Origin of the sequence: Glycomyces endophyticus, from assembly GCF_039531525.1 — a bacterium.
In the GTDB taxonomy this organism is placed as follows: domain Bacteria; phylum Actinomycetota; class Actinomycetes; order Mycobacteriales; family Micromonosporaceae; genus Glycomyces; species Glycomyces endophyticus.
Map to the genome: position 1 here is coordinate 332819 of NZ_BAAAQF010000010.1, position 91953 is coordinate 424771.

The following is a 91953-nucleotide window of genomic DNA, read 5'->3' on the forward strand; positions in this document are numbered from 1 at the left end:
AGCACGTGCTGGCGGAATCGGCGGGCCATGGCGGCCTCCTTCGCGGGTGGACTCCGGCCGATCCTAGGCGAGCGCTTGCCAACCGGTTGCCGCGGCCCTGGCCTGGGCCTGGATCAGGCGCCTTTCCGCTTCTCCCGGAAGGCCTTCTGGCGGCAGGCCGGGGAGCAGTACTTGGCGGGGCGGCCGGTGGCGGCGTGGGCGATCGGGCCGCCGCAGACCGGGCAGGCGCCTTCCGTTACGGCGGTTTCGTCACCGGGCTCGAACATCGGCCGCGTTTCGTTACGGATCTCGGAGTTCCGTTGCACGCGGAGGCCGTCCCACACGACTTCCACGAGGCGCCGGGCGCGCTCGCGGGACCCGGTCCCCGCGGCCATGCCCACGCAGCACGAGAGCAGGGCCCGCACGTCCTCCAGGTCGAGGTCGGCGCGCACGGCGCCGCTCGCCTGGACGCGGCGCAGCAGGACCCCGAGCGGGGCGTCGACGACGCAGGCGCCCGCGGCCTTGGTCGGCTCCATCCAGTCGCTCCGGCCCGCGAGGGCCTCGCAGATGGCGCGGTTGGCGAGCGACTGGTCGGCGAGGAATCCCAGGTAGGAGAAGAAGGCGACCTCGGGATCGGGGTGGCGGACCATCTCGGCGCCGTACTCGCCGAGGGCGGTGAGGCGCTGGTCGAGGACGGTGGCGAGGAGGGCGTCCTTGGTCGGGAAGTGCCGGTAGACGGTGCCGGCGCCGACGCCCGCGGCGGCGGCGATCTCCCCCAGGGAGACCGCGGTGCCGCCCTCGCCGAAGAGCCGGTCGGCCGTCTCCAGGACCTTGCGCCGGTTGCGCTGGGCGTCCGCGCGCTCGGCGCGCTTCGCGGTGGTCGGCACCGTGCCCCCTCTCGTGCCCGCCACTAAACGGGTGTAGTGTTCCGTTTCATCAAGCGGGTCGCCGACTCCGATACTAGTCGGCGGCCCAGGGAACGGAAAGGACCTCATCATGCCTGCGATCGATCGGACCATTCTCGTGACCGGCGCGACCGGCCGGCAGGGCGGGGCCGTCGCGGCCCGGCTCCTCGCCGACGGCTGGGGCGTGCGGGCGCTGACCCGCGACGCGTCGAGCGCCAAGGCCGAGGCGCTCAAGGAGTCCGGGGCGGAGGTCGTCGAGGGCGACCTCGGCGACCGGGCCTCGCTCGACCGGGCGGCCGCGGGCGCGTGGGGCGTCTTCAGCGTCCACGCCGGGTCCTACGAGGGCGGGCCGTACGGCCACGACCTCGGACACGAGGAGCGGTCGGCCGCGAACCTCGGCGCGGCCGCGAAGGCCGCCGGGGCCGCGCACCTCGTGCACTCCTCCTCGGTCGGCGTCGGCGGCCCGCTGGAGCCGCACATGGACATGCTCCAGCGCAAGGCCGAGGCCGAGCGCGCGATCGCGGCGAGCGGGGTGCCGTACACGATCCTGCGGCCGACCTCGTTCATGGAGAACACCTTCGACTCCATCCGCGAGCTTCAGGACGGCGCGCTCGTCTCGCTCCTGCACGCGGACACGTACGAGCCGCACATCGCCGCCGACGACATCGCGGCCTTCGCCGCCATCGCGTTCACCGACCCCGCCGCGCACACCGGGAAGGCGTACGAGCTCGCCGGAGACGACATCACGCAGCTGGAGAAGGTCGCGATCATCTCCCGCGTCACCGGCCGCGACGTGCCGTACGTGGGCATCGACGCGGCCGCCGTGGCCGCGCAGAGTCCCTCGACCGCGAAGACGCTGGGGCTCATCAACCGGCACCGCATCGAGGTCGACATCGACGCGCTCCGCGCCGTCCACCCCGGCCTGCTCACCTTCGAGCAGTGGATGACCGGGATCGGCAAGCCCCTGGTGGAGGCGTACTTCGCGCGGACCGACGCCGCTAGGTGAGCCGCTGGGACAGGTGGACGGTCACTGGCTCGCCCGCCCCGGCCTTGCCGATGGCCTTGCACAGGGCGGCCCGCACGGGCAGCCAGTGCGGGCCCTGCCCGGAGGGCATCAGGGTCGCGGCGAACTCGTGGCCGTCCATCGTCCCGGTGACCTTGACGGCCTTGCGGGTGCCGAGGAGCTCGGCCGAGCCCGGCACGGTGAGGTAGGTCGGGAAGGAGCCGTCCTTCTCGATCGGCGCGGTGAACGTGTAGTCGAGATCCTGCGGCATGTCGCCCTCCTGGCATCGGTGGTGCTGATAGGGACGACGCGGACGCGGCGGATTCATCGCGTCCGGCCAGGCCGCCGGGCCCGCGGTGCTCCGGTACGCTCAGGGCCGGGCCCCCCACCCTCGAAAGGCCGCAGCATGCGTCCGCTCCACCGACTGCACCCGACGCTCGCGAGCCTCGCGCTCGCCGCCGTCCTCGCCCTCACCAACGCCCGGTACGACTACCACCGCGACGAGCTGTACTTCCGCATGCTCGACCCCGCGTGGGGCTACGTCGACCAGCCGCCGCTCACCCCGCTCCTGGGCCAGGCCTCCATCGCGCTGTTCGGCGACACGCTGTGGGCGCTGCGGATCCCCTCGGCGCTGTGCATGGTCGGCGTGCTGTGGCTCGCCGTCTTCACCGCCCGCGAACTCGGCGGCGGCAGGGCGGCGCAGGCGCTGTGCGCCTGGGGCCTGGCGTTCGCGGGCGTGGCGCTCGCGTTCGGGCACACCCTCTCCACGGCCACGGTGGACCTGCTGGTGTGGGTCGCGGTGCTGCTCTTCGCGATCCGGGCCCTCATGCGCGACCCGCGCTGGTGGCTCGCGGTCGGCGCGGTCACCGGGATCGGGCTGTACAACAAGCACCTGATCGTGCTACTGCTCCTGAGCCTCGCGGTGGGCCTGCTCGCGGTCGGTCCGCGCGCGGCGCTCGCATCGAAGTGGCTGTGGGCGGGCGTCGCGATCGCGCTGGTCGTCGGGTCGCCGAACCTGGTCTACCAGGCGGTGCATGGCTGGCCGCAGCTGGAGATGGCCTCGGCGATCAACGAGTCGGACGGCGCGGAGAACCGCGTCCTGCTGCTGCCGTTCCAGTTCCTGCTCGTGGGCCTGTTCCTGGTCCCGGTCTGGTTCGCGGGAGTCTGGGCGCTCGTTCGCAGGCCCGAGTGGCGCCCGGTCCGGGCGCTCGCGGTCGCCTACCCGGTGCTCCTGGTGATCGTGCTCGTCACCGGCGGCCAGTTCTACTACCCGATGGGCCTGGTCATCGTGTTCTACGCGATCGGGTGCGTCCCGGTCGCGGCGTGGGCGCGCGGCCTCGGGCGGCGCGGGCTGCTCGTCACGGCCGCCGCGCTCAACAGCGCGGTCTCGCTGGTGGTCGCGCTGCCGCTCATCCCCGTCGGCGAGGTCGGCGGGACCCCGATCCCGGACATGAACAACTCCGTGCCCGACCAGGTCGGCTGGCAGGCGTACACCGACCAGGTCGAGGCCGTGGTCGCGGCCGCGCCCGAGGCCGGGGCGATCGTCACCGCGAACTACGGCGAGGCCGGGTCGCTGGAGCGGTACGGCGAGCACCTGCCGCCGGTGTTCAGCGGCCACAACGCCCTCCACCAGTACGGGCCACCCCCGGCGGACGCCGGCACGGTGGTCGTCGTCGGCCTGCCGCCGGCCCAGGTGGGCGTGTACTTCGAGGCGTGCACCGTCGAGGCGGAGCTGGACAACGGCGTCGGCGTCGACAACGAGGAGCAGGGCGAGGCCGTCCTCGTCTGCACCGGGCTGCGGGGCACCTGGGACGAGGTCTGGCCGGACTTCCAGCGCTTCAGCTAGACGCCGAAGGCCGCGCCCGCAGTCGCGGGCGCGGCCTTCGCACGTGCATCAGTCGAGCGAGCGGATCGCCAGGGCCGCACCGAGTGCGGCCACGACCGCCTCGTAGCCCTTGTCCTCGGCGGAGTCCGCGAACCCGGCGCGGGCGAGCGCCTGGCCCTGGTTCTCCACGGTCAGCACGCCGTGGGCGACCGGGGTCGACTCGTCGAGCGCGACCCGGGTGAGACCCTCGGTGACCGACTTGCAGACGAAGTCGAAGTGGGCGGTGCCGCCGCGGATGACGGTGCCGAGGGCGACCACGGCGTCGTATCTGCGGGCCAGCGCCTGGGCGGCGATCGGGAGTTCGACGGCCCCCGCGACGTGCAGGACCTTCACCTCCGCGACCTTGGCGTCGGCGGCGGCGTCGAGGGCGCGCTTGAGCAGCTGCCCCACGACTTCGGCGTTCCAGTCCGTGGCGACGACGCCGAGCGTGAGCCCGGTGGCGTCGGGGACGTTGGCTTCGGGTGCTCCGTGTCCGGACATGTTATGCGGCTTCCATTGCGGCGACGGGCGACAGCGTGGGCAGGTCCGCGAGGAGGTGCCCCATGCGGTCGCGCTTGGTGGTCAGGTAGGCGATGTTGTCGGGCGTGGCGTAGGTCGGCAGGGCCACGCGGTCGACGACCTTCAGGCCGTGGCCCTCGATCCCGGCGCGCTTGTCCGGGTTGTTGGTCAGCAGCCGCATCGACTTGATGCCGAGGTCGTCGAGGATCTGCGCGCCGATGCCCCAGTCGCGGGCGTCGGCGGGCAGGCCCAGTTCGAGGTTCGCGTCGACGGTGTCGCGGCCCTGGTCCTGGAGCTGGTACGCCTGGAGCTTGTGGACCAGGCCGATGCCGCGGCCCTCGTGGCCGCGCATGTAGAGGACGACGCCGCGGCCCTCGGCCTCGACGGCGCGCAGGGCGGCCTGGAGCTGGGGACCGCAGTCGCAGCGCAGGGAGCCGAAGGCGTCGCCGGTGAGGCACTCGGAGTGGACGCGGACGAGGACGTCCTCGCCGTCGCCGATGTCGCCCTTGACGAGCGCGACGTGCTCGTTGCCGTCGAAGACGGCGCGGTAGCCGACGGCGGTGAATTCGCCGGACTCCAGCGGGAGGCGGGCCTCGGCGAGGCGCTTGACGTGCACCTCGTTGCGCTGGCGCCACTCGACGAGCTGGGCGACGGTGATGAGCGCGAGGCCGTGCTCGTCGGCGAACTCGCGGAGCTCGGGCAGGCGCATCATGGTGCCGTCGTCGTTCATCATCTCGCTGAGGACGCCGACCGGCTGCTTGCCGGCGAGGCGGGCGAGGTCCACGGCGGCCTCGGTGTGGCCGGTGCGGACGAGGACGCCGCCTTCCCTGGCGCGCAGGGGGACGACGTGGCCGGGGCGGCTGAGGTCGCCGGCGACGGTGCCCGTGTTGGCGAGCACGTTGATGGTGTGGGCGCGGTCGGCGGCGGAGATGCCGGTGGCGATGCCGCGGCGGGCGTCGACGGTGACGGTGTACGCGGTGCCGCGCGGGTCCTGGTTCTCGGCGGCCTGCGGGGGCAACTGGAGGAGGTCGGCGCGGTCGGCGAGCATGGGGACGCACAGGTAGCCGCCGGTGTGGCGGATGGTGAACGCGACGAGTTCGGGGGTGGCGTCCTCGGCGGCGAAGATGATGTCGCCCTCGTTCTCGCGGCCCTCGTCGTCGGCGACGATGACGGGCCGGCCGGCCTTGATGGCCGCGATGGCCTCGTCGACGGTGTTCATGCGGATGTCGTTCACAGCTGGCTCCCGTTCTCGGCGAAGGTGCGAGCCGCCGGGCGGCTCTGGCTCTGGAGGAGTTTCTCGACGTGCTTGGCGACGACGTCGGTCTCGATGTGGACCGGGTCGCCGACCTGCTTGCGGCCCAGGGTGGTCGCTTCCAGGGTGGTGGGGATGAGGCCGACGGTGAACTCGTCGCCGTCGATGGCCGCGACGGTGAGGGAGGTGCCGTCGACGGTGATGGACCCCTTCTCGACCACGTACTTCGCGAGGCCGGCGGGGAGGCGGAAGGTGACCTCCTCCCATTCGGCGGCCGGGGTGCGCTTGACGAGGTGCGCGACGCCGTCGACGTGGCCCTGCACGAGGTGCCCGCCGAGGCGGGTGGTGAGGGTGGCGGCGCGTTCGAGGTTGACGCGGTCGCCTTCGGCGAGGTCGCCGATCGCGGTGCGGCGGTAGGTCTCGGCCATGACGTCGGCGGTGAACACGTCGCCGTCGACCTGGACGACGGTGAGGCAGACGCCGTTGACGGAGATGGAGTCGCCGAGGGCGGCGTCCGAGGTGACGAGCGGGCCGCGGACGGCCAGGAACGCTTCACTGGCCTTGACGACCTCGCCGAGTTCTTCGACGATTCCGGTGAACACGATTGGAACTCCCTACCTGCTGCGTTGCTGTACGGCGCGCAGGCGGGGGCAAGAGGAATACTCGCAGGGGCCACCAGTGGCCTCCCGCGTTGCGTCTGCTCCCATCCGGACTTTGACCGTCGGTCCTGGATTCTCACCAGGTCAACCGTCCGCTGGTTGCGGACGGGTCGCGGACTCGCGGCTGTCGCCGCTCACCGCCGGCTCGGAATTTCACCGACCCCGCTGACGCGCGTTTGCTACAAGGAATTGTGCCACGGGGATATTCCGGCGAGGTGCGGACTGTGACGCACCCTACTTGCCGCCCGGTCGGTCAGTGCTCGTTCGTCCAGAACACGGGCCGGCGTCCGGCCCGGCCGGGGGCCCGGCCCTCGGGGTAGGCGACGTAGTTGCCGGAATGGGACTTGGCGACGCTCTTGAGGGCGGTGGCCTCGGCGACGGCCTCGTAGGCGTCGCTGAAGCGGCGCTGGGTCGAGAGGGCGACGCCGATGGAGAGCGTGGGCAGGCGCGAGCGGATCATGCGCCGGGAGGTGCGGTCGGCGTGCTCGATGTAGCCGCGCTCGGCGTCGGCGGGGTCGCACAGCTGGCGGACGCGGCGCGCGAAGTGGTCGTTGAGGAAGCCGGTGACGGCCTCGGCGTGCTCGGGGACGCAGAGGATCGTGAAGTCGTCGCCGCCGACGTGGCCGAGGAAGACCGGGGCGGCCCCGGCGTCGCCGGCGGCGGCGTAGACGCACTCGGCGAGGGCGCGGATGAACTCGTCGCCGCGCACGAACCCGTACACGTCGTTGACCGCCTTGAACTGGTCGATGTCGATGTAGCACAAGGCGAACGGGTCGCCGCGCTTAATCCAGGACTGGAGTTCGCGAAGGATGCGGTCGTTGCCGGGCATGCCGGTGAGCGGGGAGGACTCGCGGACCTCGCGGTGGCGGCGGATCGCGGAGTCGATGCGGGCGGAGACCTCGGCGGGGTCGAAGGGCTTGGCGATGTAGTCGTCGGCGCCGGCCTTGAGGCCGGCGATCTTGTCGGCCGAGGAGGGCTGGGCGCCGAGGAGGATGATCGGCAGGCTCGCGGTGGCCGGGTCGGCGCGGAGCTGGCGGGTGAGGGCGAGGCCGTCGATGAACGGCAGGTCGGCTTCGAGGAGGACGATGCCGGGGCGGCGCAGGGCGATGCCCGCGAGCGCCTGGTAGCCGTCGCGGGCGAGCGCGGTGTCGAAGCCGTCGGCTCGCAGCCGCGAGGCCAGGAACTCCGCTATCTCGGGGTCGGCGTCGGCGATGAGGACCAGGTCGGGGGTGGAAGGGGCCATGCGCGGCTCAATGGGGCGATCGCGCCGCGTCGGCGCGGGCGCGCAGGCGCCGGGCCGCATCGGCTGGGTCGTCCGCGCCGTAGACGGCGGTGCCGGCGACGAACGCGTCGGCTCCGGCCTCGGCGGCGGCCGCGATGGTGTCGTCGGCGATGCCGCCGTCGACCTCGATGCGCAGCTCCAGGTGGCCGCCGCTCGCGTGGGCGCGGGCGGTGCGGACCTTGTCGAGCATGGCGGGGATGAACTGCTGGCCGCCGAACCCGGCCTTGATCGTCATGATCAGGAGCGTGTCGAACTCGGGGAGGAGGTCCAGGTAGTCCTCGACGGCGGTGTCGCGGTCGATGGCGAGGCCGGCCTTGGCGCCTGCTGTGCGCAGGTCCTTCGCGAGCGCGACGGGGTCGTCGGCGGCCTCGGCGTGGAAGGTGACGTTGTACGCGCCCAGTTCGGCGTAGCCGACGGCCCACCGCGCGGGGTCCTCGATCATGAGGTGGCAGTCAAGCGGGATGCCGGTGGCGGCCTTGAGGGACTTGACGATCGGGGGTCCGAGCGTGAGGTTGGGGACGAAGTGGTTGTCCATGACGTCCACGTGGAGCCAGTCCACGGCGCCCTCGACCGCGGCGGCCGCCTCGGCGAGGCGGGCGAAGTCGGCCGCCAGGAGGCTCGGTGCGATGACGGTGTCGGCCTGCGCCGCTTGGAACTGTGCCACACGGACAGTGTAGGTCGCGAAACCGCGACGCAGGCCGGACACCTGGTGCCTTCTGTGGCTCAGGTCGGGATGCGGCTCAGCAGGCGACGTCGAAGTCGGCCGCCGGGCCGGAGGCGACGAAGCCGAACAGCTCCTTCGTCTGGCCCGCGCCGACGGCGGCGTTCCAGCCGACGTCCCGGGCCGTCACGGTCGATCCCGAGCTCGTGAGCTGCACGTTCCAGCTCGACTGGACGGACTGCGAGCCCGGCCAGGTCCAGTTGACGGTCCAGCCGTTGACGGCCGCGTCGGCGGTCATCGAGACCTTGCCCTGCCAGCCGCCGTTCCAGGACGAGACGGTGTCGATGTGGACGGTGCAGTCGCCGGCGGGGCCGCCGGTGGTCGGCTCCTCCGAGGTCGGGTCGTCGGTGGTGACCGGGTCGGTCGGCTCGACGTCGCCGGGCCAGCCGGAGCCGGCGTTGCTGGCGAGCTGGTAGGCGATGTCGGGGATGAACTGGCCGGCCGCGCCGGCGCAGCCGTCGGCCTCGCCGGGGAGCTTGACCCACAGGTACGCGTCGATGCCGTTCGCGCCGGTGGCCGTGGTCGGGTGGTTCCCGACGGCGCGGCCCGAGGGGTCGCACCACTGGGAGCCCGAGGGGCCGTTGCCGTTGCGGCTGGTGTCGATGACGGCGCCCTTGTCGGCGCCGATGATGTTCTGGATCTGGTTGGCGTAGGCCGTGGACTCGGCGGTGGTGCGGTAGTTCGAGGTGTTGATCGAGAAACCGTCCGCGTGCTGGACGCCGGCGGCCTGGAGCCGCGAGGCGGCGGTGCCGGGGGCGAGCCAGTTGGAGTGGCCGGTGTCGATGTAGACCTTGACGCCGGAGTCGGCGGCCTTGAGGGTCTGCGCGGCGTAGGCGAGCGAGGCGTTGATCTGGGCCAGCTCGCTGGAGCCGTAGCAGTCGTGCGCGATGACGTCGGGTTCGAGGACGATGTAGGCCGGGCCGTCGAGCTCGGCGGCGATCTGGTCGATCCAGCCCCGGTAGACCGAGTGGCTGGACGCGCCGCCGCCGGAGGCGCCGCCGCAGTCGCGGTTGGGGATGTTGTAGACGACCATGATCGGGGCCGCCCCGGCGGCCGCCGCGCCGTCGACCACGGCCGAGACCTGGGACGCGATGCCGCCGGTGGGGCTGGTCTGGGTGAACCAGGTGCCCGCGGGGGTCTCGGCGATCCGGTCGCGGATCATCGCCGCGCGGGAGTCGTTCGGGTTCTGGGCGACCCAGCGGGCCGCCTGCGTGTTCGGGTTCGTCCACAGTGCTTCCGCCTGGGCGGAGACGTCCTGCGCTCCCGCGTTGGGACTGAGGAGGAGGCCCGCGCTGAGCGCGGCCGCCACGGCGGTCGCCGTCGCCGCGACGATCGCCGCGAGGCGCTGTCGTCGGTTCATCTGGTGCTCCTTGGGGTCTAGGTGCCGGTAGCCCGGAGTACATTCACTTATGTCAATGTATGGTAGCGCTTCCAATCACGGGAATTCGGCGACCACACCCGGCAAAAGGCAGCACGAAGCCCCCACCGCGGACGAACTGGGGTGTTACCGGTTGCCGGTCTTGCGCAGCAGCGCCATGAACATCGCGTCGGTGCCGTGCCGGTGCGGCCACAGCTGCACGAAGTCGCCCCGCGCCGAGTCCGGCACGCGGTCGATGAGCCAGTCGGGCCGCACGAGCTCCGCTCCCCCGGCCTTGAGCACCGACTCGACCGCTTCGGAGGTCTCGTCGAGCACCGGCGAGCAGGTCACGTACGCGACGAGGCCGCCCTCGCGCGCCAACCGGAGCCCGGCCGCGAGCAGCTCCCGCTGGAGCGGCACCAGGGCGTCCAGGTCCGAGCGCTGCTTGCGCCAGCGCGCCTCCGGACGGCGGCGCAGCGCGCCCAGCCCCGAGCACGGGGCGTCCACCAGCACCCGGTCGGCCGAGTCCGGCTCGCCGAACAGCCGGCCGTCGCCGGTGTGGACGGTGACCGGGAGTCCCTTGGCGGCCTTGGCGACCAGTTCGGCGCGGTGCGGCTGGACCTCGACGGCGTCGAGGTGCGCGCCGCGCTGCGCGGCGATCGCGCCCAGCAGGCCGGTCTTGCCGCCGGGCCCGGCGCACAGGTCGACCCAGGCGGCGTCGGGGCCCTCCAGGGGCGCCTCGGCGAGGGCGACGGCGACGAGCTGCGACCCCTCGTCCTGGACGTGGGCGAGGCCGGTGGCGACCGACCTGATCCGGCCGGGGTCGCCGCCGGGCAGGTACACCGCGTACGGCGAGAACCGACCGTGGAGGCCGCCGCGGGTCTCGCGGGACAGGTCGCCCTTGGTGATGCGACCGGGCTTGGCGCACAGGTGGACCGGCGGCGCGACGTTGTCGGCGGCCAGCGCGGGGGCGAGCTCGTCGGCGCCGTCCGGAGCGGTGCCGAGGACGGCCTCGAACTCGCGGGAGATCCACTCAGGGTGCGCGTGGCGCAGGGAGAGGTCGTGGAGGCGGTCGCCGGTGGCGAGCTCCTCGCACCACTGGTCGAGGTCCTTGGCGGCGACCTTGCGCAGGACGGCGTTGGCGAGCCCGGAGACGCGGGGGCTGACGGCGGCCTTGACGAGGCTGACGGTGGTGGCGACGGCCGCGTGCGGCGGGATGCGCATGTACAGGAGCTGGTAGGCGCCCAGGCAGAGGGCGTCGAGGAGGTCCTGCTGGAGTTCGCGCACGTCCCGGCCGGAGGCGGCGGCGAGGATCTGCTCCAGGGTGCCGAGGCTGCGCAGGGTGCCGTAGGTGAGCTCGGTGATGAGCGCGGCGTCGCGGCCGGTGTGGCCGGTCTCGTTGATCATGCGCGGGAGCACGATGTTCGCGTACGCGTTGTCGGCGGTGACGGCGCTGATCGCGTCGAACGCGATGCGGCGGGGGTTCACCGTGGGGCGCGGGGCCTCGTCGTCGCGTCGCCGCCTGCTGCGGCGGGGCCTGTCGTCACTCATGCGAACCTCGGTGCGGTCTGGAGGCCGCGGCCCCACGATGCGGCGTCCATGGGCTTCTTGCCGGCGGGCTGGACCTGCCCCAGCCGGACCGGGTGGGTGGCGGTGCCGACGTGCACGGCCCGCTTGCCGAGGGCGACCTCGCCGGGGGCGAGGCGGGGCGCGTCGGGGTCGGGCGTGACGGGGCCCAGGCGCAGGCGCTGGCCGTCGAGTTCGGTCCAGGCGCCGGGGGCGGGGGTGACGGCGCGGACGCGGCGGTCGACGGCGAAGGCGGGGTCGCTCCAGCGGACGCGGGCGTCCTCGACGGTGACCTTGGGGGCGTAGGAGACGCCGTCGTCGGGCTGGGTCTGCCCGGCGAGGGCGCCGGCGCCGAGGCCGTCGACGACGTCGAGCATGAGGCGGGCCCCGGCGACCGCGAGGCGGTCGAGGAGGTCCCCGGCGGTGTCGGCGGGGCCGATCGGCTCGGTGAGGCGGCCGTAGACGGGGCCGGTGTCCAGGCCCTCCTCGAGCTGGAACACGCAGGCGCCGGTCATCTCGTCGCCGTTGAGGACGGCGTACTGGACGGGCGCGGCGCCGCGCCACGCGGGCAGCAGCGAGAAGTGCAGATTGATCCAGCCGAGCCGCGGGATCGCGAGGGCGGCGGGCGGGACGAGCGCGCCGTAGGCGACGACGGGGACGATGTCGGCGTCGAGGTCGCGGAGGCGGTCGAGGAACTCGGGCTCGCGGGGCCTGGCCGGGGTGAGGACCTCGACGCCGTGGTCGTCGGCCCAGGCGGCGACGGGCGAGCGGTGGACCTTGCGGCCGCGCCCGGTGGGCGCGTCGGGCCGGGTCAGGACGGCGGCGACCTCGTGGGCGGACGCGTGGAGGGCCTCGAGGGTCGGCAGCGCGACCTCCGGGGTCCCGGCGAAGACGATCCTCATCGCTTGAAGAACACACCCTTGGAGTCGTGGGGGGTGACTTTGACCTTGACCTCTTCGTTGTACCAGTCCTGGGACTGGATCTCGGTGAGCGCGGCCTTGCGGCGCTCCGAGTCGAGGCGGTCGATGAAGATGATGCCGTCGAGGTGGTCGGTCTCGTGCTGGAGGCAGCGGGCCATGAGGCCGGTGCCGACGATCTGGAGGGGGTCGCCGTACTCGTTGAAGCCCTTGGCGACGACGTTCTGGCGGCGGACGGTGTCGAAGTACAGGCCCGGCAGGGACAGGCAGCCCTCGGGGCCGTCCTGCTCCTCCTCGTCGGGGAACTCCAGGAGCGGGTTGACGATGTGCCCGACGACGTCGTCGACGTCGAAGGTGAAGACGCGCTTGCTGACGCCCAGCTGGGGCGCGGCGAGGCCGGCGCCGCCCTCGTCGCGCATGGTGTCGAGCAGGTCCTTCACGAGGTTCCGCAGTTCCTTGTCAAAGGTGTCGACGTCCTCGGCCGCGGTGCGCAGGACCGGGTCGCCGAAGATGCGGATGGGCTGGATCGACAATGTGCTGACCTTCCGGAGCGTGTACTGGCCGTTCACCAGTGTCCCATTCTCCCGGCGTGCGCCGTACCGGGTCGGCGGGCGGTGTGGCGCGTCTCCGCGCGGGCGGCTCCGGCGCGGGGCCGACGGTGAGGAGGAGCCCCGCGACGACGCCCGCCGCGATGCACGCGGCGACCACGAGCATCGGGAACGGGACGTCGGCGAGGAGGAGGCCCACGGCTCAGCCCGTCTTCGGCCGCATCGGGGCGCCGCGCAGGAGCGCCCAGGCGAGGACCGCGAAGAGGACGGCCCCGACGGCGTCGACCGGGACCAGGGAGACGCCCTCGATCGGGAGGGAGATCATGACGCCCTCCTTCTGCGGGAGCTCCCCGGCGGCGGTGAGGGCGCCCCAGACGACGACCTCGCGGAAGACGACGACGGCGAAGACGAACGCGGCGGCCACGGCACCGGCGGTGCGGCTCTGGAAGCGGGTCATGACGGCCCCGGCGGCGGCCCCGCAGGCGAGGTAGAGGGCGGGCCGGGCGAAGGACTCGGCGACGGACTCGCCGTAGACCGCGGCCCCGGTGGAGGCGAGGTCGACGTAGAGGAGGCCGAGCCGGATGAACGCGGCGGAGGCGAGGACGACGACCGCGCCGTACAGCGCGGAGGCGCCCAGGAACTGCCCGCGGGTGACGCCGGCGGCGACCGTCCGCGGGTAGCGCTGCTGTGTGTGGCTCCAGCCCAGGCCCGCGGCCATGAGCGGGACGGACATGAGCACGAAGACCGCGAACTCCAGGCCGCCGCCGGTGGCGGCGCGCAGGAGCGCCGAGGCCGCCGCGGCGGCGGCGAACGCGATGACGGTCCACAGACCCCAGGTCCTGGCGGCGCGGGCGGAGAAGCGGACGGCGAGCTGGAAGGGTCGGGTGGCGAGTGCGGTCATGACCTGCTCCTGACGGGGATGGTGCGGACGACGGCGACGACCCCGGCGACGAGCACCGCGATGACGGCGAGGCACACGCCGAGCCAGAGGGCGAGGCCGCCGCCGGTGCCGAAGAACTCGAACTCGAGGGCGAGGATGCCCGCGTAGTGGCCGGAGGCGGCGACGAGCACGATGATCGTGAACAGGTTGCCGCCGCCGAAGCGGATCGCGGAGGCGCCGATGAGCGCGCCGGTGAAGAAGTAGATCGGGGTGATCACGAGGTAGCGGGCGCCGGTCGCGAGGGTGCCGGCCCACGTGTCGGCCGGTTCGGCGAACGCGGTGAGCAGGGCGTGCTCGGCGAGGGCCCCGGCGGTGACGAGCGCGGCGGTCGCGACCGAGGCGAGGACGCCGAAGATCAGGTAGGCGGTGGTGACCTCGCGGCGGGTGACGCCGCGGGCGATCGTGCCGGGCAGGTTCTGGTAGAACCACATGCCCGCGACGCTGGCGACGAACCACTGGAAGACCGTGGCGGTGATCCGCCACAGGCCCGTCTCGACCGCGTCGCTGAAGAGCAGCGACAGGAGCGGGGTCAGGACGACCCAGGCGGGCACGATCCAGCGGAGCCAGCGGGCGGAGCCGAGGAACAGGGACAGGCCGAGGCGGTAGCGGCGGCGCGCGAGGACGGGCGCGCGGGCGGTGTCGAGTGCGGTCATCACGCCTGCTTCGATCGGAGCGGGACGTCGATGAGGATGCGGTAGGCGGCGGCCGCGAGGCCCGCGGCGACCACAACGATCGCGGCGACGATGAACCAGCGGGCCCAGTCGTCCATGAACAAGCCGAGGAACCCCGCCCAGCCCGGGCCGACGGGCTCGGTGCGGTACAGGCCGTTGTCGAGGCTGAACACGACCGGGATGATCGGCACCAGCAGGAGCCAGCCGGAGGCCTCCCAGCGGTAGGACGCGATGCCGATGACCGTGCCGGCCAGGAAGTACACCAGGTACAGCAGCGGGTAGTGGGCGGCGAAGGCGGCGGTGTCGCCGAGCGTGCCGATGGGCGCGATGACGTCGCCGGCGTCGAGTCCCTGGGACCAGCCGAGCGCGCCGTAGTAGGCGCGCTCGCCGAGGATCCCGGCGAACGCGATCGCGCCGAGCAGGAGCGACCACAGGAGCCCGAAGACGCCCATGGAGACGGCGAGCTCGCGGCGGGTCAGGCCCGCGGCGACCATGGTGGGCACCAGGGTGTACACGAAGCCGCCGCCGACGAACGCGGTGAACCACTTGCCGGCGTTCGCGGTGTAGAACCAGGCCGAGAGCGTGATGTCGGTGTACTGCGAGACGATCAGCGGCACGGCGAAGGAGAGGACGAGGGCGGCGGCGACCCAGTACTTGAAGTACTTCAGGCCTTCGAGCGCGAAGCCGAGGCCGAGGGCGTACCGGCGGGTGGAGAGGCCCAGGTTGGCGAGGGCGGGCATGGTCAGGCTCCGTTCCGGTTCGGGTCGGTCAGGTGGATGAAGAGGTCCTGGAGGCCGACGGGGCCGATCTCCACGCCGCCGGCGGCCGCGCGCTCGCGGGTCGCGGCGTCGAGGGGCTCGGCGACGGTGATGCTCTTGGTGCCGCCGAGGCGCTGCTCGGCGAGGGCGGCGAGGCCGAGGGCGTCGACGGCGTCGGCCGGGCCGGTGAGGGTGGCGCCCATGCCCTGGAAGGCCTCGATGTCGGCGTGGCGCAGGATGCGGCCGCGGTCGACGATGACGACCTCCTCGAGGTAGTTGGCGACCTCGTCGATGAGGTGGGTGGAGAGCACGATCGTGTGCGGGCGCTCCATGTACTCGGCGAGGAGCTCCTTGTAGAACGCGTCCCGGGTGGGGGCGTCCATGCCGAGGTGGACCTCGTCGAACATGGTGAGCTCGGCGCGGGCGGCGAGGCCGCAGACCGCGGCCAGGACCGAGCGCTTGCCGCGGGAGAGGGCGCTGACGCGCTTCTTGAGGGGCAGTTCGAAGCGCTCGGCGAGCTTGAACGCGTAGTCGGCGTCGAAGGAGGGCCGGATCGTGCCGGACTCGATGATGGCCTTGACGGTCTCGGTGTCGTCGAAGTCGCCGCCTTCGCGGATGAGGGCGACGCGGGAGACGACGGGGGCGTTCTCCCACACCGGCTCCCCGCCGATGAGGACCTCGCCGGTGGTGGGCCGGCGGAACGCGGCGACGAGGCTGAGGAGGCTGGTCTTGCCGGCGCCGTTGCGGCCGAGCAGGCCGTAGATCTTGCCGGCTTCGAGCTCGAGGTCGACGTCGGCGAGGGCGTCCTCGGCGCCGTACTTCAGGGTGACGCTGCGGAGGGTGATGGCGAAGCTCATTGGAGGGCGCCTTCCTGTGCTCGGAGGTAGTCGATGATGTCGGTCAGGGGGATGCCGGCCTGGCGGGCCTCGCGGACGAGGGGGGCCAGGACGCGTTCGAAGAAGCGCTCGCGGAAGTCCGACGCGAGCCGGTCGCGGGCGTCGTCGGCGACGAACATGCCGACCCCGCGCTGCTTGTAGAGGACGCCCTCGTCGACCAGCTCCCGGAACGCCTTCTGGGCGGTGGCCGGGTTGATCTGGTAGAACGCGGCGTACTGGTTGGTCGACATGACCTTGCCTCCCGGTTCGAGCGATCCGTTCATGATCTCGGCCTTGATCTGATCGGCGATCTGCCGATAGATCGGCGTGCCGTCATCGAACATCTCGCCTCCTAACGTGAGTGGGAACGGGTTCATTGGTTCAGAGGTTCATTACTTGACTAATGAACCATAGCACGAATGAACCCGGGGCCGGAAGCCCCGGGTTCAGTGGGATCGCTAGACGAGGCCGCCTTCGTAGGCGGCGATGACGGCCTGGGTCCGGTCGCGGACGCCGAGCTTCATGTAGACGCTGCTCAGGTGGGTCTTGACGGTCTCGCGGCCGAGGAACAGCTCGGCGGCGATCTCGGCGTTCGACAGGCCCCGGGCGGCCAGCGCGAGCACCTCGCGCTCGCGGTCGCTGAGGTCGCCGATGCCCTTGGGCGCGGTGCGGGCCGGGACCGCGGCGGCGAGGCGGCGGACGGCCTCGGGGAACAGGAGCGCGTCGGTGCGGGCGACCAGGCGGACGGCCGCGAGGAGGTCTTCGAGGCGGGTGCGCTTGAGCAGGAACCCGTCGGCGCCGGCGCGGAGCGCGGACCAGACGTACTCGTCGTTGTCGAAGGTGGTGACGACCAGGATCTTCGGCGGGTCGGCGAGCTCGGCGGCGATGCGGGCGGTGGCCTCGATGCCGTCGACCTTGGGCATCCGCACGTCCATGAGGATGACGTCGGCGCGCCCGGAGCGGGCGATGGCGAGCGCGTCGATCCCGTCGGCGCCTTCGGCGACGACGTCGAGGTCGGGTTCGGCGCCGATGACGGCGGCGAACCCGGAGCGGATGAGCGCCTCGTCGTCGACGAGGGCGATGCGCAGCGGCGCGGTCATGCGTTCCCTTTCGGCAGTGCGGCGCGGACGGTCCAGGTCCCGGGGTCGGCGGCGGTCGGCGCGGTCCACTCGGCGGCGGCGGTGCCGCCGAGGACGGCGGCCCGCTCGGCGGTGCCGATGAGGCCGTGCCCGCCCGGGCGCGGGCGGGGCCGGCGGGCGGCGGGGCTGGCGACGAGGACCGCGACCTCGTCGCCGATGTCGAGGCGCACGGCGGCGCGCGGCTCGTCGGCGTGGCGCAGGACGTTGGTGAGGGCCTCCTGGACGATCCGGTAGGCCTCGCGGGAGGTCAAGCGGCCCACGGCGTCCCGGTCGCCGGCGACGTGCAGGTCGACCTCGACGCCGCATTCGGCGGCGAGCGCCTCGAGGTCGGCGAGGTCCTTCTGGGGGCCGCGGGGCCGCTCGCGGTCCTCGCGGAGGGCGCCGATGACGGCGTCGAGCTCGGCGAGGGCGCCGCGGGCGGTCTCGCCGACCGCGGCCATGGCCCGGGAGGCGAACTCGGGGTCGGCGCCGATGAGGCGCGAGGCGGCCTCGGACTGGACCACGACCACCGAGAGGGCGTGCCCGACCGAGTCGTGGAGTTCGCGGGCGATGCGGTTGCGGGCGGCGAGGCGGGCGGCCTCGGCGCGGGAGGCGGCGAGCCGGTCGGCCGCGCCCTGCCCGAGCAGGCCGGGGGCGAGGGCCCGCATGCCCGCGGCGGCCGCGGCGACCGCGTAGGCGAGCGCGGCGAGCAGGACCGGCCCGGTGAGCAGCCCCCACTGGGCGATCCAGCCGGCGTACACCCCGGTGGGCTCGCCGCCGAACACGGTGCGGGCGCCGTTGACGACGAGGTACACCGTGAACGGCGCGAGCGCGAGCGTGACGCCGCTGAGGACGCCGCCGACGACCGCGTGCAGGGTGAACCAGCAGCCGGTGCGCCAGCGCGAGTTCCAGGTGTCGTCGGCGGGCGAGGTGAACTCGGCGCCGAGGAGGCGGCGGGCCGCGGTGCGCTCGACCTCGCGGTCGGGCAGGAGGAGGGAGACGGCGGCGACGAGCGGGACGACGGCGGCGAACACCACCGGGTGCAGGGCGCCCTCGAATCCGGACTCGGGGTGGAACCAGTTGTAGCCGATGGCGCCGACCAGCATGAACGGCATCATGAGGGCGCCGCCGAGGATGAGCCAGACCCACCCGCGGTAGGTGGCCCCGGACCGGAGCGGGGCGAGGAGGCGCATGGGGCCATTGTGCCAGCGGACGTTCACCGCTCCAGCGTGCCGGGCGCGCGGGGGCGGCGCCTCCCTCGCGCGGGCGGGCCCGGTCCCCCGCCCGGGGGACCGGGTCGGGCCGCTACTTCCCCTCGTAGGCGTCCTTGAGGCCCTGGAGGTCGATCTTCTTCATGCCGTACATTGCCTTGACGGCGCGCTCGGCGCCGGCCTTGTCGGGCCCGCCGACGTACCGCTCGGCCTCGGTGGACCACACCTGCCAGTTGACGCCCCACTTGTCGGCGACCCAGCCGCACTCGATCTCCTTGCCGCCGTTCCCGAGGAACGCGGCCCAGAGGCGGTCGATCTCCTCCTGGCCGTCGCAGTTGACGAGCAGGGACATGGCGTGGTCGTGCTTGGCGGAGGCATCGCCGTTGATCCCGGTGAACTGCTGGCCGGCGAGTTCGAAGTTGACGACCATCGCGGTCCCGGGCTCGCCGTGCGCGTCCTCGACGTACGGGATGCTCCCGGTGATCTTCCCGTCGTCGAACAGGGAGGTGTAGAACTCGGCGGCCTCCTGCGCGGCGCCGTCGGTGTACCAGATGTTGGTGACGATCTTCTGCATTGGTCGCGTCCTTCCGAACGGGTCAGAACCGATTGCATCAGTTCTGACGAGACCGCGCGGCGAAACTCATCGCTCCGCGGCGGCGCCGGGATACGTTGGTCCGATGGTGAGCAGCGCAGCCGAGACCGTGGACGCCTACCTGGCGGAACTCCCCGACGGCCGCCGCGAGGCGGTGACCGCGATCCGCGAGGTCATGCGGGCCGAACTGGACGGGTTCGAGGAGGTCATGGCCTACGGCATGCCCTGCTACGCGCGCGACGGCGAGACCGAGGTCGGCTTCGCGTCCCAGAAGCGGTACATCTCGGTCTACCTGCTGCGGCCCGACCTCAAGGACCTGTTCGCCGACCGCCTCGCCGGGCACGACATGGGCAAGGGCTGCCTGCGGTTCTCCAGCCCCGCGAAGGTGGACCTCGACCTCGTCCGGGACCTGGCCCGCGCGACGGCGGACACCCGCGGCTCGATCTGCTGACCGGGGCTCAGGCGGCGCGGTCCTCGGCGTGCGCGGTGGTCTCGTAGACCTGCCCGGTGGCGTTCGAGTACGGGTCGTCGTCGGCGGTGGCGGCGCGGTCGGTCTCGGCGGCCTGCTCGCCGGGGTCGAAGTCCTCGGCGGGCCGCTGCCTGCCGCCGGCGCTGTCCTCGAAGCGCCCCAGGAGCTCGGTGAAGGCCTTGGAGACGTCGCCGTCGGAGGCCTCGTAGTCCTCGGCGGCGCCGGACACCTGGTCGCGGGCCAGGTAGTACCGTCCCGCGGTCGTGGCGAGGAAGCCGCCGAACTCCTCGACCATCGCGAGGACGTCGGCGTCGGCGGGCGTGGCGTTCCCCTCGCGGTCGGTGAAGTGGCCGGCGGCGGCCCTGACCGGTTCGAGCCGTGCGGGCAGCTGCTCGTACGCGCCCGCGGCGAGGCCGAGCTTCGCGGCGAGTTCGAGGAGCTTGGCGGTGTCGGCCGTGAACCCCTGGCGGTCCTCCGGCTCTCGTTCCTCGTCGCTGCGCCGGCCTTGCCCGTCGTTCTTCGTGAGGTCGTACAGCTCCAGGTCGAAGGAGCCCACGGCGTCGAGTGCGGACCGGAGGTCGCGGGTGCCGGTCTGGTACTCGACCTCCTTGGCGTCGACGCCGTCGCGGAGGGTGTCCATGTGCTGCGAGAGGTCCCTGACGATCGTGCGGTGGTCCCCGGTGTACTTGACCGTGTCGCGCGCCGGGAGGATCTGCTCGCCGAGGAACGCGATCAGGTCGAGGGCCTTGCCCGCCGCCTCCCCGGGGCCCTTGGCGAACGCGAGGACCTTCGCGAGGCCCTCCAGGACCACCCAGGCGTTCCCGTCCTTGGCGGGCCCGGTGGCGCCCAGTCCGGTCGCGGCCTGGTTGATCAGGTGGAGGGTGTCGTTGCGCCCCATCTGGATGATCCCCGACCGGAAGTGGACGAGCTTCGCCAGCTCGACCGCGAGCACGCGGTGGTTGGCCAGGGTCGGCAGGGTGGACATGAGGAACCCGCCCTTGAACGCGTCGGCGGCGAGCCCGCTCCACTCGACCCACCAGTGCTGGGAGGTCCCGTCCCCGTCGGACAGGTCGGCGACGGTCCCCGAGAGGCTGCCGCCCTGGCCGGTCCGGCTCCCGTCCGGCGCCGGGCCCGCCTCGGCGATGGTCTCGTACAGGCCCTTGAGCGCGGCGTACGCCGTGTCGAGCTCGGGCAGCTCCTGGGCGTCGAACTTCAGGACCTTCCGCTCGATCGCGTCGCGCTCGGTCTTCGCCCAGCCGTGCACGGCGCCCATGATCTGCGGCAGCGGGCAGGTGATGTCGCCCGACATCGTCGCCGGAGCGCTCGCGGGCATGCGGCCTTTGCAGAACATCGGCGTCGTGGTGCCGTCGGGGCCCTGCACCCACTGGATGTAGTCGCACACGCTGCGGTGCAGGTCGACGGCGGGCTTCCGCAGGTACGGCCACTCCAGCTTCGCGTCCGGGTTCACCACGATGCCGGTGCTGACGGCCTCCTGCGACAGGAAGGACCGCGCCGCCTCCCGCTGCCACCGCTTGATGAGCGCCTCCCAGAAGCGGTCGAGCGCGGGCTTCACGTTCGTCGCCGAGTGGTCGGGGCCTTCGATGTAACCGGCCACGGCGCACCGCCTTTCGCAGCATGAGGGATTCGTATCGAGTGCAGCACCGAGCAGGTTGGGGCGCAAGTGCTCCGGGTGTCCCGGATCGTCCGGGACAGGGACCGCCGTCGATGCAGCCGCCGGTAGAATCGGCGGGGTGCGTCATCCCCTCGACGGTCTGGACCCCTCCTCGGCCGGCTCGGCGCCGCAGCTCGTCGCGCTGCTGCGCGAGCTGCGCGCGGCCTCCGGACTGAGCATCCGCGAAGTGAGTCGCCGCGCCCGCGACCGCGGCGACTGGCTTCCCACCAGCACGCTGGCGGCCGTGCTCAACCGGGACGCGGTCCCGCGCGCCGAGGTCGTGGCCGCGCTCGTGCGGGCCTGCGGCGGCGACGAGGCCACTGTGGAGACCTGGCTGGCGCAGTGCGCGCGCATCAGCGCCGCCGACGTCGCCGACACGGGCCTGGTCCCCCGCCAGCTCCCCTCCGCCCCGCACGCGTTCACCGGCCGCGAGCGGGAGCTGCACCTCATCGACGAGCACCTCCAGGCGGCCGCGCCGCGCGCGGTCGTCCTCGCCGGGCCCGCCGGGATCGGCAAGACCGCGCTGGCGCTGCACTGGGCGCACCGGGCGCTCGACGCGTTCCCCGACGGGCACCTGTACGTGGACCTGCGCGGCTTCTCGGGCACCGACCCGCTCGCGCCCGGGCCGGTGCTGCACCGGTTCCTGACCGCGCTCGGCACCGGTCCCGAGGAGATCCCCGCCGACGGCGACGAGCGGGCCGCGATGTTCCGCTCGCTCCTGGGCCACCGCAGGGTGCTCGTCGTCCTCGACAACGCGCGCAGCCCCGAGCAGCTGCGCGACCTCCTCCCCGGCACCGGAGGCTCGACCGCGCTCATCACCGCCCGCACCGACCTGTTCGGGCTCACCGCGACCCACGGCGTGCCGCACCTGCGCCTCGCGCCGCTCACCCGCGAGGAGTCCATGGACCTCCTCGACGCGATGATCGGGCGCGGCCGGGTCGCCACCGACCCCGAGGCCGCGCGCGGGCTCGCGGCCGCCTGCGGGGACCTGCCGCTCGCGCTGCGCCTGGCCGCGTGCCAGACCCTCGCCCACCCCGAGCAGTCCATCGGGGAGCTGCGCGACCGGATCGCGCAGGCGCCCTTGGCGAACCTGGACCTGCCCGGGGACGAGGCGGCGGGGCTGCGCGCGTGCCTGGACCTGACGCGCGGGCGCCTGGACGCGGCCGACCGCGACGTCCTCGACGCCGTCGGACTCCACCCGGCGACCGAGTTCGAGTCCGCCGGGATCGCCGCCCTCGCCGGAATAGGCGTGCCGGAGGCGGACGCGGCGCTGCGGCGCCTCGCGGGCGTGCACCTCGTGACGGCGGCCGGGGACGGCCGCTGGGACGTGCACGACCTGGTGCGGGCCTACGCGAGGGAGCACGCCGCGGCCCTGCCGGACGGCGCCGGCGCCCGCGAGCGGCTCTACGACTGGCTCACCGCGGCCGTGGCCGCGACCTGGCCGGTCCTGTTCGGACTCGAGACCGAGGCCCCGGCCGCGACCGCCCCGCCCGCCCCCCGGTTCGAGCGCCCCGACGACGCCCTGGAGTGGCTCGACGCCCGCCACGGGATCCTCGCCGAGACCGTGCAGCACGCCGCGGCCGCCGGGCACGCCCGCCACGCCAGCCGCCTGGCCGCCGCGCTCTGGCGCTACCAGTACCTGCGGGGCCTGCGCGCCGAGGCGCTCACCGGCCTCACCACGGCCCTCGCGGCCGACCGGTCCGAAGGCGACCGCGCCCACGAGGCCACCGTGCTCTACCAGATCGGCTCCACCCTCCGGGCCCTCGGCGACCTCGACGAGGCCGAGCAGACGCTCACCGAGGCCCGGGACCTGGCCGCCGACCTCGGGAACCGCGAGGCCGAGCTCATCGCCGTCGCGAGCCTGGGCTGGTGCCACAGCCAGCGGTGGCGCCTCGACGAGGCGCGCCGGTGCGCGACCGAGGTCGCCGCGGGCTTCCGCGAACTCGGCGACGCCGACCGCGAGGCGAACGCCCTCGACGACCTGGCCCACCTCGACCTGCTCGCCGGCGACAACGCGAGCGCCGAGACCGGCTTCGAGCGGTCCGTCAAAGCCTTCGCCGACCGCGGCTGGACCCAGAACCTCGGCGCGGCCCTGGCGGGCCTGGCCCGCGTCAAGCTCCGCGGCCACGACCACGGCACCGCCGCCGACCTGCTCGAACGGGCGCTCGACGCCTCCCGCGAGTGCGGCGACGAACTCGGCGAGGCGTTCATCCGGAGCAGGCTCGCGTACGCCCGCGCCTGCCAGGGACTCGACGAGGAGGCGGCCGCGACCGCCAGGCTCGCCCTCGACGCGACCGCGACCGTCCCCAGCGTCGAGCTGCGCATGGAGGTCCTCAACAACACCGGGTACACGTTCACCGTGCTCGGCGAGCCCGCGACCGCCGAGCACCTCCACCGCGAAGTGCTCGACCTCGCCGAGGCCGCACCCGACCCCTACGAGGAGGCCCGGGCCCGCCACGGCCTCGGCAACGCCCTCGCGGCCGCGGGCGACCGCGCCGCCGCCCGGACCGAGTGGGCCCGGGCACTGCGCCTGCACCGGTCCATCGGGACCTACGAGGCCGCCGAGCTGATCGACCTCCTCGGCCTCGGGAACCCGTGACGGCGGGCGCCGACCACGACGACGAGGATCGGCACCGCCAGGACCGCGACGGTCCACGCCAGCGACAGCGGCCCGAACCGGACCAGCAGCAGCCCGCCGAGGGCCCCGCCCGCGGCCGTCGCCGCGTTCCACAAGGTCACGACCGCCGCCTGCACGGTGTCCGCGGCCTTCGCCCCCGCCTGCCCGGCCGCGGTCTGCAGCAGCGTCGGCACCCCGCCGTGGCCCAGGCCCCACAGGGCGATCGCCACGTAGACCAGGGCCGGGACCTCCGCGAACACCGCCAGGGCCGCGGCGGCGAGACCGGTCAGGACCGTCGCGGCGATCGTCAGCAAACGCAGCCGCCGGTCGATGTGCGCACCGGTGATCCAGATGCTCGCGATCGACGCCAGACCGAACACCAGCAGCGCCCGGTCGATCGACCCGCCCATCCCGAACCGCTCCAGGAACGCCGCGATGTACGTGTACAGCACGTTGTACCCGACGACGTAGACCGCGATGACCGCCATGATCGCCGGGACCCCCGGGATCGCCAGCGCCCGCAGGACCGGCGTGCGCTGCCCCGCCCGCTGCCCCGGGAAGTCCGGCACGACCAGCGAGATCCACACGATCGACAGCACCGCCAGGGCCGACATGACCCCGAACGACTCCCGCCAGCCCAGGGCCCCGCCGATGAACGTCCCCACCGGGACCCCGAGCGCCAGCGCCAGCGGGATGCCCGCCATCACGATCGCGATCGCCCTGCCCTCCATGCCCTTCGGGGCGAGGCGGCGCGCATACCCGACCATGAGCGCCCACGACAGGCCCGCGGCCATGCCCGCGACGAACCGCGCGCCCATGGTCAGCGCGTAGTCGGAGGAGAGGGCGGTGACGGTGTTGGCGACCACGAACCCGGCCATCGCCGTCAGCAGCACCGGCTTGCGGCCCCATCCGGCGGTCAGCGCCGACAGCGGGATCACCGTCAGGGCCGTGCCGATCGCGTACACGGTCACCGCCTGGCCCATCGCGGCCTCGCCGACGCCGAGGCTCGCGCGCATCCCCGGCAGCAGCCCGGCCGGCAGGGACTCGGTGATGACGGTGATGAACACCGCCGTCGACAGCGCGAGGAGCCCGAAGAGGGGCAGCCGCTCGCGCGGCGGCGCCTCGGGCGCGGAGAGGGTCGTTTCGCTCATGAGAAACAGCGTCTAACCTTGACACTAATGTCAGAGTCCAGTCGGAGTGAGGCGGGCCATATGAGGATCGGCGAACTGGCGGAGCGCACCGGCGCCCCCACCCGGATGCTGCGCTACTACGAGCAGCACGGGCTCATCACCGCCGAGCGCACCCCCAACGGCTACCGCGACTTCCCCGAGGCCGTCGTCGACCGCGTCCGCCAGATCCGCGGCCTCCTCGACGCCGGCGTCCCCGTCAAGATCATCAAGCAGATCCTCCCCTGCCTCGGCGGCCCCGAGGAGATCTACTTCCCGGTCCCCGACCCCGAGATGCTCGCCCAGCTCGCCGAGCAGCGCGACCGCATGACCCGCAAGGCCGAGTGCGTCCTCAAGAACCGCGACGCCATCGCCGCCTACCTCGAACGCGTCAGCGGCCCCGCGTGAGGCGGCTCCGCGACGCCGCGCTCGCCCTCCTCGTCCGGGCCCAGACCCTCACCGTCGTCGGCTACATGGGCGTCATCTCGCTCATCGGCGTCGAAGCCCTCGTCGTCGTCCTCGGCTTCACCACCGTGCTGCCGATCGCGATCCCCTTCGTCCTCATCGCCGTCGCCGCCGCCTGGTTCCTCCGCGAGCGCCTCAAGGCGGCCTGGCACGCGCTGCGATCGGGACGCGAACGCGCCTAGGCGATCTCGCGCGGGTCGATCTGGATGCGGACCTGCTCCGCCTTCGCCCCCGAGCGCTCGGCCGCCGCCTTCGCGAGGACCGCGGCCAGGGCCGCGCCGTCGCGGCGGCGCACCCGCAGCAGCAGCCGCTCGTGGTGCTCGTCGACCGGGATCGGCCCGATGGCCTCGACACCGAGATCGGCGGGGAGGTCGGCGGCGAGCTTCTCGGCCTCGCCGTTGAGCCCGGTCAGCGCCGCGAACTTCATCACCGGCGGGAACCCGAGCTCGGCGCGGTCGGCCAGCTCCTGGACCGCGAACCACGCCGAGTCCCAGCGGATCAGCGCCTGGACCACCTGGAGCCCGCCGTCGGCGGTGACCACCGCGGTGCCGCCGGGGGCGCACAGCGCCACCGCGTTCATCCAGATCCGCAGGGCCTCTTCAGAGGCAGTCAGCTCGGCCTTGGTCAGCTGCGCCCACGTGTCGACCAGCAGCACCGCGCCGTAGCCCTGCGGCGCGAGGGGTTCGACCCCCGGGGTGGAGACGACGACCCGCGCGCCGGACGGGATCGTGTCGAGGCGCTCCGAGGCGTTCGACTCGACCACCTCGACGCCGGGGAACGCGCTCGCGATCTCCTCGGCGGTGCGCGCGGCCCCGATGACCACGGCCCGGATGCGGTTCGAGCCGCACTCCTCGCAGCGGTGCGGGTCGTCCACGCGCCCGCACCAGGTGCAGACCGGCGGCCGGCGCGGACCGGTCAGGCGCAGCGGGCCGGTGCACTCGGGGCACAGCGCGCGGGTGCGGCAGCGCTGGCAGGAGACGGCCGGGACGTACCCGCGGCGCGGCACCTGGAGCAGGACGGGGAGGTCGGCGCCGATGGCCTTGCGGGCGGCCTCCCAGGCGACGGACGGCAGGCGCGCGGTGGAGCTGGACGGGTCGATCTTGAGGTCGGCGTCGTCGCCGATGGGGACGACGCGGGGCGCGGCGGCGCGCAGGGCCTCGCGGCGGCCCGCGGCCGAGACGGCCCAGCGGGTCTCGACCAGGAGCTGCGCCTGCGCGGTGCGCGCGAAGCCGCCGACGATGCAGGCGGCCCCGGCGAGCTCGGCCCGGGTGAGCAGGACCTCGCGGGCGTGCGGGTAGGGGGCGTGGAGGCTGATGAGGTTCTTGTCGCCGTCGTCCCAGACGGCGACCAGGCCGAGGTCGGCGACGGGCGCGAACATCGCGACCTGCGTCCCGGCGACGATGCGGACCTCGCCGCGCAGCGCCTTGAGGAAGGACCGGTACCGCGGGGTCGGGCCCATGGCGTTGGAGACGGTCACGTGGCGGTCCGGCCCGAGCACCTCGTGGAGGGCCCTGTCGAGGCGCTCGAGGTCGTACTGGTCGGGGACCACCAGCAGTGCACCCCGGCCGGATTCGGCGGCCGCAGCGGCGGCCTCGGCCAGCCGCAGGGCCCAGTCCTCGCCGGGGAGGGCGCTCCAGACGATCCGGGGGGCCTTGCCGTCGTGGACGGCGCGCAGGAATGCCTCGCCCGCGATATATCTATCCCAGTGATCCAGGCTCGGCGCGGCCACCGGCAGCAGGGCGGCCGGCTCCTCCTTCTCGACGCGGATCTTCCGCTCCGGCAGCGCCAGGCGGAGGACGTCGGCGAGGTTGCCCGCGTACCGGTCGGCGATCCGCTGCGCCAGCTCGGCGACCTCGGCCGTCAGGACCGGGCCGGGCGGGAGCACGTCGAGGATCGGGAGGATCTTCCCGGCGAAGTCCGCGTGGTCGCGCACGGCGAGCACGGTGCCCTTGAGCCGGCGGTTGCTGAACCGCACCGAGACGCGGCACCCGGGCACCACCGCGTCGGCGAGCTCAACCGGGATCCGGTAGTCGAACAGCTGGTTGAGCTGCGGCAGCGGGTGGTCCACGCACACCGCCGCATATCTCGCCGCCGACTCCGTCATCCGATAAAAATACCGGGCGCCTCCGACGACGGAGGCGCCCGGCGCGAAGCTGCGGCGGCGCTAGGAGACGGCTTCCTTGAGCGCGGCGGCGCGGTCGGTCGCCTCCCAGGTGAACTCCGGCAGCTCGCGGCCGAAGTGGCCGTAGGCCGCGGTCTGGGAGTAGATCGGGCGGATCAGGTTGAGGTCGCGGATGATCGCGGCCGGGCGGAGGTCGAAGACCTCCAGGACGGCCTTCTCGATGAGCGCCGGGTCGACGGTCTCGGTGCCCTGGGCGTCGACGGCGACGCTGACGGGCTTGGACTTGCCGATCGCGTAGGCGACCTGGACCTCGCAGCGCTCGGCGAGGCCGGCGGCCACGACGTTCTTGGCGACCCAGCGGGCGGCGTACGCGGCGGAGCGGTCGACCTTCGACGGGTCCTTGCCGGAGAACGCGCCGCCGCCGTGGCGGGCGTAGCCGCCGTAGGTGTCGACGATGATCTTGCGGCCGGTGAGGCCGGCGTCGCCCATCGGGCCGCCGATCTCGAAGCGGCCGGTCGGGTTCACCAGGAGCTTGTACTCGTCGATGTCGAGGTCGAGCCCGGAGACGACCGGGGCGATCACGTGCTCGGCGACGTCGGGCGACAGCAGCGAGTCGAGCGAGATGTCGGGCGCGTGCTGGCTGGAGACGACCACCGTGTCGAGGCGGACCGGCGTGTTCCCCTGGTACTCGATGGTGACCTGGGTCTTGCCGTCCGGGCGGAGGTAGGGGACGGTGCCGTCCTTGCGGACCTCGGTGAGGCGCTGGGACAGGCGGTGGGCCAGGGCGATCGGCAGCGGCATCAGCTCGGGGGTCTCGCGGCACGCGAAGCCGAACATGAGGCCCTGGTCGCCCGCGCCCTGGAGGTCGAGCTCGTCGTTCACGGCGGAGTCCACACGGGACTCCCACGCCTTGTCGACGCCCTGGGCGATGTCGGGGCTCTGGCCGCCGATCGAGACGTTCACGCCGCACGAGGCGCCGTCGAAGCCCTTCTTGGAGGAGTCGTAGCCGATGCGCAGGATCGTGTCCCGGACGATCCGCGGGATGTCGGCGTACGCGTGGGTGGTCACCTCGCCGGCGACGTGCACCTGGCCGGTGGTGATGAGGGTCTCGACCGCGACGCGGCTCCCGGGGTCCTCGGACAGCAGTGCGTCCAGGATCCCGTCGGAGATCTGGTCCGCGATCTTGTCCGGGTGGCCTTCGGTGACCGACTCGGAGGTGAACAGGCGACGTGCCACGGCGCTCCTCATAACCAATTGCTCAAAACACAGCCACGCCGCCCAGCGGCGCACTCCAACTGACTTCGCAGCTCACAAGTCTATGCGTTCAAGATCTTCCCACCAAGTCGCCGCGCTGCGCAGCGGCGGTGTCAGGCGCGTCCACCCAGCGGGAGCCGAGCGGCCACCGCGTCCCATACGGCGTCCGCGACCAGTTCTTTCGACGTCTCGTCGAGCGCGGCGACGGGCCCGGCGGCGTCGAACACAGTGACGGAGTTCTCCAGGCTGCCGAACACGGCCCCGCCGGAGACGTCGTTGAGCACCACCAGGTCGGCGCCTTTCGCCTCGCGCTTGGCCCTGGCGTGCTCGGGGCCGTCGTGGGTCTCGGCCGCGAAGACGACGAGGACCTGCTCGGGGCGCTTGGCCCGGCCGACGGCGGCGGCGATGTCCGGCGTCGACGTCAGGGCGAGGTCGAGGTCGCCCTTGCGCTTGATCTTGCGGTCGGAGGCGGACTTGGGCGTGAAGTCGGCGGGGGCCGCGGCGAGGACCATCGCGTCGGCGTCGACGGCGGCCTTGACCGTGGCCTCGTGCAGCTCGCCGGTCGTGCCCACGCGCTCGACGCGGACGCCGGCGGGCAGCGGCGCGTCGACGTGCGCGGCGATGAGCGTGACCTCGGCCCCGCGCGCGGCGGCCGCGGCGGCGAGGGCGATGCCCTGGCGGCCCGACGAGTGGTTGCCGATGAAGCGGACCGGGTCGATCGGCTCGCGGGTGCCGCCGGCGGTGACGAGGACCTTGCGGCCCACCAGGTCGCGAGCCGGCGACGTGAGGAAGCCCTTGAGGAGCGCGAAGATCGACTCCGGCTCGGGCAGGCGGCCGGGCCCGGTGTCGGCGCCGGTGAGGCGCCCCGAGTCGGGCTCGACCACGTGGCTGCCGCGCTCACGCAGCAGCGCGACGTTGGCGCGCACGGCCGCGTGCTCCCACATCTCGGTGTGCATCGCCGGGGCGAACACCACCGGGCAGGCGGCGGTGAGCAGCGTCGAGGTGAGGAGGTCGTCGGCGCGGCCGTGCGCGGCCCGCGCGAGCAGGTCGGCGGTGGCCGGTGCGACGACGACGAGGTCGGCCTGCCGGCCGAGGCGCACGTGCTTGACCTCGGAGACGTCGGAGAACACGCCGGAAGCCACCGGGCGGCCCGACAGGGCCTCCCAGGTGGCTTCACCGACGAACTTGAGCGCCGCCTCGGTGGGGATCACGGTCACCTCGTGGCCGGACTCCTTGATGAGGCGGAGCAGGATGCACGCCTTGTAGGCGGCGATGCCGCCCGACACGCCCAGGACGACGTTCAACTGACCCCTCTTCGACGATCGGGCCGGCTAGGCCTCGTTGTCGTCGAACGCCTTCGTCTCGAGCAGGCCCTTGTCGAGCTCGCGCATGGCGATCGACAGCGGCTTCTCCTCGGGCGTGGTCTCGACGAGCGGACCGACGTACTCCAGCAGGCCTTCGCCGAGCTGCGAGTAGTAGGCGTTGATCTGACGAGCCCGCTTGGCCGAGTAGATGACCAGCTGGTACTTCGACTGGCTCTTCTCGAGCAGGTCGTCGATCGGCGGGTTGGTGATGCCGACGGGGTCGGCGACAGTCCCTGACACGTGTTGTCCTTCGTGTGACTCTGGGTGGTGTTGCTACCGTGCTCCGGTCTTCAAGACGGCCGGAGAACTGAGCAACTCTACCAGCTCAGACGCCGCCTGCTCGATCGACACGTTCGTGACTGTGTGATCGAACTCGGCTTCGGCGTCGAGCTCTCCGCGCGCGGCGTCGAGCCGGCGCGCGATCGTCTCGGCGTCCTCGGTCCCCCGCCCGGTGAGGCGGCGGACGAGTTCGTCCCATGACGGCGGGGCCAGGAACACCAGCTGCGCGTCGGGCATGGCCCGGCGGACCTGGCGGGCCCCTTGCAGTTCGATCTCCAGCAGCGCCGGGAGTCCGGCGCGCAGGCGCTCCTCGACCGGGCCGCGGGGGGTTCCGTAGAGGTTCCCCGCGTAGGAGGCCCATTCAAGGAACTCCCCCGCGGCGATCATCGACTCGAACTGCTCGGTCGACACGAAGTGGTAGTCGGCGCCGTCGACCTCACCAGGACGCGGCTTGCGGGTCGTGCAGCTCACGGAGAGCCAGACCCACGGGTAGTACTCCTGGATGAGTGCCTTGACGCTGCCCTTGCCAACGCCCGACGGGCCGGAGAGGACCGTCAGTCGCTGGGCGAGGGCGGCGTGGTGGTGATCGATGCTCACGCGACTACTACTACCCGAACTTAGGCCTGGTCGCCCTTGAATTCATCCAGAAGCGCGGCGCGCTGGTGCTCGCCCAGGCCGCGCAGCCGACGCGAGTCGGCGATCTTGAGCTTCTCCATGATCTGGGTGGCGCGCTTGTCGCCGATGCCCGGGAGGGCCTTGAGCACGGCCGAGACCTTCATCTTCCCGGAGATGTCGTCGGTGGCAGCGGACTTGAGGACCGCTTCCAGGGTGGTCTCGCCCGACTTCAGCTTCTCCTTGAGCTCGGCGCGGGCCTTGCGGGCCGCCGCCGCCTTCTCAAGGGCGGCTGCGCGCTGTTCCGGAGTCAGTTTAGGGAGCGGCACGGGGTCTCCTTGCAGTCGATGGTTTCGTCCCTGTGGACCTTGACGTGCGGGTATCGCCAAAGCATACCCAGCTCGGAGACGGTAACCCCACCTACCGACACGCCTGCGACCGGGGGTGGGGCCAAATCCGGGCCCTGAAAACGGCGGTGTTATTCCCCCATGGCGGCGCGGCATTCCTCCTGCAACGCCTCGACGGCGGTGCGAATGCTCGCCACGGCAGGACCAGGCTGTGCGATTTGCCGGGAATAGGACGGAATTGCGAACTTGGCGGCGGCGCCGAGCACGCGCGGAAGATCACTCGGACGCCCGCCCTGGGCGCCCATGCCCGGTACCAAGATGGGCCCGTTGAACTGGGAGAGGTCGTGAGCGGAGTCACGTTGGCTCACGGTGGTGTGGGTGATTCCGTAAGTCGACTCACGCATGCGCGCCTCGCCCTCGCTCGCGCAGGCGCCGATCGTCGCGCCCATGACGATGCCGAACGAGCCCATCGGCTCGGCCTCGCCGTTGCGCTCGTTCACCTCGTCGATGATGCTCTGCGCCACCGAGCGGCCGTCGCGGCGCTTGGCCATCTGCACGTACTTGCCCTCGGGGTTCGAGGTGCGGGCGAGGACGAACAGGCCCTTGCCGTGCGCCTCGGCCGTGTCGAACCCGGGCTGGAGCGAGCCGACGCCCAGGTAGGGGCTGACGGTGATCGCGTCGGCGGCCAGCGGCGAGGCCGGGTCGAGGTACGCCTGCGCGTACGCGGCCATGGTCGAGCCGATGTCGCCGCGCTTGACGTCGAGGAGGACGAGGGCCCCGGCCCGGCGGGACTCGGCGATGACCCGCTCCAGGAGCGCCACGCCCCCCGAGCCGAAGCGCTCGAAGAACGCGGACTGCGGCTTGACGAACGCGCACCGCTCGGCCACCGCCTCGGTGAGGGTGAGCGCGAACCGCTCGGCGCCGTCCAGGTCGTCGTCGAGGCCCCACTGGAGGAGCTGCGACCCGTGCGGGTCGATGCCGACGCACAGCGGGCCGCGCTCCTGGGACAGGCGGAAGGCGCGGGCGCCGAATTCCTTGTTAGGCATGGTTCCTCGTTCTTCAGGCGTGAGAGGTGGATCGGTGGCGGCTGGCGGACCTGCGGTAGCGGCGCGCGCTCGCGCGCACCACGCCGGGGCCGTTGTAGATGAGCCCGGAGTAGATCTGGACCAGGCTGGCCCCGGCGTCGAACATGGCCTGGGCGTCGTCGGGGGTCATGATCCCGCCGGAGCCGATGATCGGCAGGCGGCCGCCCGTCTCGCGCTCGACGAAGCGGACGATCTCGCGGGAGAACGCGGTCAGCGGCCGGCCGGACATGCCGCCGGGCTCGGCGGCCACGGCGTCCTCGGCCGGGACGATGCCGTCGCGCCCGAGGGTGGTGTTGGTGGCGATCACCCCGGCGACCCCGGTGTCGAGGCAGACCTCCAGGAGCTGGGCGAGGGCCGGCTCGGTGAGGTCGGGGGCGATCTTGACCAGGATCGGGCGGACCGGCCGCCCGGCGGCGAGCCGGCGGCCCTCGGCGTGCAGGGCGTCCAGGAGGGCGCGGAGCGCGCCGGCGTCCTGGAGCTGGCGCAGGCCGGGCGTGTTCGGGGAGGAGACGTTGACCGCGAAGTAGTCGGCGAAGGGGTAGAGGAACCGCAGCGACGTCAGGTAGTCGTCGATCGCCCCTTCGAGCGGGACGGCCTTCGACTTGCCGATGCTGATCCCCAGCGGGCAGTCGACCGCGGGGCTGGCCTGGAGGCGGGCGGCGAGGGCCTGGGCGCCCTCGTTGTTGAAGCCCATGCGGTTGACGATGGCCTGCGACTGCTTCGCCCGGAACATCCGCGGCTTGGGGTTGCCGGGCTGGGCCTGCGCGGTCACGGTGCCGATCTCGGCGAAGCCGAAGCCGAGGGCGGGCCAGGCGCCGACGGCGACGCCGTTCTTGTCGAGGCCGGCGGCGAGCCCGATGGGGTTCGGGAAGGGGATGCCGCAGACGGTGACGGGCGCGCTCAGCCGGTTCAGCTTGATGAGCGCGTTGCGCACCTGCCGCTGCTCGGACAGGCGCGTCAGCCAGCGCATCGTGGCGTCGTGGGCGCGTTCGGCGTCGCCGCGGCCGACCCGGAAGAGGACGGGGCGGGCGAGATTCTGGTACAGCATGGTCATTCCTGTATACGTCAATTCACCGGGTGAGCGGAACGGCCACGGGCCGGAGCCCGCCCACCCGGTTCTCTGCGTCAGGTGCGGCGCGCGGGCTCCGCCATGGTCTCAGGCCGCGGCCCGCTCCGCGCCGCGGAGGCGCCGGTGCAGCTCCTGGAGCGAGGCCACGCGGATCTCGCCGCGCGAGGCCGACTCGATGGCCTGCGTGGCCGCGGCGGCACCCTGGATGGTGGTCACGCAGCTCACGTCCGCGACGACGGCGGCGGAGCGGATCTCCCAGCCGTCGGTGCGCGGGCCCGGGGAGGCCGAGGGCGTGGTGATGACCAGGTCGACCTCGCCGGAGGCGATGAGGCTGACGGCGTCGACGGCCTCGCCGGAGCTGTGGCGGGCGACCGGTGTGAAGTCGATGCCGTGGCGCTTGAGGACCAGGCCGGTGCCTTCGGTGGCGTAGACGGTGAAGCCGAGGTCCACGAGGCGGCGCACCGGGAACACGATGGCGCGCTTGTCGCGGTCGGCGACCGACACGAAGACGTTCCCCGAGGTGGGGAGCTTGCCGTAGACGGCGAGCGTGGCCTTGGCGAAGGCGAGTCCGAAGGACGAGTCGATGCCCATGACCTCGCCGGTGGACTTCATCTCCGGGCCGAGGACGGCGTCGATGCCGGAGCCCTCGACGGTGCGGAAGCGCTTGAACGGCAGCAGGACCTCCTTGACGGAGATCGGGACCTCGGGTCCGGCGTCGGAGCCGTCGCCCTCGGGCAGGAGCATCCCCTCGGCGCGCAGTTCGCCGATCTTGGCGCCGAGGGCGATGCGGGCGGCGGCCTTGGCGAGCGGGACGGCGGTGGCCTTGGAGACGAACGGGACGGTGCGCGAGGCCCGCGGGTTCGCCTCCAGGACGTAGAGCTGCTCGTCCTTGAGGGCGTACTGGACGTTCATGAGGCCGCGCACGCCGATCCCGAAGGCGAGCTTCGCGGTGTAGGCGCGGATCTGCTCGATGACGGCGGCCCCCAGGGTGATGGGGGGCAGGGCGCAGGAGGAGTCGCCGGAGTGGACGCCGGCCTCCTCGATGTGCTCCATGATGCCGCCGAGGTAGAAGTCCTCGCCGTCGCAGAGGCAGTCGACGTCGATCTCGATCGCGTCGTCGAGGAACCGGTCGATGAGGACCGGGTGCTCGGGGCTGGCCTCGGTGGCGCGGGAGATGTACCCGGCGAGGGTGTCCTCGTCGTAGACGATCTCCATGCCGCGGCCGCCGAGGACGTACGAGGGCCGGACCAGGACGGGGTAGCCGATCCGGGCGGCGACCTCGCGGGCCTCCTCGTAGGAGGTGGCGGTGCCGCCGTCGGGGGCGACGAGGCCGAGGTCGTCGAGGAGGCGGCCGAAGACGCCGCGGTCCTCGGCGTTGTCGATGGCCTTCGGCGAGGTGCCGACGATGGGCAGGCCGGCGTCCTGGAGGCGCTCGGCGAGGCCGAGCGGGGTCTGGCCGCCGAGCTGGACGACGACGCCGATGACGCCGGGTCCGCCCGCGGCGCGGCCGGACTCGTCCTCCGCGGTGAAGACCTCGGTGACGTCCTCGAAGGTGAGCGGCTCGAAGTAGAGCCGGTCGGCGGTGTCGTAGTCGGTGGAGACGGTCTCGGGGTTGCAGTTGACCATGATGGTCTCGTAGCCGACCTCGCGCAGCGCCTGGACGGCGTGGACGCAGGAGTAGTCGAACTCGATGCCCTGCCCGATGCGGTTGGGCCCGGAGCCGAGGATCATGACCTTCGGGCGGTTCGAGGGCGCGACCTCGGTCTCCTCCTCGTAGGTCGAGTAGTGGTACGGCGTGTGGGCCTCGAACTCGGCGGCGCAGGTGTCGACGGTCTTGAAGACGGGCCGCAGGCCGAGCCGGTGGCGGAGGCGGCGGACGCCGTCCTCGCCGGCGAGCTCGGGGCGCAGGGCCGCGATCTGGGCGTCGGAGAACCCGGCGCGCTTGGCGCGGCGCAGGAGCGCCTCGTCGGCGACGGCGGCGGCCTCGATCTCGTCGCGGAGCTCGATGAGCTGGGCGACCTGGTCGAGGAACCACGGGTCGATCTTGCAGGCCTCGTGGACCTGGGCGACCGTGGCGCCGAGGCGCAGGGCGCGCTCGGCGGTGTAGAGCGTGCCGTCGTGGGCGGTGCGCAGCGCCTCGAGCGTGTTCTCGAGGGTGGCGCCGACGGGGTCGGGGCGGGTCCAGAACCCGGCGGCCTTGGTCTCGGTGGAGCGCAGGGCCTTCTGGAGGGCCTGCTGGAAGGTCCGGCCCAGGCTCATGGCCTCGCCCACGGACTTCATCGTGGTGGTGAGGGTCGGGTCGGCGCCGGGGAACTTCTCGAAGGTGAAGCGCGGGACCTTGACGACGACGTAGTCGAGGGTCGGCTCGAAGGCGGCCGGGGTGGCCTTGGTGATGTCGTTCGGGATCTCGTCGAGCGTGTAGCCGATGGCGAGCTTGGCGGCGATCTTGGCGATCGGGAAGCCGGTGGCCTTGGAGGCGAGCGCGGACGAGCGGGAGACGCGCGGGTTCATCTCGATGACGATCATGCGGCCGGTGGCCGGGTCGATCGCGAACTGGATGTTGCAGCCGCCGGTGTCGACGCCGACCTCGCGGAGGATGGCGATGCCGACGTCGCGCATGTGCTGGTACTCGCGGTCGGTGAGGGTCATCGAGGGGGCGACGGTGACGGAGTCGCCGGTGTGGACGCCCATGGGGTCGACGTTCTCGATGGAGCAGACCACGACCACGTTGTCGTCGCGGTCGCGCATGAGTTCGAGCTCGTACTCCTTCCAGCCGAGCACGGACTCCTCGATGAGGACCTCGGTGGTGGGCGACTCGGCGAGGCCGTTGCCGGCGATGCGGTCGACGTCCTCCCAGGTGTGGGCCATGCCGGAGCCGAGGCCGCCCATGGTGAAGGAGGGGCGGATGACGACGGGGAGGCCGAGGTCCTTGACGGTGTCGCGGACCTCGTCCATGGTGTGGCAGACCGCGGAGCGCGGGACCTCGCCGCCGACGCTGAGGACGACCTCCTTGAACTGCTGGCGGTCCTCGCCGCGCTGGATGGCGTCCATATCGGCGCCGATGAGCTCGACGCCGTACTTGGTGAGGATGCCGGCGTCGTGGAGGGCGACCGCGGCGTTGAGGGCGGTCTGGCCGCCGAGGGTCGCGAGGATCGCGTCGGGCTTCTCCTTGGCGATGATCTGCTCGATGACCTCGGTGGTGATCGGCTCGACGTAGGTCGCGTCGGCGAACTCGGGGTCGGTCATGATCGTGGCCGGGTTGGAGTTGACGAGGGTAACCCGCAGGCCCTCCTCGCGGAGCACGCGGCACGCCTGGGTGCCGGAGTAGTCGAATTCGCAGGCCTGGCCGATCTGGATGGGACCGGATCCGATGACCAGGATGTGCTTGAGGTCGTCGCGCTTAGGCATCTGCCTTGGCCCCCTTGGTGGTCTCGATCAGTTCGACGAGGCGGTCGAACAGGTAGTCGGCGTCGTGCGGCCCGCCGGCGGCCTCGGGGTGGTACTGGACGGAGTAGGCGGGGGCGTCGAGGCAGGTGAGCCCTTCGACGACGTCGTCGTTGAGGCAGACGTGGCTGACCTGGACGCGCCCGAACTCGGTGTCGAACGGCTCGCCGGCCTGGGCGGCGGCGCTCGGGGCCCGGAGGGCGAACCCGTGGTTGTGGGAGGTGATCTCGATCTTGTCGGTGTGCCGGTCGAGGACGGGCTGGTTGATCCCGCGGTGGCCGAACTTCAGCTTGTAGGTCTCCAGGCCGAGGGCGCGGCCGAGGATCTGGTTGCCGAAGCAGATGCCGAAGACGGGCACGCCGCGGCGCAGGAGCTCGCGGGTGAGCGCGACCTGGTGGTCGGCGGTGGCGGGGTCGCCGGGGCCGTTGGAGAGGAACACCGCGTCGGGGCCTTGGGAGAGGACCTGCTCGGCGGTGGCCTCGGCCGGGTAGACCGTGGTGGTGATGCCGCGCTCGGCGAGGCGGCGCGGGGTGTTCCGCTTGATGCCGAGGTCGAGGGCGGCGACCGTGTAGCGGGTCTCCTTGGCCTCGTAGGTGTAGGGCTCGGCGGTGGTCACGGCGCCGACGTGGTTGGCGCCGGCCATCTGCGGCGTGGCGCGGACCTTCGCGAGGAGGGCCTCGGCGTCGGTGGAGCGCGAGGAGATGCCGACGCGCATGGCGCCGGCCTCGCGCAGGTGGCGGGTGAGGGCGCGGGTGTCGACCTCGCAGATGCCGACGACGCCCTGGGAGGCGAGCTCGTCCTCGAGGCCGCGCTTGGCGCGCCAGTTGGAGGTGATGCGGGAGGCGTCGCGGACGACGTACCCGGCGACCCAGATGCGGCGGGACTCGTCGTCCTCGTCGTTCCAGCCGGTGTTGCCGATCTGCGGGGCGGTCTGGGCGACGACCTGCCCGTAGTAGGACGGGTCGGTGAGGGTCTCCTGGTAGCCGGTCATGCCGGTGTTGAAGACGGCCTCGCCGAAGGTCTCGCCGACGGAGCCGAAGGCCTCGCCGCGGAAGACGCGGCCGTCCTCGAGGACGAGGATCGCTGGTGCTCTGCTGCTCATTCGGTCGTCTCCTCTGCGATCTTGCCGTTCAGCACGGTGGCGCGTCCGCGAAGGAACGTCGCCTGGACGGTGACCGGGAGTTCCATCCCGGCGTAGGGGGTGTTGCGCGAGAGGGACGCGAGGTCCGCGGGGACGACGGTCCAGCTCGCGGAGGGGTCGACGAGGGTGAAGTTGGCCTCGGTGCCCGGCTGCGGGTCGCGGCCGTGCGCTTCGAGGCCGGCGATGCGGGCCGGGGTGCGCGAGGTGCGCTCGGCGACGGTGTCCCAGTCGACGTCCCCGGGCCCGCCGAGGGCGAGGACGGTGATCGACAGGGCGGTCTCCAGTCCGAGCATGCCCGGTCGGGCGGCGGCCCATTCGCAGTCCTTGTCCTGCGGGGCGTGCGGGGCGTGGTCGGTGGCGACGGCGTCGATGACGCCCTCGGCGAGGGCGCCGCGCAGGACCGCGACGTCGGACTCGCGGCGCAGCGGCGGGTTGACCTTGTAGACGGGGTCGTAGGTGCGCGCGGCCTCGTCGGTGAGGAGGAGGTGGTGCGGGCAGACCTCGGCGGTGACCTTCGCGCCGCGGGCCTTGGCCTCGCGGATGATGTCGACCGAGCGGGCGGTGGAGACGTGGCAGAAGTGGACGCGCGCGCCGGTGTACTCGGCGAGGAGCACGTCGCGGGCGATGATCGCCTCCTCGGCGACCGAGGGCCAGCCGGGCAGGCCGAGCTCGGCGGAGACGGCGCCCTCGTTCATCTGGGCGCCTTCGGTGAGGCGCGGCTCCTCGGCGTGCTGGGCGATGAGCCCGCCGAAGGTCTTCACGTACTCCAGGGCGCGGCGCATCATGATCGGGTCGGCGACGCAGTGGCCGTCGTCGGAGAACATGCGGACCCTGGCCGCGGAGTGGGCCATGGCGCCGATCTCGGCGAGCTGCCTGCCCTCGAGGCCGATGGAGACGGCGCCGATGGGCTGCACGTCGGCGTATCCGGCGGCCTTGCCGAGGGCGGCGACCTGCTCGACGACGCCGGCGGTGTCGGCGACGGGGTACGAGTTCGCCATGGCGCACACCGCGGTGTACCCGCCCTTGGCGGCGGCGCGGGTGCCGGAGAGGACGGTCTCGGCGTCCTCGCGGCCGGGCTCGCGCAGGTGGGTGTGGAGGTCGACGAGGCCGGGCAGGAGCACGAGGCCGTCGGCGTCGACGACCTGCGCGTCCTTGGCGCTGAGCGACCCGGTCTCGGCGACGCGGCCGTCGCGGACTAGGACGTCCTTGCGGCCCTTGCCGATCAGGTCGGCGCCTTTGATGAGCAGGTCGGTCACCGGGATGCTCCGTTCGTCAGCAGGAGGTAGAGGACGGCCATGCGGACCCAGACGCCGTTGGTCACCTGCTCGGTGATGGTGGCGCGGGGCGAGTCGGCGACGGTCGCGGCGATCTCCATGCCGCGGTTCATCGGGCCGGGGTGCATGACGATCGCGTGGTCGGGCAGGAGCCGCAGGCGGCGCTCGTCGAGGCCGTAGAGGCGGGCGTACTCGTTGGCGGTGGGGAAGAACGCGGCGTGCATGCGCTCGCGCTGGACGCGGAGCATCATGACGGCGTCGACGCCCTTGAGGCTGGCGTCGAGGTCGTAGCCGACCTCGACGGGCCATTCGTCGATGTCCTTGGGCAGCAGGGTGGGCGGGCCGACCAGGCGGACGTTCGCGCCGAGCTTGGAGAGGAGCCACACGTTGGAGCGGGCCACGCGCGAGTGGAGGATGTCCCCCACGATCGCGACGGTGCGGCCCTCGATCGCGCCGAGGCGCCGCTTCATCGTGTAGGCGTCGAGCAGGGCCTGCGTCGGGTGGGCGTGGGTGCCGTCGCCGGCGTTGAGGACGGCGCCGTCGATCCACTCGGTGAGCCGCTGCGGGGCGCCCGCGGCGGGGTGGCGGATGACGACCGCGTCGGCGCCCATGGCCTGGAGGGTGAGCGCGGTGTCGCGCAGGCTCTCGCCCTTGCTGATGCTGGAGGTCTTGGCGGCGAAGTTGACGACGTCGGCCGAGAGGCGCTTGGCGGCGGTCTCGAAGGAGGTGCGGGTGCGGGTCGAGTCCTCGAAGAAGAGGTTCACGACGGTGCGGCCGCGCAGCGCGGGGAGCTTGGGGACCTCGCGCCCGGTGACGGCCTCGGCCATCTGCTCGGTGACGTCGAGGATCAGCTCGGCCTCGTCGCGGGTCAGTTCCTTGGTGGTGAGCAGGTGCTTCATCGCTCCCGGCCTCCGGTGAGGATCACGGCGTCGAGGCCGTCGTACTCGGTCAGCCGCACGGAGACGATCTCGTCGCGCGCGGTGGGGATGTTCTTGCCGACGTAGTCGGCGCGGATCGGCAGCTCGCGGTGGCCGCGGTCGACGAGGATGGCGAGCTGGACGCTGGCGGGGCGGCCGAGGTCGTGGACCGCGTTGAGCGCGGCGCGGACGGTCCGGCCGGAGAAGAGCACGTCGTCGACGAGGATGACCCGCTGGTCGTCGACGCCGCCGGGCGGCAGCTCGGTCGGGCCCAGGGGCCGGAGCGCGTTGCGTCGCAGGTCGTCGCGGTAGAGGGTGATGTCGAGGGTCCCGGCGGGGACGTCGACGCCGGCGAAGCGGCGGATGCGCTCGGCGAGCCGGCCGGCGAGCGCGACGCCGCGGGTGGGGATGCCCAGGAGCATGGTGTCGGGGGCGCCCTTGGTCTTCTCCAGGATCTGGTGGGCGATGCGGTCGAGGATGCGGCCGATGTCCTCGCCCGAGAGGATGTGCTTGCCGGCAGTGCCGTGCGCGCCCGACGGGTCGTCCTCGTTCTGCCTGAGGGCAGGGGAAACCACGCGAACCTCCTTCTCCGCCTCACTGGACGGTCTGTTAAAGAACGGTTTCGTCGCGGGCCATGCTACGCCGTCGGTGACGGAGCGTAAACCCGAGTCCCAAAACCTTGGCGGCTTTAGCTGCATCTTTGACGGGTATGATGTGGTTTGCCCGTCAGTCTTTCGGGCCTCACGCGACGAAGAACACTGTTTGGGGGCACCCCAACGGCCGATGGTCACCGACGGTAGTCAACAATAGGATTCCTCTCGTACCGAAAATTGGAGTTGATCCCAGCATGGCGACATCTGACTACGCCAAAGCGCTCGGCAACCGACTGCGCGACATTCGGATGCAGCAGGGCCTGTCCCTGCAGGGCGTCGAGGACAAGTCCGGCGGCAAGTGGAAGGCCGTCGTCATCGGTTCCTACGAGCGGGGCGACCGGTCCATCACCGTCAGCCGCCTCGCCGAGTTGGCCGACTTCTACCGGATCCCCGTCTCTGAGCTGCTTCCCGAGGGCGTGCCGCTCCCGGTCGAGCAGGCCGAGAAGATCGTCCTCAACCTCGAGGCGCTCTACGACCACCCCGACCCCGAGCTGGAGCACGTCGCCAAGCTCGCGCGCTCCATCCAGCAGCGGCGCGGGGACTACAACGGCCGGATCCTCTCGATCCGCGCCGACGACCTGTACACGCTCGCGGTCGTCTACTCGACCACCCCGTCCGGCCTCATCGAGAAGCTGGAGGACTTCGGCGTCCTCGTGCACGACCTCCAGGCGTTCTTCGCCTCGGACGGCGAGTAGGACCCGGGCTTTCGGGCGGCGGCCGGGCCCGGGATCGGAGGGCTCGGCCGCGGCCGCGCAAGGCATGGGAGAGGGGCGGCACCCGAGCGGGTGCCGGCCCTTTCCGGTGCCTGGTGGACCTAGTCCTCGGCCTTCGCCGCCGCGTCGAGGACCGCGTTCACGAACGAGGTGTCGTCGGAGGAGCCGATCTGCTCCGCCACGCGCATGGCCTCCTTGATGGCCACGGGCGTGTCGACGTCCTCGACGTAGATGATCTCGTACAGCGCCACCCGGAGGACGTTCCGGTCGACCGCGGGCATCCGCTCGACCGACCAGCCGCTGGCGGCGCGGCCGATGGCCTCGTCCAGCTCGTACCGGTACTCGTCGACGCCGCGCGCCAGCTCCTCGGAGTACTTCGGGAGCCGCGGGGCCTCGGGGTCGGTGAAGGCGCGGTCGGCCCGCTCGGCGAGCACGCGCTTGACGCCCTCGCCGCGGGACTCGGCCTCGTACAGGATCTCGACGGCCCGCATCCGCCACTTGGTGCGGGCGGTGAGCCGGTCAGGTCCGCTCTGCTGGTTCCCCACCCCTAGGCTCGCGAGAGGTACTTGCCGTCGCGGGTGTCGACCTTGATCTTCTCTCCGTTGTCGATGAACAGCGGCACGAGGACCTGGGCGCCGGTCTCGACGGTGGCGGGCTTGGTGCCGCCGGAGGAGCGGTCGCCCTGGAGGCCCGGCTCGGTGTAGGTGATGACGAGCTCGACCGAGGCCGGGAGCTCGATGTAGAGGACTTTGCCCTCGTGGAGCGCGACGGTGGCCTCGGAGTTCTCGAGGAGGAACTTGGCGGCGTCGCCGACGATGCCCGGGCCGAGCGGGATCTGGTCGTAGGTGTCGGAGTCCATGAACACGAAGTCCTCGCCCTCCTTGTAGAGGTAGGTCATCGTGCGGCGGTCGACGTTCGCGGTCTCGACCTTGGTGCCGGCGTTGAACGTCTTGTCGACGATCTTGCCCGAGGGGATCTGCTTCAGGGTGGTGCGCACGAACGCGGGGCCCTTGCCGGGCTTGACGTGCTGGAATTCCTGCACCTGCCAGAGCTGGCCCTCCAGGTTGAGCACCAGGCCGTTCTTGAGGTCGTTCGTGGATGCCACGGGCGTTCGTCTCTTTCGGTAGAGGATCTGACTGGGCCGACCGTCAATGGTAGCGGGCGGCCGGGCTGGTCACGGCGCAGGCCGCGTCGGCTGTGACCAGCGGCGCGGCAGGACGGGCGCTAGGCCGTGAGCGACGCGAGGTGGCGGAGGGCCGCGGCGTAGCCGTCAGCGCCCAGGCCGGCGATGACGCCCTTGGCGTGCGCGGACACGAACGAGTGGTGCCTGAACGCCTCGCGCTGGTGCACGTTGGAGAGGTGGACCTCGATGAGCGGGGCCGTGAGCTGGGCGCACGCGTCGCCGACGGCGACCGAGTAGTGGGTCCAAGCGGCCGAGTTGAGGACGACGGGGTGCGCGTGATCGGCGGCCTCGTGCAACCACTCCAGCATCTCGCCCTCGTGGTTGGTCTGGCGGAAGTCCACCTCCAGGCCGAGCTCCTCGCCGGTCTTCACGCACAGCGCCTCGAGGTCGGCGAGGGTCTGGGAGCCGTAGATCGCGGGCTCCCGCTTGCCGAGGCGGTTCAGGTTGGGGCCGTTGAGCACGAGCACAGTCGTCATGCGGTCAGCCTCTCATAGGCCTCGCGCTGCTGCTCGGCGGTCACGTCGTCGACGACGAGGGGGGCCGCGAGGGCGTCGAGGAGGACGAAGCGCTGCGTGGCGCCGACGTTCTTCTTGTCGATCTTCATGACCTGGAGCAGGTCGTCCCAGCGCCCGGCCTCGTAGGTCGTGGGCAGGCCGAGCGATTCGAGGACATCCTTCGTGCGGTCGACGAGGTCGACCCGGCCGGTGATCGCGTTCAGGTGCGCGGCGTAGACCATGCCGACGGCGACGGCGTCGCCGTGGCGCCAGCGGTAGTGCTCGAGCTTCTCGACGGCGTGCGCGAAGGTGTGCCCGTAGTTGAGGACCGCGCGCAGGCCGCCCTCCTTCAGGTCGGAGGCGACGACCTCGGCCTTGACGGCGATGGCGCGCTCGACGAGCTCGGCGACGACCGGGCCGGTGGCGTCGAGGGCGGCCGCGGGGTCGGCCTCGACGAGGTCGAGGATGACCGGGTCGGCGATGAAGCCGGCCTTGACGACCTCCGCGAGGCCCGCGGCGAGGTCGCGCCCGGGGAGGGTCGCGAAGTTGTCGAGGTCGACCAGGACCGCGCGGGGCGGGTGGAAGGCGCCGACGAGGTTCTTCCCGGCGGCGGTGTTCACGCCGGTCTTGCCGCCGACGGCCGCGTCGACCGCGCCGAGCAGCGACGTCGGGACGTGGACGACGGCGACGCCGCGGAGCCAGCAGGCGGCGACGAACCCGGCGAGGTCGGTGACCGCGCCCCCGCCGACGCCGACGACCAGGTCGGTGCGGGTGAAGCCCTCGGCGCCGAGCGCGTCCCAGCACTGCTCGGCGACGGCGACGGTCTTGCCGTCCTCGGCGTCGGGCAGCTCCATGAGCGTGGCCTCGACCCCGTCGGGCAGCAGCGCGCCGACGCGTTCGGCGAGCGCGGCGGTGCTGGCGGTGTGGAGCACGGCGACGCGGGCGGCCTTCCCGAGGAACTCGGGCAGGCGCTCGACGGTGCCGCGTCCGATCAGGACCGGGTAGGGGGTCTCGGCGTCGTTGACGACGACGGTGCGCACGGCGAGCTTCGCCCGGATCTCCTCGGCCAACCCGGCCACGTCCCTTCCGGTGGTGTCGATCTCGAAGTCGGCGACCTCGCGGTAGAGCGGCAGGCGCTCTTCCAGGAGCCGGCGCAGCGTGGCGCGCGGGTTGACGGCGAGGAGCGGGCGGCCCTTGTCGATCTCGTTGCGGCGCACGGCCTCGGCCACGTCAACGCGGAGGTGGACGACGGTGGTGTCGGCCAGGAGCTTGCGGGTGGAGTCGGCCAGGACCGCGCCGCCGCCGAGGGCGAGGACGCCGTCGTGCTCGGCCACGGCGCGGCGGACCGCCTCGCGTTCGAGCGCCCGGAAGTGCTCCTCGCCGTCGTCGACGAAGATGTCCGCGATCGGCTTGCCCGCGACGGCGACGATGTCGGCGTCGGCGTCGCGGAAGGGCGCGCCGAGCGCCTCGGCCAGCGCGCGGCCGACCGTGGTCTTGCCGGAGCCGGGCGGCCCGACGATGACTACAAGGCTCATCAGCGTTCACTCCGGATCGTGGAGCGGCGCCGCTGCGCGGCGCCGGCGGGCGGGACGGCGGGCTGGGGCCTACTTCACCCGCAGGTTGTCGAGGTACTGCTCGAAGTTGCGGCGGGACTCGCCGACGGAGTCGCCGCCGAACTTCTCGAGGGCGGCCTCGGCGAGGACGTAGGCGACCATGTGCTCGGCGACGACGGCCCCGGCGGGGACCGCGCAGACGTCGGAGCGCTGGTTGATGGCCTCGGCGGGTTCGCCGGTCTCGGTGTCGACGGTGCGCAGGGGGCGCGTCAGCGACGAGATGGGCTTGAGCATGGCCGAGACGCGGAGCGGCTGGCCGGTGGTGATGCCGCCTTCGAGGCCGCCGGCGCGGTCGGTGAGGCGCTGGACGCCGTCGGGGCCGGGGACGATCTCGTCGTGGGCGGAGGAGCCGCGGACGGCGGCCTGCATGAGGCCGTCGCCGATCTCGACGGCCTTGACCGACTGGATCGACATGAGCGCGGTGGCGAGGCGGGCGTCGAGCTTGCGGTCCCACTGGACGTGGGAGCCGAGGCCGGGCGGGACGTTGTAGGCGAGGACCTCGACGACGCCGCCGAGGGTGTCGGCGTCCTTCTTGGCGGCGTCGACCTCGGCGACCATGCGGGCGGACGCGTCGGGGTCCATGCAGCGCAGCGGGTCGGCGTCGACGGCGGCCGCGTCGTCGGGGGTGGGCACGAGGCCGTCCTTGGCGCGGACGGGGCCGAGGGCCTTGACGTGGGAGACGATCTCGATGCCGAAGGCCTGCTTGAGGAAGGCCTTGGCGGCGGTGCCGCCGGCGACGCGGGCGGCGGTCTCGCGGGCGGAGGCGCGCTCGAGGATCGGGCGGGCGTCGTCGTGGTCGTACTTCTGCATGCCGGCGAGGTCGGCGTGGCCGGGGCGCGGGCGCGTCAGGGGGGCGTTGCGGGCGACGCCTTCGAGTTCGGCGGGGTCGACCGGGTCGGCCGCCATGACGGTCTCCCACTTGGGCCATTCGGAGTTGCCGACGCGGATGGCGACGGGCGAGCCGAGGGTGCGGCCGTGGCGGAGGCCGCCGATGAAGCTGACGGCGTCGGCCTCGAACTTCATGCGGGCGCCGCGGCCGTAGCCGAGGCGGCGGCGGGCCAGTTCGGCGGCGACCGCCTCAGTCGTCAGTTCGACGCCGGCGGGCAGGCCGTCGATCGTGACCACGAGTTCGGGGCCGTGGGACTCTCCAGCTGTCATCCATCGCAACACGCGTCAAGTCTGCCATCCGGGCCGGTGTGATCGCGCCCCTGGTGGGATGCGCCTCCCAGATTTCGGGCACGGCGGGGTCCGAGTGCGGGTATGACCGGACGGACGAGGGGTTTCTGTCCGGTCGGCGCGCCTTGAGGGCTGCGAAAACACAAGTTACCGATTAGTATCTTCGTGGACCCGGACGCCGATACCCATCCATGTCCTTCAATACACGGCGTTCGGGGCGACCACGAAGAGGTGATCGACATGCGGACCCCCGCGACGACGTCGAGGAGAGCGGCGGCCCTGGCGGTCGCCGCGGCCCTCGGCCTGACCGGCTGCACGGGCCCCGACGACGAGGAGGAGGCGGCGGCGTCCACCCCGGGCGTCACGGCCGACACCGTGACCATCGGGACCCACCAGCCCCTGTCGGGACCGGCCGCGGCCGGGTACTCGGCGGTGTCGGCGGCGACCTCGGCGTACTTCGAGTACGTCAACGCGAACGGCGGCGTCCACGGCCGGAGCATCGAGTACCTGGTCGAGGACGACGCCTACGAACCGCAGCTGACCAACGAGGCCGTGACCGGGCTCGTCGAGGACGAGGAGGTCCTGGCGATCGTCAACGGCCTGGGCACCCCGACGCACTCGGTGGTCCTGGACTACCTCGCCGAGGAGGGCGTCCCCGACCTGTTCATCGCCTCCGGCTCGCGGATGTGGAACCAGCCCTCGCTGTACCCCAACGCGTTCGGGTACGTCGCCGAGTACACGACCGAGGGCGCGGCGCTCGCGCAGTACGCGGCCGAGCAGGAGCCCGGCGCGAAGGTGTGCGTGTTCGGGCAGGCCGACGACTACGGGGAGGGCATCCTCGAGGGCGTCGAGGCGGTCATGGGCGGCAACGAGATCACCGAGATCCAGACGTACACGACCTCGATGACCGACGTCTCGGTGCAGCTGGCCGCGCTCCAGTCCGCCGGCTGCGAGGTGAACATCCTCGGCACGATCAACGGGTTCACGGCTCTGACCGTGGCGACCGCCGCGCAGATGGACTGGTTCCCGAAGTGGTACGTGTCCTCCTCGGGCGCGGACTACCCGACCCTGGTCGGGCACCTCGGCGAGGAGGCGGCCGCGCAGCTGCTGGACGGCATGGTGTGCGTCAACTACCTGCCGTTCGGGCCCGACAACGAGTGGACGGCCCTGTTCCGGCAGATCAACGACGAGTACAACGACGGCGCGCCGTTCACCGCGAACACGGTGGTCGGGATGAGCGTCGGCTACCTGTTCGCGGAGGCGCTCGCGGCCGCCGGCGAGGACCCGACGCGCGAGTCGCTCATCGCGGCGGTCGAGTCGGGGTCCCTGCAGGGCAACGGGATCGTGCCGCTCACCTACAGCGACGTCAACCACGCCGGGTACAGCACGGTCGGGATCATGACCGTGGACGGCGGCGTGCAGGACTACAACGGCACCACCTACCAGGTGGAGGTCGGGAACGTGACCGAGGTCGAGGCCGACCCGGTGCCGCTGGTCGGCGGCGGCATCCCCACGGGCTGAGCGGGGACGGGCCCGGCCGTTCGGCCGGGCCCTCGCAACCCCGGAGCTGCGCCGACGGGCGCCTACTCCTGGTAGAAGGCCGGGCGGCCGGGGAGGTCGACCGCGACGACGCCGCCGGTGCGGCGGGCCTCGACGGCGGCGTTGGCGACCACGGTGGCGGCGTAGCCGTCCCAGGCGCTCGGCCCGGCCGGGACGCCGCTGCGCAGGGAGTCGACCCACTCCTGGAGCTCGGTGTCGAAGGCGTCGGCGAAGCGGCTCGGGAAGTCCTGGACGACGGCGTACGAGGCGCGGCCCTCGCTGCGCACCAGGGGCGCGGCGGGGTCGGGGAGGCGCACGGTGCCGGTCTCGCCGACGATCTCGCACTGGATGTCGTAGCCGTACCGGCAGTTGACGAACACCTCGACGTCGACCCGCGCGCCGGAGGCCGTCTCCAGCAGCAGGATCTGGGGGTCCACCAGATGCGGGAACCGCTGCGAGGTCGAGCGCGGCACCACCACCTGGACGGTGGCGAACTCCTCGCCGAGGAGCCAGCGGAGCACGTCGATCTCGTGGACGGCCGTGTCGACCATGGGCTTGTCCGAGTGGTACGACTCGGGCTGGGTCGGGTTCCGGTGCGCGCAGTGGACCATGAGCGGGACGCCCACGCCGCCGGCGTCGAGCACGGCCTTCATCTGGCGGTACCCGGCGTCGTAGCGGCGCATGAAGCCGACCTGGACGAGCCGCTCCCCGCGGGCCTGCTCGGCGTCGAGGATGCGCAGCCCGTCGGCGGCCTCGGTGGTGAGCGGCTTCTCGCAGAACACCGGCTTGCCCGCGGCGATGCAGGCGAGGACCTGCTCGGCGTGGACCGGCGCCCACGAGGTCACCACCACGGCCTCGACGCCGGGGTCGGCGATGAGCCGCTCGGCGGTGTCGACGACCCGGGCCCCGGCGATCGCCGCCGCGGCGGCGGCCCGCTCGGGGTCGATGTCGGACACGGCGACGACCTCCGCGCCGGTGACGCGGCCTGCGAGGCGCTTGACGTGCTCCTCGCCGATCCATCCGGCGCCGATCAAACCGATCTTCATGGGCCCCTGCCTTTCTGCGTGCGGTGTCGGGAATGGACGCGGCGGACGCCGCTCCCCAGCCGTTCGAACTATGCCGGGTGCGGACGGCGACGGGAAGCGGCACGCCGGGCTCGCTCGGGCACGGGTCGCGCTCGGCGTCGCGCGGGCGGCCGCGACGCCGGCCGGGTCCGGGAGGTCGGCGCCGACGCCGCGCTCGACGGCCTCGCCGAAGCCCCGACGAGAGCGGTTTGAAGGAGAATATCCGTTTAGCGCGCGCTACTAGCGCGCGACAGTCACGCTAGAATGGCATGCGCCACATTGTCCGGTCAAGTGGTCGCGTATGAAAAACTGCATCACGCTCGATCGGAAGGACCACGACCCGATGACCCCCTCGAACCCGCGTCAAGGAACCGACCGCACCCCGGCACCGCGGTCGCGCAAGCCCACCATGGCGGACGTAGCCGCCGAACTGGGCGTCTCGCGGGCCCTCGTGTCCCTGGTGTTCAGGGACCAGCCCGGCGCGAGCCCGGAGACGCGCGAGCGCGTCTTCGAGGCCGCCGCCCGCCTCGGCTACAAGCCCGACATGGCCGCGCGCCTCCTCGCGCGCGGCCGCAGCAAGGTGCTCGGCGTGCTCTTCACCGCGCGCAACCCGCACCACGTGGACCTCGTCGAGGCCATCTACCCCACCGCCGAGGAGCTCGGCTACGACCTGGTGCTCAGCGCGGCCGTCCCCAGCCGCGACGAGCACAAGGCCGTGGAGGCGCTCGTCGGCCACCGCAGCGAGGCGCTCCTGCTGTGCGGCCCCACCATCAGCGAGGAGGACATCGCCGACCTGGGCGCGCGGCTCCCGGTGGTCGTCCTCGGACGCCACCTCAAGAGCGCCCCGGTCGACCTCGTGACCTCCTACGACCGGCCCGGCGCCCGCGAGGTGGTGGACCACCTGGTCGGGCTCGGGCACCGCGACATCGCGCACGTGGACGGCGGGTCGAAGCCCGGCGCGCCCGAGCGGCGCCGCGCGTACCGGGACGCGATGCGCTCCCACGGCCTGGCCGACCGCATCCGGATCCTCCCCGGCAACCACACCGAGGAGGGCGGCCAGGAGGCCGCGCGCGGCATGATCGCGAGCGACGAACCCCTGCCCACGGCGGTGTTCGCCTCGAACGACCAGTGCGCGATCGGCCTGCTCGACGTGTTCACGCGGGCCGGCGTGAAGATCCCCGAGCAGGTCTCGATCGTCGGCTACGACGACTCGCACATCGCGGGCCTCAGCCACATCGACCTCACCACGGTGCGACAGGACGTGCCGCGCCTCGCGCGGCTCGCCGTGGAGGCGGCCGACGAGCAGCTGCGCGGCGTGCGCCAACCGGGCGCGACGCTGAAGCTGGAGTCCAAGCTGGTCGTGCGCGGGACGAGCGGCCCGCCGACCCAGCGCTGAGCGCGATCGCCTTGACATTCACGTACATCAATGACAGGATGTGCGTGGAATCGCTCCCAACCCCTGCGAGGAGAGCACCCCCATGCCCCGACCCGCACGACCGATCCGATCCCGGCGCCGACACCTGGCACTCGCCGCCGCGACCGCCTTCGCCCTGGGCGCGGCCGCCGCCGCGCCCGCGGCGCAGGCCCAAGAGGAGCCGACCGACCTGATCACCAACGGCGACTTCGCGAACGGGACCACCGGCTGGTGGACCACCGCGAACCTCGCCGGCGCCGTCGACGCCGGCGAGTGGTGCATCGACGTCCCCGGCGGCACCGCCAACGCCTGGGACGCCATCGTCGGCCAGGACGGGCTGCCGCTGGCGACCGGCGAGTCCTACGAGCTCAAGTTCACGGCGCGGGCGTCCTCGGACGTGAGCGTCCGGGCCCTCGTCCAGCGCCCCGTCGACCCCTGGCCGACCGCGCTCGAGGAGTTCCCGACCCTCACCAGCGAGGCGCAGGCGTTCAGCTTCGCCTTCACCGCCGGCGCCGACTGGACCGACGCGCAGCTCGCGTTCCAGATCGGCCGCCACGCCGAGCCGTGGCAGTTCTGCCTATCGGAGGTCCAGTTGCTCACCGGAGCCGAACCGCCCGTGTACGACCCCGACACGGGACCGCGCGTCCGCGTCAACCAGGTGGCCTACCTTCAGGACGGGCCCAAGGGGGCCACGCTCGTGACCGAGGCGGCCGACGCGCTCCCGTGGCAGCTCCACGACGCCGGGGGCGCGCTCGTCGCCGAGGGCGCGACCGCCCCGCACGGCGCCGACGCCGCCTCGGGCGAGTCGGTGCACGTCATCGACTTCTCGGCCGTCACCGCCGCGGGCGAGGGCTACACGCTCACCGCCGACGGCGAGACGTCCTACCCGTTCGCGATCGGCGGCGACGCGTACCGCGACATGGCGGTCGACGCCATCTCGTTCTACTACCCGCAGCGCTCGGGCGTGGCGATCGACGACGCGATCGCGCCCGGGTACGGCCGTGAGGCCGGGCACGTGGACGTGGCGCCGAACCAGGGCGACGGGGCCGTGACCTGCTACGGCGGCGCGTGCGACTACGCGCTCGACGTGACCGGCGGCTGGTACGACGCCGGCGACCACGGCAAGTACGTCGTCAACGGCGGCATCTCGGCCGCGCAGCTCCTGTCGGTGTACGAGCGGGCGCTCCACGCCCCGACCGGCGACACCGGCCGCCTCGGCGACGGGTCGATGCGCATCCCCGAGCACGGCGACGGCGTCCCCGACGTCCTCGACGAGGCCCGCTGGGAGGTCGAGTTCCTCATGTCGATGCAGGTCCCGGCCGGCGAGGAGCTCGCGGGCATGGCGCACCACAAGATCCACGACGAGCACTGGACCGGCCTGCCGCTCATGCCGGCCGACGACCCGCAGGCGCGCTACCTCCAGCCGCCGTCGACCGCCGCGACCCTGAACCTGGCCGCCGCGGCCGCGCAGGCCTCCCGCCTGTTCGAGCCGTACGACGCCGAGTTCGCGGCGCAGGCCCTGGAGGCGGCCGAGACCGCCTGGGCCGCGGCGCTGGCGCACCCCGACGTGTACGCGCCGGAGACGAGCCCCGACGGCGGCGGCCCCTACGGGGACTCCAAGGTCGAGGACGAGTTCTACTGGGCGGCCGCCGAGCTGTTCCTGACCACCGGCGAGAAGGCCTACGAGGACTTCGTGCTCGACTCGAAACTCCACGACGCCGACGTCTTCAGCGCGGGCGGCTTCTGGTGGGGCGACGTGGCGCAGCTCGCCAAGCTGGACCTGGCGCTGGTGCCGAACGCGCTCCCGGGCCGCGACGAGGTCGTGGCGCAGGTCGTGGCCGGCGCGGACCACTACCTGGCCGAGCAGGCCGCGAACCCGTGGGCCCTCGGATACGGCGCGAACGGGACCTTCGAGTGGGGCTCCAACAGCGTCGTGCTCAACCGGCTCGTGGTCGTGGCGACCGCCTTCGACCTGACCGGGGACGCGCAGTACCGCGACGGGGTCCTCGCCGGGCTCGACTACGTTCTGGGCCGCAACGCCCTCGGGAACTCCTACGTGACCGGGTACGGCTCGCACTTCTCAGAGAACCAGCACAGCCGCTGGTACGCGAACCAGCTCGACCCGAACCTGCCGAACCCGCCCGCGGGGACGCTCTCGGGCGGCCCGAACTCGATGACCGGCACCTGGGACCCGGTGGCGCAGCGCTGGCTCGCCGACTGCGCGCCGCAGCGCTGCTACATCGACGACATCGGGTCGTGGGCCACGAACGAGCTGACGATCAACTGGAACGCCTCGCTGGCGCAGGTCGCGAACTTCGCGGCCGACCAGTCCGGCGGCGTCCAGGCGGCCCCGTCCTGCGAGGTGGAGTACCGGGTCAACGGCCAGTGGCCGACCGGGTTCAACGCGCAGATCCTGGTGACCAACACCGGGAGCCGGTCCCTGGAGGACATCACGCTCAAGTGGACGCTGCCGACGGGCCAGTCGATCGTCCACTCCTGGAGCGTGGAGCTGGACCAGGAGGGCCAGCAGGTGACCGCCACCGACGTGGCGGGCGGCAAGGCCCTCAAGCCGGGCCGGACCTTCACGTTCGGGTTCATCGGCGCCAAGGACGGGCGGCCCGCGGTCGCCCCGTCGTTCATCGGATGCACTGTGGGTTAAGGGCACCGCTGGTTTGCGTCCCCGTCCCCGAGGTACCCGGAGGGACGGGGTCGCATAAAAGAACAGCTTCGATCCAGCCGCACCGGGAAGGGTGAGCCCGGGGCGCGGCGAAGGGGCGGCCATCGCGAGATGGCCGCCCCTTGACGTGTGCCCGCCGGGTCGCTAGGACGCGGCTAGTCGTGGTGGTGGTGCGGCTTCTGGTGCTTCGACCAGTTGCAGACCTTGTCCACGTCGGAGGTGCCGAGCAGGCCGAGGCTGGCGGCGTTGCTCCAGTCCCAGTTGAGGGCGCAGATGTTCGAGGCGACGTTGACGCCGTTCGGGTTCTGGTCCCACCCGTTGCACAGGTCGGTCACGTCGCTCTTGGCGACGTTGAGCAGGCTGATGACGTCGCCGCTCCAGTTGCCGATGCAGAGGTTCGACAGGAAGTTGACGCCGCCGAAGTCCTGCGGGTCGTACTCGTACGACGACTCCGGAGCCGGCGCGGGCGCGGCGGCGACGGCCGGCGCGGCCGCCCCGGCGGCGAGGAGTCCGGCTGCGGCTGCCGCGATGGCGGTTTTGGCGATAAAGCGAATCACTGTCACCTCTCAGTGCATCGGTGTCTCTGGTGACCCATTCGTGCCAGGTCGGCCATGAACATAACCGCTCAAATGCCACCGCAAGGGAGATTGAGAAATCCCGTCCCCCTCCGGGTGACAACCCCGCCGGTGCCACCGGTCGACCCGTAGAGTCGCCTCCCCGACTGGGTCACCGCCCCGCGCCCGGCGTCAGGAACGGGGAGAGGGCCAGCGCCGCCGCCGCTCCTACGAGGATCGCTGGGCCGTACGGGAAGTCCTTGCGGCCCAGAGCGATCACGGCGGCCGCCTGTCCCCCGCCGACGACGACCGTGGCGACGAGCGCCACGGCGGCCGTCCGCCAGTCGCTCCAGGCCAGCACCAGCGCCAGCAGCCCCGCGAGCTTCACGTCGCCGAACCCCATCTGCCCTGCGGCGCAACCGAGTCCGAAGAGCCCGATCGCGGCGGCGGCGAGGAGCGCGGCACGGAGCGTCCGGTCGGGGTCGCCGGCGGCGACGACGAGCGCGCCGACGACCGGGTACAGCGGCAGGATCAGCACATCGGGCAGTCGGCGCTCATACGCGTCGATCCACCCGGCCGCGATCCCGGCGGCGGCCACCAGGGCGAGGGCCGTGCCGTGCAGGACCCCGGTGGCGCGCCAGACGATCAGCAGCGCCGCCCCGACCGACACCGGTAGGACGAGCCACACCGACGGCCGCCGCGCGGTCGCCACCGCGACGGCCCGCCGCAACCCCGGCACGACGGCGACCCCGGCCGCGACGGCCCCCACGAACAGCACCATCACCCGATGCTCGCACCACCACGCCCCGCCGCCCCCGATCGCCGCACCCGCCCGCGCACCCCGACGAGTGTCACACCCGCCGGGCATCGTTGAGTCCGGGGGCGGCTCCGATCTGACACGCCCGACCTCGCGATCCGTATGCGGCACAGCGATGTCACACCCACCGGGCATCGTTGCGACCGGGGGCGACTCGAAATCGACACGCCCGACCCCGCGATCCGCAAGCAGCACAGCGATGTCGCACCCCGCAGGCACCGTTGCGACCGGGAGCGACTGCGAACCGACACGCCCGACCCCGCGTTCCGCACATACCGCCGGGCACGCAACAGCGGCGCGGCCCGAAGGCCGCGCCGCTCCCGCTTCGTCTCGCCGCTACTTCTTGGCGGCGGCTCTGCCGTTGCCGGCCTTGGCGCGCCTGGCGGCGGCGCCGGTGCCGTTCCCCTTGCCCTTCAAGCCGAGGAGCGGCCGGAGGTACTCGCCGGTGTGGCTCGCGGCGATCGCGGCGATCTCCTCCGGCGTACCCGCGGCGACGAGGGAGCCGCCCTTGTCGCCGCCTTCCGGGCCGAGGTCGATGACCCAGTCGGAGGACTTGATGACCTCGAGGTTGTGCTCGATGGTGATGACCGTGTTGCCCTTCTCCACGAGGCCGTCGAGGACCCCGAGGAGCTTGCGCACGTCCTCGAAGTGCAGACCGGTGGTCGGCTCGTCGAGGATGTACACGGTCTTGCCGGTCGAGCGCTTCTGGAGCTCGGAGGCGAGCTTCACGCGCTGGGCCTCGCCGCCCGACAGGGTCGGGGCGGGCTGGCCGAGGCGCACGTAGCCGAGGCCGACGTCCACGAGCGTCTTGAGGTGCCGGTGGATCGTCTGGATCGGCTCGAAGAACTCCGCGGCCTCCTCGATCGGCATGTCGAGCACGTCGGAGATCGTCTTGCCCCGGTAGTGGACCTTGAGCGTGTCGCGGTTGTACCGCGCCCCGCCGCACTCCTCGCACGGCACGTAGACGTCGGGCAGGAAGTTCATCTCGATCTTCAGCGTGCCGTCGCCGCCGCAGGCCTCGCAGCGGCCGCCCTTGACGTTGAAGGAGAACCGGCCCGGGCCCCAGCCGCGGACCTTCGCCTCCGGGGTGCCCGCGAACAGCTTGCGGACCTTGTCGAACACGCCCGTGTAGGTCGCCGGGTTCGAGCGCGGCGTGCGCCCGATGGGCGACTGGTCGACGCCCACGACCTTGTCGACCTCGTCGAGGCCGGTGATGGTGCGGTGCCGGCCCGCGACCAGCTTGGCGCCGTTGATCTCCGAGGCCAGCGTGTTGTAGAGGATCTCGTTGACGAGCGTGGACTTGCCCGAGCCGGACACGCCGGTCACGGAGACCATGCAGCCCATCGGGAACGCCACGTCGACGCCCTTGAGGTTGTTCTCCCGGGCGCCCTTGACCACCAGCTCGCGGCTGGGGTCGGGCTTGCGGCGCTGCTCGGGGACCGGGATGTGGCGCCGGCCCGAGACGTAGTCGCCGGTGATGGAGCCCTCGGCCTCGGTGAGCCCGGCGACCGGTCCCGAGTAGATGACGTGGCCGCCGTGCTCGCCCGCGCCCGGGCCGATGTCGACGATGTGGTCGGCGACCCGGATGGTGTCCTCGTCGTGCTCGACGACGATGAGCGTGTTCCCCAGGTCGCGCAGGCGCTCCAGGGTCGCGATGAGCCGGTTGTTGTCGCGCTGGTGCAGGCCGATCGAGGGCTCGTCGAGGACGTACAGGACGCCCACGAGGCCCGCGCCGATCTGCGTGGCGAGCCGGATGCGCTGGGCCTCGCCGCCCGAGAGGCTCCCGGCGGCGCGCGCCAGCGTCAGGTAGTCGAGGCCGACGTCGAGCAGGAACCGGAGGCGGGCCGTGACCTCCTTGACTATCGGCGCGGCGATCATGGTGTCGCGGTCGGAGAGCTTGAGCGCGTTGAAGAACGCGGAGCAATCGCTGATCGAGAGCGTGCAGACCTGGTGGATCGAGAGGCCGTCGACGGTGACCGCGAGGACCTCGGGCTTGAGCCGGGTGCCCTCGCAGGTCGAGCACGGGATCTCCCGCATGAACTGCTCGTACTTCTCGCGGGTCCACTCGGAGTCGGTCTCGGTGTGGCGCCGCTCGACCCAGGGGACCACGCCCTCGAAGCGGGTCTCGTAGGAGCGGCGCTGCCCGCGCTTGTTGCGGTAGGCGACCTGGAGGACCTCGTCGTAGCCGTAGAGGACGGCCTTCTGGGCGCCGCTGGGCAGGTCGGCCCACGGGGTGTCGACGTCGAAGCCGACGGCCTCGCCGAGCGCCTCGATCTGGTACAGGAAGTAGTCGCCCATGCCGACCGAGGACCACGGCGCGAGCGCGCCGGCCCGGATGGTGGCCTCCTGGTCGCGGATGACCAGCTCCGGGTCGACCTCCTTGCGCATGCCGAGGCCGTGGCAGACCGGGCACGCGCCGAAGGGCGCGTTGAACGAGAACGTGCGCGGCTCCAGCTCGTCGAGCTGGAGCGGGTGGTCGTTGGGGCACGCGAGCTTCTCGGAGAAGCGGCGGGTGCGGGCCGGGTCGCCTTCGGCGACGTCGACGAAGTCGAGCTCCACGACGCCGTCGGCGAGGCCGAGCGCCGACTCGACGGAGTCGGTCACGCGCTGGATCGAGGAGGGCTTGACGACGAGGCGGTCGATGACCACGTCGATGTCGTGCTTCTCCTGCTTCTTGAGCTTGGGCACGTCGGTGAGCGCGTAGACCTCGCCGTCGACGCGGGCGCGGGCGTAGCCCTGCTGCTGGAGGTCGCCGAACAGGTCGACGAACTCGCCCTTGCGCTTGCGGACCACGGGCGCGAGGACCTGGAAGCGGGTGCCCTCGGGCAGCGCCATGATCTGGTCGGTGATCTGCTGCGGCGACTGGCGGCCGATCTCCTCGCCGCACTGCGGGCAGTGCGGGACGCCGACGCGGGCGTACAGGAGGCGCATGTAGTCGTAGATCTCGGTGATGGTGCCGACCGTCGAGCGCGGGTTGCGCGAGGTCGACTTCTGGTCGATCGAGACCGCGGGCGAGAGGCCCTCGATGAAGTCGACGTCGGGCTTGTCCATCTGGCCGAGGAACTGGCGGGCGTAGGCCGAGAGCGATTCGACGTAGCGGCGCTGGCCCTCCGCGAAGATCGTGTCGAACGCGAGCGAGGACTTCCCCGAGCCGGAGAGGCCGGTGAAGACGATCAGGGAGTCGCGGGGCAGGTCGAGGTCGACGTCCTTGAGGTTGTGCTCGCGCGCGCCCCTGACGACGATGGTGCCCGCGGCGTGCCGCCCGGATGCGGTGTGCGGTTTCGGATCGATCGGTGAGTGCTCGTTGGCCACGGTGGGAATCTAACCTTCGGGTCCGACAGTTCTGGGAGGCCCGCTGTTCGAACAGTCGCCGGAGTCGCGCCGGCGGCGGGCCGCCCGTCGAGGTTACCTCGCTCCGAGCTGCGGATACCGCCCTGACTGTGAGCTTTCACTCAAGCTTCGCCGACAGCGGAAACGGGCCGGGGCGCACGCCCCGGCCCGCCTCGCGCAGGCGGTTCAGTCGAACCGGTACAGGTCGTAGCCGTCCATGATCCCGATGAGCTTCTCGGCGTACTTCGGGTCGGTGGCGTACCCGGCCTTGTGCACCTCGCGGGCGAACCGCTTCGCGTCGTCGGCGTGGTCCATCGCGGTGGCGTACCGGGACCAGTTCGACAGCAGGTCGCCGTGGTCCCGGAAGGAGTCCTCGACCGAGGCGTAGGCCCGGAACGTGGCGTCGATGTCGAAGCACCCGCCGGTCGGGCTGCACTCGAACGTGGCGTAGTCGCGGCAGCCGAGGGCGTGGTCCCCGGGCGAGCCGAAGCACTTCATGCCGAACAGGTTGTGGTCCTCGCGGGCCAGCGCGCCCCGGCCCCAGCCGGTCTCCAGGATGGCCTGGGCGAGCGTGACGGAGGCGGGGACGCCGGTGTCGCGGTCGCTGGCCTGGGCCGCGGCGGCGTGGGCGTCGATGAACCCCTGGTCGCCGCCGCGCGGGACGGACGGCGGGTCCTGGCCGCACCAGCCGAGCCAGGGCAGGCCGGCGCTCCACTTGATGTAGGCGGCGCTGACGTAGCGCTTGTCGCCGACCTTGTACCAGACGCCGGACTTGCCGGCGGTGCCGTCGACCTGCTGGCCCCAGACCTGGCACTGGACGAGGACGCCGGCGCCGTTGGCGAGGCCGCCCTGGCGTCCGGCGCCCGAGGAGGCGGCGGCGCGGACGTTGAGTTCGCCGCCGCCGGTGGTGACGGTGGAGGCCGTGGGGGCCTTGGTCGCGGCCGAGCACCAGGGCACGTCCTGGGAGGGCGACCAGGCGATGTAGCCGTTGGAGATCCAGCGGTCGGTGCCGATGCGCAGCCAGGTCGGCGAGGTGCGCACGTGCCCGGCGACGAGTTCGCCGCGGGCCTTGCAGAAGACCTCCGGGTTGGCGCCCTTCTCCAGGGTGCCGACGGTCTTCTGGTCGGTGGCGGGCCCCGAGCGCACGTTGACGGTGCCCGAGGTGGTCGAGACGATCGCGCCGGTGATCTTGGCATAGGAAGGGAGCGCGCCGACGAGGATCGCTCCGGCGGCGAGCGCGAGAACCATAACGAATCGGATGGTTATATGGAATACGCCCATAACACGGCAGTGTATGAAAGCGCGGATGATCTGTCATGCAAAGCGACAATGTGAACAAGGCTCTGAGACTCGCCGGGCGGGGGTGGCCGCGATCACCTGGGTTGACGCCAGGTGGAGCGGCTCACTAAGCGACAATGGTCGTCGTGTCTACACGCTCTGATCTGCGAAACATCGCCATCGTCGCCCACGTCGACCACGGCAAGACCACGCTCGTCGACGCCATGCTCAAGCAGGCGGGCGCCTTCCGTGAGGGCGCCGCGGTCGACGACCGCGTCATGGACTCCGGTGACCTTGAACGCGAGAAGGGCATCACCATCCTCGCGAAGAACACCGCGGTCCACTACGCCAACCCGGTCGACGGCTCCGAGATGGTCATCAACATCATCGACACGCCCGGCCACGCCGACTTCGGCGGCGAGGTCGAGCGCGGCCTGTCCATGGTCGACGCGGTGGTCCTCCTGGTCGACGCCTCCGAGGGCCCGCTGCCCCAGACCCGCTTCGTACTGCGCAAGGCCCTGACCGCCCGCCTGCCGGTCATCCTGTGCATCAACAAGACCGACCGCCCCGACGCGCGCATCGACGAGGTCGTCAACGAGACGTACGACCTCTTCCTGGACCTGGACGCCGACGAGGACCAGATCGAGTTCCCGATCGTCTACGCCTGCGCCCGCGACGGGGTCGCGTCCCTGAACAAGCCGAAGGACGGCACGGTCCCCGAGGACTCGGACAGCCTGAAGCCGTTCTTCGACACCATCATCGAGCACGTGCCCGCGCCCGAGTACGACCCCGAGGCGCCGCTCCAGGCCCACGTCACCAACCTCGACGCCGACAACTTCCTCGGCCGCATCGCGCTGTGCCGCGTGGAGGAGGGCGAGCTGCGCAAGGGCCAGACCGTCACGTGGATCAAGCGCGACGGCACCCAGCAGAACGTCCGCATCACCGAGCTGCTCATGACCGAGGCGCTCACCCGCAAGCCGGCGGAGAAGGCCGGCCCCGGCGACATCTGCGCGATCGCGGGCATCCCCGACATCATGATCGGCGAGACCCTCGCCGACCCGGAGAACCCGGTCGCGCTGCCGCTCATCACCGTCGACGAGCCGGCGATCTCGATGACCATCGGCACCAACACCTCGCCGCTGGTCGGCAAAGGCGGCAAGGGCCACAAGGTCACCGCCCGCCAGGTGAAGGACCGCCTGGAGCGCGAGCTGGTCGGCAACGTCTCGCTCCGCGTCCTGCCGACCGCGCGTCCGGACGCCTGGGAGGTGCAGGGCCGCGGCGAGCTGGCCCTGGCGATCCTGGTCGAGCAGATGCGCCGCGAGGGCTTCGAGCTCACCGTCGGCAAGCCCGAGGTGGTCACCAAGCAGATCGACGGCAAGACCCACGAGCCGGTCGAGCGCATGACCATCGACTCCCCCGAGGAGCACCTGGGCGCGATCACCCAGCTCATGGCGACCCGCAAGGGCCGCATGGAGACCATGACGAACCACGGTTCGGGCTGGGTCCGCATGGAGTGGCTGGTGCCCTCCCGCGGCCTCATCGGGTTCCGCACCGACTTCCTGACGCAGACCCGCGGCACGGGCATCGCGCACTCGATCTACGAGAAGCACGAGCCCTGGTTCGGCGAGCTGCGCACCCGCAACAACGGCTCGCTCGTGGCCGACCGGGCCGGGGCGGTCACCGCGTTCGCGATGATCAACCTCCAGGAGCGCGGCGTCCTGTTCGTGGGCCCGACCACCGAGGTGTACGAGGGCATGATCGTCGGCGAGAACTCGCGTTCCGACGACATGGACGTCAACATCACCAAGGAGAAGAAGCTCACCAACATGCGCGCGGCCGCGGCCGACTCCACCGAGAACGTGGTGCCGCCGCGCCTGCTGTCGCTGGAGCAGTCGCTGGAGTTCTGCCGCGACGACGAGTGCGTCGAGGTGACCCCCGAAACGGTGCGCATCCGCAAGGTCGTCCTGGACCAGAAGGAGCGCGGCCGCGCGACCTCGCGGGCCAAGCACGGCAACGGCTAAGAGGAACGAACGAGCGGGCCCGACCGGAAGGTCGGGCCCGCTTCGCGTTGCGGCGCTACTTGTCGTCGTCGCCGCGCTGGCGCTCGGCCAGGAAGCTCTCGAACGCCGCGCCGAGCTCGTCGGCGGTCGGGATGCGCCCCTCCTGGAGCATCTCGTCGGCGTCGGCGGCCTCGGTGAAGGAGTCGTACTGCTCCTCCAGGGTCTTGACCACGTCGGCGACCTCGTCGGACTCGGCGACCTGCTCGGCGATGTCCGAGTCCACCTGGGCGCGTTCGAGTTCGAGGTCCTCGTCGGAGGGCAGGTCGAGGCCGGTGGCCTCGCGGATGCCCTCGAGGAGGCGCATCGTGGCCGCCGGGTAGGTCATCTGCATGACGTAGTGGGGCACGTGCACCGAGAGGCCGATCGCGTCGCGGCCGGACTCCCCGAGGCGGTACTCCAGCAGCCCCGCGGCGTTCCCGGGGACGGTGACCTCGTTGAACACGGGCCGGTTGTCGAAGACGAGTTCGGGCCGGGTCGCGTGCACGGTCATGCCGAGGGAGCGGGTGTGCGGGACGCCCATCGGGATGCCCTGGAAGCCCAGCGTCAGCGGGACGTGCCAGTGCTCGATGAGGTCCTCGACCGAGTCCACGAACCGCTCCCAGGCGAAGTCGGGCTCGGGGCCGGTCATGAGCAGGAACGGCCGGTCGGAGGCGTCGCGCATGAGGTAGACGACCAGCTGCGGGGCCTCGAAGTCCGACCAGCGGTCGATCGAGAATGTCAGGTTCGGCCGCCGCGAGCGGTAGTCGATGAGCTGGTCGACGTCGAAGGACGCGACCGGTGTGTGCTCGAGGGTCTTGAACAGGTGGTCCACGACCCCTCGCCCCGCCTGGCCCGCGTCCATGAACCCGTCGAGGAAGTGCAGCATGACCGCGCCACGCGCCTCCGGCGGCTCGGCGAGGACTTCACACAGTGCCCAAGGGTCATCGTTCAAAACAATCGGCTCCTTCTTCCTTGACGCCTTCGATGCTAACGCCGGAGGCCGACCGCCGATTCCCCCTCCGGGGAGGTTTCGGAGCGGCGTCACGCCTTCGTGCGCGCACCGGCCGGGGGCGGGCCGCCGGGCCTCACCCCCAGACGTCGAACTCCGGGGCCGGGTCGGTCGCGGGGCGAACCCCGAAGTAGCCCAACGCGAACTCGTTGATCTCCTTGAACGCCTCGCCGGTGGTGGAACCGCCGCCGCCCCCGCCGGGGACGTAGACGCTGACCGCCACCACGTACTGCGGGTCCTCGGCCGGCGCGAACCCCACGAACGAGGCCACGTTGCCCGGCGCGTACTCGCCGTCGACCACGAGCCCGCCCGTGCCGGTCTTGCCGGCGAGGTGGTAGTTCTCGAGCTCGGCGTTGCGGCCCGTGCCCGTCTCCGCCGCGATGGGCGCCTGGAGCAGGTACTGGAGGTCCTGGGCCGTCTCGGTGGAGATGACCCGCCGCGTCCGGGGCTCGTCGTCGTCCTCGACGACGTTCCCGTCGGCGCCGATCAGGTGGTCGACGAGCGTCGGCTGTACGTACACGCCGTCGTTCGCGATCGCGGCGTACAGGGCCGCCATCTGGATGATCGTCGCGGTGCCCTCGTGACCGATCGGGACGGACCCCTCGGAGGTGCCCGACCAGTTGTCCGGCGGCTGGAGGATGCCCGAGGCCTCGCCCGCGACGCCCACGCCCGTGGCCTCGCCGAGGCCGAACGCCCGCTGGTACTCGTACAGCTTGTCCTTGCCGATGCAGTCGGCGAGCTGGATGGTGCCCACGTTCGAGGACTGGGCGATGATCCCGGCCAGGCTGAGCTCGGCGCTGCCGTGCTCGTACGTGTCGGTGTAGTTCGTGCCGCCCTTGTTGATCGACTGCTCGACGTGCATGGTGCCGTCGGGCTCGATGCAGCCCTCCTCCAGGGCCGCCGCGAACACGATCGCCTTGTGGATCGAGCCGGGGTCCACTGTGGCCTGGGTGCCGTAGTCGCGGTACGCCTCGTCGCTCTCGACGTCGAACGGGTCGGCCGCGTCGTACGTCGGGGTCGAGGCCATCGCGAGCATCTCGCCGGTGTCGACGTCCATGACCATCGCCGAGCCGAACTGGGCGTCGTGGTCGGTCACCGTCCGCTCCAGGATGTTCTGTACCTGGAACTGCAGGTCGGCGTCGAGCGTCAGCTGGATGTCCTTGCCCGGCACCGCCTCCTCCTCGCGGTAGAACGCGCCGGGGATCGGCTGGCCGGACTGGCTGCGCTCGTACGAGACCTCGCCGTCGGTGCCGGTGAGCCAGTCGTTGTAGGCGGCCTCCAGGCCGACGAGGCCCTCGCCGGCGTCGCCGCCGGTGAAGCCGAGGACGTTGGCGGCGAGGTCGCGGCCGGGCACCACCCGGCGCTCGTCGTCGCCGATGACCAGGCCCGGGTTCTCCATCTCGCGGATCTGGTCGCCGATGGCGAGGTCGACGCCGCGCTGGAGGTAGGCGAAGCGGATCGGCTCGCCCTGCGGGGTCTCCTTCGTGGCGATGATCGGCTCGAGCTCGGACGGCGTGCGGGCCAGGAGCGGGCCGAGCTTCGCGGCGAGCTCCCCGGCGTCCCCGGTGACCATGACCGGGTCGACCGCGATGTAGTTCGCCTCCACGGAGTACGCGAGGCGGTTCCCGTTGCGGTCGAGGATCGCGCCGCGCTCGGCGGGCAGCGGCTCGGTGGTCAGGCGCTGGTTCATCGCCTCGGCCGCGTACGCCGCCGAGTCGGTGACCTGCAACTGGATGAGGCGCACGCCCGAGACGACCAGGAGGACCATCACGAACGCCGACGCCATGCGCAGGCGCCGGCGCGGGCTGCCCAGGCGCGGCAGGTGCGGGAGCGGCTTGACCGGGACGGCCTTGACGGGCCCGGTGACGCGGGAGGTCGGGCGCGAGGTCGCGCGCCGCTGGGGGCCGGCGGTCGCGGTGCGGCGGGCCGTGCCCGCGCGGACGGTACCGGTGCGCCGCACGGGCTCCGACTTGGCGGCGCCCGTGCGGCGGGTGGTCGAGGTGCGGGTGGAGGCGGGGGCGGACTCGCGGGGCTCGGGCGGGACGGCGCCGGTCTCGCGCTGGCGCCGCTCGCGGGAACGGGCCGCGGCCTCGCGGCGGCGCTTCGCCGCGAGGTCCTCGGTCCCGTCGTCCTGCTGGGCGGCCGCGGCGCGGTTGCGCTCGCGGCGCGCGGCCTCGCGGTCGCGCGCCCCGTTCTCCCTGGCCCGGTTGTCCTCTCCCGCTTCGGCGGCCTCGCGGACGGTCCGCCCGCGGGGCGTGTAGCGGCGCGCCCGGCTGATCGAGGAGGGGTCGCGGCGCCGCCTGGGGTCGGATTCGGTCATCGAACTCCTAATCCTTGTTCCAGGGCACCTCGACGGTCTCGCCGTCGGGCAGGTACAGGAACGTCACCATGTCCGGGTGGACCATGCCGAACCGGGAGGCCTCGGCCTCCAGGTTGTTGGGCGAGTTCAGGGTCGTCAGCTCGTCGGCCAGCGCCTGCTCGGTCTGGTCCAGGTCGTTCGCCTGCGTCCGCAGCTCCTGCAGGTGGTAGGCGTCCTCGTTGATGACCGTGTTGAGCAGCAGCAGGCCCACGATGCCCGCGACGACCAGGCCGACGATGCCGCCGACGAACGCCGGGCGCGGCACCTCGACCGGCTCGGGCGCCGGCTTGGCGGCCGGGCGCTCGGCGGTCGTGGTGCGCGGGATGACGACCGTCTCGCGCTGCGGCGCGGCCGGGGCCGCGGGGGCCTCGACCGGCGTCTCGACCGGGGCGGGCTGGACCGCCAGGTTCCCGTCGAAGGCAGAGGCGTCGGCGGCGGCGTCGCCCACGAGGGATCGTCGCCGCGAGGACGCGGCGCGGGCCCGGCGTCGGGCGGCCTTGATGATCTCCTCGGGGTCGGCCTGCGCGCGACGGTACTGGTCGCTCATGGTGCGCCTCCTGCTCGTGTGGACGGTGCGATGCGTTCGGCCGCGCGGAGCCGGGCGGGCGCCGATCGCGGGTTCCGGTCGAGTTCGGTCTGGGTCGGTTGCTGGGCCTTCTTCGTGAGGAGTCGGAACGTGGGTCCGGTGCCGGGGAGGTCGACGGGCAGTCCGGCGGGGCTGTTGGACTTGGCGCGCTTGGCCAGTTCCTGCTTGGTGATGCGGTCTTCGAGCGAGTGGTAGGACATGACGACCACGCGGCCGCCGGGGTTCATGGCGTCGAGGGCGGCGGGCAGGGCCCGCTCCCACGTCTCCAGTTCCCCGTTGACCTCGATCCGAAGCGCCTGGAAGGTGCGCTTCGCGGGGTTGCCGCCGGTGCGCTTCCCGGCCTGCGGGATGGCGTCCTTGACGAGCTCGGCGAGGCGGCCGGTGGAGGTGATGCGGGCCTTGCCGCGGGCGTCGACGATGGCGCTGACGACGCGGGTGGCGAACTTCTCCTCGCCGTACGTGCGCAGGATGCGCACGAGGTCGCCGGGCGCGTACGTGTTGACCACGGTCTCGGCGGTGAGCTCGTCGTCGGGGTTCATGCGCATGTCCAGGGGCGCGTCCTGGCTGTAGGCGAAGCCGCGTTCGCGCTGGTCGAGCTGCATCGAGGAGACGCCGAGGTCGAACAGCACGGCGTCGAGGGCGGCGAAGCCGTTGGCGCGCAAGACGTCCGGGATCTCGTCGTAGACGGCGCGGGCCGGGATGAACCGGTCGCCGAAGCCGGCGAGGCGCTTGGAGGCGAGTTCGAGGGCGTTCGGGTCGCGGTCGACCCCGATGAGTGTGAGCCCGGGGTGCGCGGTGAGGAGCGCCTCGGAGTGGCCGCCGGCGCCGAGGGTGGCGTCGACCGCCAGCGCGCCGGGCCGGGACGCGGCGGGCGCGAGGTGGTCGAGCACCTCGTCGAGCATGACGGGCACGTGGGGGGCGTCGTTCATTCCGCTCACCTCCTTCTCACAGTCCTTCGGGCAGGTCGCCCTCTTCGATGTCGGCGAAGGCCTCCTCGGAGGCCTCCAGGTACTCGTCCCAGGTCGGGGCGTTCCAGATCTCGACCCGGTTGGAGGCGCCGATGACGACCAGGTCGCGGTCGAGTCCGGCGTAGTCGCGCAGGCGCTGGGGGATGGTGACGCGGCCTTGCTTGTCGGGGACCTCGTCGTGGGCCGAGGCGAAGAACACCCGGGTGTAGGCGCGGGCGGTCTTGCTCGACATGGGGGCCTGCTGGAGGTTCTCGGCGATGCGAGCGAACTCGGCTTCGGGGAACACGTAGAGGCAGCGCTCCTGGCCCTTCGTGATCACGACTCCCTCCGCCAGTCCTTCCCGGAATTTGGCGGGAAGGATGACGCGGCCCTTGTCGTCCAGGCGCGGGGTATGGGTGCCGAGGAACATCGGCGCCACCCCCCGTGACTCTCAGACTGCGCGGCCTCCCCGACCGCTGTGACGGGTCACCTGCCCCGCCATTGCGCCCCACCTTACTCCACTCTCCCCCACCTATGGGGGTTGTTTCCGCGTGGCATCCGTGTTGGGTGCGGCGTCGCGGCTGGTCAGCGGTGGTGGAGGACAGTGGAGTGACGGTTGCGCAACAGGGGGCGCGAAAGGTGAGTTTCACTCATTGTTCACTCCTCCGAGTGGCATGGGGCGCAGGCGATCCGACGTTCGGCGACGGCGTCCGCACGCTGCGCGACCGAGAGCGGGCACGGGCGGTCCGCGATCGGTCACTGTGGAGTGAGCGGCCCGCCGGCGGCGGCGGGCGCGGCGGTCCCGGGGTCGCGGCGACCGCCGCGGCGGGGCAAGGGCATTCGCGTCCGTCACTGCACCGGGTCCGCCGGACGCGGGCGGCCTCACGGCGACCGGCCACTCGTCACGCCAGCGGGGAACCGTGTGACAAACTCTTGTGCATAGTCGTTGGAGAAGCACGGTCGTTCGAGGAGCACGCCTAGTGCGATCAAGACGAAAGCGAGAGCCCGTATGAGCGCGAGCCTGACCCCACGCGCGAAGTTCGCCACCACGCTGCTTCGGACCGCGGCCGCGCTCTCGCGCGCGACGGGCCGGGGCGACGGGTCGGTGATCGGCGGCCGAGTCGGGTTGATCGTCGAACCGCGGCTCCTCGAACTCCTCGCCGAAGGCCGCCACGTGGTGCTCATCTCCGGCACCAACGGCAAGACCACGACCACGCGGTTCACGACGGCCGCGCTCGAGGCGATCGGCCGGGTCGCCACCAACTCGTTCGGCGCGAACATGCCGACCGGGCACACGACGGCGCTCGCGAAGGCCCCCAAGGCCGAGTACGCGACCCTCGAGTGCGACGAGCACTACCTGGGGCAGCTGCTGGACGCGGCCCGCCCGAAGGTCGTGGCGCTGCTCAACCTCTCCCGGGACCAGCTGGACCGGGCCATGGAGGTGACGGCGCTGGCCGCGAAGTGGCGCCAGACGCTCCAGGCCTCGGCCGGTCAGACCACGATCGTCGCGAACGCCGACGACCCGCTCATCGTGTGGGCGGCGTCGGTGTGCGAGCGGGTCGTGTGGGTCGCGGCGGGCCAGAGCTGGACCGCGGACTCGGCGATCTGCCCGAACTGCGGCGCGCACCTGGACCGCTTCGGCGAGTTCTGGCGCTGCACGAACTGCGGCCTGAACCGGCCGAGCCCGCAGTGGTCGGTGGCGCACCAGGGCGAGGCCGTGGTGGGCCCGGACGGGCGCCGCTACGACCTGCACCTCCAGCTCCCGGGCCGGGTGAACCGCGCGAACGCGGCGACCGCGCTCGCGATCGCGAGCCTGTTCGGGGTCGACCCGGCGCAGGCCGCGCCGCGCCTCTCCGAGGTCGCCTCGGTCGCCGGCCGGTACGCGAAGGTCGAGCGGGACGGCCGCCACCTGCGGCTGCTGCTGGCGAAGAACCCCGCGGGCTGGCTGGAGTCGTTCGACATGATCGACCCGGTGCCGCCGGTGGTGCTGTCGCTGAACGCGCGCGAGGTCGACGGGTTCGACACCTCGTGGATCTACGACGTGGACTTCACCTCCCTGGCCGGCCGGAAGGTGGTCGTCACCGGCGACCGCCGCACCGACCTGGCCGTGCGCCTCGAGGTCGACGGGGTCGACTTCCTGGTGGTGGACGACATCCGGGCCGCGATCGCGGCGGTGCCGCCGGGCCCGGTGGAGGTCGTCGCGAACTACACGGCGTTCCAGGACGTCCGGGCCGAATTCAACCGGGTCAACTAGACCGCGCCTCCCAGGAAGTGAGCGACCGACCGTGGCACTGAGCACCCTGCGCATCGTCTGGCTCTACCCGGACCTCCTGTCGACCTACGGGGACCGGGGGAACCTCCTGGTGCTGGCCCACCGGGCCCGCGCCCGCGGGATCGACGTGGAGCCGATGCAGATCCGCAGCGACCAGCACATCCCGCACACCGCGGACATGTACCTCATCGGCGGCGGCGAGGACGGCCCGCAGGCCGTCGCGGCCGACCGGCTCCTCCAGGACGGCGCGCTCAGCCGCGCCGCCGAGGCCGGGAAGCCGATCCTCGCGATCTGCGCGGGCTACCAGCTCCTCGGCTCCTCGTTCTACGCGAACGGCCGGGCCTACGAGGGCCTGAACATCCTCGACCTGCGCTCGGACCGGGGCCCCTCGCGGGCGGTCGGCGAGATCGCCGGCGAGTCCCACCCACAGCTGGGCATCGGCCCGATCACCGGGTTCGAGAACCACGGCGGGCGCACGCACCTCGGCGAGGCCGTGCAGCCGCTCGCGCGCGTCACGGCCGGCGTCGGCAACGACGGCGCGACCGAGGGCGCCTGGGCGGGCCACGTCATCGGCACGTACATGCACGGCCCGGGCCTGGCGCGGAACCCGAAGCTCGCGGACCTGCTGCTGGCGTGGGCGGTCGGCGTCGACCCCTCGCAGCTGCCGCCGCTCGACGACACGTGGCCCGAGCGGCTGCGCTCGGAGCGGTTCCAGGCGCTCCAGACCGCGGCCCAGTAGCGGGACGCGCGATCCGCTCACATTAGGCTGGGCAAAACACCCAGACCCAGTTAGTTTTGCTTGACAACTAACTGACCCCTTTTCGTGCGCGGAGGACCCATGGACTGGCCCCGAGGTCTCGACGGCCTGAGCTACGGCGGCGACTACAACCCCGAGCAGTGGCCCGAGGAGGTCTGGGACGACGACGTCCTCCTCATGCGCGAGGCCGGCGTCAACCTCGTCACCGTCGGCGTCTTCTCCTGGGCGCGGCTCGAACCGCGCGAAGGAGAGTACGACTTCGCGTGGCTCGACACCGTCCTGGACAAGCTCCACGCCGGCGGCATCCGCGTCAACCTCGCCACCCCGACCGCCTCGCCCCCGCCGTGGTTCACCCTCGCGCACCCCGACGCGCTCAACACCCGGCCCGACGGGGTCCGGCAGGTCCACGGCTCGCGCGACACGTACGACGTCTGCGCGCCCGCCTACCGGGAGGCGTCCCGGCGCATCGCCGCCGCCCTCGCCGAGCGGTACGCCGACCACCCCGCGCTCGCGATGTGGCACGTGCACAACGAGTACGGCTCCATGAGCTTCTCCGAGCACGCCGAGCGGGCGTTCCGGGCCTGGCTGGAGGAGAAGTACGCGAGCCTCGACGCGCTCAACGCCGCGTGGTGGGGCTCGTTCTGGAGCCAGCACTACGGCGAGTGGGACCAGATCCTCGCCCCGCGCGCGACCCAGTACCTCGCCAACCCCGCCCACGAGCTCGACTTCAAGCGCTTCACCTCCGACGCCATGCTGGAGCACTACAAGGAGCAGCGCGACCTCCTGCGCGAGGCGAGCCCCGAGGTCCCGATCACCACGAACCTCGTGTTCGGCCAGTGGGTCCCGGTCGACCCGTGGCGGTGGGCCGGCGAGGTCGACCTCATCGCGTTCGACTCCTACCCCTCGGCCCCCGACCAGCGCGCCGAGCAGCAGAGCGCCATGCACGCCGACCTCTCCCGGTCCTGGGCCGGCGGCGGCGACTGGCTCCTCATGGAGCAGGCCGCGGCCACGATCCACTCCAAGGACGGCGCGATCGCCAAGGCCGCCGGCCGCATGGCCCGGCACTCGATGATCCACATCAGCCGCGGCTCCAAGGGCGCCATGTTCTTCCAGTGGCGGGCCGGGCGCGGCGGCGCCGAGCAGTGGCACTCCGCCCTGCTCCCCCACGCGGGCAAGCACACCCGCATGTTCCGCGAGGTCGCCGAGTTCGGGAACACCCTCCCCGGCATCGCGCACACCGTCGCCGGGCCCGTCGAGGCGAGCGTGGCGATCCTGTGGAGCCCCGAGTCGTGGTGGGCCACCGCCGGGGCGCACCTGCCCGCGCCCGTGGACTACCTGGAGAACGTCGCCCAGATCCACCGCGTCCTGCGCGACCGCGGCGTCGTCGCCGACTTCGCGTCCCCCGAGGGCGACCTGTCGAAGTATTCGACGGTGATCGCGCCGACCACGTACGTGCTGAGCCGGGCCGCCGCCGAGAACCTGCGCTGGTTCACCGCCGGCGGCGGGCGCCTCGTCGCCTCCTACCTCACCGGCGCCGTCGACGAGCACTGCCAGGTCTGGCTCGACGGCTACCTCGGCGGCCTCACCGACCTGTTCGGCGTCCGCGTCACCGAGCACCTCCCCCAGCCCGCCGGCGAGCGGCGCGCGCTGTGGAACTTCGGCGCCGCCGAGCGCTTCTGCGAGCTCGTGGAGCTGCGCGGCGCCCAGTGCGTCACCCAGTACGCCACCGGCGACCTCGTCGAGGGGCAGCCCGCCGTCACCGTCAACCCGTTCGGCGAGGGCGAGGCCTGGTACGTCTCCTGCAAGCTCGGGGACGACGCCTGGGACCGCCTCTTCGAGGAGCTCGAGCTCACCGGCCCCGGCGGGCCCGGCCTCGACGTCGTCGACCGCGGCGAATGGCGCTTCATCGTCAACCACACCGAGCAGGAGGCGCAGGTCGGGCACGTCATCGTCCCGGCCGGGTCCTGGGCGGTCGACAAGAAGCCCCAATAGGCCCGTTTCGGCCCGCCTCCGCCGAGGCGGGCCATACGCTCGCTCCTATGGGCGAGCGGGCGAGCGCGGCGGACATGAGCCGCAAGGAGCTGTACACCCTCTTCGGCGCGCTCATGCTCACCATGCTCCTGGCCTCCCTGGACCAGACCATCGTCGGCACCGCCCTGCCCACCATCGTCGGCGACCTCGACGGCATGGGCGACTACACGTGGGTCGTGACTGCGTACCTCATCGCGACCACCGCCTCCACGCCGCTGTACGGCAAGCTCTCGGACCTGTACGGGCGGCGGCCGGTCATCCTCGTCGCGATCGCCGTCTTCCTCGTCGCCTCCGCGCTCGCCGGGCTGTCGCAGAACATGCTCCAGCTCATCCTGTTCCGCGGCCTCCAGGGCCTCGGCGGCGGCGGGCTCATCTCGCTTGCGTTCACCGTCGTCTCCGACGTCGTCTCGCCCCGCGAGCGCGGCAAGTACCAGGGGTTCTTCGGCGCGGTCTTCGGCATCTCCTCGGTCGCCGGACCCGTCCTCGGCGGCTGGCTCTCCGAAGTGGACTGGCGGTGGATCTTCTACATCAACCTGCCCCTCGGCCTCGCCGCGATGATCGCCGTCGACCAGGTGCTGCGCCGCCACCACTTCCCGACCCGGCCCCGGCGGATCGACTACCTCGGCGCGGCCTGCCTCGTCCCGGCCGTGGTGTGCCTGCTGCTGGCGGTGACGTGGGGCGGCGACGAATACGCGTGGGGGTCCGCGGTCATCATCGGCCTCTTCACCGCCGCGGCGGTCCTGACGGCCGCGTTCATCCTCGTCGAGACCCGCGCGGAGGAGCCGATCCTGCCGCTGCGGATGTTCCGGCAGGGGACGTTCGCGCTCGCCAGCGTCATCGCCCTCATCTTCGGCGTGGGCATGTTCTCGGGGATCGTGTACATCCCGCTGTTCTTCCAGATGGTCCGCGGCTACTCCCCCACCGACTCCGGGCTCCTCATGATCCCGATGATGGCCGGCATGGTGCTCACCTCGGTGTCCTCGGGGTTCGTGATCTCGCGGGTGGGCCGCTACAAGTGGTTCCTGGTGGCCGGGTCGATCGTGATCACGGCCGGTCTGGCGCTGTTCACGCAGCTCCACGTCGACACGCCGCTGTGGACCAGCAGCCTGTTCCTGCTGGTCCTGGGCATCGGCATGGGCATGTTCATGCAGCCCCTGGTCCTCGCGATGCAGAACATCGTGCGGATCGAGGACCTCGGCGCGGGCACGAGCACCAACAACTTCGCCCGCTCGCTCGGCGGCGCGGTCGGCACGGCCGTGCTCGGCGCGGTCATGACCTCGAAGCTGAACGACGAGCTCGCCGCGAACCTGCCGGGCGCGGTCGCCCAGCTCTCGCCTCAGGAGGCCGCGGGGTTCGGCGAGACCGACCTGTCGGCGGTCATGCAGTCCCCCACGGTGGTCGCGCACCTGCCCGAGCCGGTGCGGCTCGTCGTGCAGCAGGCGTTCACCGACGGCCTCGACCTGGTGTTCCTCGTCGCCGCGTGCATCGCGGCGGTGACGATCGTGCTGACGCTGTTCATGCCGAACCTGGTGCTGCGCGGCGCGAAGCCGCCGATGGACGACCCGGACGCGACGGCGTGCGAGGTCCGCGCCGAGACCGCCCCCTGACGCCCCGCCCGAATGTCTCTACCGGACCGTACGAAGGAGTCATCCATGGAAGTCCTGATCGTGGGCTCGGGCAACATGGCCCGCGGCATCGGCCTGCGGCTGGTGCGCGGCGGCCACCGCGTCCGGATCGCCGACCGCGAACCCGACAAGGCCGCGGACCTGGCCGCCGAGCTCGGCGACAGCGCCGCCGGCGAACCGCTGAACAACACGGCCGGCGCCGAGGTCGTCGTGCTCGCCACGCCGTACGAGGGCAGCAAGGAGGTCGCGTCGATGTGGGCCGGCGAGCTCGCCGGGAAGACCGTGGTCGACATCTGCAACCCGGTCGACTTCGCCACCTTCGACGGCCTGGTCACGCCCGCGGGCAGGTCGGCCGCCGAGGAGATCGCCGCGGCCGCGCCGGGCGCCCGCGTCGTCAAGGCGTTCAACACCACGTTCGCCTCCCGGCTCGCGAACTCCACGCCGCTCGACGTCTTCATCGCGGGCGACGACCCCGACGCCAAGCGGACCGTCAGCGGCCTGTGCCTCGACGCCGACCTCCGCCCGATCGACGTGGGCGGCCTCAAGCACGCCGCGGCGCTGGAGGCGTTCCAGCTGCTGCACATGAAGGTCCAGGACCAGATCCAGGGCGGCTGGTCGACCGAACTGGCGTTCAAGGCCGCGTGACCGCAACGGAGGCGGCCCCGGGCGATCGCCCGGGGCCGCCTCCGTTGCGGTCACGCGGCCTTGAACGCCAGTTCNATGCGCACCATCGGGTTGATCGGCGGGATGTCCTGGGAGTCCTCCGCGGAGTACTACCGGCTCGTCAACGAGGACGTCAGGAACCGGCTGGGCGGGCAGCACAACGCCCGGAGCCTGATGCACACCGTGGACTTCGGCGAGATCGAGGCGATGCAGCGGGCGGGCGACTGGGACGGCGCGGGGAAGGTCCTCGCCGACGCGGCCGTGAGCCTGGAGCGCGGTGGCGCCGATCTGATCGGCCTGTGCACCAACACGATGCACCTGCTGGCGGACCGGATCGAGGCGGCGGTGGAGATCCCGTTCGTGCATCTCGTGGACGCCACCGCCGACGCGATCCGCGCCGCGGGCCTCACCCGAGTCGGCCTGCTCGCCACCCGGTTCACGATGGAGATGGGCTTCTACGCCGACCGCATGGCGACGCACGGCGTCGAGGTCGTCGTGCCGGACGCCGCGGACCGCGCGGTGGTGCACGAGGTGATCTACGAGGAGCTGACGCTCGGCGTCGTGCGCGACGAGTCCCGCGACGCGTACCGCCGCATCATGGCCGGCCTGGCGGCCGAGGGCTGCGACGGCGTGATCTACGGCTGCACCGAGATCACCCTCCTGGTCGACGAGACCGACACGGCGGTCCCGGTCTTCGACTCCACCCGCCTCCACGCGAAGCGCCTGGTCGACCTCGCCCTGGGATGAGGCGCGGTGTCAGCCGCGGTCGTCGTCCCCGTAGAACCTCCGCCGGAGGTCGGGGTCGACGTCGAACACCGCATCGTCGTAGTCGAGCCGGTCCGCACGGCCGGACGCCGTTCGACCGGTCGCCGCGGCGACGAGGATGCGGAAGCCGATGGCGCGGTAGGCGGTCTCGGTGAGGAGGGCCTGCTTGGGCTCGGCGATGTCGCCGAAGTGGGCGGCGGGCTTGAGCTTGGCGAGGCGGGGGTCTTCGAGGATGCCGTCCACCACGCCGCCGGTGACGAGGGCGTCGAAGCGGGCGTGGCCGAGGACGGCGAACACGGCGTCGCGGGCGCGCTTCTCGGCGGCGTGGGCCTGGCCCTCGCGGCGGCGGGCGAAGCGCTGCTGGGACTGGCCGCCGGCCTTGGTTTTGCCCTGGACGTAGGCGGTGTCGGTCTTCGAGGCGGTGATGCGGCCGTCCTCGAGGACGCCGACGGAGTAGGCGCCCTTGCGGGCGAGGAGCACCGCGATGACGCGGGGTTCGAGGGCGTAGTCGCGGAGGTGCTCGGCGGCCTTCAGCGGGTCGTCGTCGAGGAGCCAGCCGGCGGGGAGGCCGCCGGCCAGCGCCCAGCGGACCTGGGCCGTCTGGCGGCTCGCAGGTGCGCCGGGGCCGGCCGGCGGTCCCTCGTTCGACTCGATCGTCCAGGCGTCGTCCTCGGCGTGGTGGGCGGCGATGCCGCCGTTGCGCGCCGCGAAGTTCGCCACCCACTTGGGGAGGCGTTCGGGTTCGACCTCGACGATCCTGCCGCCGCCCGCGGCGGGGCGGATCTTGACCATGTGCGGGGTGTCAGACGTTGAAGCCCAGGGCGCGCAGCTGGTCGCGGCCGTCGTCGGTGATCTTGTCGGGGCCCCACGGCGGGATCCACACCCAGTTGATCTTGAGGTCGGCGGCGAGGCCGCCCTCGGCGCCGGAGCAGAGGGCCGAGCGGGACTGGTCCTCGATGACGTCGGTGAGCGGGCAGGCCGCGGAGGTCAGCGTCATGTCGAGCGTGACCACGTTGGTCTCGTCGACGTGGACGCCGTAGATGAGGCCGAGGTCGACGACGTTGATCCCGAGCTCGGGGTCGACGACGTCTTTCATCGCCTCGAGGATGTCGTCCTCTTTGGCCTTCACGGTGTCGGTCATGCGTCGGTCCTTCCGGAGGTCTGGGCTTCGGCGCGGACCAGGGCGTCCTTGAACGCCATCCAGCCCAGGAGCGCGCACTTGACGCGCATGGGGTACTTCGAGACGCCGGCGAACGCGACGGCGTCCTCCAGGGTCTCCTCGTCGCCCTCGGCCTGGCCCTTGGAGTTCATGAGCTCGGTGAACTCGGCGAGGCGGGCCAGCGAGTCCTCGACGGTGGCGCCGTTGACGAGCTCGTACATCACCGAGGCGGAGGCCTTGGAGATCGAGCAGCCGACGTTCTCGTAGGAGACGTCGGCGACCTTGTCGCCGTCGACGTGGACGCGGAGGGTGATCTCGTCGCCGCAGGTCGGGTTGACCTGGTGCGACTCGCCCTCGTAGGGCTCGCGCAGGCCGGCGCCGCGGGGGCGCTTGTAGTGGTCCAGGATGACTTCCTGGTACAGCTCGTCGAGATTCATCAGGAGAACACCTTTCGCACCTTGCCCAACGCCTCCACGAGCCGGTCTATTTCCTCGTGCGTGTTGTACACGTACGCGGAGGCGCGGGTGGTGGCGTTGACGCCGAAGCGGTCGCAGGTGGGCTTGGCGCAGTGGTGGCCGACGCGGACGGCGATGGCCTCGGCGTCGAGGACCTGGCCGACGTCGTGCGGGTGCACGCCGTCGAAGGTGAAGGAGACCGTGGCCGAGCGCCCGATCGGGACGCGCGGTCCGATGACGGTGAGCCCGTCGACGGTCTCGAGCCGTTCGAGCATGTACCCGGCGAGCTCCTTCTCGTGGGCGCGCACGTTCTCCATGCCGAGCGAGTCGAGGTAGTCGACGGCGGCGGCGAGGCCGACCGCTTCGGCGATCGGCGGCGTGCCGGCCTCGAACTTGGCCGGCGCGTCGGCGAAGGTCGTCCGCTCCATGGTGACGGTCTTGATCATGGAACCGCCCGTGAGGAACGGCGGCATGGCGTCGAGCAGGTCCGCTTTCGCCCACAGGACGCCGATCCCGGTGGGGCCGAGCATCTTGTGGCCGGTGAAGGCGATGAAGTCGACGCCGATCTCCGCCACGTCCACGGGAATGTGCGGCACGGACTGGGAGGCGTCGAGGCCCACCAGGGCGCCGACCTCGCGGGCACGGGCGGTGATCTGCGAGGTCGGGTTGACCGTGCCGAGCAGGTTCGCGACGTGCGTGAACGAGACGAGCTTGGTCCGCTCGGTGATGACCTCGGGGACCGACTCCAGGTCGAGGCGGCCGTGGTCGGTGATGCCGATCCACTTCAGGGTCGCCCCGGTGCGCTGGGCCAGCTGCTGCCACGGGATCAGGTTGGCGTGGTGCTCCATCTCGGTCACGACGATCTCGTCGCCGGGCGCGAGGCGGAACCTCGGGTCGGCGTGCGGGTCGAGCGCGGCGTTCTGGAACGCGTACGCGAGCAGGTTGATCGCCTCGGTGGAGTTCTTGGTGAACACCACCTCGTCGGCGCTCGGGGCGCCGATGAAGGCGGCGACCCGGGCGCGGGCGCCCTCGTACGCCTCGGTGGCCTCGGCCCCGAGGGTGTGCACCGAGCGCGAGATGTTCGCGTTCGAGTGCTCGGTGAAGCGGCGCATGGCCTCGACGACCTGGACGGGCTTCTGCGAGGTCGCAGCGGAGTCCAGGTAGGCGATCGGCCGGTCCCCGATCATGCGCTTGAGGATCGGGAAGTCGGCGCGGACGGCCTCGACGTCGAGCTTGGTGACAGCCTCCACGGGCTCCTCCTGGTCTAGGCGGCCTTCGTGCCGACGTAGGACTCGTAGCCTTCGGCCTCGAGCTTCTCGGCGAGCTCCGGGCCGCCCTCCTCGGCGATCCGGCCGTCGACGAAGACGTGCACGAAGTCGGGCTTCACGTACCGCAGGATGCGGGTGTAGTGCGTGATGAGCAGGACGCCGGAGTCGGTGGTCTCCTTGGCGTGGTTGATGCCCTCGGAGACGACGCGCAGGGCGTCCACGTCGAGGCCGGAGTCGGTCTCGTCGAGGATCGCGAACTTGGGCTTGAGCAGCTCCATCTGCACGATCTCGTGGCGCTTCTTCTCACCGCCGGAGAAGCCCTCGTTGACGTTGCGGTTGATGAACGCCTCGTCCATCTTCAGCTCGGCCATGGCGCCCTTGAGGTCCTTCATCCAGGTGCGGAGCTTCGGGGCCTCGCCGTCGACCGCGGTCTTGGCGGTGCGCAGGAAGTTGGAGACGCTGACGCCGGGGACCTCGACCGGGTACTGCATGGCGAGGAAGAGGCCGGCGCGGGCGCGCTCGTCGACGGTCATGTCGAGGACGTCGTCGCCGTCGAGGAGGACCGTGCCGCCGGTGATCTCGTACTTCGGGTGCCCGGCCAGCGAGTAGGCCAGGGTCGACTTGCCGGACCCGTTCGGGCCCATGATGGCGTGGGTCTCCCCGGAGTTGATGGTCAGGTCGACGCCGTGCAGGATCGGCTTGGCGCCCTCTTCGGTGTTGACCGAGACGTGCAGGTCGCGGATCTCGAGCTTGCTCATAACAGTTTCCTCTAGGCGTTTTCGGTGGTCTTGGGCTTCAGGCTGAGGTAGACGTCGCCGTCGCGGAGCTCGACCGGGTAGGTCGGGACCGCGGTCGTGGCGGGCGGCCCCGACGGCTTGCCGGTGCGCAGGTCGAACATCGACCCGTGGAGCCAGCACTCGATCGAGCAGTCGTCGACGTCGCCCTCTGAGAGCGCCACGGCGGCGTGGGAGCACTCGTCGTAGAGGGCGAACACCTCGTCGGACTTGCGCACGAGCACGATCGACGTGCCGTGGATGTCGGCCGCGACGGGCTCGGACTCCGGCAGGTCGTCGAGCGCGCACACGCGCAGGAAGTCGGCGTCGGTCATGCCGCGGCCGCTCCGGCGTCCAAGCGGGCGACGACGAGCTCGGTGAGCTCCTCGCGCAGGGCCTCGTCGGGGACCTTGGAGACGATCTCGTTGAAGAAGCCCTTGACGACCAGGCGGCGGGCCTCGGCCTCGGGGATGCCGCGCGACTGGAGGTAGAACAGGTGCTCCTCGTCGAAGCGGCCCGTGGTCGAGGCGTGGCCGGCGCCGGCGATCTCGCCGGTCTCGATCTCCAGGTTGGGGACCGAGACGGCGCGGGCGCCGTCGGAGAGCACCAGGTTGCGGTTGATCTCGTACGTGTCGGTGCCGGTGGCGGCGTCCTGGATGAGGATGTCGCCGACCCAGACCGTGCGCGCGGTCTCGCCCTGGAGGGCGCCGCGGTAGTTCACGTTCGAGCGGCAGTCGGGGACGGAGTGGTCCACGAGCTGGCGCTGCTCCAGGTGCTGGCCGGTGTCGGCGAAGTAGAGCCCGTAGGCGTCCACGGAGCCGCCGCGGCCGGCGTAGTCGACCGACAGGTACTGGCGGACCAGGTCGCCGCCGAGCGTGACGGCGATGTGGTCGAGCTTCGCGTCGGTGCCGAGGCGGGCCTTCTGGTGCTCGACGTGGGTGGACTCGCGGTCCCACTCGGCGAGGACGACCAGGCGCAGGTGCGCGCCGTCGCCGACCGAGACCTCCACGTTGTCGACCAGGCGGGCCTGGCCGGTGTGGCGCACGATCAGGGTGACGTCGGCGTGGTGGCCGACCTCGATGAACGTGTGGGCCCAGGTGGCGCCGTCGAGGCCGCCGCCGGTGACGTCGATCCAGACGGGCTCGGACACGGCGGTCTCGGGCGCGACGGCGACGACCAGGGCCTTCTCGGTCTTGGCCCAGGCGACCGCGCTGGGGCGGTCGAACGGGGTCAGGATCGAGCCGAGCCGCTCGTCGTCCTTGCCGACGGCCTCGGCGGTGACGCCCTCGGGCAGGCTGCGGACGGCGTACTCGGCGGCCTTCGCCGCCGGGGCGGTGTCGGTCGCGTCGAGCCCCGCGAGGCGCTTGACGGGCGTGTAGCGCCAGTCCTCCTCGCGGCCGTTCAGCGCCGGGAACTCCTCCGGGTCGAACGAGCGCAGCAGCTGCGACTTCGTCTTCGGGGGCACCTCGCCGAGGCCGTGCGTGTGCGGCTTCGGGGCCACTTCAATGCTCATAGAAAACTCTGGTTCCTAGTCTCCGGGCCGGGTCGCTTAACCGACCGCGCCTTCCATCTGCAGCTCGATCAGACGGTTCAGTTCGAGGGCGTACTCCATCGGGAGCTCCTTGGCGATGGGCTCGATGAAGCCGCGCACGATCATGGCGGCCGCCTCGTCCTCGGTGAGCCCGCGGCTCATGAGGTAGAACATCTGGTCCTCGCCGATCTTGGAGACCGTCGCCTCGTGGCCCATGTCGACGTCGTCCTCGCGGATGTCGACGTACGGGTACGTGTCGGAGCGCGAGATGGTGTCGACCAGGAGCGCGTCGCACTTGACGGTGGACTTCGAGTGGTGCGAGCCCTCGTCGACCTGGACCAGGCCGCGGTACGAGGTGCGCCCGCCGCCGCGCGAGATCGACTTCGACACGATGGTCGAGGAGGTGTGCGGCGCGGCGTGCGTCATCTTCGCGCCGGTGTCCTGGTGCTGGCCCTCGCCGGCCATGGCGACCGACAGGACCTCGCCCTTGGCGTGCTCGCCGACCATGACCACGGCCGGGTACTTCATGGTGACCTTCGAGCCGAGGTTGCCGTCGACCCACTCCATGGTGGCGCCCTGCTCGGCGATCGCGCGCTTGGTGACCAGGTTGTACACGTTCGACGACCAGTTCTGGATCGTCGTGTAGCGGACGCGGGCGTCCTTCTTCACGATGATCTCCACGACCGCGGAGTGCAGCGAGTCCGAGGAGTACACCGGGGCGGTGCAGCCCTCGATGTAGTGCACGAACGAGCCCTCGTCGGCGATGATGAGCGTGCGCTCGAACTGGCCCATGTTCTCGGTGTTGATCCGGAAGTAGGCCTGGAGCGGGATGTCGACGTGGACGCCCTTGGGGACGTAGATGAACGAGCCGCCCGACCAGGTCGCGGTGTTGAGCGCGGCGAACTTGTTGTCGCCGACCGGGATCACGGAGCCGAAGTACTCCTTGAAGATCTCCGGGTGCTCGCGCAGGCCGGTGTCGGTGTCCATGAAGACGACGCCCTGCTGCTCCAGGTCCTCGCGGATGGAGTGGTAGAGCACCGTGGACTCGTACTGGGCGGCGACGCCGGAGACGAGCTGCTGGCGCTCGGCCTCGGGGATGCCCAGCTTGTCGTAGGTCTTCTTGATGTCCTCGGGCAGGTCCTCCCAGGACTCGGCCTGCTTCTCGGACGCCTCGACGTAGTACTTGATGTTGTCGAAGTCGATGCCCGAGAGGTCGGCGCCCCAGTTCGGCATGGGCTTGCGGCCGAACAGTTTGAGGCCCTTCAGGCGCAGGTCGAGCATCCATTCGGGTTCGCTCTTGCGCGCGGAGATGTCGCGGACGACCTCCTCGGTCAGCCCGCGCCGCGCGTTCGCGCCGGCGACGTCCGAGTCGGCCCAGCCGTACTCGTAGCGTTCGAGGGAGGCGAGGGCCTCCTCCTGGCTCAGCGGCTCGCTCTTCTGCGTGTCGGTCATCTGAAGTCTCACCTTTGACCTGTCGGGTTGTCGGTCGGGGCACTGGGGTCGGGCAGCGGAACCGGTCCGCCTCCCCTGGCGCCGTGCGCGGCCCTGCGGCCGCGGCTCTTGCCGGGCACGTGGGTGGTGCACACCCCGTCCCCGTTGGCGATCGTCGCCAGGCGCTGGACGTGGACGCCCAGCAGGCGGCTGATCACCCGCGTCTCCGCCTCGCACAGCTGCGGGAACTCCGCGGCCACGCCCGCCACCGGGCAGTGGTGCTGGCAGATCTGCCCGCCCGAGGCGATGACGGACGCCGTGGCGGCGTAGCCCTCGCTCGACATGGCGGTGGCCAGCGCCTGGGCGCGCGCCATCGGATCGTCCGAGTCGACCGCGTCGAGGGCGGCCCGGCACCGGGCCTCCAGGCGCGCGACCTGCTCGGCGGCGAAGCCGCTGACGGCGCCCTCGCCTTCGAAGCGGCGGATCCAGCGCAGCGCCTCCATCGCGAGGTCGTCGTAGGTGTGGCCGAAGGAGGTGCGGGCGGCGGGCGTGAGCTGGTAGCTCTTGGCGGGCCGTCCGCGGCCGGCGGTCTTGACCACGCGGGTCTCGACCTGACCTTCGGCCTCCATCACGTCGAGATGGCGGCGGGTGGCGGTGGCGGTGATGCCGAGGTCCTGCGCGAGGTCGGCGGCCGTGGCGTGGCCGCGTTCGAGCAGGTGGCGGGTCACTCGGCGGCGGGTGTCCCCGTCCGTCGAGTGGCTGGTCGCCCTCGTCACCATTTCCACAAGATAAATGTTACTTAATTCGCCGCGAGCCGTCGAGATGGCCGAAGGTGAGACGGGGCACGCAGGTTTGCCTAACCTCACATCGGCGTCCGACGATGCGGCCCACACCGGGAGACCCAGGTGGCGGGGGCTCGCGGGCTGCGGGCTAGGTTCGCCGGGTGAACCTGTTGCAGCGGTGGTTCAGCAAGCCGGGCGCGGTGCGCCGGTGGGCGCTGGCCAGTGTGATCGCGAACGTCGGCATCATCGTGACCGGCGGCGCGGTGCGCCTGACGGAGTCGGGCCTGGGCTGCCCGGAGTGGCCCAAGTGCACCGCGGACTCGCTGGTGGCGACCCCGGAGATGGGGATCTACGGGGCGATCGAGTTCGGGAACCGGGTGCTGACGTTCGCGCTCGTGGCGGTCGCGGTGGGCGCGCTGCTGGCGGCGTGGCTGCGGGTGCCGCGGCGGGCGTCGCTGGTGAAGCTGGCGTTCGGCGTGTGCCTGTACGTGCCGGTCCAGGCGCTGCTGGGGGGGATCACGGTCTGGACGGGTCTGAACCCGTGGGTCGTGGGCCTGCACTTCCTGGCGTCGATCCCGCTCGTGGCGCTCTCGGTGGCGCTGTACGTGCGCTCGGGCGAGCCGGACGGCGCGGTGGTCCCGCTGGTCCCCCGTGCGGTGGTGCTGCTGGGGCGGGGCCTGGTGGGCGTGGCGGGCGCGGTGATCGTGCTCGGCGTGATCGTGACGGGCTCGGGTCCGCACGCGGGCGACGCGGACACGCCGCGCAACGGCCTGGACCCGGCCCTGATGTCGCAGCTCCACGCGGACCTGGTGTGGCTGCTGCTGGGCATGACGGTGGCGCTGATCGCGGCGCTGCACGCGGTGAAGGCGCCGGAGAAGGCGGTGCGCACGGCGTATGTGCTGCTGGCGGTGGAGCTGCTCCAGGGCGTCATCGGGTACACGCAGTACTACCTCGACCTGCCGGAGCTGCTGGTCGGGATGCACATGCTCGGCGCGGGCGTGCTGTGGGTGGCCGCGGTGGGGGTCCCGTTCAGCCTGCGCCGGCGCGAGCCGAGCACCGTCGCGGTGCCGCTGCACTACGAGATCCACGGCGAGCGCGAGGGCGACTTCATCGTCGAGAAGGACGCTGTCGAAGACGGCGCGGAGCGGGAGCCGGTCGTCCGGTCGGAGGCGTAGGCCCCGAAGCGTGGAGCGGCCCCGGGCGGAAGCCCGGGGCCGCTCGTGTACTAGTGCCTCCCTTGCGGTTTCAGGGTGATGAAGGTGACCGAGCAGGGGGCGAACTCGTAAGTGAACTCGTTGCCGAGGCCGCCGGTCCGCTCGGTGACGGGGTAGACGACCTGGTCCTGGCCGAGGATGTTGTCGCAGCCGGGGTCGCAGGCGAGGGTGGTGACCTCGCCTCGGTCCTTGAGGCGGCGGCCGGTGAGGGCGACGTCGGTGGTGACGGCCTCGGGCTGGGCGTTGACGACCTTGAGGGTGATCTCGCCGGTGTCCTCGTCGCGGGTGACGACCTGGTAGAGCGGTTCGACGCCGCCGTCGTCCTCGATGCTGAAGACCTGCTCGCCGTCGACGAAGCCGGTGACGGTGCGGCCGGAGACCTGGAGCTTGAGGTCGTAGGTGCGGCCGGTCTCGATGACGGTGTCGTGGTTGACGAGGGTGGACTTGCCGCCCGCGGAGGACTTCTCGACGGCGCTGGTGGTGTTGTTCCAGCCGCCGAGGTTCCACCAGTAGTAGTCGTCGGTGCCCTCGACGCCGAACATGACGAGGAAGCCCTCGCTGCCGGCGGTCTTGGTGGCCTTGACCTCGTAGGTGTAGTTCGACCAGTCGGCGGCGCCGGCGGTGGAGCGGGCGTCCTCGACGATCGCGGTCTGGCGGTAGGCGCCGTCGGCGGCCTCCCAGGTGCCCCTGGGGGTGCCGCCGGGGCCGGTGACGGTCCAGCCGTCGCTGCCGGTGGCGAAGTCGTCCTCGAAGAGGACGGTGCCGTCGGCGGCGGTGACCTTGGCGTCGTCGTACACGGCGGCGGTGTTCCAGGTGGCGAGGCCGATGCCGCCGGCGATGTCCTCGGGTTCGAGCGGGGCGGCGTCCAGGGTGGAGGCCAAGACCTGGTCGCCGGTGTGGTTGGCGAAGAGGTGCTGGACCTCGTAGCTGGCGGACTTGACGGTCTGGTGGTTGTCGAACCAGATCATGTCGGGGGCCCAGTCGACGTAGTCGATGTTGGACAGCAGGGGCGCGTAGGAGGCCATGTCGACCACGTCGCCGTTGCGTTCGAGGCCGGTCAGGTAGGAGGCCTCGGAGAGGGCGCTCCACCAGGTGTTGGAGCGGGAGGCGTACTCGCCGACGAACACGTGCGGGCCGGAGCGGTCGTAGGAGTCGTAGCGGTCGTTGTTGGCGAGGAACCACTCCGGGGAGTTGTAGTAGTGCTCGTCGACGGCGTCGACCTCCTGCTCGCGCATGAACTCCCAGGAGCGGTCGAAGACGGCGCCGGCGTCGTCGACACCGGAGTTGCCGATGATCTCGATGTCCGGGTGGGCCTCGCGGATCGCGTCCTTGAAGGCGGGGAAGTTCACGTAGAACTGGTCCTTGTACTCCTCGTTGCCGAGGCCGATCTTCTCCAGGCCGAAGGGCCGCGGGTGGCCCATGGCGGCGCGCAGGGCGCCCCACTCGGTCCTGGTGGAGCCGTTGGCGAACTCGATGAGGTCGAGGGTGTCCTGGACCCAGCGGTCGAGCTCCTCGGGGTCGGTGATCTCCGGGGAGTCGCCGCAGCCGGTGGTGCCGACGGGGACGACCGGCAGCGGTTCGGCGCCGATGTCCTCGGCGAACTGGAAGTACTCGAAGTAGCCGAGGCCGTAGGACTGGTTGTAGCCCCAGAAGTTCTGGTTGGTCAGGCGCTCCTCGACGGGGCCGACGGTGTCCTTCCAGTTGTAGGCGCGCTCGCGGGAGTCGGGGTCGAAGGACCCGGTGTTGACGATGCAGCCGCCGGGGAAGCGCAGGAATGACGGGTCGAGGTCGTCGATGAGCTTCGCGAGGTCCTCGCGCAGGCCGTTCTCGCGGCGTTTGAAGGTCTCCTCGGGGAAGAGGGAGACCATGTCGAGGTCGACGGCGCCGGTGGTGGTGAGGGCCAGGCGGCCGGTGGTGGTGGCCGCGGAGGCCTCGAGTTCGGCCTCATACTTCGTCCACTCGTCCGGCGAGTCGATGGGAACGGTAACAGCGTCGGCGATCGCCGCGCCCGAGGCGTCGGTGAGCACCACCTGGATCTCGGCCTCGCCGCGGGCCCAGAAGCTCAGGTCGTAGTCGTCGCGCGCCGTGAAGGCCATGCCGGTGTTGTAGCCGCTGTTGACCAGGGTCGCCCCGGGCGCGGCGGTGACGTAGACGGCGTTGCGGTCGTTGAGCGGGTCGGCGGTCGCGGCGGTGACACCGCTTGCTGCCCAGGCGGTCAGCGCGTGGTAGCCGCCGAGGTCGGCGGGGCCGTACTCGAAGGAGCGGTTCTGGACCAGCTCCGCGTAGAGGCCGCCGTCGGCGGCGTGGTTGATGTCCTCGTAGAAGAGGCCGTACAGCTCGTCGGAGATGTCGGTGGCGGCGGTGAGGTCCACGGCGATGCTCGCCTCGGCCTCGGCGGCCGACGCCCCGGACGCGGTGAGGGAGGCGAGCACGACGGCCGCCGCTGCTGCGACGGTCACCGCTCTCGTGCTGGTCGGAGGCTTCATCGTCTTCCGTCCTGATTGAGGTCGAAACATGTCAATGTATTGTGCATGTTAACGATCACCCGGTCAAGACGGGACGCGCCGCTTCGGCCCGGAGCGGCACCGGCGCAATAGAATCCGGGCGTGACACAAGCGCTCTCGCGACACGACCGCGTCCTCGGCAGCCTCATCGGCGGCGCGGTCGGCGACGCCCTCGGATACCAGGTCGAGTTCGACGCCTGGCAGCACATCGAAGCCGAGTTCGGCCCCGCCGGGGTCACCGAGATGCGCTACAACCGCGTCTCGGACGACACCCAGATGACCCTCTTCACCGCCGAGGGCCTCCTCCTCGCCCGCCCCGGCGGCGAGGTCGAGTCGGTCCGCGAGGCCTACCTGCGGTGGCTGGAGACCCAGCGGGAGCCCATGCCGCCCCTGGCCTCCGAGGGGCTCGCGGCCCAGCCGTGGCTGTACGCCCGCCGCGCCCCCGGGAACGCCTGCATCACCGGCCTCGCCCACGGCGCCCGTCCGGGCGTCAACCCCAACTCCAAGGGCTGCGGCACCGTCATGCGCTCGGCCCCCTTCGGCCTGCGCCACTCCCCCGCCGCGGCCTACGACCTGGCCGAGCAGTGCTCCGCCCTCACCCACGGCCACCCGACGGCGGGCACCGCCGCGGGCGCGTTCGCGATGATGACCGCGCACCTCCTCGACGGCGCCACGCCCCAGCGCGCCGTCTCCGAGACGCTGCTGCACCTGCGCCGCGACCTCTCCCGCTCCGAGACCGCCGACGCGCTCGAGCGGGCCTACGCGCACGCCGGGAAGGTCCCGCCCGGCCCCAACACCTGCGCCCCGCTCGGCGAGGGCTGGATCGCCGAGGAGGCCCTCGCGATCGCCGTCTACTGCCTCCTGGGCACCGACGACGTGCGGGCCGGGCTCGTCGCCGCCGTGAGCCACGGCGGCGACTCCGACTCGACCGGGTCGATCCTCGGGAACCTGTACGGGGCCGCGTACGGACACGCGGCCCTCCCGAGGGAATGGTCTTCCCAGGTGGAGGGCCGCGAGGTGATCTCGGCGCTGGCGAAGCTGCTCGCCGAGCCTGTTTAGGGCCCGCCCTAGGCGGCGGCCTTGACCGCGGCGGCGACCGCGGGGGCCACGCGCGGGTCGAGCGGCGAGGGGACGATGCGGTCGGCGGCGAGGCCGTCGACCGCGATGTCCGCGATCGCCTGCGCCGCGGCGAGCTTCATCGCCTCGGTGATCTGCGCGGCCCCGGCGTCGAGGGCGCCGCGGAAGATCCCCGGGAACGCGAGCACGTTGTTGATCTGGTTCGGGTAGTCGCTGCGCCCGGTCGCGACGATCGCGGCGTGGCGCAGGGCGATCTCGGGTGCGACCTCCGGCGTCGGGTTCGCCAGGGCGAACACGATCGCGCCGTCGGCCATGCCCTCCAGCGCGGACTCGGGGATCGTGCCGCCGGAGACGCCGACGAGGACGTCGGCGCCGCGCAGCGCCTCGGTGACGTCGCCGCTGCGGCCGGAGCGGTTGGTGAAGGTCGCGAGGCGGGCCTTCACGGAGTTGAGGCGGCCGCGTCCCTCGTGGATGATCCCGGACGAGTCGCAGACGATCACGTCGCCGACGCCGGCCTCGGTGAGGATCTTGGTGATCGCGACGCCGGCGGCGCCCGCGCCCACGACGGTGACCGTGAGGTCCTCGGCGCGGCGCTCCTGGAGCCGCAGCGCGTTGGTGAGCGCGGCGAGGACGACGACGGCGGTGCCGTGCTGGTCGTCGTGGAACACCGGGATGTCCAGGAGGGCCTTGAGGCGGTCCTCGATGTCGAAGCAGCGGGGGGCGGCGATGTCCTCCAGGTTGATGCCGCCGAAGGACGGCGCGATGGCGGCCACGGCGGCCACGATCTCGTCGGGGTCCTTGGTGTCCAGGCAGATCGGGACGGCATCGACGTCGGCGAACTGGCGGAACAGCGCGGCCTTGCCCTCCATGACCGGGAGGGACGCGGCCGGGCCGATGTCGCCGAGGCCGAGCACCGCGGTGCCGTCGGTGACCACGGCGACGACGTTGGAGCGCCAGGTGTGCGTGCGGGCCAGGGACTCGTCGGCGGCGATGGCCTCGCACACCCGGGCCACGCCGGGCGTGTAGGCGACCGAGAGGTCCTCGCGGCTCTCGAGGGGGACGGTGGTCGAGGTGCGGAGCTTGCCGCCGCGGTGGGCAAGGAAGATCGGGTCTTGCAGGTCCACAGTTTGAGATGGCACAGAAAGCCTCATTGCTTCGATGTGAATCGCCGACTCTGCGGAGGGGACGGATGGTCCCTGTGGTGATTGAGTGGCTGGGTTGAAGAACTGGGGATTTCCCAGTGACCTGGACATCATATTTCCCGGGCTCGCCTCAGCGCCCCTGGGTCCGACCGAGAAGGGCTCACGCATTGCTGTTGAAACGCGAAACCGCAGTGAAGGCGTGTCACTTCCTGGAATCACCGATCAAGCCATGTAATTTCGATCCTGTGAAGCAGGTCGTGGTGGTCAAACTCGAACCCGGTCCGTGTGCGCGGACCGCGCTCGCCGCGACGATCCGCATCTGCAACGAGCAGGCGAACCGGGTCGCCGAAACCGCGTTCGCGCACCGCGACCCGGCGACGGGACGCGTAGAGCGCGAGTACGCGCTCAGGGGCAGGGTGTACGCGTCCGTGAAAGCCAGCGGCGTCGGAGCGCAGGTCGCTCAGCAGGTGGTCAGAAAGGTGCACCAGGCTTACACAGTCGTGTACGGCCAGGTCCGGACCGGCGCGGTCCGGGGAAGCCGGGCGGAGAAGGCGCTCGCCAAGCCGGTCAGGTTCCGGGCCGAGTCGGCGCAGCCGTTCGACGACCGCTCGCTGTCATGGGATCTCGGAGCGAGAACGGTGTCGATCCGAACCGTGACCGGGAGAATTCGCGCCATTCGATTCGCGTGCTCAAAGCAGGGCTTGTCCCTGCTCCATGCATGGCGAAAGGGAGAATCGGACCTGATGGTCCGCAATGGCGAGTTCTATCTGGCGGCGACAGTCGACCTTCCAGAGAGCGAGATTCGCGAACCGGTGGACTTCATCGGCGTCGACCGGGGGATCGCGAATCTCGCCACCACCTCTGACGGCGTGAATTTCCAGGGTCGGGACCTCGAGCGGTACCGACGGCGAACGGCGCGGGCCCGAGCCGAATTGCAGGCGAAGCAGACGAAGGCCGCGAAGCGGAGGCTGAAGCTTCGCTCCCGCAGGGAGGCCCGTCATGCAGGTCAAGTCAATCACAAGATAGCCAAGGAGATCGTGTCGGCGGCCGAACGCACCGGTCGCGGGATCGCTCTCGAAGACCTCGAGGGCATCCGCGACCGGGTACGGCTCACCCGGCCCCAGCGCGGCAGGATCTCCCGCTGGCCGTTCCACCAGTTGGCGCGGTACATCGCCTACAAAGCCCGGCGCGCTGGAGTGCCGGTGATCGTGGTCGACGCCTGGAACACGAGTCGACGCTGCCCGCTCTGCGGGCACACTGAACGGTCGAATCGAAGATCAAGAGATGAATTCTGTTGTCGTGGATGTGGTCTCGCTGGACCAGCCGACGTCATAGCCGCCGTGAACGTGCGTGCACGGGCACGTGTGGCTTGGGCCGTTTGTCAGGGGTCCGGAGCGGTCGCCTGACGGCGGCCGCGATCTGCTCTCCGGGCCGCAGCCAGCGGCGCCGGATGAGGCACAAGTCGCCGGGCTCGCCCGGTGGTGCCTGACTGTAGCTCAGCGATCAATGGAGTTCGGCCGTGACCAGCATCCGGACGGCGGCGGCGGTCCAGGCGGCGGCCTTGGCGGGTTCGTCCTCGTCGCCCAACGCCTTGGACAGGTGCACGAAGTCCGTTGCGGCCCTTTGGAGGCCGACGCGGTTGAGGGCCGAGGCGGCGGCCTCGACGCGGACCCGGGAGGGCTCGCGGGAGCGCCGCAGGCCCTGGTGCGCGAGATCGGCGCACACTGAGATCGCGTCCTCGATCGCGGCCGCGACGGGCTCGGAGGCGGCGGCGTCGCCCGCGGCGGCGAGCTCCGCGGAGTCGTCGCCCGGCGCGAAGTCGGGGACGACCGGGCCGTCGGGGGTGAGGATCGCGGTCGGCTCGACGATGAGCCGCCCGCGGTGGCGGTGGACGTGTCCGGCGACGGCGAGCGGCCCGGCGGTGAAGGCCTTCTCGGCGGCCTCCAGCGCGCCCGGGGAGGCCGAGGTGTGGGCGACGACGACGAGCGCGGAGCCGCCGTCGGGGCCGGTGACGACGGCGTGCAGCCGCTGGGACGCCGGGTCGTAGCCGAGCAGCTCGGTCTCGGCGACCGCGAGGACCCGCAGGGACTCGGCGGCCACGCGCGGGCGCACGAGCGCGGGCGGGCGCTCGGCCAGCTCCTCGGCCAGCGCGCCGAGGTCGGTGGCGCGCAGGGAGGACGGGAGGTCGTTCCAGGCGAGGCCGAGCGGGAGGACCTGGGTCTTGGCGAGGCGGCCGGTGCCGAGCTTGAGGGCGCGGGCGGCGGTGCGGGTGGCGGCCTCGGTGACGGTGTTGCCCGCGGCGAGGCTGCCGATGCGGCAGCCGGCGAGGCGGCGGGAGGCGACCTCGGCGCCGGTGACCTGGTCGTTCTCGGGGATCGGCCAGTCGCGTTTGATGGAGAGGACCATGCCGGTCTCGGGCTGCGCGAGGTAGACCTCGAGGGTGCGGCGGTCGCCTTCGGTGCCGACGCGGGCGCCGAGGCCGGTGAGGCGGACGAGAGTCAGCGGGGTCGCGTCGGCCTCCTCGCTGCCGAGGACGTGCGCGGCGGGGGTGCCGAGGGGGTGGGCGGCGGTGCGGGCGCGGGCGGGGATCTCGGCGAGGAGGACGGCGAGGCGGTGGGGGTCGTAGGCGGCGGAGCGGTCCTCGTAGCGCTGGAGCTGGTCGATGAGGTCGGTGACGGCGCCGGCGGGCCAGTGGGCGCGGCGGCGGGTGAGGGCCTTGGCCTCGCGCTGGAGGGCGGCGCGCAGGACGGCGTCGGCGCCGGCCGCGCCGTCGAGGAGGACCTGGCCGGCGAGGTGGACGGACTCGGCGAGGGTCTCCTGGGGGTCGGCGCCGCCGACCGCGACGGTGGCGGCGGCGGGGTCCGCGGCGCGGAAGGCCCAGACGGCGAGGACGATGGCGGTGTCGCGGGCGGGGCCGGTGGCGTCGGTGTGGACGTAGCCGAGGCCGGGGACGAGGAAGCTGACGGTGGCGGCGGGGAGCTCGGCGGCGGCGGGGCGGTCGGGGCCGGGCCAGACGAGCCGGGCGGTGTAGCCGGCCTTGCGGGTGGCCTCGGCGGCCTTGAGGGCGTGGGGGCCGAGGGCGTCGAGGAGCTGCTCGTCGGTGATGGCGGCGGGGGTGGCGGGGGGCTCGGGCTCGGCCGGGGCGGTGCCGGTCTCGGCCGCCTCGGTGGCGGCGCCGGCGTGCTCGCGCTGGTAGGCGAGGACGGCGCCGATGCGGTGGCGGCACTTGCCGGGGGCGCCGCAGGTGCAGGTGGCGGTCTCGAGGCCGCCTTCGGCGGCGAGGACGGCGGTGGCGCCGTCGGGGAAGACGGCAGTGAGGGCGCCGTCGGCGAGGGTGAGCTCGGGGGCGGTGCCGGCGTCGAGGTCCTTGGCGGCGCGCTTGACGAGGCCGCGGTTGGCGAGGGCCGCGAGGGCGTCCTGGGTGAGGGCCAGGAGGTCACTTCTGGACACGGTGGTCACTCCGTTTCGGGAAGCGAGCGGTGGGCGGGAGGGAGCTCACGTGCCGAGCCGTTCGGCCACGAACTCGACGAGGTGGGAGGGGGTCATGGCGCCGATGTGGGCGCCGACGGCGGCCATGCGGCCCGCGAGGTTGCGGTCGTACGAGGGGTTGGCGTCCTCGTCGAGGGCGGCGAGGCCGAGGAACTGGGTGCCCTGCTCGCACAGCTGCTTGGTGGTGTGGACGAGGCGGGCCTCGCTGCCGCCCTCGTAGAAGTCGGTGATGAGGGCGACGATGGAGCGGCGGGGGTTCTCGATGAGCCCGGCGGCGTAGTCGACGGCCTTGGCGATGTCGGTGCCGCCGCCGAGCTGGACCTTCATGAGCAGCTCGACGGGGTCGTCCACTTCGGAGGTCATGTCGACGACGCTGGTGTCGAACGCGACGAGGTGGGTCTTGAGCCCCGGGAGGGCGTACAGGCACGCGGCGGTGACGGCCGAGTGGATGACCGAGCTGGTCATGGACCCGGACTGGTCGACCAGGAGCACGAGCTGCCACTGCTCCAGCCGCTTGGAGGTGCGGGAGTGGAAGTGCGGGCGCTCGATGGCGACGCGGCGGTCCTCGGGCCGGTAGTGCTTGAGGTTGGACTTGAGGGTGCGCTTGAGGTCGAAGTCGCGGGCGCGGCGGTGGAAGCTCGGCTTGCGGTTGCGGCTGCCGGTGAAGACGGTGCGGACCTGGATCGAGAGCTTCTCGACGAGCTGGCGCACGACCTCCTCGACGATCCGCCTGGCGGCGTTGAGGACCGCGGGGTTCATGAGGTGCTTGGTCTGGAGGACGGCCTTGAGCAGGGCCGGGTTCGGCTCGATGCGGGCCAGGACGTCGGGGTCGGTGAGGACGTCGTTGATCTGGTAGCGCTCGATCGCGTCGCGTTCGAGGCGCTCGATGGTCTCCTTGGGGAACAGCCGGTGGATGCTGTCGAGCCAGTCCACGGTGGTCACGATGGAGGCTTCGTCGCCGCCCTTGCGGTCGTTGGAGGCGCCGCGCGCGCCGCCGCGGCGGACGCCGCGCTTGCCGAGGTCGTCGTCGCGGCCGTAGAGCCAGTCGAGGGCGGCGTCGCGCCCGGCGTTCTCCTGGCTGAGGCCGCCGGTGCAGCGCTCGGCGGCGGGGCCGAGGATGAGCCGCCAGCGCTCGAGTTCGGCGCTCATGCTGTCTCCCTTGGGTTCGGGGGCTCGGCGAACAGGAGGTCTTCGCGGCCGAGCACGAGGTCGACCCGGGCTTCGAGGGCCAGGGACGCGGCCACGGTCACGGGGTCGACGTCGAGTCGCTTGGTCAGGTCCGCGGCGTCGCCGCCGCCGGCGAGGGCGACGACGCGTTCGGCGATGAGGCCGCGCTCGCGCGGGGGGAACATGGCGAACGCGTGGCGGAGCGCGGGGAGGGCTTCGAGGAACTCGGCCTCGGTGAGGTCGCCGACGAGTTCGTCGACGGCGGCGATGACGCCCTCGTCCTCGGCGACGACCTCTTCGCGGGCGAGGGAGAAGAGTCCGGCGAGCCAGTCGCCGAGGCGGTCGGGCGCGGCCGCGCCTTCGGCGGCC

Annotated in this window: 84 protein-coding genes and 1 riboswitch (1 of these 85 running past the window's edge); of the genes, 20 read left to right on the forward strand and 64 right to left on the reverse strand. The window is 72.0% G+C overall.

Annotation, left to right across the window (positions count from 1 at the left end; genetic code table 11):
- Positions 1-29 carry the 5' portion of a glycoside hydrolase family 2 protein gene (locus ABD419_RS15365; RefSeq protein ID WP_344487865.1) on the reverse strand. The gene continues 1645 nt to the left of window position 1, outside the view, so 29 of the gene's 1674 nt are visible here — the first part of the coding sequence; the start codon lies at positions 27-29; the stop codon falls past the left edge of the window.
- Positions 30-113: 84 nt separating this feature from the next.
- Positions 114-866, reverse strand: a complete 753-nt coding sequence (locus tag ABD419_RS15370; RefSeq protein ID WP_344487867.1) for a TetR/AcrR family transcriptional regulator — start codon at positions 864-866, stop codon at positions 114-116.
- A gap of 109 nt (positions 867-975) precedes the next feature.
- On the opposite strand from ABD419_RS15370, the gene ABD419_RS15375 reads away from it, so the two are divergent.
- Positions 976-1890, forward strand: a complete 915-nt coding sequence (locus tag ABD419_RS15375) for an NmrA family NAD(P)-binding protein (RefSeq protein ID WP_344487869.1) — start codon at positions 976-978, stop codon at positions 1888-1890.
- Here the strand turns inward: ABD419_RS15375 and ABD419_RS15380 are convergent.
- Positions 1883-2158 (reverse strand): DUF1905 domain-containing protein, encoded by a 276-nt coding sequence (locus tag ABD419_RS15380; protein WP_344487871.1) that lies wholly within the window; start codon positions 2156-2158, stop codon positions 1883-1885. The two genes, ABD419_RS15375 and ABD419_RS15380, sit on opposite strands and share 8 nt — an antisense overlap.
- A 135-nt stretch (positions 2159-2293) precedes the next feature.
- Between ABD419_RS15380 and ABD419_RS15385 the strand changes: the two genes are divergently transcribed.
- Complete coding sequence (locus tag ABD419_RS15385; protein WP_344487873.1) at positions 2294-3733, forward strand: glycosyltransferase family 39 protein; 1440 nt, start codon at positions 2294-2296, stop codon at positions 3731-3733.
- Between the two features lie 48 nt (positions 3734-3781).
- Here the strand turns inward: ABD419_RS15385 and ribH are convergent, their stop codons facing one another.
- From ribH to ABD419_RS15470, 17 genes are all read right to left on the reverse strand, one after another.
- Positions 3782-4252, reverse strand: coding sequence for a 6,7-dimethyl-8-ribityllumazine synthase (gene ribH / locus ABD419_RS15390; RefSeq protein ID WP_344487875.1), 471 nt, complete (start codon positions 4250-4252; stop codon positions 3782-3784).
- Position 4253: 1 nt separating this feature from the next.
- Positions 4254-5489 (reverse strand): bifunctional 3,4-dihydroxy-2-butanone-4-phosphate synthase/GTP cyclohydrolase II, encoded by a 1236-nt coding sequence (locus ABD419_RS15395; RefSeq protein ID WP_344488044.1) that lies wholly within the window; start codon positions 5487-5489, stop codon positions 4254-4256.
- 11 nt (positions 5490-5500) lie between these two features.
- Positions 5501-6124: a riboflavin synthase gene (locus ABD419_RS15400; protein ID WP_344487877.1), complete on the reverse strand. Its 624-nt coding sequence runs from the start codon at positions 6122-6124 to the stop codon at positions 5501-5503.
- A gap of 89 nt (positions 6125-6213) precedes the next feature.
- Positions 6214-6355: riboswitch (FMN riboswitch) on the reverse strand.
- 79 nt (positions 6356-6434) lie between these two features.
- Positions 6435-7424, reverse strand: a complete 990-nt coding sequence (locus tag ABD419_RS15405; RefSeq protein WP_344487879.1) for a GGDEF domain-containing response regulator — start codon at positions 7422-7424, stop codon at positions 6435-6437.
- Positions 7425-7431: 7 nt separating this feature from the next.
- Positions 7432-8127 carry a ribulose-phosphate 3-epimerase gene (gene rpe, locus ABD419_RS15410; protein WP_344487881.1) on the reverse strand — a complete coding sequence of 232 codons (696 nt, stop codon included), beginning with the start codon at positions 8125-8127 and terminating at the stop codon, positions 7432-7434.
- Between the two features lie 76 nt (positions 8128-8203).
- A complete protein-coding gene (locus tag ABD419_RS15415) occupies positions 8204-9544 on the reverse strand; it encodes a glycoside hydrolase family 6 protein (protein WP_344487883.1) in 1341 nt (446 codons plus the stop codon).
- A gap of 144 nt (positions 9545-9688) precedes the next feature.
- Positions 9689-11092 (reverse strand): RsmB/NOP family class I SAM-dependent RNA methyltransferase, encoded by a 1404-nt coding sequence (locus ABD419_RS15420; protein WP_344487885.1) that lies wholly within the window; start codon positions 11090-11092, stop codon positions 9689-9691.
- Positions 11089-12009, reverse strand: a complete 921-nt coding sequence (fmt, locus tag ABD419_RS15425; protein WP_344487887.1) for a methionyl-tRNA formyltransferase — start codon at positions 12007-12009, stop codon at positions 11089-11091. Before fmt ends, ABD419_RS15420 begins: the two co-directional genes overlap by 4 nt.
- On the reverse strand, positions 12006-12557 hold the full coding sequence (gene def, locus ABD419_RS15430) for a peptide deformylase (RefSeq protein ID WP_344487889.1): 552 nt from the start codon (positions 12555-12557) through the stop codon (positions 12006-12008). The genes fmt and def overlap by 4 nt, the downstream gene beginning before the upstream one ends.
- 217 nt (positions 12558-12774) lie before the next feature.
- Entirely contained in the window at positions 12775-13473 is a 699-nt protein-coding gene (locus ABD419_RS15435; RefSeq protein ID WP_344487891.1) for a hypothetical protein, read from the reverse strand.
- The gene (locus ABD419_RS15440; protein WP_344487893.1) at positions 13470-14165 is read right to left on the reverse strand and encodes a hypothetical protein; all 696 of its coding nucleotides are present in this window, start codon (positions 14163-14165) and stop codon (positions 13470-13472) included. The genes ABD419_RS15435 and ABD419_RS15440 overlap by 4 nt, the downstream gene beginning before the upstream one ends.
- Positions 14165-14923, reverse strand: a complete 759-nt coding sequence (locus tag ABD419_RS15445) for a hypothetical protein (protein WP_344487895.1) — start codon at positions 14921-14923, stop codon at positions 14165-14167. The genes ABD419_RS15440 and ABD419_RS15445 overlap by 1 nt, the downstream gene beginning before the upstream one ends.
- 2 nt (positions 14924-14925) lie before the next feature.
- Positions 14926-15798, reverse strand: coding sequence for an ATP-binding cassette domain-containing protein (locus tag ABD419_RS15450; protein WP_344487897.1), 873 nt, complete (start codon positions 15796-15798; stop codon positions 14926-14928).
- On the reverse strand, positions 15795-16160 hold the full coding sequence (locus ABD419_RS15455; RefSeq protein WP_344487899.1) for a GntR family transcriptional regulator: 366 nt from the start codon (positions 16158-16160) through the stop codon (positions 15795-15797). The genes ABD419_RS15450 and ABD419_RS15455 overlap by 4 nt, the downstream gene beginning before the upstream one ends.
- A 114-nt stretch (positions 16161-16274) precedes the next feature.
- Positions 16275-16916 carry a response regulator gene (locus tag ABD419_RS15460; protein ID WP_344487901.1) on the reverse strand — a complete coding sequence of 214 codons (642 nt, stop codon included), beginning with the start codon at positions 16914-16916 and terminating at the stop codon, positions 16275-16277.
- Positions 16913-18127, reverse strand: coding sequence for a sensor histidine kinase (locus ABD419_RS15465; protein WP_344487903.1), 1215 nt, complete (start codon positions 18125-18127; stop codon positions 16913-16915). Before ABD419_RS15465 ends, ABD419_RS15460 begins: the two co-directional genes overlap by 4 nt.
- 112 nt (positions 18128-18239) lie before the next feature.
- Positions 18240-18719, reverse strand: coding sequence for a VOC family protein (locus ABD419_RS15470; protein WP_344487905.1), 480 nt, complete (start codon positions 18717-18719; stop codon positions 18240-18242).
- Positions 18720-18822: 103 nt separating this feature from the next.
- Between ABD419_RS15470 and ABD419_RS15475 the strand changes: the two genes are divergently transcribed.
- Positions 18823-19188, forward strand: a complete 366-nt coding sequence (locus ABD419_RS15475; RefSeq protein ID WP_344487907.1) for an iron chaperone — start codon at positions 18823-18825, stop codon at positions 19186-19188.
- Between the two features lie 7 nt (positions 19189-19195).
- Here ABD419_RS15475 and ABD419_RS15480 read toward each other — a convergent pair whose 3' ends face one another.
- A complete protein-coding gene (locus ABD419_RS15480; RefSeq protein WP_344487909.1) occupies positions 19196-20821 on the reverse strand; it encodes a hypothetical protein in 1626 nt (541 codons plus the stop codon).
- A gap of 136 nt (positions 20822-20957) precedes the next feature.
- On the opposite strand from ABD419_RS15480, the gene ABD419_RS15485 reads away from it, so the two are divergent.
- Positions 20958-23477, forward strand: coding sequence for an ATP-binding protein (locus ABD419_RS15485; RefSeq protein ID WP_344487911.1), 2520 nt, complete (start codon positions 20958-20960; stop codon positions 23475-23477).
- Here ABD419_RS15485 and ABD419_RS15490 read toward each other — a convergent pair.
- Entirely contained in the window at positions 23429-24646 is a 1218-nt protein-coding gene (locus ABD419_RS15490; protein ID WP_344487913.1) for an MFS transporter, read from the reverse strand. The two genes, ABD419_RS15485 and ABD419_RS15490, sit on opposite strands and share 49 nt — an antisense overlap.
- Positions 24647-24706: 60 nt before the next feature.
- On the opposite strand from ABD419_RS15490, the gene ABD419_RS15495 reads away from it, so the two are divergent.
- Together ABD419_RS15495 and ABD419_RS15500 are read left to right on the forward strand one after the other, a co-directional pair.
- On the forward strand, positions 24707-25069 hold the full coding sequence (locus tag ABD419_RS15495; protein ID WP_344487915.1) for a MerR family transcriptional regulator: 363 nt from the start codon (positions 24707-24709) through the stop codon (positions 25067-25069).
- Positions 25066-25308 carry a hypothetical protein gene (locus tag ABD419_RS15500; protein ID WP_344487917.1) on the forward strand — a complete coding sequence of 81 codons (243 nt, stop codon included), beginning with the start codon at positions 25066-25068 and terminating at the stop codon, positions 25306-25308. The genes ABD419_RS15495 and ABD419_RS15500 overlap by 4 nt, the downstream gene beginning before the upstream one ends.
- On the opposite strand, the gene ABD419_RS15505 is transcribed toward ABD419_RS15500, so the two are convergent.
- From ABD419_RS15505 to pyrR, 13 genes are all read right to left on the reverse strand, one after another.
- Positions 25305-27230, reverse strand: coding sequence for a primosomal protein N' family DNA-binding protein (locus ABD419_RS15505; protein WP_425556073.1), 1926 nt, complete (start codon positions 27228-27230; stop codon positions 25305-25307). The genes ABD419_RS15500 and ABD419_RS15505 overlap by 4 nt on opposite strands.
- 60 nt (positions 27231-27290) lie before the next feature.
- On the reverse strand, positions 27291-28484 hold the full coding sequence (metK, locus tag ABD419_RS15510; protein WP_344487921.1) for a methionine adenosyltransferase: 1194 nt from the start codon (positions 28482-28484) through the stop codon (positions 27291-27293).
- A gap of 131 nt (positions 28485-28615) precedes the next feature.
- Positions 28616-29806, reverse strand: coding sequence for a bifunctional phosphopantothenoylcysteine decarboxylase/phosphopantothenate--cysteine ligase CoaBC (gene coaBC, locus ABD419_RS15515; protein WP_344487923.1), 1191 nt, complete (start codon positions 29804-29806; stop codon positions 28616-28618).
- Positions 29807-29833: 27 nt separating this feature from the next.
- A complete protein-coding gene (gene rpoZ / locus ABD419_RS15520; RefSeq protein ID WP_344487925.1) occupies positions 29834-30106 on the reverse strand; it encodes a DNA-directed RNA polymerase subunit omega in 273 nt (90 codons plus the stop codon).
- 33 nt (positions 30107-30139) lie between these two features.
- Entirely contained in the window at positions 30140-30742 is a 603-nt protein-coding gene (gene gmk / locus ABD419_RS15525; protein ID WP_344487927.1) for a guanylate kinase, read from the reverse strand.
- A 20-nt stretch (positions 30743-30762) separates the two neighbouring features.
- Positions 30763-31086, reverse strand: coding sequence for an integration host factor, actinobacterial type (gene mihF, locus ABD419_RS15530; RefSeq protein ID WP_030156658.1), 324 nt, complete (start codon positions 31084-31086; stop codon positions 30763-30765).
- Positions 31087-31235: 149 nt separating this feature from the next.
- Positions 31236-32150, reverse strand: coding sequence for an orotidine-5'-phosphate decarboxylase (gene pyrF, locus ABD419_RS15535; protein ID WP_344487929.1), 915 nt, complete (start codon positions 32148-32150; stop codon positions 31236-31238).
- Positions 32151-32163: 13 nt separating this feature from the next.
- On the reverse strand, positions 32164-33237 hold the full coding sequence (locus ABD419_RS15540; protein WP_344487931.1) for a quinone-dependent dihydroorotate dehydrogenase: 1074 nt from the start codon (positions 33235-33237) through the stop codon (positions 32164-32166).
- 108 nt (positions 33238-33345) lie between these two features.
- On the reverse strand, positions 33346-36666 hold the full coding sequence (gene carB / locus ABD419_RS15545; protein WP_344487933.1) for a carbamoyl-phosphate synthase large subunit: 3321 nt from the start codon (positions 36664-36666) through the stop codon (positions 33346-33348).
- Positions 36659-37804, reverse strand: a complete 1146-nt coding sequence (carA, locus tag ABD419_RS15550; protein ID WP_344487935.1) for a glutamine-hydrolyzing carbamoyl-phosphate synthase small subunit — start codon at positions 37802-37804, stop codon at positions 36659-36661. The genes carB and carA overlap by 8 nt, the downstream gene beginning before the upstream one ends.
- Complete coding sequence (locus ABD419_RS15555; RefSeq protein WP_344487937.1) at positions 37801-39099, reverse strand: dihydroorotase; 1299 nt, start codon at positions 39097-39099, stop codon at positions 37801-37803. Before ABD419_RS15555 ends, carA begins: the two co-directional genes overlap by 4 nt.
- Positions 39096-40016, reverse strand: a complete 921-nt coding sequence (locus ABD419_RS15560) for an aspartate carbamoyltransferase catalytic subunit (protein WP_344487939.1) — start codon at positions 40014-40016, stop codon at positions 39096-39098. Before ABD419_RS15560 ends, ABD419_RS15555 begins: the two co-directional genes overlap by 4 nt.
- Positions 40013-40540 (reverse strand): bifunctional pyr operon transcriptional regulator/uracil phosphoribosyltransferase PyrR, encoded by a 528-nt coding sequence (gene pyrR, locus ABD419_RS15565; protein WP_425556079.1) that lies wholly within the window; start codon positions 40538-40540, stop codon positions 40013-40015. Before pyrR ends, ABD419_RS15560 begins: the two co-directional genes overlap by 4 nt.
- A 341-nt stretch (positions 40541-40881) precedes the next feature.
- On the opposite strand from pyrR, the gene ABD419_RS15570 reads away from it, so the two are divergent.
- Complete coding sequence (locus tag ABD419_RS15570) at positions 40882-41382, forward strand: transcriptional regulator (RefSeq protein WP_091034397.1); 501 nt, start codon at positions 40882-40884, stop codon at positions 41380-41382.
- Between the two features lie 119 nt (positions 41383-41501).
- Here ABD419_RS15570 and nusB read toward each other — a convergent pair whose 3' ends face one another.
- The 5 genes from nusB to aroC all read right to left on the reverse strand — a co-directional run bounded on the left by nusB (position 41502) and on the right by aroC (position 45860).
- A complete protein-coding gene (gene nusB, locus ABD419_RS15575; protein WP_344487946.1) occupies positions 41502-41945 on the reverse strand; it encodes a transcription antitermination factor NusB in 444 nt (147 codons plus the stop codon).
- A gap of 2 nt (positions 41946-41947) precedes the next feature.
- Positions 41948-42505: an elongation factor P gene (gene efp, locus ABD419_RS15580; protein WP_344487948.1), complete on the reverse strand. Its 558-nt coding sequence runs from the start codon at positions 42503-42505 to the stop codon at positions 41948-41950.
- A gap of 119 nt (positions 42506-42624) precedes the next feature.
- Positions 42625-43059, reverse strand: coding sequence for a type II 3-dehydroquinate dehydratase (gene aroQ, locus ABD419_RS15585; protein WP_344487950.1), 435 nt, complete (start codon positions 43057-43059; stop codon positions 42625-42627).
- Positions 43056-44612, reverse strand: a complete 1557-nt coding sequence (gene aroB, locus ABD419_RS15590) for a 3-dehydroquinate synthase (protein ID WP_344487952.1) — start codon at positions 44610-44612, stop codon at positions 43056-43058. The genes aroQ and aroB overlap by 4 nt, the downstream gene beginning before the upstream one ends.
- Before the next feature lie 69 nt (positions 44613-44681).
- Entirely contained in the window at positions 44682-45860 is a 1179-nt protein-coding gene (gene aroC, locus ABD419_RS15595; RefSeq protein WP_344487954.1) for a chorismate synthase, read from the reverse strand.
- 246 nt (positions 45861-46106) lie between these two features.
- Between aroC and ABD419_RS15600 the strand changes: the two genes are divergently transcribed.
- Positions 46107-47387, forward strand: coding sequence for an ABC transporter substrate-binding protein (locus ABD419_RS15600; RefSeq protein ID WP_344487956.1), 1281 nt, complete (start codon positions 46107-46109; stop codon positions 47385-47387).
- A gap of 62 nt (positions 47388-47449) precedes the next feature.
- Here ABD419_RS15600 and ABD419_RS15605 read toward each other — a convergent pair whose 3' ends face one another.
- Complete coding sequence (locus tag ABD419_RS15605) at positions 47450-48451, reverse strand: Gfo/Idh/MocA family protein (RefSeq protein ID WP_344487958.1); 1002 nt, start codon at positions 48449-48451, stop codon at positions 47450-47452.
- Positions 48452-48878: 427 nt separating this feature from the next.
- On the opposite strand from ABD419_RS15605, the gene ABD419_RS15610 reads away from it, so the two are divergent.
- Entirely contained in the window at positions 48879-49865 is a 987-nt protein-coding gene (locus ABD419_RS15610; RefSeq protein WP_344487960.1) for a LacI family DNA-binding transcriptional regulator, read from the forward strand.
- Between the two features lie 82 nt (positions 49866-49947).
- Positions 49948-52542, forward strand: coding sequence for a glycoside hydrolase family 9 protein (locus ABD419_RS15615; protein WP_344487962.1), 2595 nt, complete (start codon positions 49948-49950; stop codon positions 52540-52542).
- 173 nt (positions 52543-52715) lie between these two features.
- Here ABD419_RS15615 and ABD419_RS15620 read toward each other — a convergent pair whose 3' ends face one another.
- The 4 genes from ABD419_RS15620 to gsmA form a co-directional block, all read right to left on the reverse strand.
- Positions 52716-53117, reverse strand: coding sequence for a hypothetical protein (locus ABD419_RS15620; protein WP_344487964.1), 402 nt, complete (start codon positions 53115-53117; stop codon positions 52716-52718).
- Positions 53118-53286: 169 nt separating this feature from the next.
- Positions 53287-53895: a prepilin peptidase gene (locus ABD419_RS15625; RefSeq protein WP_344487965.1), complete on the reverse strand. Its 609-nt coding sequence runs from the start codon at positions 53893-53895 to the stop codon at positions 53287-53289.
- Positions 53896-54267: 372 nt separating this feature from the next.
- Complete coding sequence (gene uvrA, locus ABD419_RS15630) at positions 54268-57243, reverse strand: excinuclease ABC subunit UvrA (RefSeq protein WP_425556074.1); 2976 nt, start codon at positions 57241-57243, stop codon at positions 54268-54270.
- A gap of 204 nt (positions 57244-57447) precedes the next feature.
- Positions 57448-58509 carry a sporangiospore maturation cell wall hydrolase GsmA gene (gsmA, locus tag ABD419_RS15635; protein ID WP_344487966.1) on the reverse strand — a complete coding sequence of 354 codons (1062 nt, stop codon included), beginning with the start codon at positions 58507-58509 and terminating at the stop codon, positions 57448-57450.
- A 176-nt stretch (positions 58510-58685) separates the two neighbouring features.
- Between gsmA and typA the strand changes: the two genes are divergently transcribed.
- The gene (gene typA / locus ABD419_RS15640; RefSeq protein ID WP_344487968.1) at positions 58686-60560 is read left to right on the forward strand and encodes a translational GTPase TypA; all 1875 of its coding nucleotides are present in this window, start codon (positions 58686-58688) and stop codon (positions 60558-60560) included.
- Positions 60561-60615: 55 nt separating this feature from the next.
- Here typA and ABD419_RS15645 read toward each other — a convergent pair whose 3' ends face one another.
- The 5 genes from ABD419_RS15645 to mraZ all read right to left on the reverse strand — a co-directional run bounded on the left by ABD419_RS15645 (position 60616) and on the right by mraZ (position 65909).
- Positions 60616-61530 (reverse strand): proteasome assembly chaperone family protein, encoded by a 915-nt coding sequence (locus tag ABD419_RS15645; RefSeq protein WP_344487970.1) that lies wholly within the window; start codon positions 61528-61530, stop codon positions 60616-60618.
- A 133-nt stretch (positions 61531-61663) separates the two neighbouring features.
- Positions 61664-63907, reverse strand: a complete 2244-nt coding sequence (locus ABD419_RS15650; protein ID WP_344487972.1) for a peptidoglycan D,D-transpeptidase FtsI family protein — start codon at positions 63905-63907, stop codon at positions 61664-61666.
- 7 nt (positions 63908-63914) lie between these two features.
- Positions 63915-64493: a cell division protein FtsL gene (gene ftsL, locus ABD419_RS15655; protein ID WP_344487974.1), complete on the reverse strand. Its 579-nt coding sequence runs from the start codon at positions 64491-64493 to the stop codon at positions 63915-63917.
- Positions 64490-65461, reverse strand: coding sequence for a 16S rRNA (cytosine(1402)-N(4))-methyltransferase RsmH (gene rsmH / locus ABD419_RS15660; RefSeq protein ID WP_344487976.1), 972 nt, complete (start codon positions 65459-65461; stop codon positions 64490-64492). Before rsmH ends, ftsL begins: the two co-directional genes overlap by 4 nt.
- A 16-nt stretch (positions 65462-65477) precedes the next feature.
- Positions 65478-65909 carry a division/cell wall cluster transcriptional repressor MraZ gene (gene mraZ / locus ABD419_RS15665; protein ID WP_344488047.1) on the reverse strand — a complete coding sequence of 144 codons (432 nt, stop codon included), beginning with the start codon at positions 65907-65909 and terminating at the stop codon, positions 65478-65480.
- Positions 65910-66488: 579 nt separating this feature from the next.
- Here mraZ and ABD419_RS15670 point away from each other — a divergent pair.
- From ABD419_RS15670 to ABD419_RS15695, 6 genes are all read left to right on the forward strand, one after another.
- Positions 66489-67733: a Mur ligase family protein gene (locus tag ABD419_RS15670; RefSeq protein WP_344487978.1), complete on the forward strand. Its 1245-nt coding sequence runs from the start codon at positions 66489-66491 to the stop codon at positions 67731-67733.
- A gap of 31 nt (positions 67734-67764) precedes the next feature.
- Positions 67765-68490 (forward strand): type 1 glutamine amidotransferase, encoded by a 726-nt coding sequence (locus ABD419_RS15675; RefSeq protein ID WP_344487980.1) that lies wholly within the window; start codon positions 67765-67767, stop codon positions 68488-68490.
- A gap of 99 nt (positions 68491-68589) precedes the next feature.
- Positions 68590-70500: a beta-galactosidase gene (locus ABD419_RS15680; protein WP_344487982.1), complete on the forward strand. Its 1911-nt coding sequence runs from the start codon at positions 68590-68592 to the stop codon at positions 70498-70500.
- Between the two features lie 47 nt (positions 70501-70547).
- Entirely contained in the window at positions 70548-72146 is a 1599-nt protein-coding gene (locus ABD419_RS15685) for an MDR family MFS transporter (RefSeq protein WP_344487984.1), read from the forward strand.
- A gap of 45 nt (positions 72147-72191) precedes the next feature.
- Entirely contained in the window at positions 72192-72809 is a 618-nt protein-coding gene (locus ABD419_RS15690; protein WP_344487986.1) for an NADPH-dependent F420 reductase, read from the forward strand.
- Between the two features lie 75 nt (positions 72810-72884).
- The gene (locus ABD419_RS15695; protein ID WP_344487987.1) at positions 72885-73574 is read left to right on the forward strand and encodes an aspartate/glutamate racemase family protein; all 690 of its coding nucleotides are present in this window, start codon (positions 72885-72887) and stop codon (positions 73572-73574) included.
- A 9-nt stretch (positions 73575-73583) separates the two neighbouring features.
- Here the strand turns inward: ABD419_RS15695 and ABD419_RS15700 are convergent, their stop codons facing one another.
- Genes ABD419_RS15700 through ABD419_RS15740 form a run of 9 tightly spaced genes read right to left on the reverse strand, consistent with a single transcriptional unit; the run spans position 73584 to position 80988 of the window.
- On the reverse strand, positions 73584-74384 hold the full coding sequence (locus ABD419_RS15700; RefSeq protein WP_344487989.1) for an acVLRF1 family peptidyl-tRNA hydrolase: 801 nt from the start codon (positions 74382-74384) through the stop codon (positions 73584-73586).
- A 10-nt stretch (positions 74385-74394) separates the two neighbouring features.
- Positions 74395-74733 (reverse strand): metal-sulfur cluster assembly factor, encoded by a 339-nt coding sequence (locus ABD419_RS15705; protein ID WP_344487990.1) that lies wholly within the window; start codon positions 74731-74733, stop codon positions 74395-74397.
- Positions 74730-75188, reverse strand: coding sequence for a Fe-S cluster assembly sulfur transfer protein SufU (gene sufU, locus ABD419_RS15710; protein ID WP_344487991.1), 459 nt, complete (start codon positions 75186-75188; stop codon positions 74730-74732). Before sufU ends, ABD419_RS15705 begins: the two co-directional genes overlap by 4 nt.
- A complete protein-coding gene (locus ABD419_RS15715; RefSeq protein ID WP_344487992.1) occupies positions 75188-76456 on the reverse strand; it encodes a cysteine desulfurase in 1269 nt (422 codons plus the stop codon). Before ABD419_RS15715 ends, sufU begins: the two co-directional genes overlap by 1 nt.
- Positions 76457-76470: 14 nt before the next feature.
- Positions 76471-77232, reverse strand: a complete 762-nt coding sequence (sufC, locus tag ABD419_RS15720; RefSeq protein ID WP_344487994.1) for a Fe-S cluster assembly ATPase SufC — start codon at positions 77230-77232, stop codon at positions 76471-76473.
- Between the two features lie 11 nt (positions 77233-77243).
- The gene (locus ABD419_RS15725; protein WP_344487996.1) at positions 77244-77582 is read right to left on the reverse strand and encodes a non-heme iron oxygenase ferredoxin subunit; all 339 of its coding nucleotides are present in this window, start codon (positions 77580-77582) and stop codon (positions 77244-77246) included.
- Positions 77579-78760, reverse strand: coding sequence for a Fe-S cluster assembly protein SufD (sufD, locus tag ABD419_RS15730; protein ID WP_344487998.1), 1182 nt, complete (start codon positions 78758-78760; stop codon positions 77579-77581). The genes ABD419_RS15725 and sufD overlap by 4 nt, the downstream gene beginning before the upstream one ends.
- A gap of 36 nt (positions 78761-78796) precedes the next feature.
- Positions 78797-80230, reverse strand: a complete 1434-nt coding sequence (sufB, locus tag ABD419_RS15735) for a Fe-S cluster assembly protein SufB (protein ID WP_344488000.1) — start codon at positions 80228-80230, stop codon at positions 78797-78799.
- An 8-nt stretch (positions 80231-80238) separates the two neighbouring features.
- Positions 80239-80988 (reverse strand): helix-turn-helix transcriptional regulator, encoded by a 750-nt coding sequence (locus ABD419_RS15740; protein WP_344488002.1) that lies wholly within the window; start codon positions 80986-80988, stop codon positions 80239-80241.
- A gap of 164 nt (positions 80989-81152) precedes the next feature.
- On the opposite strand from ABD419_RS15740, the gene ABD419_RS15745 reads away from it, so the two are divergent.
- A complete protein-coding gene (locus ABD419_RS15745; RefSeq protein WP_344488004.1) occupies positions 81153-82166 on the forward strand; it encodes a COX15/CtaA family protein in 1014 nt (337 codons plus the stop codon).
- Positions 82167-82216: 50 nt separating this feature from the next.
- Here ABD419_RS15745 and ABD419_RS15750 read toward each other — a convergent pair whose 3' ends face one another.
- Positions 82217-84691, reverse strand: a complete 2475-nt coding sequence (locus tag ABD419_RS15750) for an alpha-L-arabinofuranosidase C-terminal domain-containing protein (RefSeq protein ID WP_425556076.1) — start codon at positions 84689-84691, stop codon at positions 82217-82219.
- A gap of 120 nt (positions 84692-84811) precedes the next feature.
- Between ABD419_RS15750 and ABD419_RS15755 the strand changes: the two genes are divergently transcribed.
- Positions 84812-85768: an ADP-ribosylglycohydrolase family protein gene (locus tag ABD419_RS15755; RefSeq protein WP_344488008.1), complete on the forward strand. Its 957-nt coding sequence runs from the start codon at positions 84812-84814 to the stop codon at positions 85766-85768.
- Positions 85769-85776: 8 nt separating this feature from the next.
- Here the strand turns inward: ABD419_RS15755 and ABD419_RS15760 are convergent, their stop codons facing one another.
- Complete coding sequence (locus ABD419_RS15760) at positions 85777-86925, reverse strand: NAD(P)-dependent malic enzyme (RefSeq protein WP_344488009.1); 1149 nt, start codon at positions 86923-86925, stop codon at positions 85777-85779.
- A gap of 248 nt (positions 86926-87173) precedes the next feature.
- On the opposite strand from ABD419_RS15760, the gene ABD419_RS15765 reads away from it, so the two are divergent.
- On the forward strand, positions 87174-88334 hold the full coding sequence (locus ABD419_RS15765) for an RNA-guided endonuclease InsQ/TnpB family protein (protein ID WP_344488010.1): 1161 nt from the start codon (positions 87174-87176) through the stop codon (positions 88332-88334).
- Between the two features lie 97 nt (positions 88335-88431).
- Here ABD419_RS15765 and ABD419_RS15770 read toward each other — a convergent pair whose 3' ends face one another.
- The 3 genes from ABD419_RS15770 to ABD419_RS15780 form a co-directional block, all read right to left on the reverse strand.
- The gene (locus tag ABD419_RS15770; RefSeq protein WP_344488011.1) at positions 88432-90378 is read right to left on the reverse strand and encodes a hypothetical protein; all 1947 of its coding nucleotides are present in this window, start codon (positions 90376-90378) and stop codon (positions 88432-88434) included.
- 45 nt (positions 90379-90423) lie between these two features.
- The gene (locus ABD419_RS15775) at positions 90424-91566 is read right to left on the reverse strand and encodes a VWA domain-containing protein (RefSeq protein ID WP_344488013.1); all 1143 of its coding nucleotides are present in this window, start codon (positions 91564-91566) and stop codon (positions 90424-90426) included.
- Positions 91563-91953, reverse strand: a 391-nt coding sequence (locus ABD419_RS15780; RefSeq protein ID WP_344488014.1) for a DUF5682 family protein, incomplete at its 5' end; no start/stop codon positions are given. The genes ABD419_RS15780 and ABD419_RS15775, both read right to left, overlap by 4 nt.

Bases quoted from the DNA above. Each gene is read 5' to 3' on its own strand.
- ABD419_RS15375 (WP_344487869.1), top strand. From the start codon at position 976: ATGCCTGCGATCGATCGGACCATTCTCGTGACCGGCGCGACCGGCCGG.
- ABD419_RS15380 (WP_344487871.1), bottom strand. From the start codon at position 2,158: ATGCCGCAGGATCTCGACTACACGTTCACCGCGCCGATCGAGAAGGAC.
- ABD419_RS15385 (WP_344487873.1), top strand. From the start codon at position 2,294: ATGCGTCCGCTCCACCGACTGCACCCGACGCTCGCGAGCCTCGCGCTC.
- ribH (WP_344487875.1), bottom strand. From the start codon at position 4,252: ATGTCCGGACACGGAGCACCCGAAGCCAACGTCCCCGACGCCACCGGG.
- ABD419_RS15395 (WP_344488044.1), bottom strand. From the start codon at position 5,489: ATGAACACCGTCGACGAGGCCATCGCGGCCATCAAGGCCGGCCGGCCC.
- ABD419_RS15405 (WP_344487879.1), bottom strand. From the start codon at position 7,424: ATGGCCCCTTCCACCCCCGACCTGGTCCTCATCGCCGACGCCGACCCC.
- ABD419_RS15415 (WP_344487883.1), bottom strand. From the start codon at position 9,544: ATGAACCGACGACAGCGCCTCGCGGCGATCGTCGCGGCGACGGCGACC.
- ABD419_RS15420 (WP_344487885.1), bottom strand. From the start codon at position 11,092: ATGAGTGACGACAGGCCCCGCCGCAGCAGGCGGCGACGCGACGACGAG.
- fmt (WP_344487887.1), bottom strand. From the start codon at position 12,009: ATGAGGATCGTCTTCGCCGGGACCCCGGAGGTCGCGCTGCCGACCCTC.
- ABD419_RS15435 (WP_344487891.1), bottom strand. From the start codon at position 13,473: ATGACCGCACTCGCCACCCGACCCTTCCAGCTCGCCGTCCGCTTCTCC.
- ABD419_RS15440 (WP_344487893.1), bottom strand. From the start codon at position 14,165: ATGACCGCACTCGACACCGCCCGCGCGCCCGTCCTCGCGCGCCGCCGC.
- ABD419_RS15445 (WP_344487895.1), bottom strand. From the start codon at position 14,923: ATGCCCGCCCTCGCCAACCTGGGCCTCTCCACCCGCCGGTACGCCCTC.
- ABD419_RS15450 (WP_344487897.1), bottom strand. From the start codon at position 15,798: ATGAGCTTCGCCATCACCCTCCGCAGCGTCACCCTGAAGTACGGCGCC.
- ABD419_RS15455 (WP_344487899.1), bottom strand. From the start codon at position 16,160: ATGTTCGATGACGGCACGCCGATCTATCGGCAGATCGCCGATCAGATC.
- ABD419_RS15460 (WP_344487901.1), bottom strand. From the start codon at position 16,916: ATGACCGCGCCGCTGCGCATCGCCCTCGTCGACGACGAGGCGCTCATC.
- ABD419_RS15465 (WP_344487903.1), bottom strand. From the start codon at position 18,127: ATGCGCCTCCTCGCCCCGCTCCGGTCCGGGGCCACCTACCGCGGGTGG.
- ABD419_RS15470 (WP_344487905.1), bottom strand. From the start codon at position 18,719: ATGCAGAAGATCGTCACCAACATCTGGTACACCGACGGCGCCGCGCAG.
- ABD419_RS15475 (WP_344487907.1), top strand. From the start codon at position 18,823: ATGGTGAGCAGCGCAGCCGAGACCGTGGACGCCTACCTGGCGGAACTC.
- ABD419_RS15490 (WP_344487913.1), bottom strand. From the start codon at position 24,646: ATGAGCGAAACGACCCTCTCCGCGCCCGAGGCGCCGCCGCGCGAGCGG.
- ABD419_RS15495 (WP_344487915.1), top strand. From the start codon at position 24,707: ATGAGGATCGGCGAACTGGCGGAGCGCACCGGCGCCCCCACCCGGATG.
- ABD419_RS15505 (WP_425556073.1), bottom strand. From the start codon at position 27,230: ATGACGGAGTCGGCGGCGAGATATGCGGCGGTGTGCGTGGACCACCCG.
- pyrF (WP_344487929.1), bottom strand. From the start codon at position 32,150: ATGCCTAACAAGGAATTCGGCGCCCGCGCCTTCCGCCTGTCCCAGGAG.
- ABD419_RS15540 (WP_344487931.1), bottom strand. From the start codon at position 33,237: ATGCTGTACCAGAATCTCGCCCGCCCCGTCCTCTTCCGGGTCGGCCGC.
- carB (WP_344487933.1), bottom strand. From the start codon at position 36,666: ATGCCTAAGCGCGACGACCTCAAGCACATCCTGGTCATCGGATCCGGT.
- carA (WP_344487935.1), bottom strand. From the start codon at position 37,804: ATGAGCAGCAGAGCACCAGCGATCCTCGTCCTCGAGGACGGCCGCGTC.
- ABD419_RS15560 (WP_344487939.1), bottom strand. From the start codon at position 40,016: ATGAAGCACCTGCTCACCACCAAGGAACTGACCCGCGACGAGGCCGAG.
- ABD419_RS15570 (WP_091034397.1), top strand. From the start codon at position 40,882: ATGGCGACATCTGACTACGCCAAAGCGCTCGGCAACCGACTGCGCGAC.
- aroQ (WP_344487950.1), bottom strand. From the start codon at position 43,059: ATGACGACTGTGCTCGTGCTCAACGGCCCCAACCTGAACCGCCTCGGC.
- aroB (WP_344487952.1), bottom strand. From the start codon at position 44,612: ATGAGCCTTGTAGTCATCGTCGGGCCGCCCGGCTCCGGCAAGACCACG.
- ABD419_RS15600 (WP_344487956.1), top strand. From the start codon at position 46,107: ATGCGGACCCCCGCGACGACGTCGAGGAGAGCGGCGGCCCTGGCGGTC.
- ABD419_RS15605 (WP_344487958.1), bottom strand. From the start codon at position 48,451: ATGAAGATCGGTTTGATCGGCGCCGGATGGATCGGCGAGGAGCACGTC.
- ABD419_RS15610 (WP_344487960.1), top strand. From the start codon at position 48,879: ATGGCGGACGTAGCCGCCGAACTGGGCGTCTCGCGGGCCCTCGTGTCC.
- ABD419_RS15615 (WP_344487962.1), top strand. From the start codon at position 49,948: ATGCCCCGACCCGCACGACCGATCCGATCCCGGCGCCGACACCTGGCA.
- ABD419_RS15625 (WP_344487965.1), bottom strand. From the start codon at position 53,895: ATGGTGCTGTTCGTGGGGGCCGTCGCGGCCGGGGTCGCCGTCGTGCCG.
- gsmA (WP_344487966.1), bottom strand. From the start codon at position 58,509: ATGGTTCTCGCGCTCGCCGCCGGAGCGATCCTCGTCGGCGCGCTCCCT.
- ABD419_RS15650 (WP_344487972.1), bottom strand. From the start codon at position 63,907: ATGACCGAATCCGACCCCAGGCGGCGCCGCGACCCCTCCTCGATCAGC.
- ftsL (WP_344487974.1), bottom strand. From the start codon at position 64,493: ATGAGCGACCAGTACCGTCGCGCGCAGGCCGACCCCGAGGAGATCATC.
- rsmH (WP_344487976.1), bottom strand. From the start codon at position 65,461: ATGAACGACGCCCCCCACGTGCCCGTCATGCTCGACGAGGTGCTCGAC.
- mraZ (WP_344488047.1), bottom strand. From the start codon at position 65,909: ATGTTCCTCGGCACCCATACCCCGCGCCTGGACGACAAGGGCCGCGTC.
- ABD419_RS15670 (WP_344487978.1), top strand. From the start codon at position 66,489: ATGAGCGCGAGCCTGACCCCACGCGCGAAGTTCGCCACCACGCTGCTT.
- ABD419_RS15680 (WP_344487982.1), top strand. From the start codon at position 68,590: ATGGACTGGCCCCGAGGTCTCGACGGCCTGAGCTACGGCGGCGACTAC.
- ABD419_RS15685 (WP_344487984.1), top strand. From the start codon at position 70,548: ATGGGCGAGCGGGCGAGCGCGGCGGACATGAGCCGCAAGGAGCTGTAC.
- ABD419_RS15690 (WP_344487986.1), top strand. From the start codon at position 72,192: ATGGAAGTCCTGATCGTGGGCTCGGGCAACATGGCCCGCGGCATCGGC.
- ABD419_RS15695 (WP_344487987.1), top strand. From the start codon at position 72,885: ATGCGCACCATCGGGTTGATCGGCGGGATGTCCTGGGAGTCCTCCGCG.
- ABD419_RS15700 (WP_344487989.1), bottom strand. From the start codon at position 74,384: ATGGTCAAGATCCGCCCCGCCGCGGGCGGCGGCAGGATCGTCGAGGTC.
- ABD419_RS15705 (WP_344487990.1), bottom strand. From the start codon at position 74,733: ATGACCGACACCGTGAAGGCCAAAGAGGACGACATCCTCGAGGCGATG.
- sufU (WP_344487991.1), bottom strand. From the start codon at position 75,188: ATGAATCTCGACGAGCTGTACCAGGAAGTCATCCTGGACCACTACAAG.
- sufC (WP_344487994.1), bottom strand. From the start codon at position 77,232: ATGAGCAAGCTCGAGATCCGCGACCTGCACGTCTCGGTCAACACCGAA.
- ABD419_RS15725 (WP_344487996.1), bottom strand. From the start codon at position 77,582: ATGACCGACGCCGACTTCCTGCGCGTGTGCGCGCTCGACGACCTGCCG.
- sufD (WP_344487998.1), bottom strand. From the start codon at position 78,760: ATGAGCATTGAAGTGGCCCCGAAGCCGCACACGCACGGCCTCGGCGAG.
- sufB (WP_344488000.1), bottom strand. From the start codon at position 80,230: ATGACCGACACGCAGAAGAGCGAGCCGCTGAGCCAGGAGGAGGCCCTC.
- ABD419_RS15740 (WP_344488002.1), bottom strand. From the start codon at position 80,988: ATGGTGACGAGGGCGACCAGCCACTCGACGGACGGGGACACCCGCCGC.
- ABD419_RS15750 (WP_425556076.1), bottom strand. From the start codon at position 84,691: ATGAAGCCTCCGACCAGCACGAGAGCGGTGACCGTCGCAGCAGCGGCG.
- ABD419_RS15775 (WP_344488013.1), bottom strand. From the start codon at position 91,566: ATGAGCGCCGAACTCGAGCGCTGGCGGCTCATCCTCGGCCCCGCCGCC.